Here is a 115343-nt window from a genome sequence, read left to right as displayed (position 1 = left end):
AATTCTTATTTTAGAAACCGTTATACCTAAAGTTTTAAAAGCATCGACTTCATGCTCCCAAGCACAAACGACTTTACTTAAAAATGATGTTTTTTTGGTTTTATAATTTTCATCGTAATAGTTGGTAATCGAATCTGGGTAAACCCCTATCGCACTTGCAGATATGACCTGTTTAATGTGATGAGTTTCTCCTTTTAAATTATTCACTAATAATTTAGTGCTTTCGGTTCTACTTTTTAAAATTTCCTTTTTGTAACAAGGAGTCCAACGTTTTGAAATGGGAGCTGCCGCTAGGTGGATAATTGTATCAACATCGGTAAAACAATTGGTGTCAATATCCAATGTTTTGGGATTCCAATAAAAGCCTTTGTAGTTTTCTTCCTTAGAAATTTGAGATTTGCGCGTCGTGAGATAACTCACCTTGATATCCTGCTGGTGACAAAGCTTGACTATCTCCTGACCGATTAAACCTGTAGCTCCTGTAATTAAGACGCGCATCTTCTTTTTTTTACAAAACTACAAAATGGCGATACCTAATGGACTGTATTTATATTAGGTTTAACAATATTGGTTAATAGTTAATAGTTAATTTAAAAATTCCATTTTACGTTTTCGGTGTTATAAGGAGCTTCTTTTCACTTTTCACTTCTAACTTTTAACTTCTAACTTCTAACTTTCAATTTCTCCCCGCGAAGCATTTCTCGTTTTCCAGGAGGGCCAGGCAATTTTGTCACTGTAAAACCAACGGCTTGCATAGCGCGACGCACACTACCTTTGGCAGCATAGGTTACTAAAACACCGCCCTCTTTTAAAGCATTAAACATGATTGAGAATATGGCCTCCGTCCATAGCTCTGGTTGAACACGAGCTCCGAAGGCATCAAAATATATGAGGTCATATAAATTGGAATCTGTAATATTTTTAAAGAACTTTTTTTGTTTCGTTAATGAAAAACCTTCGACAATCTCATGTTTTTCTTCCCAACTTGAATTATGAATGGCTTCAAAAACTCCTGATTTCTCTTCAATATCTAATTCAGAAACGTAATTGAGATGATTAACTTCTTCATCTGAAATAGGATAAGCCTCTACACCACAATATTCAATTTGAACTTGTTTTTTTTTAGCTTCAATTAAAGTGATTAGCGTATTCAAACCCGTACCGAAACCAATCTCTAAAATGGAAATACTTTTACCTTTTATAGAAGTTAACGATTTGTCTAAAACATACTCAAGACCATGTTTTATAAATACATGATAAGCCTCCTGAATAGCACCATGTTTTGAATGATACTGCTCGTTCCATTCTGGAATATGAATGGTTGAGGAGCCATCGGAAGTAATAATAATTTCTCGTTTCAAATTAAGATTTTCTAGTAAAAAGTCGGTTTTTAGTCATTTGGCCTCAAAAAAATTAATTGAAACCATGATTTGTTGTAAATATAGCATTTTTTAAGAACGAATTTGTTTAAATTTGTGTCATAAAAATACGAGACTATGAGTGCTATAATCAACGATATTGAGATTATAAAATCCGAAACTACAAAAATAAATGATGTAGATTTTAACAATTTAAAATTCGGACATGTTTTTTCTGATCACATGCTTGAATGTGACTATAAAGATGGAAAATGGCAAGCACCTAAAGTAGTTCCTTATCAAGGTATTACTTTAGATCCTTCTGCTAAAATTTTCCATTACGGACAATCCGTTTTTGAAGGTATGAAAGCCTACAAAGACGCCGATAAAAAAGTCTGGTTATTTAGACCACTAGATAACTTTAAGCGTATCAATATCTCTTCAAAACGTTTGGCGATTCCTGAGCTTCCTGAAAACTATTTTATGAATGGTTTAAAAGCTTTATTGGAAGTTGATAAAGATTGGATTCCTTCCAACGAAGGAAGTTCCTTATATATTAGACCTTTTGTTTTCGCTTCAGGTAATGGCTTCCACGCGTCTCCTGCCGATGAGTATAAATTTATTATTTGTACAGCGCCTTCAGGATCTTATTTTTCTGGTGATGTTAAGGTTTTAATTGAAGAAAAATATTCGCGTTCTGCTAATGGTGGTGTTGGTTTTGCTAAAGCTGGTGGTAATTATGCCGGACAGTTTTATCCTACCCAATTGGCTATAGAAAAAGGCTATCAGCAAGTTATTTGGACAGACGATAATACACACGAGTATATTGAAGAAGCTGGAGCGATGAACATTTTTGTTCGTATTAATGATACTTTAATTACAGGTCCTACTAGCGATAGAATTCTAGACGGTATTACACGTAAAAGTATTATTGAGTTAGCGGAATCTGAAAACATTCCTGTTGAAGTTAGAAAACTTACCGTTGCTGAAGTGGTTGAGGCTGCTAAAAATGGTTCGCTTAAGGAAATGTTTGGAGCAGGAACCGCTGCAGTAATTTCACCTATTTCTGGATTTGGCTATAAAGGTGACGATTATGAAATAGCAAAAATCGACGACACCTACGCTAGCTTTTTGAAAAAGCGTATCACAGACATACAAACCAATAAAGCTGAAGATCCTTTTGGATGGCGTTATGAGGTTAAGTAATAACAAAAAAATGGTCTAGAAATAGACCATTTTTTTTGTGTTAAAATTAAATACATTATTGTTCTAAAATAGATTTAATATTAGGTTTAAAATAATTAGGGCCTTTTAGAACTTTACCATCTTCTCGATAAATAGGCTCTCCTCCTTCTCCTAATTTACTCATATTACTTCGTTGAATTTCATCAAAAACCTCTTCTATTTTATGCTGCATACCATGTTCAATAATGGTTCCGCATAAAATATAAAGCATATCACCTAGCGCATCGGCAACCTCAACAAGATCGTTGTTTTGTGCAGCTTCTAAGTATTCTTCATTTTCTTCCTTCATTAAATTAAATCTTAGCAGGTTTTTAGCCTGACCTAAATCTGCTTTTGGCGACTCTAGATGTCCGATTTTAAAGGCCGTATGAAATGCCTTTACTGCTTCTATTTTATTTTTCATAATGTGATTATATATTGGGGTTTTAAATGCTTGTTATTCCTTAAATTTGCATAAAAATATTATATGTTCAGTAAAGGCCAAATCATTTTCGGTGTTTTATTTTTTATAGTTTTCGCAATAATTATTGCCTATACCTACAGAAAAGACTTGAAATTACACAAGCGGTTTTACGCAGGGAGCTATTGGATGCTTATTGCGTTTATTGCCTTTATCGCTTTAATTTCAGCTATTAAATTCTTTTTTAAATAGCAGTAGACCCCAAGCAAAACCGAGATATTCATAAAAAAAGGACGTATTTACAAAAAAATTAATACTTTAGACGCAACCTTTTTAAAGAATAACCATCTATCATTTAGAATACCAACCTAAACATAAAAAGATGACCATTATTTTAATTTTAAGTGCGCTTATTGTTGTTAATATCATTTTACTCATATTTAGTGTAAATAAAAAAACAGAACCTTAAATAGGGTTCTGTTTTTTTATTTACTTATGTATTAACTTCTAGTTTACTTCTGGAAGGAAACTGAAATTTTTACTGTAGTTTAACATCTGACCATCAAAAGTTTCTGGTTGAGTCACTTTTATTGCTGTGATATCTCCATTAGCATCTGTTTCTGCTACTAATACTGGATTTACAAATCCGCTATAAGGTGCCGATGTAAACTGTTTGTTACGCTCTAGAACTTCAGCATGAATTTCTTGATCTACTTTTACACCATAACCTTCAACTAAAGCTTTGCAAGCAGCAAAATCACCTTCAGATTTAATTCTTTGTGTTTCTCTTAATAATTGTCCGAATAAGTCATGTAATTTCTCGTAATCATTAATATTGAAATACGTTTTTCCGTCTCTTGTAATTTTTTCAATAACGTTATCAGCTTTACCTTTTTCAAAAACCCAAGCCGAAACCCATTGTCTGTTTCTCATATGAGCTTCTTCAACATCGTCACCTAAATTTAAGCGAATAAGCTGCGTCATTAAACCATTTCTAATATAACCATCGTAAGCTGCTTTTCCAACAGACTTCCAATCGTCAACCAACCCTAATTCTTGAAGTTTGGGATCATATAAATAATAAAGTCCTACTAAATCAGCACGCCCTTCTTCTAAAGTAGATGCATAATTTTTTAGCGTTTCTTTCGTTTCACCAACACCAGGATTTAATTGTCCTGAAGCGTGTCCAATAACCTCGTGTAAAGCCGTATGTAATTTATCAGCTAATTGTCCGTATTTCTCTTCTAATTCCAGTTCTTCTTGATCGTTTACAAACTCTTTTAAACGCTCTGAACCACCTGCATTATTATAGGCATTAATAATATTTCCTAAGGACACTGACTTACTACCTACAGCCGCACGAATCCAGTTTGCATTAGGTAAATTTACTCCAATTGGCGTACTAGGAGAAGCATCTCCAGCCTCACCAGCTACACTTACCACCTTATATGAAACACCAACGACATTTTTCTTTTTATGTGCATCCATTAATGTAGAATGATCTTCAAACCATTGTGCGTTATCCGATAAGACTTTCATTTTTTTAGACATATCGAAATCATTAATTTGAATGATACTTTCGTATGAGCCTCTATATCCTAAAGGATCGTTATACACTTCAATGAAGCTATTTATATAATCGATATTTCCTTCGGTAGCTCCTGTCCATGCCACGTTATAATCGTCCCATGTTTGTAAATCTCCGGTTTTGTAATACTCAATTAACAAACCAAGTGCATCACCTTGAGCCTTATTTTCGGCTACACCTTGCGCTAATTCTAACCATTTAATGATTTCATCGATAGCTTCACCATACAATCCACCAGACTTATACACACGCTCTTTTAACACCCCATCTTCTTTAACCAGTTGCGAGTTTAATCCGAAAGACAATGGTTTTTCAGGGTTTGGAGACACCTTAGTTTTATAGAAACTTTCAACATCTACATTAGTTACATTAGGACCGTAAAAGTTAACTGCAGAAAGCGCCACATTGTCAACACCTTTAGCTTGGTTTACTTTCTTGGCATCCTTATCGTTAAACAAAACAGCAAAAGCTTCACCTTCTAAAGTTGTTTGGGTAGCCTCAAGTAAAGTTTTTAAATATTCAGGAGAGAAACCTGGCTTCAATTTATCGTTTGAATAATGATGATGAATACCATTACTAAACCAAACACGCTTTAAATAGGCCTCGAAAGCATTCCAGTTCTCATTAGTTTTATCGCCTTCAAAAGTCGTATATATTTTTTCTAAAGCTTTTCTAATGGTTAAATTATAGCGGTAATTTTGATCCCACATAATATCACGTCCAGATAAACCAGCTTGCGTTAAATAGTACACAAGTTTTTGCTCCTTAAGGGATAAATTTTCCCAACCTGGAATTTGATAACGCAGAATTTTTATATCTGCAAATTGCTCGACATTGTAATCAAATTTAACAACCTCTTTTTCGGCCATTTTATGATTAACGGTTTCAGACTTCTCATTGCCACAAGCCCATAAAAGCGAACTTACTAAAGCTATGCTCAAAATTGTTTTTAGTTGCATATTATTAAATATAGTTAGAGATTAAAATCATTTTTAAAGAAACAACAGTATATTAAAATCCTTTTAGAGTTTTCACCCCTAAAAGACTAATCAATTTCACGCGAAAATAAGAATTTATAAAGTAAAAAATTAAAATCAGTATCTTTGATTTATAATTTTTATTGAAAACCACCACCAAATGAAAGCACTTAAATACATTCTTCTATTATTATTAATTATTTTTATTGGGACCGCTATGTATATTGCTGTGCAGCCTAATGAGTTTAGTTTTAGTAGAAGTAGAACGATTAAAGCCCCTGCTTCTCTACTCTATAATAAAGTAAACGATTATAAACATTGGCCAGAGTTTTCGCCTTGGATAGAACACGAACCTGATGCTACGCTTACTTACGAGGATAAAACTGCTGGTGTTGATGCCGGATATTCTTGGTCTGGAGAGGTTTTAGGTGAAGGAAAAATGAAAACACTTTCGGTTGATAAAAATAAAGCCATTTCACAAAAAATAACTTTCGTTAAACCTTTTAAATCTCAATCTGATATTAATTGGACATTTGAAAATACAGCAGAAGGCACGAATGTAACTTGGGCTATGAAAGGCGAACAGGATTTTATGACGAAAATGTATACAACCTTTGCTGGTTCTATTGAAGAAAACACGTCTCCGGATTTCGAACGTGGACTTTTCAAATTAGATAGTATTGTTACAGCCGATATGCAAAAATATAGCGTTACCGTAAATGGTATTACAGAACATGGTGGCGGTTTCTACATCTACAATACAACCTCATGTAAGATTTCTGAAATATCAAGAAAAATGCAAGACATGATGCCTAAAGTTAGTGCATTTGCTAAGCAACACCACATCAAAATGGCTGGTGCACCTTTTGTTCATTATCTTAAATGGGATGTTGCAAATAACGCCGCTATCTTTTCTTGTTGTATTCCAACTACGGAAAGAGTTATTACCACAGAAGACAATATTCTAACAGGTCAAATGGAGCCGTTCGAAGCTGTTAAAACGACATTAAAAGGTAACTACAATAACTTAAAAGAAGCTTGGGACACAGCTATGAAATACATTCCTAACAACGGTTTAGAATTTGCTGAAAGCGGCCCAATGCTTGAAACATACATCACCGATCCAAGCTCTACAGAAAACCCTGCTGAGTGGATTACAGAAATCTACATCGCTGTTAAGTAAATTATGAAAAACCTCTTACTTGTTTTTATTGGTGGTGGTTTAGGAAGTGTTCTCAGGTTTCTAATTGGTAAATACCTAAATAATTTAGATACAAGTATTCCGTACGGCACATTCGCAGCCAATGTTATGGGAAGCTTATTAATCGGATTCTTTTTAGGCCTAGCAGCAAAAAATAACGCTTTCACTCAACAACACTCGCTACTATTAGCGACTGGGTTCTGTGGCGGATTTACAACTTTTTCAACTTTTGCACATGAAAATCATGTCTTTTTAAAATCAGGAGACTTTTTAACTTTCGCAATTTACACGTCTATGAGTTTTATAGTAGGTTTATGCGCCGTTTTTCTTGGAATCTTTTTAGCAAAAAGTTTTTAATCCTTTTTAAAAGCTTTAACTCCCGCTTCGACTCTGGTTTTTAGATAATTTTCTCTTGGAACAATCGGACAAGAATAAGCCTCATTATAGGCGCAATATGGATTATAAGCTTTATTGAAATCTATTATTAAGGAATCATTTTTAGGAATTCTAACATCGATATAACGCCCCCCTCCATAAGTTTCAAAACCATTAGTTTCATCTAAAAAAGGTAAAAACAAATAATCCTCAAATCCTTCTTGAGTCATAAGTTCCTTCCCTTGATATACCTTTAATTTAAATGGTTCTCCTTTTAATTGAAAAGATAAAACCCCATAAACACGCTCTTCCGAAAGGCGATCTGTAGTCGTTTTCATTTTAAACCATTTAGTATCTGGGGTGCGCTCTAATTTAGCGTGAACCATATATGTAGAATCGTGCTTAAAAAAATCAAGTCCTTCAAAAACTTTAAGATCACTTGGTTTTAACGGTGATTTGGATGCATCCTTGAAATCGGCATTTTGTTGCCTTTGATAAGGTGTCTCACCTTTAATAGGGCGCATCTTCTGAGTGCAACTTGTTAATAAGACGAAAACCAGAACGAAAACCATTTTCATTTTCTTCATGGGGCTATAATATTTCTAAATTTTATCCTTTCAAAAATACAATTTACAAATGTTTTAAATAGTTTTGATACTTTAAAAGCATTGAAAAAAGGGTTATTTTGAAAGAAAATCAATTTGATATTATTATTGTTGGTGGTGGTCCCATAGGGATTGCTTGTGCATTGGAATGCAAAAAAAGAGGTTGGAATTATGTTATTATTGAAAAAGGTACTTTAACCAATTCGTTGTTTAATTACCCTAAAAACATGACATTTTTTTCAACCTCCGAAAAACTTGAAATTGATGAGATTCCGTTTATAAGTAATAATCCAAAACCAAATAGAGATGAAGCATTAGAGTACTACAGACGTGTAACTACCTCAAATCAATTAAACATACATTTGTTTGAAACGGTCCTTGGCATTGAAAAAACAACGGCTGGAGGTTTCATTATAAAAACAGATAAATCTACGTATTCCTCTAAATACACCATCGTTAGTACGGGGTTTTATGACATTCCAAAAATGCTTGATGTTCCTGGGGAAAATCTTAATAAGGTTACGCATTATTATAAAGAAGCACACCAATATGCACTTCAAGATGTCCTTGTTGTAGGTGCGAGCAATTCCGCTGTGGATGCTGCTTTAGAAATTTGGCGTAAAGGTGGACGAGTAACCATGGTTGTTCGCGGAGAAAGCATTGGGGAGCGTGTGAAATATTGGGTGCGCCCAGATATAATTAACAGAATTGAAGAAGGCAGTATTAAAGCCTATTTCAATGCTAATATCAAAGAAATAAAAGACCGTGAAGTGGTAATCGCTACTAAAAACGGAGAAGAAACCATTCCTAATGATTTTGTAATCGCATTAACAGGATACCTCCCTAATTTTAAGCTATTAGAAAGTAGTGGTGTAAAGCTTTCAAAAGACGAAAAAAACATACCTTATTATGATTCTGAAACCATGGTTTCAAACGTTGAAGGCCTCTATTTAGCTGGCGTAGTTTGTGGAGGAAATGAAACCCATAAATGGTTTATAGAAAATTCTAGAATACACGCCAAACGCATCGCAGAACATCTTGAGACCCAATCTTTATAAGCTTATGAACCTAAATCAAGTTACTGTACCCTCTTTAAATGTCGAAAAGTCGGTAGAATTTTATAAAGCTTTAGGCTTAAAACTGATTGTTTTCACGCATTCGAAATACGCTAGATTTGAATGCGCTGATGGCGATGCTACGTTCTCAATACACGAAGTTGAAAACCTATCTGATGGTTCTGGAATTACGGTTTATTTTGAAGAACAAAACCTTGATGAGACTGTAAAACATTTGAGAGATAAAGGCATCGTGTTTGAGCAACTTCCAACAGATAAGTCCTGGCTATGGAGAGAAGCTCAACTTAAGGACCCAGACGGCAACCGCATCATTTTATATTATGCTGGAAAAAACAGAAAAAACCCACCTTGGCGTTTAGTGTCGGAGTAATTTATTTAAATTGAATGATAAAACAACTTATATAAGTTCTTTTAAATTCCCTCTACCCCCTTCATTATTTTATAGGCGTCACTTCTTTTTGCTTTACTACATTTGACAATACAATTTGAGTTTTAGATTCACCATAAGTAATCAATTGATCAATAAAAGTCTCCAGATGCTTTTGATTTTTTAAAACCACTTCCATCACTATATTTTCATCGCCCGTAATTCGGTAACAATTGATTACCTCATCATAGGTTTTTACTTTATCTAAAAAGGGTCTTAATTTCCCCATAAATGCTCTCAAGGTGATAATGGCTTTTAGTTGGTAACCGATTTCAAAAGGTGAAACTATGGTTTTATAGCCTTCAATAATTCCAAGATCTTCCATTTTTTTGATGCGCTCGGAAACAGCAGGCGAACTTATACCAACTTGCCTACCAATTTCAGCATTAGAAAGCCTTGCGTTTTCCTGTAAACATTTTAAAATTTTTCGGTTCAGACTATCAACTACCATTCAAAGGAATTTTAACACTAATTAATTAATAATAAAAGCAAATATACAATTTTACCTTAACTATTAAAGTTGATTCTCCTGCGTTGTGAGTAATTTTGAATAAATGCTAAGAAACAAATAATTATGTCGTCTAATACCCCACTAAATCTATCGGAATTACCGATTTATCAGAAAGCTTTGGAGATTTTCACTCTATCTCAAAGCATTTCTTCCTACTTAAATAGCGACTTATCTTCTCTAAATCAAGATGGTAGCGAAAGTCATCATATTTATTTCTCAGGAGATATTATTCAACAATCTGTTTCATTAGCTCCAGAAATTCTAAACGCAGAATTACAAAGACATTCAGAGCGTAGATATAAGCATATTGAATCTTTAAGAAAATTAACCAATAAACTTTATAAAAATTCATATCGATTAGAGCGTTCTAACAGTAACGGAAAAGATTTTTTACCAATTTTAAGAAGTGAATTAAAAAAATTTAAAAAACTACAAAGTACTTGGATGCTTACATTATAGAACTTAACCCCGCTAGGTTATATAAAAAACGCTCAAAAAATTTAAATTTCTTGAGCGTTTTTTCATGTTCATCGTAATGCTTTCACGCGATAAACTTTGTTTTCGTATTTAAGACATGGCCTTCACTTAAGTGATATTTTTCTGATTTGACCGTATAAAATAACCAATCTAAATAGTTTTTTGAACGCCTTTTAAACTTGTATTTGAGGGTACATTCCATAGTATAAAATTGTTTTTAGGGCTAAACAATACTAAATAAATAGCTCTAGAAGATTAATTTACACTTAGATAGTTAAAGCAAAAAAATAACACCTAATTTTTAGATTAAGCGTTATTAAATTACTATAACTTGTATTATAATGTCAAAAATAAGGTTGAAATGACTTTTGTATTTAACTGATTATAAGCCATTAAAAACATACAAAATAAAAAACTACATGTTTCGTCTGTACTGCCCACCGACTTCAAATAAGGCTTCAGTAATTTCTCCTAAAGAACAAACTTTACATACTTCCATAAGCGCATCAAAAATATTCTCGTTTTGAACGGCCTTTAGCTGTAAATCCTTTAACAAATCGGTGGTGTTATGAGCTTCATGCAAGTTCTTCAACGTTTTAATTTGAAGTTGTTTTTCTTCTTCGGTAGCTCGAATAACTTCCGCCGGTAAAACCGTTGGAGACCCTTTACTGCTTAAAAAAGTATTCACACCAATAATAGGAAAATCACCATTGTGTTTTAACGTTTCGTAATACAAACTTTCTTCTTGAATTTTACTACGTTGGTACATGGTTTCCATAGCTCCTAAAACGCCACCTCGTTCATTTATTCTATCAAACTCAACAAGAACAGCTTCTTCTACTAAATCGGTTAATTCTTCAATTATAAAAGATCCTTGAATTGGATTTTCATTTTTAGCCAAACCAAGCTCTTTATTAATTATAAGTTGGATGGCCATGGCACGACGCACAGACTCTTCAGTTGGTGTTGTAATAGCTTCATCGTAAGCATTGGTATGTAACGAATTACAGTTATCATAAATCGCATAAAGGGCTTGAAGTGTGGTTCGGATGTCGTTAAAATCAATTTCCTGAGCATGTAAACTACGTCCTGAAGTTTGAATATGATATTTAAGCATTTGAGCTCTTTCATTAGCGCCATACTTATGCTTCATGGCTTTAGCCCATATTTTACGCGCTACACGACCAATAACAGCATATTCTGGATCGATACCATTGGAGAAAAAGAAAGATAAATTTGGACCAAATTTATTGATATCCATACCGCGGCTTAAATAATACTCCACATAAGTAAAGCCGTTGGATAAGGTCAATGCCAGCTGCGTAATCGGATTGGCTCCAGCTTCTGCGATATGATAGCCTGAAATAGACACCGAATAAAAATTTCGAACGTTATTCTCTATAAAATACTCTTGAACATCGCCCATTAAACGCAAAGCGAATTCAGTTGAGAAAATACAAGTATTTTGCGCTTGATCTTCCTTTAAAATATCAGCTTGTACGGTACCGCGAACTTGAGCAATGGTATTGGCTTTAATAGAATTATACACATCTTTAGGTAAAACCTGATCACCAGTTACCCCTAATAGCATCAAACCTAAACCATCATTCCCTTCAGGAAGGGTACCGTTATATTTAGGACGCTCTTCATTTTTATATAATTCCTTTAATTTTGCTTCAACAGCATCTTCTAAACCATTTTCTTTGATGTAAATTTCACATTGCTGATCTATGGCTGCATTCATAAAATACCCTAATAACATGGGTGCAGGGCCATTTATAGTCATACTCACAGAGGTCATAGCATCGGCCAAATTGAAACCAGAATACAACTTTTTAGCATCATCTAAACAACAAATAGAAACGCCTGCATTACCAATTTTACCATAAATATCGGGTCTAATATCAGGGTCGTTTCCATAAAGTGTTACACTATCAAAAGCCGTAGACAAGCGCTTTGCTGGCATACCCTGACTTACATAATGAAAACGTTTATTGGTACGTTCTGGACTTCCTTCGCCGGCAAACATACGGGCTGGGTCTTCCCCTTTTCTTTTAAAAGGATACAATCCAGAAGTAAAAGGAAACTCTCCTGGAACGTTTTCTTGCAAACACCAACGAAGTATGTCACCCCAAGCTTGGTACTTTGGGAATGCCACCTTTGGTATTTGAGTATGTGATAGGGATTCGGTGTGGGTTTCAATTTTAATTTCTTTGTCACGAACCTTAAAACTATAAATCGGATTTTTGTACCTATTCACTTTAGCATCCCACCCCGTTAGGATCTCCCAATTGAACGGATCTAAATTCATTTTCACACGATCAAATTCGGCTATAAGTAATTTTACAAAATCACCGTTATCTTCAGAGGCGCTTTTTAAAATAGTGTCTTCTTCGAGGCCTAACTTTCCAATAAAAGATAATTCATCTTCTTTAGAATTAACATCAACTACTGTACAAATCGTTTTAAAGATGCCGTAGAGTTTTTGAGCTATGTCAACTTGCTCATTAGCCTTTTTATCATAAGCTCTATTATTTTCAGATATTTCAGATAAATAACGAGTTCTAGCAGGCGGAATTACAAAAATTTTCTCACTTTCACCTAGAGACTCAACCAGGTTAGATTTTAAATCTGCTTCTGTTTTTTCAACCAACTTATTAATAACAGCCTGATATAACGTATTCATACCTGGGTCGTTAAACTGAGAGGCAATCGTTCCAAAAACGGGTAAATCTTCTTGAGGTGTCTCCCACAGCAAATTATTACGCATATATTGCTTTTTCACATCACGTAATGCATCTAAAGCGCCTCTTTTATCGAATTTATTAATGGCAACTAAATCGGCAAAATCTAGCATATCAATTTTTTCTAATTGTGTGGCCGCACCAAATTCGGGTGTCATCACATAAAGTGACACATCAGAATGTTCAATTATTTCGGTATCTGATTGTCCGATTCCCGAAGTTTCTAAAATAATTAGATCATAATTGGCTGCTTTTAAAACCTCAATGGCTTCATTAACATGTTTAGAAAGTGCCAGATTTGACTGTCTTGTAGCTAAACTACGCATGTAAACACGCTCATTATTTATGGCATTCATTCTAATACGATCCCCTAGAAGCGCACCACCAGTTTTACGTTTAGAAGGATCGACCGAAATGATACCTACGGTCTTGTTTGGGAAATCCATTAAATAACGACGAACGAGTTCATCAACCAAACTAGACTTTCCGGCACCTCCAGTACCTGTAATTCCGAGAACTGGAGTTTTTGAAGTTTCATTTTTAGTATGAATTTTATTTAAAGTAGCTTTAGCTGTTTCTGGAAAATTTTCAGCGGAAGAAATTACACGAGCGATATCTTTAACCGATTTACTTTGAATAACCTCTAAATCTACATCAAGGGTATCCCCAATCTCAAAATCAGATTGCTGCACCAAATCGTTTATCATTCCTTGAAGTCCCATTTCACGGCCATCATCAGGTGAATAAATACGGGTGATGCCATAATCCATTAAGTCTTTAATTTCTGAAGGTAAGATAACGCCACCGCCGCCGCCAAAAATCTTGATATGTCCAGCACCTTTTTCCTTTAAAAGGTCGAACATATATTTAAAATATTCGTTGTGACCACCTTGATAAGAAGTTAAACAAATAGCATTCACATCTTCTTGAATGGCTGTATTAACCACCTCTTCAACACTTCTATCATGACCTAGGTGAATCACCTCAACACCAGTGGCTTGAATGATTCGACGCATCACGTTTATTGAGGCATCATGACCATCGAAAAGAGAGGCTGCGGTTACGATTCTAATTTTATTATTTGGCTTATATATTGCTTGCTGATTCATTCGTAAATATTCTCTTAATTAAGTCCGGCAATTTACGAAATATTCAAAAATTTAAACCATTTACTTGATATTATCTAAAACTATATTCTAAGTTTAGTCTTTTATAATTTTAACCTAATTTTGAGCATTAAAGCTTGAATTCTAATGAATAAGATAACCATATTAATACATTGTAAAGACAAACCAAATATCATTGCCTCAATCACCAACTTTATCGCTAATAAAGGCGGAAACATTGTTTACATAGACCAATATGTCGATCGAGAACAAGATATTTTCTTTATGCGTTTGGAAAGTGAATTTGTTTCGGATAGTTTTTCTACAATAGACTTTAAAACTGATTTCAAAAGTGAACTTGCCGAAACTTTTAAAATGAAATGGCGCATTTATTCTTCTGAGAAAAAGCCTAAAATGGCGTTATTTATATCAAAATACGACCATTGTTTGTATGATTTATTAGGAAGATATAACTCTGGAGAGCTCAATCTAGAAATACCTTTTATTATAAGTAATCACACCGATTTAGAACATATCGCTAAAAATTTCAATATTCCTTTCTACCATATCCCAGTGACCAAAGACACAAAGAAAGAGGCTGAAGACAAACAATTGGAGTTACTTTTAGAACATAAAATAGACTTTATCGTATTGGCCAGGTACATGCAAATTGTATCTGACAAACTGATCAATCAATACCAAAATAAAATTATAAACATTCACCACTCGTTTTTACCGGCGTTTATAGGTGCCAAGCCTTACCATTCTGCCTACAAACGAGGTGTTAAAATTATAGGTGCAACCAGCCATTATGTCACAGAGGAATTAGATGCTGGACCTATTATTGAACAGGATGTCACCCGTGTATCACATACACATGCCATTTCCGACCTTATAGCTAAGGGCCGTGATTTAGAAAAAGTGGTTCTTGCTAACGCCGTAAAACTACACGCTAACAGAAAAGTGATGGTATATAATAATAAGACGGTAATTTTTACATAATCGCATTCAAAAACAACAATTCAATATTATTAAAACAATAAACCCCATATGATACGCAAATTTTTAGCCATTACCTTACTAGTTAATCTAACTGCTTGTGCCGAGTTACACGAAGTAGCCAAGCAATTACCTCAAACACAAACCAATATTCCAAACAGTACTATTGGAAATGCTGATATTGCTGCCGGTTTAAGACAAGCTTTAGATTTAGGTATCGATAAGCAAGTATCAAAACTTACCCAAACCAATGGTTTCTACGGAAATGACATGGTTAAAATTTTATTACCAAAAGAATTACAAAAGGTTGATGACGGTCTAAGAAAAATAGGATTAGGAAGTCTCGCTGATGAAGGCTTAAAAGTGCTTAACCGTGCTGCTGAAGATGCCGTTAAAGAGGCGACACCCATTTTTGTTGATGCTGTAAAAGGCATTACATTTAATGATGCTAAAAGTATATTAGTTGGAAGCGACAATGCCGCAACACAATACTTAAGTTCAAAAACAGAAACCTCATTGTATAATAAATTTAATCCGGTGATTAAAAATTCCTTTAGCAAAGTAGGCGCTGATAAAATCTGGTCTAATTTAATTAGCAAATACAACAGTATTCCTTTTACAGATGATGTTAACCCCGATTTAACTGACTACGTGACAGAGGAAGCTTTAAAAGGTGTTTTCACGATGATCGAGGTTGAAGAAAAAGAAATTAGAACGCAATACTCATCTAGAACTACAGACTTATTAAAGAAGGTATTTGCTTTACAAGACTAAACCGATTTTATCACATATATTACCCTTAAAAAATTTAAAACCGAATGAAACTTCATTCGGTTTTTTTGTGCACTTAATCTTTTAGTTAAAATTGATTTAATTTTTTAGTGCGTTTTTTAAAATTTAAACAAAAAATATGTATATTTAAATTCCTGTTAATCAAGGAACAAGAATGAAACGATTAGACGCCATAAAACTTCATCAAGATAAACTCCACAGAGACTATAAGGCTCTTGTAGAGCAGGCGTATAATTTTCGACAAACCGATTCAGAACTTAGTGATATTTCAGAATATCGCGCTATAAAACTGCTAAACAAACTCAACCGATTAAAATATCTATACCGAGACCGAGAACAGCAGCAATCAGTAATCTAATATTTATTACCATTTATTTAACTTTTTAAAAATGTATGAGGCATTAAAATTGCTCATGCATTGATCTATAATTAAAAATTTAACAATTATGAATACGTCATATATAAAAACACAACAAGCGAAACTATTAAGCACTTACAAACAGCTTATGGAACAAGCGTATAATTTTAGACAAATGGACTCTGCTTTGAGTGACATTCTAGAATTCAAAGCCATTAAACTGCTTAACGAATTAAACGGTTTAAGGTTTTTAAACTCAAATCAATTGATATACTGTAAGATATAATTTTTATTTATCGTTATTTTAACCTTATATAAACATCTATACAGCCTATTATCACGTACTTTATATAAACAAAAAAACAGAACGTTATGAACCCTCACTTTTGTCGCGTAGGAAAAATTAAGCCTAATTTGAATAAATTAATCAGCTTAAAACAATTAGAAAATAGAATTGCAAACTTTGTAGAAGACACTACTAAAGTTGAGTATGAAGATTTAAACGGAGCGTTTTAAAATACTTAAACGCCGCCATGAGCCTTGATCCATACCAAGAAAACATTTCCCCATCTACAAGTATAGCTTTACTTTTGGGAAAAATTTCTTGTGCCTCATTCTTATGAATGTCCTTAAAAGGAAAAGGCTCTGAGGATAACAAGACAAATTCAGGCGCTCCACCTGCATCTAATTTATTAGGTTCTATTTCAGGATATCTTTCTAAATGACCGAATACGTTTTCAAACTTATTTATGTTCAATAAATAGTTTATAAATGTATGATTTGCGGCTGCCATCCAAGGAGATTTCCAAATAAAATAAGCAACTGAAACAACAGGTTCATCCTTCACAAAGTCTTGAAATTCATTAAACTCTGCTTTAATAGTTTCAACAATTTTTTCCGCTTTTAATTTACAATTAAATAGCGTGCCATATTGTGCGATTAAATTTAGGCTATCTTCTAAATTATAAATATCGGACACATGTACCTGACAAATACCTTCACAAGCTTCTACAATTTCCTTAGTATTTTCCTCTTTATTACAAAGAATGATATCGGGATTTAGTGCCTTGATTTTATCCAGATGAATTTGCTTAGTCCCCCCAACAACAGTAACCTTTTTACGCAGCTCTTTTGGATGAATACAAAATTTGGTTATTCCCACCAATGCATGCTCCAAACCTAAATCACAAAGTAATTCGGTTTGACTAGGCACTAATGAAATGATTCGTTTAGGAACAGTTTCTAATGAAATTACTCTATGCAGTTGGTCTTTAAACTCCATGACATCATTTAAAATGATGACGCATCTAAGATATCGGCCATTTCCTTTTGAAGTTCTTCAGATTTTTGGGCGGCTGATGCTGCAAAGTCAGTATCATTTGAAGCATAAATAATCCCTCTTGAAGAGTTTATAAGTAACCCAACTGTATCATTCATACCGTATTTACAAACGTCCTGTAAATTTCCGCCTTGAGCTCCAACTCCTGGTACTAACAAGAAACTGTTTGGAATAATTTTTCTGATATCTGCAAAATATTCAGCTTTAGTAGCTCCAACCACGTACATCAAGTTATCTGAATTTACCCAGGTTTTTGAAGTTTCTAACACCTGTTTATAAACCTCTTTACCATCAACCGTTTTGGTTTGAAAATCAAATGCCCCTTGATTAGATGTTAAAGCCAAAAGAATGGTATGCTTATTTTCAAAAGCTAAAAATGGCTCTACGGAATCTTTCCCCATATAAGGTGCTACAGTTACCGAATCGAAAGCTAAGTCTTCGAAAAAAGCCTTGGCATACATTGTACTCGTATTCCCTATATCGCCTCGTTTAGCATCGGCAATTGTAAAGATTTCAGGATGGTTTTCATTTAAATAATTGATCGTTTTTTCTAAAGCTTTCCAACCTTTTAATCCGTAAGCTTCATAAAAAGCCGTATTGGGTTTGTACGCTACACACAAATGATGGGTGGCATCGATTATGGCTTTGTTGAATGCAAAAATCGGATCTTCTTCTTCCAAAAGGTGCTTCGGAATTTTATTTAAATCGACATCCAATCCTATACATAAAAAGGATTTCTTTCTTTTAATTTCCTGAATAAGTTGACTTGTTGTCATGACTTTTATTTAGAACAGATACGCTGCGTTTCACAAAGACTTCGTCAAGAAACGCAGCGTATACTATTTATTTTTATGGTATGAGGTTACACTAAATTTGATCACTATTTGCCTTTAACTTTTCAGTGTTTTCAGCAAGTTGTAATTCATCAATAATTTTTTGAATATCACCATTAACAATATTCGATAAATCGTAAAGTGTTAAACCAATTCTATGATCGGTAACACGACCTTGAGGATAATTATAAGTTCTAATTTTAGCACTTCTATCTCCACTGGTCACCATGGTACCACGTAAAGCGGCATCTTCCTCCATTTTTTTAGCCAACTCTAAATCGTATAAACGCGAACGTAATACTTTAAAAGCTTTCTCTTTATTTTTATGCTGAGATTTTTGATCTTGACACTGCGCCACCAATCCTGTTGGAATATGGGTTAAACGCACGGCTGAATAAGTCGTATTTACAGACTGTCCACCGGGTCCCGATGAACAGAAAAAATCGATACGCACATCCTTAGGATTAATTTCAACATCAAATTCTTCAGCTTCAGGGAAAACCATGACTGTTGCAGCCGAAGTATGTACACGACCTTGTGTTTCTGTTTGTGGTACACGTTGTACACGGTGCACACCTGCTTCAAATTTTAAAGTTCCGTAAACATCTTCACCAGAAACCTCAAACTGAATTTCTTTAAATCCGCCATTGGTACCTTCACTAAAATCTACAGTATCAACTTTCCAACCTTTGCTTTCACAGTATTTTGTGTACATTCTAAATAAGTCACCAGCAAAAATACTCGCTTCATCACCACCTGTTCCAGCACGTAATTCAACTACGGCATTTTTAGAATCTTGAGGATCTTTAGGTATTAAAAGCACTTTAATTTCTTCCTCTAATTTTGGAATACCTACTTTAGCTTCATCATACTGTAACCTAGCCATTTCAACCATTTCGGCATCACTGCCATCGGCGATTATTTCTTCAGCTTCAGCTAGATTATTGGTAAACTCAATGTATTCCTCACGTTTCCCCATAAGGATACGTAAATCTTTATATTCTCGATTTAACTCGACATAACGTTTTTGATCTGCAATAATATCAGGTTGAATGATTAAATCACTAACCTCATCAAAACGCTGCTTTACTATTTGTAATTTCTCTAACATCTGCCTTTTTTAATTGGATGTCAAAAATACGATAATTTATCAATTTTCAATGCCTTGAAATAGGGTTAAAATTTATGTCGATTTCATTGAATAAAAAAAGGAGGTTGTTAAAAAACAACCTCCCTTTCTTCATTATTAAAATGTTTTATACAGTAAATTATTCTATCCGCATTTGGAAGAGCCACAATCTTTACAAGTCAAGCAACCTTCTTGATAAATTAAGTTTGTAGACTTACAAGCATCGCATTTCTGTCCTTTAGCTTTAGTACCATCTTCAACATAACGTTTTAAGGCACGCACCACACCATTTTTCCAGGTGTTGATAGACTCGCTATCTAATTGTAAACTATTAATTAAATCTACAATTTTATCGATAGGCATACCATGACGTAAAGTACTAGAAATCAGCTTGGCATAATTCCAAAATTCAGGATTAAACTTATGCGATAACCCTTCAATAGTCGTTTTATAACCTCTTGTGTTTTTATATTGAAAATCGTAACGTCGCACCCCATCTTCACCTCTATTCTTTATGATCACCCCTTTGTTTACCCAACGTGGAATTAAAATACCATCCTCATCATCGGCAAGACCTGTAAAAACCTCGTAAGGTTTCCCGTCAATAATACCAATAAAAGCAATCCACTTCTCTTTACTATTTTGAAAACGAACCACATCAGCCTCTAACGACTGTGGTCGCTTGGTAGGAAATGCTGTTAAGGTTTCTTCGGTCTCTTCCTTCTTCTTTTCATCATTAGAAATTAAAACTCCAGAACGAGAACCGTCTCTATAAACTGTTACACCCTTACATCCAACTTCCCATGCTTTTAAATACAGGTCGCCTACTAAATCTTCCGAAACATCGTTTGGTAAATTAATAGTTACACTAATCGAGTGATCTACCCATTTTTGAATAGCACCTTGCATACTCACCTTACTCAACCAATCAACATCATTAGAAGTTGCTCCGTAATACGGCGATTTTTTGATTAACTCGTTAATTTCATCTTGAGAATAATTAACAGTAGTATCCATACCATTAACTTCCATCCATTGTTTAAAACGGTGATGAAAAACCACATATTCTTCCCATGAATCCCCTACTTCATCTACAAAATCTACGCGAACATCTTTATCATTAGGATTTACCTTTCTTCTTCTTTTATAAACCGGCATAAATACAGGTTCGATCCCAGAGGTTGTTTGCGTCATTAAACTCGTAGTTCCAGTTGGAGCAATCGTTAATAAAGCAATATTACGACGGCCATATTCAAGCATTTCATAATACAACTTATCATCGGCTTCTTTTAGTCGTTTAATGAATGGATTATTTTTCTCGCGTTCAATATCAAAAATTCCAAAGGCTCCACGCTCTTTTGCCAAATGCACCGAGGCTCTATAAGCTTCAATAGCAATAGTTTTATGTACTTCCAGTGAAAAAGCATTACCTTCTTTACTTCCGTATTTAATACCCAAAGCAGCTAACATATCGCCTTCCGCAGTAATCCCAACACCTGTTCTACGACCTTCTTCGGCTTTACGCTGAATGTTTAACCATAAATTTTTCTCTGTTCTTTTTACTTCATCTTGCTCGGGATCCTCATCTATTTTCTTAAGAATATTATCAATTTTAAGAAGCTCTAAATCGATAACATCATCCATAATACGTTGAGCAGCTGCGACGTGTTTTTTAAACAATTCGAAATTGAATTTCGCGGCACTTGTAAACGGATTTTCTACATATGAAAATAAATTAATCGCTAAGAGACGACACGAATCATACGGACATAAAGGAATCTCACCACAAGGATTGGTAGACACTGTTTTATAACCTAAATCGGCATAACAATCTGGCACCGATTCATTAATTATAGTGTCCCAGAATAAAATACCTGGCTCAGCAGATTTCCATGCATTATGAACAATTTTTTTCCAAAGCGCATTGGCATCAATAGATTTTGATACTTTAGGGTTTGCACTAAAAATAGGATATTTTTGAGTGTATTCCTTACCTGCTTTTACCGCTTTCATAAACTCATCATCAATTCTTACCGAAACATTGGCACCAGTCACTTTACCTTGTTCCAATTTAGCATTGATAAAATCTTCGGAATCGGGATGATTAATAGAAACGGATAACATTAAAGCACCACGTCGACCATCTTGAGCAACCTCTCTTGTTGAGTTTGAATAACGCTCCATAAAAGGAACAATCCCCGTAGAAGTTAATGCAGAATTTTTAACAGCAGAACCTTTTGGACGGATATGAGACAAATCGTGACCAACTCCTCCGCGACGCTTCATAAGTTGCACTTGCTCCTGATCAATCTTCATGATACCACCATAAGAATCAGATTCTCCATCATTTCCAATTACAAAACAATTAGACAGCGAGGCTATTTGAAAAGGATTCCCAATACCTGCCATCGGACTCCCTTGAGGAACGATATATTTAAAATCCTTTATTAAATCGAAAATATCACTTTCCGATAACGGATTAGGATACTTAGACTCTACACTAGCTATTTCCTTAGCAATACGCTTGTGCATATCATTTGGTGTTAACTCATAAATATTCCCATCAGAATCTTTAAGAGCATATTTATTTAACCAAACACGAGCAGCTAAATCATCATTTTTAAAGTACTTTAAAGAAGCTTGAAAAGCCTCTTCTTGGGTATACGTTTTTTTTGGGACTTCTGTTAGTTTTTCGTTCATGGATGTTTTGAGATATTAAGATGGATTAAATATTTTTTATATGCTATAAATAAAAAACAAAGATACAACTTAAACCATGACACAAATCATAAAGTTGTCAACAAAAAACACATTAAACAACTGAAAACAAGGGTGTTAAAAATTTATCAACAACAAAAAGTTAACAATTTTTAAAAAGAATAATAACACAAAACATTAAAGAAATCGAAAAATATTTATAAGGAAGTAAACAATATAAACTCGAAAAAGCACATCTATTTGGCTCTCAGCACCGAATAGTTCATCATTAAAAGAAAGACTTTCAATCTTGATTTACCAATTATAAAAACGACTTAATTATAATTAAAAATCGAATGCCACGCCAACACCTAAAAACTGTTTCCATTGCACTTTAGCTCCAGCTTCATCAAACTCTCCTTCTACATCGGAAGGCACTAACGTTTTTACATCGTCGTCGTAACGTAAATGTGTTCCAAAATTAGCTCGAACAAAACTATTTACTTTAAAATCGAAATCCAATCTCCAATCAACATCTACATTTCCGAAGTTATTAATATAGTCTGAATACAAACTAATTTGATTTTTTACATTAATGTTTTTAACTAATTTTCTCTCGTAAGTATTCGTTAATAACACACCAACCTCACGTCGAAATTGTTCTCCAGGAACTACCACATTACCTTGATCATCAAATTCTGCACCTGTCACACCAAACGCTCCAGCATTTGCCAACCTCTCATCTAGCACAAAAGTGGCTTTTAAAGTTAAGGGTGAAAAATACAATAAAAACTTCTTTTTGTTTTTACTATACTCCATTCCACCACCAAAAAACAAGTAACCAGGCGCCATAAATTTAGAAATAGGATCCCCTTCATTCTCCCCGGCATACCCGTTTGTTAATTGGGTTCTAAAATTAAGTCGAGCCATATAGTACCACTCTGAAGCTTGATCTGGTTTATACCCTAAATTTGAATTGATTTCAAATATGTCATCTGTTTTCCGAATTTCCTTTTGTTGTTGCTTATTGATTCCGTAACGTATATGCGCATCGTTATTCCAAACATAATAACTATCGGTGTAGTTTAGAACACTCTTAAAATCGAGCAGACCAGAAATAGAATTGGTTCCCCCTTCACTCCAGTTAACAAAAACAGCTTCATTAATATCTAAGGCTACCTTATTTTTCTGTACCCATTCCGGTCCTTTATAATCATCTTTATCTTCTTCAATGTACAACCAATCGGGTTGTGCTGATAAAACATTAAACATTAATAAAGTAATCAATAAGACAGAAGTTCTCATGAAAGGCTAAAATTTAATTATACAAGTCCTGTTTTCATCAACAACTATTCCATATTTAGTGCTTCCAAAAAAAAGAATCAATAGGTAAACTCACCAAATTCCGATTTTATTGTAAGCTTCTTATTAGGAGAAGCTTCAACACGGCCAATTACTTTAGCATCAACATTAAAGGACTTTGAAATTTCAATAATCGAATCCGCTACTTCTGGAGTTACATATAATTCCATACGATGACCACAATTAAAAACCTGATACATTTCTTTCCAATCGGTTTTTGATTGCTCTTGAATTAGTTTGAACAATGGTGGAATTGGAAACATATTATCTTTTATAATATGAAATTCATCTACAAAGTGAAGTATTTTAGTTTGTGCGCCCCCTGAGCAATGCACCATACCATGAATGGCATCGCTATTATATTCAGAAAGAATCTTTTTAATAATTGGCGCATAAGTACGTGTTGGAGACAAAACGAGTTTCCCTGCATCTATCGGCGCGTTTTCAACAGCATCAGTTAATTTTACACCACCCGAATACACTAAATCTTCTGGTACTGAAGCATCAAAACTTTCAGGATATTTTTCAGCTAAATATTTATGAAATACATCATGACGTGCAGAAGTTAATCCGTTACTCCCCATACCGCCATTATATTCCTTCTCGTAAGTCGCTTGTCCGAAACTTTCTAGTCCAACAATAACATCACCAGCTTTAATATTCGCATTATCAATCACGTCACTACGTTTCATACGCGCGGTAACTGTTGAATCAACAATAATGGTTCGCACTAAATCACCAACATCGGCGGTTTCCCCTCCAGTAGAATGAATAGTCACTCCAAAAGATTTTAAATCTTCTAACAGTTCTTCAGTACCGTTAATAATTGCTGAAAGCACTTCTCCTGGAATTAAATTTTTATTCCTTCCAATGGTTGAAGACAACATAATATCATCAGTAGCTCCGATACACAATAAATCATCGATATTCATGATTAAGGCATCTTGAGCAATACCCTTCCAAACTGAAATATCGCCAGTTTCTTTCCAATACATATAAGCCAATGATGATTTTGTTCCTGCTCCATCGGCATGCATAACCAAACAATAATCTTCATCGTTTGTTAAATAATCTGGAACTACCTTACAAAATGCCTTCGGAAATAATCCTTTATCAATGTTCTTAATAGCATTATGTACATCTTCTTTTGACGCAGAAACACCACGTTGTGCGTATCGTTTTGAAACCTCTTGACTCATAATATAAAATTGTGTTGCAAATTTACTTCTTTGAATTAAAAAATCCCGCTTTTTACAGCAGGATTTCATAAGTTTTACTCTCTATCTCGTAAATAATAGTTCTCTGTATTTTGTTAATGGCCAAATTTCATCATCAACGAGAAGTTCCAATTTGTCACAATGGTAACGAATGGCATCAAAGAAAGGCATCACCTTTTTACTGTATGCTTCTGCTCTTTTATCCATTTCAATTAATTTGTTTGCACTTCTTCGTTCGTCAATCATTTTAGTAACGTTTGAATTGATACCTTCAATGTGACTAGAAATTTCTTCAATTAAGGTTATTTGCTCCTTAGCGACATTTTTAAAGTTTTTATCAAAGATTTCTTTTAAACCTTTTACGTTTTCTATCAGAACATTTTGATACTTCACCGCTGTAGGCACAATATTATTTCTTGCAATATCTGCCAAGACACGGCTTTCAATTTGATTATGCATCACATAAGCTTCAATTTCTATTTCATAACGGGCCTTAGTTTCAATAGCGCTCATCACATTCATTTCCTTAAACAAGGCTACTGTTTCCTTTGAGATACTTGCTTTTAAAGCTTCTGGTGTTGATTTACTATTACTTAAACCACGTTTTTTAGCCTCAGCTTCCCAGGCCTCACCGTAGCTATTCCCTTCGAATAAAATATCTTTAGTTGACTTGATATATTCACGCAATACATTAAAAACAGCTTCATCTTTCTTAAGATCCTTCTTGTCAATTAATGCATCAACCTCTTTCTTAAAATCTTTTAATTGCTTGGCTACAATGGTATTTAAAACCGTCATCGGGTTTCCACAGTTAGCCATAGAACCAACAGCTCTAAATTCAAACTTGTTCCCCGTAAAAGCAAATGGAGAAGTTCTGTTTCTATCGGTATTATCTAATAACACATCAGGGATTTTCCCAACCACATTCAGCTTAAGCTCTGTTTTTTCCTGTGGGGACAGCTTCCCTTTTGTCACACCTTCAAGCTCTTCTAAAACCTTTCTCAATTGTTCTCCTATAAAGACAGAAATAATCGCTGGAGGCGCTTCATTAGCACCTAAACGATGATCATTACTTGCAGAAGCAATCACTGCCCGGAGTAAGGCCTCGTGCTTATGAACCGCTTTAATCGTATTAACAAAAAATGTTAAAAACTGTAAACTACTCATTGGTGTTTTTCCTGGCGCGAGTAAGTTCACACCTGTATCGGTAGAAAGAGACCAGTTATTATGTTTTCCAGAGCCATTTACCCCTGCAAAAGGCTTTTCATGAAAAAGTACTTTAAAATTATGTTTAGAGGCAATTCTTCCCATAATATCCATTAATAAGGAATTATGATCTACAGCTAAATTTGCTTCTTCGAAAATGGGAGCGACTTCAAATTGATTTGGAGCTACTTCGTTATGCCTTGTTTTCACAGGAATCCCTAAAAGCATACATTCTGTTTCTAGCTCACGCATAAAATTTAATGCACGATTAGGTATCGATCCAAAGTAGTGATCATCTAATTGCTGGCCTTTTGCCGAAGTATGTCCTAGCAATGTTCTTCCTGTTAACATGATATCGGGACGACTAGCTGCCAGAGTTTTATCGATCAAAAAATATTCTTGTTCCCACCCTAATGATGAAGTTACTTTTTTTACATTTTTATCAAAATACTTACAAACGGCTGTAGCCGCAGTATCTACAGCTTGCAAAGCACGTAACAACGGTGTTTTATAATCCAGTGCCTCACCTGTATAGGCTACGAAAATAGTTGGAATACATAAAGTTGTTCCATAAATAAATGCGGGTGAAGTAGGATCCCAAGCCGTATAACCTCTTGCTTCAAAGGTATTACGAATACCGCCGTTTGGAAAACTAGACGCATCAGGTTCTTGCTGAACTAATTGTGATCCCCCAAATTGTTCAATAGCTAAATCATCACCTAAAGTTTCAAAGAAAGCATCGTGTTTTTCAGCAGTTGCCCCCGTTAAAGGTTGAAACCAGTGGGTATAGTGCGTTACTCCTTTCGCTAGTGCCCAATCTTTCATAGAAGACGCTACTTGATCGGCTATATTTCTGTCAATTTTTTTTCCAAACTGCACCGCGTTTTCAACACCTACAAAAGCATCTTTGGTGAGGTATTGGCGCATGGTTTTCATGTTAAATACATTTTTACCAAATATTTCAGATCTTCGCTCAACCTCTTCAATTTTGATAGGTTTATAAGCCAGTGATTCTTTTATAGCATGAAATCTAAGTGTTGACATTTTTTTAAAACTTTGATAATTGAATACTAACACAAAAATAGTTAGCTTTTATTAATAATGTAGTACCTTAATTAAAATTTATTGTTAACACTTTTTCAGTATTTAAATAAATATTTCAACTTTTTTCTAAATATACCTTAAAAAAATAGGGTATAAATAAAAATATAACAGCCTTCCGTTAAAAGACCCCCATTAATTTCAATTAAATACATAAAAATATATATTTGTGATATTAATACTAATATTTCAATTATTATATAATTATTATGGCAAAAATTAAATTAGAATACATTTGGTTAGATGGGTATTTCCCAACTCAAAATATGAGAAGTAAGACCAAAGTTGAAGAGCACGAAAACTTTCAAGGAACTTTAGAAGAAATAGGAAACTGGTCTTTTGACGGTTCTTCTACAAGACAAGCTGAAGGAGGTTCTTCAGATTGTTTACTTGTTCCTGTTGCTATCTACCCAGATCCAGATCGCATAAACGGATGGTTAGTAATGACTGAAGTTATGAATGCAGACGGTACGCCTCACGTTTCTAACGGTAGAGCTACTATTGATGACGAAGATGATGATTTCTGGTTTGGTTTTGAGCAAGAATACTTTATCATGGATTCAGCAACTCAATTACCATTAGGATTCCCTGTTGGTGGTTACCCTGCTCCACAAGGTATGTACTACTGTTCAGTTGGTGGAAAAAACACTCATGGTAGAGATTTAGTTGAAGAGCATGCTGATTTATGTATTGATGCAGGATTAAACTTTGAAGGTATTAACCAAGAGGTTGCTTCTGGACAATGGGAATTCCAATTATTCGCTAAAGGTGCTAAGAAAGCAGGAGATGAAATTTGGATTGCTAGATATTTATTAGACCGTTTAACTGAAAAGTACGGATACTATATTGAGTACCACCCAAAACCACTAGGTAAAGATATGGATTGGAATGGTTCTGGTATGCACGCTAACTTCTCTAACAGTGTATTAAGAACTTGTGGAGATAAAGAAACTTACGCAAAAATTTGTGAAGCTTTCCGTCCAGTTGTTGATGAGCACATCGCAGTTTACGGTGAGTTTAACGACCAACGTTTAACAGGTTTACACGAAACGGCTGCTATTACAGATTTCTCTTGGGGAGTTTCAGATAGAGGTGCTTCAATCCGTATTCCATTAATCGCTGTAGAAAAAGGATATAAAGGATGGTTAGAAGATAGAAGACCAGCTTCTAACGGTGATCCTTACAAAATTGCTGCAAGAATTATCAAAACTGTAAAATCAGCTAAGATTTAATTCAAACAACAACATTGTTTTGTTCATAATAAAAGGCTAACATGATATCATGTTAGCCTTTTATTTTTGACTTAATTTAATATTAAGTAAGCTATTTATTCGTAAATATTAAAAACATAAACACGCCGTAGGCTGCGACTAAAACAAGACCCTTTATTCTATTTATTTTAAGTTTTTTAGGCAAGAAAATGAGCGGAACTAATACAGCAGCAAAACCAAGCATCCATAAAATGTCGTTTGTAAGAATTTCTGGAGCAGTTACCGGAATAGGTTTCACCAGTGCTGTTAATCCTAAAACTGAGCCAATATTAAATATATTAGAACCTATTAAATTCCCTAATGAAATGGCTTTTTCTTGTTTAGCGGCCGCAATAACCGAAGCAGCCAATTCAGGCACACTAGTACCAATGGCAATCAAAGAAACACCTATTACAGCCTCACTAACCCCCATGGCAAGTGCTATTTCTTTTGATCCTTCAACAAGCCATTCACTTCCAAAATAAAGGGCTGCTGCTCCTATCAATAACCAAATAATAATTTTAAAATTTGAAACCACTGCTAGAGTCTCATCCACTTCATCGGAAACTACATCTTTTCTAGCACTCCTCACTAAAACCACAAGAAATAAAATAAGTCCTGCAAACAATACACCACCTTCCAACATGGATAACACCATATCATTACTTAAAAAATAATATAAGGCTATCGAAAAGACCATCATGACAGGCCAGTTAAGCTTATAGAAGGAACGATCTACATCAATAGCGCTTACCAAAGCTGTAATTCCTAACACCAATCCGATATTAGCAATATTAGATCCAATCACGTTATTAATGGCGATAGCTGGTGACCCAGAAAAGGCCGCTTGAACACTTACTAGCAATTCTGGAGCGGAAGTTGCAAAAGACACCACCGTCATACCAATAACCATTTTAGAGATGTTAAATTTAAAAGAAAGTGCTACTGATGAACGCACTAAAAACTCGCCACCAATCACTAACAAAATAAAACCTAAAATCACCAATACAATACTCATATAATATTTTTTATTGCGAAGATAATATAATACCGATTATCATCTAAAAGTATGTGTAATTCATTTAGAAACTATTAGAGTCGCTTTTGTTTTAGTATTTTTGAAATATGAAGAAGCAATTTTTTAAATTTTTAGCGAAAGTAAACAAGGCTGTTCTTCCTAGTTATTCTAAAAAACAGTTAGATATTTCAAAAGCCAATAAGATACAGCTTGCTATTATAGGTTGGCGTTGGTATGTTACCAAAAGAGCGCTTGACTAATTAAATCGTTTTAGCCTCTTCCCAAAACACATCCATTTCGGCAAGAGTCATTTCCTTTAAAGGTTTATTTAAACTTTTTGCCTTTTCTTCAAGATATTGAAAACGTTTCTGAAACTTTTTATTGGTGCGCTCTAAAGCATTTTCGGGGTTAATATTTACAAATCTTGCATAATTTATCATAGAAAAAAGGACATCACCAAATTCACTTTCCATTGCGTCTTGATCGCCTTTTTCAACTTCATCCTTAAATTCACCAAGCTCCTCTTCTACTTTCTCCCAAACCTGGTTTGGTTCTTCCCAATCAAATCCTACTCCAGCCACTTTCTCCTGAATTCTATTCGCTTTTACAAGCGCAGGCAAACTTTTAGGCACGCCTTCTAAAACACTTTTTTTACCTTCTTTAAGTTTTAAATTCTCCCAATTTCTTTTGACGTCGGCTTCATTTTCAACTTTAACATCACCATAAATATGAGGATGTCTGTGAATTAATTTTTCACAAATCTCATGACACACATCAGCGATATCAAAATCATTGGTTTCACTACCAATTTTAGAATAAAAAACAATATGTAAAAGCACATCACCAAGCTCCTTCTTTACTTCTTCTAAATCACCATCCAAAATTGCATCACCGAGTTCGTAGGTTTCTTCAATAGTTAAATGCCTTAAAGTTTCCATGGTTTGTTTTTTATCCCACGGACATTGTTCACGAAGTTCATCCATAATGGTTAATAAACGGTCGAAGGCTTTAAGCTGATTCTCTCTAGAATTCATAGGTCTTGATTTTTGGTAAAAATACAATTATAAATTATTTATGACGGATGCCTTCAAAGAAAAGAGCCCGACACGAGGTCGATTATAACCGAACCATATAAATCATTTAATAAAAAAAGTCGTCTAAATAAGACGACTTTTTTTATTATAAGTTAAAACAAATTTATCTTGATGCTGTTCCTGTTGGAAAATTTAAGTTTTGTGACATCGAATAGGTAACATGATCCATGGCATCGCTAGGAATATTACCAACCAATGGTTTTAAAAGAAAAGGTGCAGGACTATTATCCGGGTAAGGTTCTATCGAAATTACAGCAACACCCCCTGCCAAATCAAGAGGAAAACTAACACCTGTTGGTGCATTCATTAAAAAGTCTTCACCTGGAAAAGGAGGGCCTGACATGGTTCCACTGAAGCCGTCAAAATCATCTGCCTCATCAACCATTGTAAAAGTTCCAGTAGTTAATGGTTGTCCTTGAACACCCCAACCTTCATACTTCCATCCTTCTGGCAACGTTGGTAAATTTAAACCTACACTTGGACTCCCGGATGCTAAGTTTAAAAACCAGATACCGCTATTTTCATCATTATTGGAGCCATTAGTAGGTGTCGCCAAGATATATTCACCTGCAGCAGTTTCAAAATTATTTCCCAAAGCAGCAGCGTGTGAAATAGACAATGCTCCGGTATCTCCTGAAAAATCACCGGCTAACAGTTTTGTTTTACTCGGTGCTGGATCATCTCCAACAGCAGGTTCTATAGTTAAAATAAATGCTGTTGCAGAAGATAAATCTTCGCTCATCATTGGAAAACTAGATTGCGATAATTCTCCACTATCATTCACCGTAAACCGTCCTGTAGTTAACGGGCTACCATCGACCATAATCCAACCTTCATAAACATAATCGGTTCCTAAATTTTCTAAACCACTTATATTTAAATCTAAATTGGTTGTACTTGGTGAATCATCATCATTGCTTGAGCAATAAGTTAAACTTAATGCTAAACCAAACAATGCTAAAAGTTTTAAGTTCTTATTCATAATGTGTTTATTTTTAGTTCTTATCAAAAATAAAATCTAAAAAGAACTTAAAATGTCAGCTAGCTTACAAAACCCTTAAAACTTACATATCCTTGTATGAAAAAAGATAATTTAGCTCGTTTTTTTCAAAACTAATATTTCATTTCTATTAAATTCTATGAGGTTTTCATCACGAAGTTCGTTCATAATAGTATTAATAGTCGGTCTTGAAGTCCCTATTAAACTAGCCATATCTTTTTGAGTATAGGGGTGGCTAATTTTCACCGTGCCTGTTTTTTCACAACAAACACCGTATTCATCACATAGCTCCTGAAGAAACTCCATTAATCTAGTACGAACATCTTTAAATAACAAGAGCTGAAGTCGGCGCTCTAATTTTCTTATCCGGAAGTTTATGAGTTTATATATTTTTAGGGAAAAGGTTTTATTGTCTCGCATTAAATCATGTAAAACAGAAACTTTCATGGAGCAAACTACAGTATCCTTTAACAGAGCTTGAGCAAATTCATTGCGTTCTTCTTCTCCTAAAATGGCTTTTTCGCCAAAAACATCCCCTTTTCTTAGTACCGCTTTTACAACCTCATCTCCTTCCGCAGTATAATACCCTATTTTAACCTTACCTTTTTCTATTAGAAACATTTTACACGAATGATCCTTTTCAAAATATATATAATCTCTAGGTTGAAAAACATCAAAATTATGACATGCTTTGTAAGACTTAAATTTATGCGGACATAATATTTTAAAAACGTTAACGTCATCCAAATACCAAAGATGCTCCATAAAAAATTTGTTTATTCTAATTCTGAATTACATCATCGTAATTTCAAAACAGATTTGTTTTAGTTTGAATATTTTGACGACAAAAACAGTTTTTACTTACAAAAAAAAGTCACCTTTATTGGTGACTTTTTTATAATATTAGTTTTCTACTAAAGTAGAATTCGTTTATTTATATGATTTAAACTATTATGCGTTTTGCTTTTTAATCAAATTAAGAGCGGAACCTTCCTTATACCATTCTATTTGAGCATCGTTATAAGAATGATTTAAAGTAATCACATCTTTAGACCCATTGGTGTGAACGATTTCAAGCGTTAAAGGTTTGTCGGGAGCGAACTCATTTAAATCTAAAAAGTTGAACGTATCATCTTCTTGTATTAAATCGTAATCGGATTCATTAGCAAATGTTAAACCTAACATCCCTTGTTTTTTCAAGTTGGTTTCGTGAATACGGGCAAAGGATTTAACGATAACCGCAGCCACACCTAAATGTCTTGGTTCCATAGCGGCATGCTCACGAGATGAGCCTTCACCATAATTGTGATCACCAACCACAATAGATTTTATTCCTGCAGCCTTGTAAGCTCTTGCCGTATCCGGTACACCCCCATAATCACCAGTTAATTGATTTTTAACGAAGTTGGTTTTATCGTTATAAGCATTCACAGCGCCAATTAAACAGTTATTAGAAATATTATCTAGATGTCCGCGGAAACGTAACCAAGGCCCTGCCATAGAAATATGATCGGTAGTACATTTACCAAAGGCTTTAATTAATAATTTAGCACCTGTGATGCTATCTCCTAGAGGTTCGAACGGTGTTAACAATTGTAATCTTTCAGAGTCTTCTTTTACGATAACTTCTACATGACTACCATCGGCCTCGGGCTCTAAATACCCATTATTTTCTACCGCAAACCCTTTTGGAGGTAATTCCCACCCTGTAGGTTCATCGAACATAACTTCTTCTCCATTTTCGTTAATTAACTTATCAGTAATCGGATTAAAATCCAATCGTCCTGCTATCGCAATAGCAGCCGTTATTTCTGGTGAGGCTACAAAAGCGTGCGTATTTGGATTTCCATCGGCGCGTTTCGCAAAATTTCTATTGAAAGAATGTACAATACTATTTTTAGGCGCGTTTTTAGGATCGCTATACCTTGCCCATTGCCCGATACACGGTCCGCAAGCGTTTGTAAATATTTTAGCGTCTAAGTTCTCAAAAATTTGAAGAATTCCATCACGTTCAGCAGTATAGCGCACTTGCTCAGACCCCGGGTTAATACCCAAATCTGCTTTAATTTTCAACCCTTTATCTAAGGCCTGTTGTGCAATTGAAGAAGCTCTTGACAAATCCTCATAAGATGAATTCGTACATGAACCAATTAAGCCCCACTCTACCTTTATAGGCCAATCGTTTGATTTAGCTTTTTCAGTCATCGAAGCACCAACCTCAGTAGATAAATCTGGTGTAAAGGGTCCATTTAATAAAGGACCTAATTCTGATAAATTTATTTCAATAACTTCGTCAAAAAACTGCTCTGGATTATTATAAACTTCAGGGTCACCTGTTAAGTGTTCTTTAATTTCATTGGCAGAATCAGCAATATCGGCACGGTCTGTGGCACGTAAATAACGTTCCATGGACTCGTCGTAACCAAAAGTAGATGTGGTTGCACCAATTTCTGCTCCCATATTACAAATGGTTCCTTTTCCGGTACAAGACATAGCCGTTGCACCTGGACCGAAATACTCAACTATAGCTCCTGTTCCACCTTTTACAGTAAGAATTTCAGCCACTTTTAAAATCACATCTTTTGGCGCTGTCCAACCCGATAATTTACCAGTTAATTTCACACCTATCAATTTAGGGAATTTCAATTCCCAAGCCATATCGGCCATAACATCAACAGCATCAGCACCACCAACACCTATAGCTACCATACCTAGACCTCCAGCATTTACTGTATGCGAATCGGTACCGATCATCATACCTCCTGGAAAGGCATAATTTTCTAACACCACTTGGTGGATAATTCCAGCACCTGGTTTCCAAAAACCAATACCATATTTATTAGAAACTGATTCCAAAAAATTAAAAACTTCACTACTTACCGTATTGGCATGTTTTAAATCCTTCGCAGCACCCTCTTTGGCCTGAATTAAGTGATCACAATGCACCGTTGTTGGCACGGCAACTTTTGCTTTTCCTGCTTGCATAAATTGTAATAAAGCCATCTGAGCTGTTGCATCTTGACAGGCGATTCTATCTGGAGCAAAATCCACATAATCTTTCCCTCTAATGAAAGCCTTGGTTGGATTACCTTCCCACAGGTGGGTGTATAAAATCTTTTCTGAAAGCGTTAAGGGTTTACCAACAATTTCGCGAGCTTTATTTACGCGTTCTGCCATATTCTTGTAAACACCCTTGATCATGTCTATATCAAATGCCATATAATATATTTTAAGTTTGATTTATTAAATATTACAATATACGAAATAAAGCAGGATATTTAAAGTTCTTCTTTTGCTTTATCAAAGGCATTTTGAACGGTATCACTTAACTGTTGGAGGCTCTTTATTTTACGATGATTCTTTTGGCAATACTATTTCCTTTATCATCTAAAGCAGTAACCGTGTGATAACCTGAAGTTAAATGGATGGCTAATTCATTAAAATTTTGTGTCACCTTTAAAAACTGGTCATCCAAATACCAGTAAATTTGAGCTTCCGGGTTAGTATGGGCTATTTTAAAAATAATTTTATTTCTTTCTCCAGAAATGCCCTTAGGTACGATTATAGTGTTTGTGTTTAATGGTTCTGTAAACGCCATCACCGGGGTTTCATCTCCTTCGCAACCCGCTTTTAAAGGTGGTAAATATTTATAATCGGCATGATTAGTTTTATAATACCAAGCCATTAATGGAGGTAGTACAAATTGTGAGGTTTTAACCATATCATCTAATCTTTCACATGAAGCATTGACTCTGTAGGTCCGATCTTTGTTTAAATAAACCAGCTTATGATACATGCACAAGCCGCTATCCATTCCCTTTAAGGGGATTTGTTTAATCGTATACGGACAAATATCGGAGGCTAGCTGACCGCTTTTATCACAAACTTTGGCTTCTACCAAATCGTCTATAGGTTTTAAAAACCATGCTGATTTTGGCAAAGCATCAAACACATCAAACATTACTGGAGCTGCTGTAGCGACACCCGTCATCCCTGACCTACCTTCACCATCTGCATTTCCAACCCATACTCCAACGACATAATTCGATGTCACACCCACACTCCAAGCATCGCGATTACCAAAACTGGTACCTGTTTTCCATGCGATTTCTTGTGCAGATTCAAAATAGCGCCATGAATTATCAGCACTAGGTCTATTTAGTTCCTTCATCGCTTCAAAACCGAAATAAATACTGCCAGCGTTAAACACATCTTTGTCAAAATTTAATGCTCCTAAATTCGGTTGAAAATCACTGGAAAAACCAGCTTTTTGAAATTCATTGGTGTAATACTGACTCGAATTTTCATTAAAATGATTTAATGTTCCTGCCAAGTTGCAATAGGCATTACATATATCCCACAAACTTGATTCGCTACCTCCAAGAATTACTGACAACCCATAATGATCTGCCCCTTTATTTATATGGGACAACTCTAATTTTTGTAATACATCATAAAATCTCGTTAAGCCAAAATCTTGTAACATCCTTACTGCAGGTATATTTAGCGATCTTGCAAGCGCTTCTTTAGCTGAAACAGCCCCTAAATAATTAAGACTGAAATTTTCTGGCTTATAGTTCCCTATCGTTGTAGGGACATCCGCTAACAATGTTTCAGGTAATAACTCACCTGCATCTAACATAGCCATGTACAAAAAAGGTTTTAAAACACTTCCTGTACTTCTTGGTGCGATAATAATATCAACATCTTTTTGGTGCTGTTTTTTGGTATTGGTATTTCCTATATAGCTAAGCACCTTTTTACTTTTCACATCCAAAACCAACACTGCCATATTATGAATGCCGTTTTGGGCATGTTCCTTATGATGTCTATTAACAATCTGAAGCGCTAATTCTTGAAAATGCGTATTAATAGTACTTATAACACGTTCTCCTTTTTGGGTCATTGCTATTTTTTGCAAAAGATGCGGAGCTATTTGTGGCAACTTTTGAGGCTTAGTAGGAACCGGTTCTTCTGTGGATAATTCATAGGTGGTTTGATCAATGACTCCGGTGTCAAATAATTTCTTTAATAATGCATTTCTTTTATTAATAAGTTGTTTAGAATTTTTTCCAGGATAAAGTAAACTTGGTGCATTGGGTAATATAGCCAGTAACGCACACTGCCCCCAAGATAATTTATGAGGAGATGTTTTAAAATAGCGCCACGATGCTGCTTCTAGGCCAACCACATTTCCGCCATATGGAGCGTTTGAAACGTAGGTATTTAATATGGTTTCTTTTGAATCTCTTAGCTCTAACCGGGTGGCCAGGATGATTTCTATAACTTTTTCAAAATAAGATCTGGATTGATTTTTTCGTGACAATCGGATAACCTGCTGTGTTATCGTACTACCTCCTCTAACAATTTTGCCAGCCTTTAGGTTTGCCTGAAAAGCCTTAACCATAGACACAGGATTAAAACCAGGATGCTTATAAAAATAGGCATCTTCAAACGTTGTGATACATTGTTTAAATTTATTAGGTACCGAATCTAACTTCGGAAAACGCCATTGCCCATCATTGGCTATTAATGCCCCTAGCAACTCCCCGTCACGACTTTCTAAAATTGTAGAGGTTGGACTTTCAAATAATTTATTTGGTAAACAAAAGGCATATCCTAAAAGCACCACTAGTAATACCAGTACTTTAAATTTATTCTTAATCAAAAAATATTTGATACGCCTTAACATTCTTTATTTCGTAACTTCAACCCATTGCCCTTCTGCACGGGTAAAATAATTTTGATCGTACATGGCCTCTGCCTGTAACCCTGGTAAATAATAACTCCCCAAATACGATGCATTTAATAACACTTTAAACCTTTTTGTTTGATTCGGATTTAAGTCGAAATAAAAATTAACCCGATCATCTCTAATATCTTCATGGGTAATTTGAGAATTTAAACTTGCTCCCGTATTAAATCGCGTATTAATAATTTCCCATCCTGAAGGAAAAAGAGCTTTTAACGCCACGTTATCTATTTTAGCTGAAGTTAGATTCGTTAATGTAATATGGGCTACAAAGTTTGTTCCTTGACTGATACTAGAAACATCTATATGATTTCCTGATTTATCTGTAAAAGTTATTTCTGAAGTCAAGTTATTATGAATAATCTTTTCACTTCCAATAGGTAATATCCCCATATTAGCTAGTCTTACATAAATAACATTATCATTTTTATTTTCAATTTTAAAGGTATTATGTTCCTTATTAACTTTAATGCCCTCAAGTATTAAGGCTTTATCTGCTTTAACAGATTGCATTTTTTGTCCGTTAAAACTGTACGTTAAGTCAATACCCTTATTCCCGACATAATTGGCGTATTTGGACATGGCCAGAAGACAATATGCCGTCGTTTGAGTACTCATATATTGATTGCTAGATAATTCGGTTGCTAAAATATCCGCAATGGTTTTGGCTTTTAAGTGTTCATCTAAAAGCATATACGTTTCTAAAATCATTGCTAAATTTCGCTGTTTAGAGCCATAATTACTTTCACTTACATCCATACTGCCCAAAGCTTGATGAATATCAAAATCTCCAATTAATTCTTTAGCAACGCTATGTTTACCTGATAAAGTATAAGCTGCGGCTAATCGTAATTTCGAAACATCATTTAATGTATTTTGAATGGCCAATTCACGAAACCTATTCATAGAATATTTGTCTGGTTCCTGAGCCAATGCTAGCGTATACAGTCTATAAGCCTGAGCCAATTGATTATCTGACTCACTCCAACGCTTCGCTTCCTTTTCTTGATAATCTATCCATCTTGTTTTGAAATCCAACGGAAGTACATACCCCTTTTTCTCAGCTTCTAAAAAGAAATGCCCAACATAGCTAGTAGCCCAATCATCTGCAAAACTCTGGCCTTGCCAATATGAAAACCCACCAGCGGCCTTTTGGAATTTAGATAACTTATCTATGGCTATTTGAATGTTTGTTTGAGTTTCATCTTTCTTGCCATCCGAAATTTTAAAAATATCATTAATAAATAACTGCGGAAAAGCAGCAGATGTTGTTTGCTCTACACATCCATGAGGATAAGCAATTAAATAGGCTATTCTGCTGGTAAAATCAATAGAAGGAAAAGCAGAAACTTCTAATTGCACCTCATTGGTTCCTGATACACCAAAAGTATTAAATTCGAATGTTTGTGAGCTTTTAGGTTGCATGGTACCAGCTATAGATTCAATCGTTTTTGGATTAGGATTAAAGGCATTTAGCTCTAAACTATAAGATGCTTTTTCTCCTTGTCCACTAACATTCACATCAATTTTCCCAATACCATCCTTAAGCACTTCTACATCAAAATATGCTATTTTTTCATCGGGACCAGAAAAATATATTGTTTTTGTAGACCTCCCAATGACTTTAAATACATGATTAACTTTGATGGATACATTGGCACTTTTAATTTTATTTTCCATAGCAAAAACCGTCACTGGAATTCTAACTTTTTCGCCTGGAACCACCTTCCTTGCCATAGAAGCCAACACCATAAGAGGTTTACGAACTGGCGTAGACTTTTCAGCATGACCATAAGCCTCCTTTTCAGGATTATGAGCCACCACCATCGTTTTAACAGCGCCTATATATTTAGGTATTTTGATTTTATGAGTTTCACTCTTACCGGCATCCAGTTTAAATGGCCCTTGATAAATAACTACAGGCTTAAATCGATTTGCTTTTTTATTCTTACTTGCTTGAAGCATATCATCACCTCCAATACTAAAAACTTGATTAATTTTTCCTCCAAAGGCACCAATAACATCATCATAAATATCCCAGGTTTTCACACCTAATGCTTGCTTTTGATAAAAAGTTTCCCAGGGGTTAGGGGTTTTGAATCGGGTTAAATCTAATAGGCCTTCATCTACGATAGCAATAGAATAGGTCATTGCCTTGCCATTAGCTTCCGCAACTTTGATAGCCACCTCTTTTTCTGGTGCTAAAACATCTGGCATGGAAATTTTTGGTTCTAAACGCGTTTCTGGATTTTCAACATGAATGCCTTTTAATCCAAACGTACGAATAGGCAAATCGTTTTGGGTATTATTATGGTTTTGTAATGCACTGATGTTTATATAAACATTGGGGGTCATATCTTCCGTAATTGGCAACTCAAACTTCGTATCGCCCTTCTTAGACTTTACCCATAATGATGAGATCACGCCCGAGCCATTTTCTATAGTAACTAAAGCCCTTCCAGAACCTGATGAAGGAAAAGTAACAAGAGCCTTCTCTCCCACCTTATACTGTTCTTTGTCGGTTGAAAAAGTAAGCATCGTTGCCGCCGAAGGATCACCTTTTCGTGCCTTTCCTGCCCATCCTGGCCAATCGATGAAAACCATTTTTCCTGTGGAGTGTCCAGACTCATTATTAAAGACATATACTAAATAGCGACCCCATTCAGGATATTTCAACTCAAACTCGAAAGTTGCTTTTCCTTCAGAATTTGTAGAAACCGTAGTTGAAAACGTTTCCTCATGGTTAGAACTTGTATCAAAAGATGATAAGTTATCTTCATCTTCATTCCACCACCAGTTATGGTTCACTTTAAAAATCTTTACTTTTATATCCTTAATAGCTGTTGGTTTTCCATAGCCATCTACAGTTGCCACTTCAAATTTATGTTTTGTATCGGTTAGTAGCATATTTCGAGCGGCACCACCTTTTGGTGTTAAGATTCCAACATAAGAAGTATAAGGCGAACAGTTTGCAGAGAAAGCATCCGTACTAAAATCACCGCCCTCCTCATAAACTTTAGAAACAAATGTGGCTTTTAATAAACCTGGAGCCGTACGACTTATATTAGGATTGAATGAAAACTGCCCCTTCCCTTCACCATCTAATTTACTATTAAAAACCTGCTTATCATTTCCTGAAAACACCTTGGTTGGGTCATCAAATTCATAACTAGGAAAAGCTTTAAAAGTTGTTTTTATTGGGCTAAAAGTAACATTCACATCAGCCTTTAAATTCTTCGCAATAGCGCCATGTAACCACAGTGCCTCAAGGTCTCCTTGAACCTCTTTATTAGTTATTAGTTTATTTAGAATTGAAGTTTTGACTTTTAACCTATTGGGTTTAATAAATTCTATTCTTAGTTTTTTTGTAAATACGGCACCACCAACACTCACTTTAGCCATCCAAGAACCTGTATAGCTATCATCATTAATAGGCACTGTAAATTTGTAAAAGTTGTTTAATCCATTGGTTTTAATCTCTGAAAAATATAAGGCTCCAGAAGGTTCTAAAACTTCTAATTTGACTGGGTGATTTTCGGGTAATTTGTTTTTAATATCATTAAGCATAAAGGATAAATGTAAGGTATCTCCTGGTCGCCAAACCCCACGTTCACCATAGATAAAACCTTTTAAACCTCGTTTTAACTCAGCTCCTGAAACATCAAATTTACTTACAGATAATGCGTTTCCATCATTTAACTTAACATAAGTACTTACTTTGTTTTTTGTAACTACGGCAAAATATGCTTTTGACGTTATAGGAAACACAAGTTTACCATCGGCGTCTGTTTTTTGTTTCCCTATTAATTGTTGCTGATAGTTATAGAATTTAACCTCGGCATCTGAAATAGGGTTGGTTGTAATAATATCACTAACCGCTATAAAGTAATTGTTATCCGCTCCTTGTTTTACAATAACTCCAATATTGGACGCTAATAGATTGGTACTAACTTTTTTATTTCTGTAATAGGAATGTTCGCAAGGATTATCGGATGCTCTCCAACTATATTCATCACTACCTTCATTATAATAGGAGCTATCCCAATTACTCGACTCTGCAGCTTCTTGATCGTAATTAATTACAGTTTCTTCAATTTCACTAGTGTCCTCACCTGCACATTGATAATTAGAATATTTCTTTTTGAAATTAAGTTCCACACGATAAATAGCGCCAGGATCGGGATTGATGATGTTTTTTAAATCTACTGAATAGGATTTCCAATTTGACAAATCGGTTTTATATTTCGCTAAATTAATGGTCTTCTTAGCTATGGGTCTAGCAACACGTAAAAGTTCGGTGCTATCCCTTAAATTATTATTTTGAAGAAATTGCAATACATTATCTTCAAAAATTTTAATAACAGTAACATCAACAGCCTTTAAGTTTACTGCTTCAAAATTAAATTTAAGGTTTTCTGAAGTTGGTAAGATAGTACCATTTTGTAATAGTTTTACATTGGGTTTAATTTCTTCAAAACTAATTTCTTTAGATAAAGACCGCTTAAGTTTATATCCATATTGGTTTATAATACCACTTTTAATGGTTAATGTTTTGGTTTCTTCCAAATGACCTACATAAACACGAACCACATTGTTAATAAATGAAAATGATAAACTTTTTTTGCCTTCAACAGTTATAAAACCACTTATGTTAAAGTCCTTTTTTATGGGATCGGAAAAATTAATTTCTATGTATTTATTCTTTTCATCAAAAACATTGATATCGACAACTTTAAAATTGTTTTTACCTGGAACATTAAAGGTATAATCACCTTCTGTATCAATATCAAAATCACTACCATCCCATTCTATTTCAAGGTAACTATCCTTTTCATAACGCCTGATACTGTCTATTTTAAATTTAAAATAATTGTCCTCTAAACTCTCATTTAGGATTTTTACCGGTAAGGATTTACCTTTAAGTTTAGCCGTTATTAACTTTTCTGCTACTGATTTTGAAATTACATCACTAGATCTTAAAGTGCCATTTAAATACTGCCAATCTCTAGAGTAACTTTCTAAATTATTTGTAACCACTTGAAAATCCTGTTTGATTGTTTTTACGTCAAAAACAAAACTTTCATATTCACTGCTTACGTCTTGAAGCGCTCCCAAATCTAAAGTAAACGTATATCTAGTATCTGATTCAAATTTATTATCAGGAATAAAGGCAATCGTTCTGTTGTTTAGTGCAACAACTTTACCTGAAACCTTCGGAGACACTTTTAAAATACTTTTGTCTAACTCAACTTCAGAAGAAACATCTTTCATCGGATTAATTAAAACCACTTTAATGTCCGATTTAGTAGAAATAATTCCAGTGGATACTTCAAATATATGATCTTTAAACTTTTGAATGTTATTTAAAGTTTCACTTGAATCGTCTTTACATCCAGTAAAAAACAGAATAGCTAACGCTACTACTAAAGAAAAATATTTCATGAAAATATGGTTGAGTTTGGGTTTACTTATTTTAAAAACACGATAATTTATATTGACGGACTTGTTATTTCATTTTAAATTGACCACCATTAAAAACTCATGTATTTTACAAGCCTGCAAAAATAGGAAAAAACCTACTTTAATAATATTCAAACTAAAACTATTTTATAAATAAAGATTAATTAAATCATTAGCAGGAAGTTATTCAAGCATCAAAGTAGAAGAAAAGATGTTGGGCTAATGAATAATTCGGAACAAAAAAAAGCCCGAGTTAAAAAACTCAGGCTTTAATATTTATAAGAAATCAGTGTTTTAATTACACCACTAACAACTTGCTTGAAGGCTTAAACTTTGTAAGATTGATACCTTTTACAGCAGCTTGATATTCTACCAAATCAGGAGTTCTTCCTAAAATAGTTGATAATACAACAACTGGTGTAGATGATAATAAAGATTCACCTTTTTTCTCACCAGAATCTTTTACCACACGACCTTGGAATAAACGTGTAGAAGTCGCCATTACCGTATCACCTGGCTCAGCTTTTTCTTGGTTACCCATACAAAGGTTACAACCTGGACGCTCTAAATAAAGCATATTCTCGTATTTCGTACGTGCAGCTGCTTTAGGATCGTTATCATCAAATTCGAAACCAGAGTATTTTTGTAATACTTCCCAATCTCCTTCTGCTTTTAACTCATCAACAATATTATATGTTGGAGGAGCAACAACTAAAGGCGCTTTAAACTCAACTTTACCATGTAAATCTTCAATGTTTTTCAACATTTGAGCTAATATTTTCATGTCTCCTTTGTGAACCATACAAGATCCAACGAAACCTAAATCTACTTGCTTCGTTCCACCGTAATAAGATAATGGTCTGATGGTATCATGCGTATAACGTTTAGAAACATCTTCATTATTTACATCTGGATCGGCAATCATTGGCTCTTGAATTTCATCAAGATCAATTTCTACTTCAGCAAAATACTTGGCATTAGCATCTGGAGTTAAAGCTGGTTTTTCTCCAGTTTTAATTTCATTAATTCTCTTATCAGCAATCGCAATTAATCCTTTAAGCACGTTAAGATCATTATCCATACCTTTATCGATCATGATTTGGATTCTACTCTTAGCGATCTCTAAAGATTCAATTAAAGTAGCATCTTCAGAAATACAGATCGATGCTTTTGCTTTCATCTCTGCAGTCCAATCTGTAAACGTAAAGGCTTGATCGGCAGTTAATGTTCCTAAGTGTACTTCAATAATACGACCTTGGAATACGTTGTCTCCACCAAATTGAGAAAGCATTTGTTGTTGTGTAGCATGTACCACATCACGAAAATCCATGTAAGGTAACATTTCACCTTTAAAAGTCACTTTAACCGATTGAGGAATTGGCATAGACGCCTCACCAGTTGCAAGAGCTAAGGCTACGGTTCCTGAATCTGCTCCAAAAGCCACACCTTTAGACATTCTCGTGTGAGAATCGCCACCAATAATAATAGCCCAGTCATCAACAGTGATATCATTTAAAACCTTGTGAATAACATCGGTCATGGCGTGATATTTCCCTTTAGGGTCACGCGCTGTAATCAATCCAAAATCGTTCATGAATTTCATCAATCTTGGAATGTTAGCTTTAGATTTATTATCCCAAACAGAAGCGGTATGACAACCTGATTGGTATGCCCCGTCTACAATAGGAGAAATAATAGTCGCTGCCATCATCTCTAATTCTTGAGATGTCATTAATCCTGTAGTATCTTGAGATCCTACAATATTAACTTCAACACGAACATCTGACCCAGCGTGTAATACTTTACCTGGTGTTGTTCCTACAGCATTTTTATTAAATATTTTTTCAACAGCAGTAAGTCCCTGACCTTCAATAGAAATTTCTTTTGATGGCGCATAAACAGGAATGACATCAATACCTAAAACTTTAGATGCAAACGTTTGAAGTTTTTTACCAAAAACAACAGCATATGATCCTCCAGCTTTAATAAACTCAACTTTTTGAGGTGTTAATGACGCTGAAATATCAATTAATTCTTGGTCACCGTGGTATAATTTTTTCTCTTTAGTATTTACAGTAAGTACTGTTCCTGTAGCTACAGAGTATTTTTCTTCTAAAACAGGATCGCCGTTTTCATCTTTAATAACATTGCCTTCAGCATCAGTCTTTTTAACCCAGTTTTTTAAATCGATTCCAATACCTCCTGTTACACCTACAGTCGTTAAGAAAATTGGAGAAATACCATTTGTTCCAGCAATAATTGGAGCAATATTTATAAATGGTACATAAGGACTAGCTTTAACACCTGTCCATAAAGCCACATTATTTACACCTGACATTCTAGATGAACCTACACCCATCGTTCCTTTTTCGGCAATTAACATTACACGTTTATCAGGATGTTGCGCTTGTAAGGCTTTAAGTTCTTCTTGTTGAGCTTTATTATGCTCAAAAATACATTGACCATGTAATTCACGATCTGATCTTGAGTGCGCATCACCACCTGGAGATAATAAATCGGTAGAAATATCACCTACACCGGCAATAAAAGTAACAACTTCAATTTTTTCTTCTACCTCAGGAAGCTTCGTGAAAAATTCTGCTTTAGCATAACTTTCAATAAGTTCTTTAGCGATACTATTTCCTGCTTTATAAGCTGCTTCTAAACGAGCAGTATCAGCTTCATAAAGGAAAACTTGAGTTTTTAAAACTTCAGCAGCCTCTTTAGCGATAGCTTCATCATCACCAAGTGCAATATCTAAAAGTACTCCAATTGATGGACCACCTTTCATATGTGACAATTGCTCTAAAGCAAAAGCAGGAGTGATTTCTTTAACAACAGACTCTCCAAGAATGATTTCCTTTAAAAATTTAGCTTTTACACCAGCAGCGCTTGTGGTTCCAGGCAAAACGTTATAGATAAAGAAGTTTAGAGAATCTTCTCTATGTTCATTATCTACATCTTTAATTTGCTCAATAATTACGCTTAATAATTCTGCACCATCAATTGGCTTAGGGTGAAGACCTTGTTCTTTTCTTTCTTCAATCTCCTTGAGATAATCGTTATAAATATTCATAAAATAGAATTAATCTGGTTTGGCATTACTTGTAGATCATAATTTAACAGCTGTTAAATTATTCTTATATAGAACTCGAATTTACTGTGACACAATAAAGCAAGCGACCTAAAGGCCATTTATTTTTTTAGGCTTCGCAAAATACAAAATAAAAACCTTATTTTTAAAAGGAATTCCTCTTATACGATAAGTAATACTTCCAAATTATTATTGTGTCATAATTATTTAAAATCATTTAATTTTTGACATAAATATTCATAAATAATTACCGAATTGACAATACCAATACCCTAATTAAATTTTTATGTTTGTATTTAAACCTTGTTTAGAAGTAGATAATTCATGCTGATTGAATATATCATGGTATTTCTTCATTAAAATTTAGGATTTTAAATGTCTGAAGAAGTCATCTGTTTTTTTTGGAAAACGAGTATTTGATGAATTATTATCTTTAAAGAAACAGCCTATTGAATATTTTGAGACCTATAAAGATTGTATCCAGTAATAAACCCTGGAATATTTAGGATAGCATAAAACTAAATGGATTGGATTACCTCTTAAAATAAACTGGCAATAATCTGTTCTTCGGAAACACCTTCTGCTTCTGCCTTGTAATTTTTAATAATTCGATGTCTTAGAACACCAAATGCAACCGCTTGAATATCTTCTATATCAGGAGAAAACTTACCTTTTATTGCGGCATGAGTTTTTGCGGCTAATACCAAGTTTTGAGACGCTCGAGGTCCTGCTCCCCAATCGATATATTTTTTGACTAATTCTGGTGCTGCATCAGAGTTTGGTCTGGTTTTACCTACTAAAGTCACGGCGTATTCAATCACATTATCAGCAACTGGAATTCTCCTTATTAGATGTTGAAATTGTATAATTTCTTCTGAAGAAAACAAGGTATTCAGCTTAACTGTATTGTCTGTAGTTGTAGATTTAATAACTTCAACTTCTTCATCGAAAGTTGGGTAATCTAAATGAATCGCAAACATAAAACGGTCCAACTGTGCTTCAGGTAAAGGATAAGTACCTTCCTGCTCAATAGGGTTTTGAGTCGCTAATACAAAATAAGGCAAACTTAGTTTATAATGGTGTCCTGCTACAGTTACCGCACGTTCTTGCATGGCTTCTAATAATGCAGCTTGCGTTTTTGGAGGTGTTCTATTAATCTCATCGGCTAAAATGATGTTAGAAAAAATAGGTCCTTTTATGAATTTAAAGCGACGATCTTCATCCAACACTTCACTCCCAAGAATATCACTAGGCATTAAATCTGGGGTAAACTGAATGCGTTTGAAATCTAAACCCAGCGTCTGTGCAATGGTATTTACCATTAAAGTTTTGGCTAATCCGGGTACTCCAATTAGCAAGGCATGGCCTCCAGAAAATATAGAAATTAAAATTTGAGTAACAACTTCATCCTGACCAATAATAACTTTAGCTATTTCGGATTTTAAATTTTTGAATTGTTTAACGAATGATTCTAGTGCTGCTACGTCTGACATATATTATTTTTTTAACCAATTTCCAGTAAAATCGCAATTTCTAAACTCACCGCTAATTTTAATATAGGTATCTAAAATATGTTCCTCCTGCCATTCTTCAATCGCTTTAATCTTTTTCTGATCTAGCGCTAACTCTTTAATTTTTAAATAATCCCTACCATAATCAGCTTCATGCTCGTCGATTCTATCGGTTACTTTTAAAATTTTAAACTTTACTTTTCCTGTTCTATCTTCTTCTTTTAAAACCAAACTTACTTCATCATCCTTTAAGTTTTGAATTTGAGCATATAACTCAGGATCCATTCTAGTAAGTTCAAAATTATAATCTTGTGTTGTTGGGTTGATTAATTGTCCGCCATCATTTTTAGTTTCCTTCTCGTCACTTACTTCTTTTGCGGCTTCAGCAAATGAAATATCGCCATCTATAATACGCTTTCTAACTTTCTCTAGGCGCTCTTTAGCTTCGTCAATTGCCTTTTGAGAAACCTTAGGAATTAGAAGTATGTGTGCAACATCATATTCTTGACCTCTGATTTTTTCAAGCATGATAATATGGTACCCATAATCGGTTGCAAAAGGTTCTGAAATCTGACCTTCTTCTAAAGAAAAAGCTACTTGTCTAAACTCCTTTACCATTTTAGGCTTTTTCTTATTCAGCGTGTATTTTCCTCCTTTACTTGCCGATCCTGGATCGTCAGAATACAACACCGCTTTAGAACGGAAACTTGCACCGTTCTCAACAATATCTTTTTTGAAACCTTTTAGGCGGTCTATAATTTTTTGCTTCTCTTCTTCTGATACTTGAGGCTCGGCAACGATTTGCGCTACTTTAAGTTCCGCCCCAAAAGTTGGACGTTCATCTTCAGGCAGGCTATTAAAAAAAGTTCTAACCTCTTCAGGAGTAATTTCAACTTCTTCTACAATATGTGCTTGCATTTTATTAGCCAACTCATTGGCCTTATTAATTTCAAACATATCATCCCTAAAACTTTTTTCATCCTCTTTATTATAGAACTCTAAAAGTTTTTCCATGGAACCGTTGGTTTGTTGTAAAAACTGTTCAATTTGGTAATCTACATTTTTTCTAATTTCGGCATCCGAGACTGGAAGACTGTCTTGAATCGCGTGGTGGGCATATAATTTACGCTCTAACATCAAACCAAATAATTCACAATCATCTACCCCTTCTAAAGAACCTCCAGCAGCCTTAACTTGCTCTCTTTCCTTTTTGATATCAGAATCCAAAACGATATAATTTCCTACCACTGCTGCAACGCCATCAATCTTTCTCGCATTTTGAGTTTTAACAGAATCTACCTTCGTCACTACCTGTTCAGGAACCTCTTCTTCAATAATTTCTTGGCCAGTCATAATTCCTACAAAAAGGAAAGTCATGCTAAAAACCCATATATGCTTCAAATTATTTATAAATTTCAAATTGTTTATTTTTAATGGCATCTTTTGTGATATCTTTTTCTAACTCTTTAATTAATTCTAGCTTTCGTTTATTAATCACGATTTGATCAATAGTAGGCTTAACATACTCTAACGGGGCAGTATTATTACGCAGTAAAAAATCATTAATTTGCATCAAATATACTCCTAATGAATCTTTGAGCTGTATAAAATTAGATTTTTTTAACAGTTCGTCTTTATTTTCAGAATTTACCGCTGGAATTTTGTTTACCACCTGACTCAACTTAATCCAAATTGAATCATTTAAGGAATAAGATTTAAACTGAATAGAGATGGAATCTAATACTTTTTTATCCTTTTCGCTATACCTCTGGAATCGCTCATTTATGTCGTTATAATTGATGATATTTTCATCAACATGAATGTATCGGAATTTTATAAGTTCTTCGTTTAGTTTGAAAACTTCCTTATTTTCCTCGTAATAACTGTTAGCTTCGTCTATAGTTACCAGGGTATCTATACTGCGCTTTACAAGTGCTTCAACATAAGCTTTGGTGTATAAATCATTTTTATACTGAACGACAAGTTTATTAAAAGCGTCCTGTTTTTCCTGACTTAAATTTACCATGGCACCATCAACAAGCAATTGTTGTGTTGCCCAACGGTTAATAAAATTATGGACAATTAAGATGCTATCTGCTTCTGAAGCGTCGGCGGGAACCAAGCCACTAATATCATCGTGATATAAATAACTGGTATTAACCCGAGCCACGGCATCTATTTCTTCTGATTTATTAAAATAACCACAAGAAACCACTAACACCCCAAGCAATAATAAACTGATTCTAATGCGCACCCTTTTTATTTAAGTTGATTTTTTACTTTTTTGAAAACGTCCTGGTTCACTTTAACTTCATACTTTTCCTCTAAACTACCAATCCATTTTTCTTCTTTTAGAGTTTGGTAATCGTTAACCACCAGACCTTTTGCTTCTTCAAATGTTTTTTGTTTCTTAGGAAAAACGTCTTTAACCTGAACTACGACATAAGCATCATTGTGTTTAAAAATTTTAGAAACACCTTTTTTAAATTCGAAATTCTTTGGTAGTCCTTGATGGTCGGCTTCCACTACACCAGAGGTGAAGATAACATTAACATCACCGTTTTTATTTACCGCTGACTTAATCGTTTCAACATCTTCATTGTGCTCTAATAATTTAGAAACCGTTTTTATATCTTTTTTCTTAGACGAAGAAGCGATTACCGCATCAATCCGTTCAGGAAAGTTATAGTCTGACTGATGTGTTTCGTAATATTTTTTCACTTCTAAAGAATCGGTTTGAGCCGTGTTCCAAATCGTGTTTTCCATAAGTTCGAATAACAATAGTCCGTCTCTGTATTCGTGAACTACCGAAGCATACTCTTCGTTTTCAGTTTCTAAATGCGCCTCTTGATATTCGATTAGATGGTCCTTTAAAAAAGATTGATATTTTTCCTCTACCAGGTCATTAAGAGGCATTTTTTTTCTTGATTGACGCTGTGTTTTCAAAAGATAATCACCGAATTCTTTATAAGAAATTTGCTCTTCTTGAATGTTTAAGAAAACCTTTTCTGAAGAAAAATTGCTAGGAAGTCCCCATGAGTTTTTAAAATAATTCTCGTTTAAAATTGATTCGAAATAAGATAATGGCACTTGTGTGTCATCAATATCATATTTTTTCTTTAAGCTATCAATTAATGCCTGATCAATAATTTTAGATCTTGAATCTCGTTTCACTTTTTCAACAAGCTCTGGTTTCATAGTTTCAAAGTCAGGAACTGGAATAATTTGATATAACTTGATAATATGCCATCCGAATTTAGTTTGAAACGGTTTGGAAATATCACCTTCATTTTTCAAATTAAAAGCGACATTTTCAAAGGCTTCAGCACTTATTTGTCCGCGACTAAAAGCGCGTAATTTCCCTCCTTTTTCTGCTGAATTAGTATCCTGTGAAAACTGTTTCGCTAAAGCTTCAAAAGAATCGCCTTGGTTAATTTTAGCATAAACTTCATTAATTTTTTCTTCAGCTTGACCTACAATCGAATCGTTCGCTTCTTGTCCTGTAGTAATCATGATATGCCCTACTTCACGTTCACCTTCAGATTTTCGCTTATCGATAACATGTAATATATGATATCCAAATCGCGTTCTAAAAGGCTGAGATGTTGCTCCAACAGGAGTATTGTAAGCCATGGTTTCAAAATCATAGACCATTTTAAACCCAGAAAAGTACCCTAAAGCTTCTCCGTAAATGGTTTTTCCATTATGCACTTCTTTTCTAACTTTTTCGAAGCCTTCCTTTTCAGTGCGTTCCCTTAGTTTTACAATTTTATTATAAGCTGCTAAGGTATCTTCTGAACTCGCATCTTCAGCAACTTTTACTAAAATATGATTGGCGTTTACATCTTCAGTAATACGCTCGTAGGCCTCCTCGACCAATGCATCGGTAGCTTTAGGATCTGAAATATAATTCTTTGCAAGTTGTTTTTTATAGCTTTCTAGTTCTTTTTTATAGCCTGGTTTTTCATGAAAACCCTGACTTCTTGCTTCCTTAATTTTCAACTTATAGCTGGTAAAAAGCTTTAAGTATTCATCAACATCCTTTTGGGACTCATCTTGAACCAGATCTAAGTTTTTTTGGTACACTCTAATAAATTCCGAAGCATAAACTGGATCATTTCCTACGGTAAATAAGACGTCTTCTTCAGTAGATTGAGCCAAAGCATTAAAGGCTATAAAAGAAGAAAAAAATATAAAAAAATATTTCAATTTCATAGAGTTAAATTATTTTCAAAGGATACAAAAATAGCAATATAAACGTAGATTGCAAGTTGTTTTATGAACGATTAAAAGAGGCATATATTTCATCCCTTTTATGTATTTTTACCTTTTGAATTTTTAAAATATTCACATGCGCAAACTCAAACTTATTTGGGACTTTCATGGCCCAAATGCAGAACAAACCGCAATTCACCATAATATTCATTTAAAAGAATACATTAAAATTGAAAACCTTGATATTAGTATTACAGGAGTTTCTAACTTAAGTGATATGCATAGCATTGCCTTTTTGGTTGTCAATGAAAATGAGATGAAACCTATACGAGATGCCTTAAAACCTCATCGTGGTCAAGTTTATACCGCAGAGTAAAACAATTTTCAGCTATTTGGGGAATTGCCTTTTTATATTACGAATAATATTCTCTAAGCCATTTAACTTAAGTTCGTAAACTTGTTCTAACATAAGGCCCAACTTCCCTTTAGGAAATCCTTTGCTATGATACCAAACTACATAATACTCGGGTAAATCGATTAAATACCGATCTTTATACTTACCAAAAGGCATTTTGGTATGTGCTAAATCTATTAAAAACTGTTGATCTGGTAACATGTTTATTTTAAACTAATCGGTTAATTTTAACGTCACTTTTTTAATAAAGATTCTAAAAAAGAGGCTGTTTGAATAGTCGATAAAACTTACTTTTCAAACAGCCTCACATATAATACAATCTATAAACCGTTAATCCTGAACTTTAACTATGGTTAAATTATCGTGCATTACCAAATACGCTGAATCATTATAATAACCCCCTAAGCGTTGTTTTTTATAAGCAAATTTATTCTCAACATATTCCGTAAGAGGCGCATTAACTGTGGACATGTATAAATCGTTGGAAGAAGCCAATCGTAAAGCAACATCCATAGCTAAATCAAACCCTTTAACAGCGCGTTTATTAGGAATAGTGTTATAAATACGGTTATACGTTTTTACAAAAGAATTATCCTGACTTTCGTTATACTCCAATGAGCCCGTTGCAAAATGAAAACGCAGTTTAGACAAATGGTTGTTATTAATTTGATCGCCTTCAAAAGCTGTGTTTATGTTTGTTGTTACTAAAATAATTTCAACGGCTTGTTGCTGAGTTTCCGTATTTTCTTTTCGAATTAAAGAAGCCAAAATACTTGTAACATTGGAAGCAAACCCTTCATCCTTAGTTTCTAAAAACACATAGTTTTTTCCTGGCTTTAGGCCTTTACTTATATCTTCTCGCGTAGCAAAAAACTCATCTTTACCATTTTTACCTTTTCTCGATTCAACATGATGAGCTACAGGAAAATCATTTTTAAGATCTCTAGCTATCGCTGAAGTTTTAGAATCGGAAACAATTAACACGTTATAATTAAGTGTATCTGCTTTTACAAAATTGACGATTTTTTGTTTTAACAATTCATCTGAAGGACGAGATTGAAAAACATTATCACGCAGGTTTAAATTTAGCCCTATAGGTGATACCACTGGGATATGATCGGCATTTAAAGCAGAAGCCACTTTATCGAAACACATAGATGTTAACGGACCAATAACAGCATCGACATTTTTAAAATTATGGTCTTCCACAATTTTAGACACCTCACTTACACTATTTTTAGTATCATAAACATCTAGTTTCAATGAAATTCCAAGTTTTTTCAAAGAATCGACAGCAACTAATACTCCTGAATAAAATTCTAAAGAAGCATTTAAATACGGATCACTTTTGATGCTGTTTTTGGTATGTGAGACAGAATCAAAATCTACACGATTTAATCGGAAAGGCAACATCACTGCAATGTGCTGTGTTTTACGATTCGAAATACTATCAACAAGATTTACTTTTTCGGCTACCGAACCTCCTACTATAGGCGCAACTTCTTCAGAAAACGGTATTTTTAGAATCATACCTGATTTCAGTCCAGTTTCAGCTAAACCTGGATTAAGCGCCTCTAATTCCGATTGTTCTAAATCTAATTTTATTTTAAGCCTGTAAAAGCCTTCTTTAGGTAAAACTTTATAGTAGCTGTACTTCTGTTCGTCGATAACTTTTTCTTCAGTCTCTTCAATATTAGGCACCAATAAAACTTGCCCTTCATTTAAAACATCACCCATATCTGGATTTAGGGCTTCCAATTCTTTTAAGGTAATTCCGAATTTATAAGCGACACGCCACTTCCCTTCTTTTGGTAAAACCGTATACTCTTTAGTAGGTTTTACTTCTTCAATAACCTTTACTGTTTTGTAAACAGGAATTTGAATCTTATCTCCTTTTCGTAAGGGGTTTGAGTATAAAAAAGTGTTGTGTTTTTTGATATCGGCCTCCTCAACATTGTACATTTTAGACAAGCTATACAAAGTCTCTTTTCGCTTAACTCGGTGAGGTTTTAATCCTTGAAACTCTCTTGAAACTGTAGTTGTGGTTTTAGGTTTTTCGGCTTTCGAAATAGGAATTATTAATATCGTATTCGGTTTTAACCCTCTTTTAGCATCTGGATTTAACTTGTAAATATCTGAAGGTGTTACAAAATAACGTTTAGCTAAACTTTCAACGGTTTCTCCTGCTTTAACGTTATGTGTGCTAAAATTTTGAGCCTTAACACTTGTAAAAGTCAATACAAAAACCAGTACTAATAATATTCTATTCATAGTTTGTTATTATCTGCTAATATAAAGATAGTAAAACGTAAATACCTACGCCATATTACATTAATTGTAAATAAAAAAGAGGCGGTCTAAAAAGTATTAAACACGTCATTCTGAATTTATTTCAGAATCTCATCATACTGATAACCAGTAGTTAGGAGAACCTGAATCAAGTTCAGGTTGACGAAAATTTTACTTTCTGTACAGCCTCTCTCTTTTTTCATATAGTATGCTGAAACCAAAATTATGTATTTAATCCTAAATCACAAAATTTAAAGGTTTCAGTCATCATCTTTATTCCCACTCAATTGTTGCAGGTGGTTTTGAACTAATATCGTAAACTACTCTGTTTACACCTTTTACTTTATTTATAATATCGTTTGATATTTTTTGAAGGAACTCGTATGGTAAATTAACCCAATCGGCTGTCATACCATCGGTACTTTCAACAGCACGTAGTGCCACACATTTTTCATAGGTACGCTCATCGCCCATAACACCAACACTATTTACAGGTAATAACATGGCACCAGCTTGCCATACTTTATCGTATAGTCCCCAAGTTTTAAGTCCGTTGATAAAAATAGCATCTACTTCTTGAAGTATACGTACCTTTTCGGCCGTAATATCGCCTAAAATACGGATTCCTAATCCTGGACCAGGGAATGGGTGACGACCAAGTAATTCTGGATCGATGCCTAAGGTTGCACCAACACGTCTTACCTCATCTTTAAAAATAGCTCTTAAAGGCTCTACGATTTTAAGTTTCATAAAATCAGGTAATCCTCCTACATTATGATGACTTTTAATTGTAGCTGAAGGCCCTCCGGTTGCAGAAACACTTTCAATAACATCTGGATAAATGGTTCCTTGAGCTAACCATTTTACATCTTCTAATTTATGAGCTTCATCGTCGAATACTTCTATAAAAGCATTTCCGATGGCTTTACGTTTTAATTCTGGATCTTCAATTCCTGCTAAAGCAGCTAAGAATCTATCGGAAGCATCAACACCTTTTACGTTAAGCCCCATGCCTTCGTATTGCTTTAAAACGCTCTCGAATTCGTTTTTACGAAGCAAGCCGTTATTTACAAAAATACAGTATAAATTTGCTCCAATGGCTTTGTTTAAAAGTACTGCAGCTACGGTAGAATCTACACCTCCTGAAAGCCCTAAAACAACTTTGTCGCCGCCTACTTTTGCCTTTATGGCCTCAACGGTTTCTTCAACAAATGAATCTGGCGTCCAATCTTGATTAAGTCCTGCAATACCTACTAAAAAGTTTTCTAAAAGTTGTTTACCATCTGTAGAGTGGTAAACTTCAGGATGGAACTGAATAGCAAAGGTTGTTTCTCCTTCAATTTTATAAGCCGCATTTTCAACATCGGTGGTACTTGCTAGTAACACACCATTTTCTGGTAATTTTTTAATGGTATCAGAATGGCTCATCCATACTTGGCTACCTTGACTGATATTTTCAAAAAATGCTTCTTCTGTTTTGATAAATGACAAATTCGCACGACCATACTCTCTCGTATTTGAAGGTGCCACTTCGCCACCTGAAAAGTGTGCTAAGTATTGCGCTCCGTAACACACAGCTAGCATTGGCTTAACCCCTCTTATTCCTTTTAATTCAGGGTGCAAAGCGTCTTCGCCTCTAACAGAGTTTGGGCTACCAGAAAGAATCACTGCTTTGTATTCTTCTAAGTTGGTTGGAATTTTGTTAAATGGATGTATTTCGGAGTAGATGTTGAGTTCTCTAACTCGACGAGCAATAAGTTGAGTGTATTGCGATCCGAAGTCTAAAATTAGTACCTTATCATGTTGCATGCGCAAAAATATGAATTGATTTTTTATTGACGAATTACCTAACCGTTTTTTTGAGGTTTTTTTTAAGCCATGGTTTCTAAAATCATGCGAATATCTTCCTCAGTAGTATCTGGATTAATAAAGCAGAAACGCGAAACCGTCTCAAAAGTATTACCTGTTTTCCACTTTGTAGGCGTAACTAAAGCAAAGCCTGACTTATGATTTTCGTAAGTCCAATGCGTGTAATCATCCGGCTCCCACCCTATTCTTCTGTATAAAACACATGACAAACTAGGATCTCTTACCAATTCGACATGTGGCATTTCTTCTATTAAACGCCCTGCAATTTGAGCCAATTCTATACCACGTTCTACAGCTTCTTTATATTTATCGGTACCGTGCATGGCTAATGAAAACCATAAAGGTAAACCTCTTACCCGGCGTGTTAATTGTATTTGATAATCGGTTGGATTAAAACCATGAGCGCCTTCATCTTTAAAAATATCTAAATAGGAACCTTCCTGAGAATGCGCATCCTTTGCTAACTCCGGGTTTTTATAAATTACTGCACCACAATCGTATGGTGAGAACATCCACTTATGCGGATCGATAGTAATACTATCAGCTTTATCAATACCTTTAAACAAATGCTTCACAGATTGGGCCATTAAAGCCCCTCCGCCATAAGCGGCATCCACATGAAACCATAAATTTTCTTGTTCACAAACTTGAGCAATACCCTCCAAATCATCTATAATTCCGGCATTTGTAGTTCCTCCAGTCCCTACAACAGCAAACAAGCGTCGTTTTTCTTTAGGCGATAAGGCATTAATAGCATCTTGCAGCGCTTCTTTTTCTAAGCAATCTTCGGTATCGACAAGAACCACATCGATATCGGCAACTTTTGCCATGGCTTTCACCGATGAGTGTGCACCGATAGAAGTAATAATAAGTCCTTTTTGAGATTTATGTTCGGCATCACTATTACGCCAATATTCGCGAGCAGTTACAATAGCCGAAAGGTTTGCAGCGGTTCCTCCACTTGTAAACACACCAAAAGCTCCTTCAGGTAAACCTGTTAAAGACACCATCCAGCGCATGGCTTCATTTTCACAAAAAATACCTCCAGCACCTTCCATCCAATAGGCACCATGAATACTTGAAGCTGCTGTCACTAAATCGAACATAATGGCTGCTCTGGTTGGCGAAGCTGGTACAAAAGCTAAATTTCTAGGGTGATCCACAGGCACATTAGCCCCAGCAAGATGTTTACGCCATAACTTAAAAGCATATTCGCCACCAATTCCCTTTTCGGTAACGGTTTCGCCAACTAAGGCCTTTAACTCTTCAGCTTTTTTAGGTTTTCCAATTTTTGTGGTTGTAGAGGACACCCTATCGATAACATATTTCATAGTATCCATAGTCATCTCTACCAAATCAAAGTCAATCTTATGCATTTAAGTTATATTTTATATAAAAATCCAAAATTAAGCTTATCATTAGAAACTGTGAAATTTTAACAGCATTTAATCGAAAAGCTTTTTTAGAAAATTATAATGTCAATATCGAAAAGGCACCACTTAAAGGATTCAAGTTTTCAATAAGACTAGGCACAAGCTTTTCACCATACTCCAAATAAAATTGAGAAAAATTGGTGTTTCGTTCTTGCAGACTCTTATTTGGGAATAGCTCATTTTGAAGGTCGGTCATACGCAAAACCTCATCGGATAATTTTCGTTTCTGGGCTTGCAACAATCGTTTTTCTAGATGACCTAAGCCTTTTAATTGCTTCACTTCTTGCGCTTTTACGGCTCCCAAAAAAGATTTATCGGTTTGTTCGGCCAGATCGTATAAAGCTAGAAATTGTTCTTTTAGATGTTTTTTCTGAGTAGAGAAATCAATATCTATATTAGAAATTTCACGTACTTTTTTATTGATGAAGGTACTTTGTTTCAAAAATAAATCTTGTGTAGAAATATCTAAATTTTTTAATTTTTTAAGCTGATTTTCAGTCTGAATTAAAACAGAATTTCGCAACAATAACATGGGAAAAGGTACATCAACGGCATTAAAAAAGCCTTTCAGCTGAAACCAATAGGCCAATTCTCCGCCTCCACCAATATAGCATAGGTTGGGTAAAATGACTTCTTGATATAAAGGACGCATGATAACGTTTGGCGAAAACCGTTGGGGATTTTCATTTAATTCCTGTAACAATTCATCTTCGTTCCATTGAAGGTTTGTGTTTAAAACTTTATACACCTCATCTTCAAAAACGATACGTTCTCGTAACTGATCATCAATGTAAAATAGATTTATTTCTCTAGGATTAACCTGTATTTTGTAGTCTTGAAAAGCTACTGTAAGGTCATCGTTGGTTTTAGAAACCGCTTGAAACGACACTTGATTTAAAAGTTCCTGCTTCATAAAAGGAATAAAACCCCTTTTCAAACGCGCATTATTAGCATCTAAAATAACTAAGCCATACTCTTGAAATAAAGCATTGGCTAGAAAACGAGTCGCATCAGATAGATTATCATGATCCAAATACGCCTTCTTAAAAAGTTCCTTAATGGTTTCAGCATGTGTTGTAGAACCTAATTCTTCTGAAAAAACATCAAAAACGGCTTGTAAACCTTCTATAGATAATTCACCTACAGGCCCAGTGGATTCGCGATTCCACTGTACTTTTTTTCCTTTAAAATTAAAATAGTTGATTTCATCGAAATCATGATCTTCCGTAGCCATCCAATATATAGGTACAAAGTTGCTTTCGGAATGTTCCTTTTTTAATGTTTTAGCGAGGTTTATGGCCGAAACAATTTTATATAAGAAATATAAGGGCCCGGTAAATAAATTTAATTGATGTCCGGTAGTAACTGTAAAAGTGTTTTCGGATTGCAACAATTCAATCTGACTTAACACCAGTTTAGACGTTTCCAGGTTTTTATATTGTTCCTTTAGAACGGCAACCAAAGTGTTTCGAGACTCCAAACTAAAAGACTTGCTTTTTTCTTCAATCTGAAGTTTAAAATTATCCAAGTTCGGAAACCTGTTATAAAACGGCTGTAATATTTCACTTTCAGCTAAATAGTCACAAATTAATGATGAAAAATAGCCGGTTTTATTAAAAGGAAGGGTTTTATGCTGCATGTTCAGTAAAAAATCACGTAAATATACTGTTATTCTATTTTAACAAATCTAAAAATTAAGTTAAGATGCTTCTATTTGGCTTAACCACTAATTAATCCTGAGGTAACTTTTAAAGCTTTGTCTAAGCACTGTATTAATCCTTACTTAACGTTATTAACTTTCAACTAACCCTAAGTTAATCATTCAACATTAATCACATAACAAGTTTCCCGTGCACTCATAATACATTTGGTAATAACATAAACCAAACAATTTATCAATTTTTAATTATGAAAAACTTATTTAAACTTTTACTGCTTTTATTAGTACTTACAGCCACGAGTACGGTGTTGGTCGCTTGTGATGGCGAAGACGGAAAAGATGGTGTAGACGGTACTAACGGTCAAGATGGACAAGACGGTGAGGATGGCGCCGATTATTCTGTTGAAGACTTGATTCCTCTTGAATCGTCAAGAACACCTAACTTTTATAAGGTAGACCCTGCATTCTCTTCTATTGAAGTCACTCCACTTCTATCTTCTGAAGATGTTCTAGAAAGTTCTCCTGAGTTCGTTTACGGTTCACTAGCCGATGGTGCTGGATTATTAGCTGAAGATGATGGGTCTTTTACTTTAATTAACAACCTTGAAGGCGATTATTCTATTGCTAGAATTAAATTAAACGAAGATTTAAAACCTATGTACGGTGAATACATTTTAAATGCGTTTGCTACAGCCTATACTGCACAATGTTCTGGATCTATGATTACTCCAGAAGAACACGGTTTTGGTCCTTTATATTTATCTGGAGGTGAATGGGGAGGTTCTTCAAAAGGTGTATTTGCAGTTAACCCATATAAATCTGTAGATAATGCTGATACTGCCATCATGTTACCAAAATTAGGCCAATGGTCTACCGAAAATGCTGTAGTTATTGGTAAAGATGCTTACCAAACTAAAACTGTTGCATTTATAGGTGACGACCACTCTGATAACTCTGTGCCTTCTGGACAATTAGGTATGTATGTTGGAAGTCGTGGGAATTTTGACGATGGAAAGCTTTACGGATTAAAAGTAACAACGGCTGGAATTGATTTTGAAATGGATATGGCTGAAGGTGTAGAATACGATGCTGAATTTGTTGAATTAAACGAAACACAAATCGATTTATTAGATGCTGAAGCTAAGGCTAAAGGCGTTATGGGCTTCTCTAGATTAGAAGATATCGATTGGAGACGTGGTTCTGCTGCTAACCAAAGAGAGATTTATTTTTGTGTAACAGGAAGAAATTACCCAGATTTAGTTGGTAAGGGCTCTTTATTAGGACGTATTTACAAGGTAGTATTAAATGAAAAAGATCCAGCTGGAGCTGCGAAAATCACTTGTGTTTTAGATGGCGATATCGTTGGTGGAAAGGCAGATGGTTTCCACTCGCCAGATAACATTTTAGTAACAGAAAACTACGCCTATATTCAAGAAGACCCCAATGGTTACGCTAACTTAAACTCTAACATCCAAGGTTATGCTAAAGTGTATCAATACGATTTAAATACAGGAGCATTTAAAACGGTTTTAGAATGTGATCAAGACACGGCTGCAGCTCAAGGCTATGGAAGCACATCAAATTATTGGGAGATCACAGGAATGATTGATGTTACAGAAGAAGTAAACAACGGTGAAAATACCTTTATCATCATCACTCAAAATCACGGTTGGGTTCCTGCTGATGGTTCTTCTTTTACAGATCCTAAAGCTAACTCATCTGATAGCGCCAACAAAGAAGGTTCTACATTATTTAAAATTACTGGATTAGACAGATAAAAATAGCATGAATTACATCTTACAAAATGTAAGAGCAAAGGCATATACTTTTGGTATATGTCTTTTGCTTTTATCAGGACTAGCGTGCAAAAGTGAAACCAGTAGTGAAACCCCAAAAGCTACAGAAAATGGCATTGAACAGATTTACTTAAACAACATTAAGCAAAGCATTGTAAACCTAGATGCTATAAACACTGTTGAAAACACAAATGATAAAATTGATAGCTACAAAAAAGCTAGACAGTATTTTAAATTGGCCGAACCTATTTTAGCTTATGTCGATCAAAATAATTACAAATCGATAAATGCACCAAACATTTTACAAGTTCATGAAGACAGCCCTACCGATATAAAAATTAGAAACCCTTTTGGATTTCAAGTGATTGAGGAACTGCTTCATGAAACCCCAATAGATAGAAGCAAAATTGCTGAAATCGTTAATATTACCAGTAGTCGACTAAAACTGATAGAACAAAACACCCATATAAATTTAAAGGATTATCATGTTATTTGGCTATTACGAAACCAAATAGTGCGCATTGCTACTACAGGAATTACAGGATTTGATTCACCTGTTTTAGGGCAATCATTAAAAGAAAGTCAGTTTACGTATGAAACATTAGAAGCTATTCTAAAACTTTCAGAAAGCAAATTCACTTCGGAAATTTTATATAAATCACTTTTATGTGCTATAGAAAAGGCTAAAACCGCTCTAAATGCCGACTTCGATACTTTTGATCGTTACGCCTTCATTAAAAATCATATTCATCCGCAGTTAAAACTTTTAGTAGACGCACAAAACGATTGGCAAGTAAGCTTTCCTTTTAACCTGGCTTTATCCAACGAACTCACATCATTGTTTACAGAAGAAACTCTTAATATGGATTTCTTTACGGATTATAAAAGTGATACCACCAATTTGGCAAACAAAGTGGCCTTCGGAAAACAACTTTTTAATGATAAAACCCTTTCCAAAGATCGAAACATGGCCTGTGCCACCTGCCATATTAAAGAAAAGGCTTTTACTGACGGACGTGTCACTTTTGACAAGCGTCAAAAAAGAAATACCCCTACACTTACCTATGCTTCTAATCAGCAATTGTATTTTACCGACGCTCGTGTGGGGAGTTTAGAAGGTCAAATTGTTGGTGTGGTAAATAATCACGATGAGTTTAACATGTCTATGGACTCGATCATAACAAGGGTAAAAAGTGATAAACATTACAAATATGTTTTAGATACGCTCTACCACAACAAACGAGAAGATTTCAATATAAGACACGCTATAGCATCCTACATTAGAACCTTGAATACGTTCGATTCTAAATTCGACAAGAACATAAACAACCTAGAAAATACATTAACCGCAGAAGAAAAACGTGGCTTTAATTTATTTATGGGTAAAGCGGCTTGTGCCACTTGTCATTTTCCGCCAATGTTTAACGGCACGGTTCCGCCAAATTTCACCGACACCGAATTGGAAATTATAGGCGTTCCGGAAACCAGTGAAAACAAAACGCTTGATGACGATTTAGGGCGATACGACATTTTTAAAACTAAGGAACGTATTGGCGCTTTTAAAACTCCAACAGTAAGAAATATCGAACTTACCGCACCCTATATGCACAACGGTGTGTATAACACATTAGAAGAGGTTGTTAATTTTTATAATGAAGGAGGAGGCGTTGGTTTAGGCTTTAATCTAGAACATCAAACCCTCCCTTTTGACCAATTAGATCTAACTGAAGATGAACAACATGCTATTGTTTTGTTTATGAAAAGCCTTACTGATTATACCGAAACAAACTTAAACTTATAACTCAACAATCTGAATAGTAGGATTTTACACGTTTTTTTCGTATATTAACAACATGTTACACCACAAAAAACGACATCATGAAAAAACTATCCTATTTAAGTACTTTAATGGTGTTTGCTTTATTTTTATTTGGAGCAAACACCTTAAACGCACAAGACGACACTAAAGAACAATTTACAGAAATTGAAGGCAAAGTCATTGACGCAGAAACTCATAATGATTTAATTTTTGCTGATATAGTATTAGAAAACTCCAACATAAGTACCGTAAGTAACAGCGACGGGCATTTTGCTTTAAAAATACCTTCTACTTACGCTGATGGTCATATTGCCATTTCTTACTTGGGTTATGAAAAAGTCATCATACCAATCTCCGATTTTGAAAATCACCGAAAAATAAGCCTAAAACCAGTTAACACCACTTTAGATATTGTACAAATATCAACCACTCCAAAAGATGCTGAAAAAGTAGTTTTAAATTGTTTAAGCAAAAAAAGTAGTTTATATAGCAATGAAAACACTTTAATGACGGCTTTTTACCGTGAAACGATTAAAAAACGAAGAAAAAATGCTTCTTTATCTGAAGCTGTTGTTCAAATCCATAAACAACCTTACGACAATGTAAAAAGTGATTATATTGAATTGGTTAAAGCTCGAAAAACAACAAATTACAAAAGGTTAGACACAGTTGCTCTCAAATTACAAGGCGGACCATTTAGTAATTTGTATACTGATATGATTAAGTATCCAGAATACATTTTTACTTCAGAGACAATGCCTATGTATGACTTTAAATTTGATAAAGCTACAAAAATCAATGAGCGCTTAATTTATGTGATTAACTTCAAGCAAAAGGCTAATATTACAACACCACTTTTTTACGGTAAACTATTTATTGATGCCGAAACTTACGCGTTAACAAATGCTGTGTATAGTTTAAATGTATCTAACAAAGTATTGTCAAGTGAGATGTTTGTTAGAAAAAAACCAAGAAAAGCTGATGTTTACCCTATTGAAACGGCTTATCGGGTAAATTACAGAACCAAAGATGGTAAATGGCATTATGCTTACAGCAATATTTCATTAACTTTTAAAGTCAATTGGGAAGGCAAATTATTTAACAGTACGTATACCTTAAATAGTGAAATGGCGGTAACAGACTGGGAAATTGCTGAATCAAAACTTGCAAAAAACAGAAATCAAGTTTTAAGACCTACCACCATTTTAACCGAAAAAGCTTCAGGGTTTTCAGATCCTAGATTTTGGGGTGCTTACAATATTATAGAACCTGAAAAATCGATCGAATCGGCGATTAAAAAAATTCAGAAACAATTAAAACGAACATAGTTCTACTAATAATTTTTAGTAGATAATTTAGCCAATATAGGCTCATGATCAGACCATTTTAAATTGAAATTTTCATGAGCCCATATTTGAAAACTTTTATCGGGCAATACATAATCTAAGCGCATTGGGTAACCTAACAAGTGATAGGTACCACCAAAACCAGAACCCTTTTCAAGAAAGCTATCTTGCCTACCTTGACTGATTAAACGGTAGGTTTCAGAAAAAGGTGTCGCATTAAAATCACCTGCTACAATATACTTTCCTTTAAAGCCTTCTATATTTTCTAGTAATAACTCGGTTTGTGCACTTTTCATTTTCTGACCAACGTCTATTTTGGGATAAACCGCCTCCAAGCCTTTTTGTGTAAAAAACTCTGAATCCACTTCTACTCCAAAGGATTGTAAATGCACATTATAAATTCTAATAACCTCTTCATTATACTGTACATCGGCATACATGGCATTATTAGACGTATCAGGAAAATCAATATACCCTGTATTTACGATAGGGAATTTAGAAAGAATGACTTGCAAGGATTTACTAATGCCACGTCGTTTTCCAACAAAAGCATATGGGTAATTATCAAAGCCATATTTCTGAATGGTCCAAAACTCTTGAAACACTACAAAATCAGCATCCTGGTTATTAACAAAATTGGTTATCGCCTCAATTCTAGGTTTTATTTGGGTCCGATCAGAAGTATGCCCTGAACCTCCTCCGCCTCTCACATTATAAGTTAAAACAGAAAGATTATCATGTTCTATATTATGATTATCAAAATTCAAATTGAAAAAGAGCACATGAGACCAAGCATATACTACTAAAGCGAACCCAGCAAAATAGGCATACTTTCTTTTAAGAAAAATTAATAAAGTAAAAAGGAGTCCGTTTAAAACAACAAGAACCGGAAGTACAACAGAAAAAACTAAAGACCATACATTCTCGAAATACCGAGTAATAACACAACCAAAAACTAAAAGTAGCGGTATAACAATAGCTATAATACTACAAAGCACGACATAGGTGCTTTTAAAGATATTCAAAAGGTTTTGTTTTAGAATAATTTGGTTTGGGTGTCGTCATCCTTAGAGTTTTCTGAATCAGAGACTTCAGTTTCATCAACAACCTCTAGATCATCGGCATGAACTTCTTCGGGCCCTTCAAAAGGTAATGGTTCCATTAAATTCACTTGATTCACCTTATCTTTCGTTAATTGATTACCTAAAGCACCTATTCCTTTTATAGCTATAAATTCTTCCAAATTAACCTCTAGGTTTTCTTTACGGTCTTTTCCGCGTTCTTTCGCAAATACGATTTCGGCCATAGGGCGCCAATCTGTTGAAACGATTTCTAATTGTGACTTGGGATCGTCTGGAATAAACATTTCTTCCTTACCTTCTTGCTCAATTAAGAAACGTTTCACGTAATACAATTCCTTCTCACCATTAAAATAAACCACAGAAATTGGCTTTTTAGGCTGCCATTTTTCCATGACAATCATATCATCATCAAAATGCATAGTTACTTCTGGAGTAACCGTTTTAAGCATTCCCGATTGGGTGATAATAAGTAGTTTATCTTCCCCTCTAAACTCACCAATCAATTCGCCTCGACCATCAACATTTAAACGCTGAACGGTGTCATCGAACCAAATTTTACGCGGTTTTAAGGTTGAAACCCCTTTTTCTTTAAGTTCTACACGTTTTACAGGATATTTTGTGACTAAATTTCCTTTAGACACCCTGCCTTTAATAAGAATATCGGCAAAATCGATATCCCATTTAAGTTTTTTAATACTGCCTGCTTGGCGAAGTAATACGGTAACGACTTCAGCTTCACCATTCGGATTGGCAGAGAAATACAAACAAGTAGACCCTTTGGTGCCATTGGTAAGATCGTACTCTCTATCGCGGGTTACACTAGTCACAGCGAAACGTTTTATATAGGAAGGGCCGCTTTTACCATCACGGTAAATCATATTATAAATGGTGCGCTTATCTTTCTTCTTAAAAACAGCAACATGAATAATATCTTTACCTATAAAAGTTTTGGAGTCCACTTTGGTGACCATCATCACCCCTTGTTTGGTAAACACAATAATATCGTCGATATCACTACAATCGCAAACGTATTCGTCACGACGTAATGAGGTGCCAATAAAGCCTTCTGCACGATTCACATAAAGTTTTGTGTTTCGAATCACAACTTTAGTCGCATCAACATCATCGAAAGTTCTAATTTCTGTTTTACGCTCTCTACCTTCACCGTATTCCTTTTTAAGTCTGGTGAAATAAGCAATAGCATAATCGGTAAGATGTGCCAGATGATGTTTAATTTCAGCAATTTGTTCCTCTAGGGCTTCAATTTTTTGCTGTGCTTTATCAATATCAAATTTAGAAATACGCTTGATACGGATTTCAGTTAAACGCACAATATCGTCTTCAGTTACCGCGCGTTTTAGGTGTTTTATATGTGGTTTTAATCCTTTATCAATAGCAGAAATAACCCCTTTCCAGGTTTCTTCCTCTTCAATATCACGGTAAATTCTATTTTCAATAAAAATTCGCTCTAAAGAAGCAAAATGCCATTGTTCTTCAAACTCACCTAACTTAATTTCCAGGTCTTGCTTTAGTAGCTGCACCGTATTATCGGTTGAGCGACGAAGCATTTCTGTAACACCAATAAATAATGGCTTGTTATCTTCAATAACACAACCTAATGGCGAAATAGATGACTCGCAACTTGTAAAAGCATAAAGGGCATCTATGGTTTTATCTGGCGATAATCCCGATGGAAGGTGCACTAGAATTTCAACTTCTGCAGCGGTATTATCTTCAATCTTTTTAACCTTGATTTTACCTTTATCATTCGCCTTTAATATAGAATCGATTAGCGAAGAGGTTGTTGTTCCAAAAGGTAATTCGGTAATCACTAAAGTATTCTTATCGAGTTGTGAAATTCGAGCACGTACACGTACCTTTCCGCCTCTTAATCCGTCATTGTAATTTGAAAAATCGGCAACGCCTCCTGTTGGAAAATCAGGTAAAATAGTAAAGCGTTTACCTTGTAAGTGTTTTATTGAAGCATCAATAAGTTCAATAAAATTATGTGGTAATATTTTTGTTGAAAGCCCAACTGCAATGCCCTCGCCGCCTTGTGCCAGCAACAACGGAAACATAACCGGTAAGTTAATGGGTTCTTTTCTACGGCCATCGTAACTCGCTTGCCATTCGGTAATCTTAGGGTTATAAACCACATCGAGCCCGAACTTAGAAATTCGAGCTTCGATATAACGGGAGGCCGCAGCACGGTCGCCCGTTAAAATGTTCCCCCAGTTCCCTTGGGTATCAATTAATAAATCTTTCTGCCCTATTTGAACCATGGCATCGGCGATACTAGCATCACCATGAGGATGGTATTGCATGGTATGACCAACGATATTGGCTACTTTGTTATAGCGTCCATCATCCAAATCCTTCATGGAGTGCATGATACGACGCTGAACGGGTTTAAAACCGTCTTCAATAGCAGGAACAGCACGTTCTAAAATAACGTAAGAAGCATAATCTAAAAACCAATCTTTATACATTCCCGTAACTCGGGTAATGGTTTCTTGAGGTTCGTCTTGTTCGTTAATTAAATCGTCGCCGTTTTCAATCATTAATTATTTTTTAACTGGTTTTGGTTTGCCATTAAGCATTACTCTACCACCACGTGCTTGTAATCTTGCTATTTGTTCGGTTGCAGGGTGCACATATAGATGCTCGTATGAACGTACCACTTCTAATTCTTCTTTCTTAGTATATAACATCTTATTTAAGTTTTTTGCTTCCCTAAAGAGGGATAATTTTACAAATTAATTTATCTTTTTTAGTCGCCGCAAAGGTACATTTAAAGATAAATTACTTAAATAATTTTAACTAAAATTTATTACGATTTTACCCCAATTTTTTATTAAAAATAAGGATAAAAAATTCGATTAAACTTACTCAATTATATCCAACTCAACTTTCAAGTTTTCAATAATAAATTCCTGTCTAGACGGTGTGTTTTTCCCCATATAAAACTCTAATAAATCTTCGATAGACATGTTATGATCTAACATAATAGGATCTAAACGAATGTCTTCCCCAATAAAATGTTTAAACTCATCTGGAGAAATCTCACCCAAACCTTTAAATCGAGTAATTTCAGGTTTTGGCTTAAGTTTTTCTATGGCATTTTTGCGCTCTTCTTCAGAATAGCAATAAATGGTTTCTTTCTTATTTCTTACACGAAATAAAGGCGTTTGTAAGATATACAAATGACCTTCTTTAATCACCTCTGGAAAAAACTGTAAGAAAAACGTTATCAATAACAAACGGATGTGCATCCCATCAACATCGGCATCGGTAGCAATCACTACATTATTATAACGTAAATCTTCTAATGATTCTTCTATATTTAATGCTGCTTGAAGCAGATTAAACTCTTCATTTTCGTAAACAATTTTTTTGGTGAGACCGTAACAGTTTAGCGGTTTCCCTTTTAAACTAAAAACGGCTTGAGTATTTACATCTCGCGATTTTGTGATACTACCAGAAGCCGAATCACCCTCGGTAATAAACAAAGTGGTTTCTAAGTTTCTTGGATTTTTAGTGTCACCAAAATGAACGCGACAATCTCTTAATTTTTTATTGTGAAGACTGGCCTTTTTAGCACGGTCTTTCGCTAATTTTCGAATACCTGATAACTCTTTTCGCTCGCGTTCGGCTTGTAGAATTTTACGCTGAAGCTTATCGGCAGTCTCTGGATTTTTATGCAGATAGTTATCTAAGTAACGCTTTACGAAGTCGTTAATATAGGTCCTTACCGTTGGTAATTCGCCCCCCATATCGGTAGACCCTAATTTTGTTTTGGTCTGACTTTCGAAAACAGGTTCCATTACTTTAATGGCAATGGCACTCACCACCGATTTCCTTATATCGGAAGCATCGTAATTTTTACCATAAAATTCTCTAATGGTTTTTACGAGCGACTCTCTAAAAGCATTTAGATGTGTTCCACCTTGAGTGGTATTTTGTCCGTTTACAAATGAATGATATTCTTCGCTGTACTGCGTTTTACTATGGGTAAGCGCGATTTCAATATCATCGCCTTTTAGATGAATAATAGGATATAAACGATCGGTATCGTTAATATTTTCACTCAGTAAATCCTTTAAACCGTGTTCGCTATAATATTTTTCACCATTAAAAACTATGGTTAAACCTGGATTTAGGTACACATAGTTTTTAAGCATTTTCACTATATATTCACTTCTGAACTTATAATTTTTGAAAATGATATCATCCGGAATGAAAGATACTTTGGTTCCTTTTCTACGCGAAGTTTCTTCTAAAAACTCTTCATTTATAAGGTTACCTTGTTCGAATTCCGCGGAAGCGCTTTTACTATCACGTGTAGACTCTACTCTAAAAAATGAGGATAAGGCATTAACCGCTTTGGTACCAACACCATTTAAACCAACCGATTTTTTGAAGGCTTTGGAATCGTATTTACCTCCGGTATTCATTTTAGAAACTACATCTACAACTTTCCCTAATGGAATACCACGACCATAATCGCGAACCGTAACTTTCGTTCCTTGAATAGAAATTTCAATCGTTTTTCCGGCCCCCATGACATACTCGTCAATGGAGTTATCTAGAACCTCTTTAAGAAGAATATAAATTCCGTCATCTGGCGAAGACCCATCACCTAATTTTCCAATATACATTCCAGGACGCATACGAATATGCTCTTTCCAGTCTAATGAACGAATATTGTCTTCGGTGTAGTTAGAGTTTTCTGCCATTAATAAGAGGTGTGGTTAAGATAGGATGCTAATATAGCACATGCAATTAAAAAATAAAATAGCATTACAACAAAGTAATTAACAATGAAAATATTTTTCATTGTTAATTACTTCTATTTACTCACTTCCCTTTCTTTAAGGATACAATTAATATTCCTGCAATAACCACTAAAGCACCAAACCACTGTAAACCCGTTAAAATTTCATTTAAAAAGATCGCAGCTAATATGATGGTTGAAATAGGCCCTATTCCCGCCACAATAGCAAAATTTGATGAGCTAATCATTTTAATAGACGCAGAAACTAAAAACGAAGGTATTACCGTTGCAAACATGGCTATTACAAAACCTAAGACATACACTTGCCATGAAAAACTAAACAAATCCACCTCAGAAACCAAACTGTAATGCACAAATACACAAATGCACGACACAATCATAGCATAAGCGGTAAACTGCACCACGCCGAATTTAGGAATTAACCAGCCGCTACCTACTAAATAAGTGGCGTATGTAATCGCACTAAGCAATACAAAAGCCGCACCTATAAAGGTTTCGGTTCCAGATAAGGTTACTTCATCCCAAAACGTTATCACAACGCCTAAGTAAGTTAAAGCGATAGCCATGGCCTGAATTTTAGTAATAGGCCTTTTTAAAAACACGCAGTTTAAAATTAAAACGATAGTAGGATATAAAAACAAGATAATACGCTCTAAGCTTGCCTTAATATACTTAAGTCCGACGAAATCAAAATAACTCGCCAAATAATAGCCCACCACACCGAAAAAACACAACCATAAATAGTCCTTTTTAACCAAAGTGGCCTCAGTGTTTTTATTTCTATAAGCGATAGCAATACCTACATAAATTGGAAAAGAAAACAGCATCCTTAACAACAGAATACTTATCGTATCGACATTATAGCCATAGGCTAATTTAACCATAACCGCTTTTGATGAAAATAGGACGACCCCTAAAATACCAATAAGCACTCCGTACCAAAATTGTTTTTTTGTTGTTTCCATACAACGAAATTAACTACCTAGAGTTTTTGAAAATATAGGAAATTTCTGAAAATACGATGTTCAAGAATAAAAAAGAGTACATGAAGTTATGCACCCTAAAACAAGAAACGCAGTAAAATTGTTAAAACCTTAAATAAATAACAGCTGAATGAAGAATCGCCGTGAATTATTCTAAAAAATAATGCGACATCTCTGGCGTCGATGTTGATTTTTCAAATACAAACCCAAGCATATTTAAAACATATCAAACGCATCCGAGACATCGCATTCGAGCAAAAGTATTTCTTTTAATTCTTAGACTAACTTCAATAATATTTGATTAAAAAAACACTTCTATTTGACTAATACTTTCTTTTCAAAACTACTTTTAGGAGCCTCACAAAGGGAACATTCATAAGTATCCTCTAATTTTTCAAAAGGGGTGTTAGGCGCAATATCTTGCGTAACATCGCCATAAACCTCATTGTAAACCGTTAAACATTCCGAACATTGATAAACCTCCTCTTCGCTACGTTCCTTTTTAATAACGCTCACCTCTTCCTCTTCGCGTTCGGTTCCTAATTGTTCGAAGTACAACTGACTTAATTCCATCAACAAACCAGGTAATTCCACCTTATCTACATCTTGAACATGCATGATATATTGTTGCGTGTTCGGATCGAAATTCTTAGCATATAATAAATTATAGGTATCTCTAATTTTAAAATCCCCTATAATATCTGGTTGTTTGTTTTTTTCAATAACAATAGAGGTAAAATTATAGGTATCACTTTCATAACTTGTAATTCCGAAGGTAAGTCCGTAGGTACTAATATCATTTTGATCGAAATTAGTTACCAAGTACTTTTTAAGATTTAAGGCTTCTCTATCGTTTACAGGTAAGTGCCAGTTCATTTCGAGCATGGAATGACGCACATTGATTCCGAATTTTCCTAAAAACTTTTCCCATTGAAGTTTCGCTTTCAATGGAATACCTTTTACGATAAAGGATTTCCATGGTGTGATCGAGATCTTTCCAATCTTATTTTCCGAACACAGCTCACACATTGCTTTAAGAAACTTTAAATCATAGCGATTATTTCTCCAATACAAGCCTAACCAATAACGATCTGTACCAATACGGTTCATACCTTCATAATAAGGAAAAGGATAGAAAGGCACTTCTAGCGGCTTATCAACCGTCCTATTATTAGTATCGACAGCATCACTTACCAAATCGAAAACCGTTTCAATAGTTTCAGGCTCCTCTTGTAATATATTTTCAATGGCGATTTCAATTTTATCCATATCCCAGCTATAAATAAGCGCAGGGTACATCAATGTTTTTTTCCAACCTGGAAGTCTAACATATAAATACCAGTAATCTTCATGATCGGAAGCGATAAAATTCACATTTCCAGTAAATAAAGGCACCAAGCGTTGTCTAGGGTCGGTAATATTAACCCTTAGTTTTAATTTATGTTTAAACTGCTCTAAGATATACAGATAACGGTCACTTGTTAACCAAGAGGTACTCGGTAATATTTCGGCAGATACATAAGACGAAGCGATATTCTGGATACCATCGCGTTTCGGTTTTATAAACTGGATTTTACTAAACTGATCGAATTTACTTTCACCAATTTGCTCTGGAAAAATAATATCTTGGCGAGAACCAAATGAAATCGCATCTAAACCTAAACTTTCGGCTGCTTCACAAATATATTTTAACTCACCTGGAGACAACACACCTCCATTTATCTTAATTCTATATGGTTCTTCCATTATGCTAACACCTTTGAATTATGAAGTATTTCACGCACTTCAGTTTTACAACTTCCACAACCTAATCCAGCACCAGTTTTACTGCACAACTCAGTAAAGTCGGTACACCCTTTTGCAATAGCCTCTTCAATGTTCCCTTCACCCACTTGACTACAAGAACAAACTAATTTACCTATAACAGGCGTATCGTTTGAAGCCCCTCTAAGTAAGGTATTACGCTTATCGGCCATTTCAATTTTACTTTCGATCATGGTTTTAAATTCGGCAAATTCATTTTTATCGCCCATTAAAACCGCACCAACTAATAAATCGTCTTTAACAATACACTTCTTGTAGTAGCGCTTTTTAATATCTGTAAAGATGATTTCTTCGTAGCTTTCATCATTTTCAGGCACACTAATTTCACCAATACTACAAAGATTTAAATCATTGAATTTTAAGATATTCATTAACACCGAACCGTTATATGCGCAGCTAATATCACCGGCAATAAAGTTGGCTAGAATACCCGCTTGCTCTTCGGCTGCCGAAGTAATACCAAACAATTGGTTATTGTATTCGGCAATTTCACCAATGGCAAAAATATCTTTGTGAGAAGATTCTAAATGCTGATTTACTTTAACCCCACGACTACAAGAAATACCGTTTGCTCTTGCCATTTCCACGTTAGGAATGGTTCCTATAGCATATACAATAGCATTCGCAGTAATGAATTTTCCACTTTTTAAAGTGATGTTTAATTCTCCTGTATCTTCATCATCGAAAACGGTACTTACTTCGTTATCAAAGTAAATTTGAATACCACGTTCTTGAACATCAAGAGCTAACAACTTACTTGAAACCTTGTCTAACTGACGTTCCATAAGTCGAGAAGCACGTTGAATAATGGTAATTTTAGCGTTTTTATGCTTCATGGCAGCTGCTAGCTCTAAACCTAATAATCCACCTCCTACGATAACCACATGTTGTTCTTCCGGTGGTAAATTAGTAGCATCTAAATAAGCTTTAAACCTATCGGCATCACTTTTATTACGCATTGTAAAACGTCCAGGTAAATCAATTTGAACATCTTTAGGAATAAACGCTCGACTACCAGTTGCCAAAATCAACTTATTGAAACTATGGGTTTCATTGTTACTATCGGTAACCTGTTTATTTTCTTTATCTATTTTAGAAATTGACGTTTCTGGATGTAAATGAATATTTAGTTTACCAAGTTCTAATTCTTTAATTTTAAGCAACTGTTCCCAAGTCAACTCTTCGGTAACATATTCTGGTAATAAAACCCTATTGTAAAACAAATTAGGTTCTTTGGAAAATACATGAATTTCATCAACCTCATTATATTCTCTATAATTTTGAACAAAACGGAATGCCGCTGCTCCAGCCCCTACGATAATAATTTTTTCTACAGGCTTTTTATATTTTGAAACCGCTACACGGGTAAATTTAAAATCTGGTTCTTTGGATGTCGGATCGACATGCGTATTGGTTAAATTATTGGCGCGGTTTAAATCACTCTGTAACTGTTTACCCCAGTGCATCGGTAAGAAAACAACACCTTTTTTAATGGTATCGGTAATTTTTGCACGCACACGAACTTCACCGTTTTCACCTTTAATCTCGGTGATGTCGCCATCTTTAATTTTATTCAAGAAGGCATCAACAGGGTTGATTTCTAAAACAGGTGTTGGGTAATGTGTTTTTAAACGAGATACCTTTCCGGTTTTCGTCATGGTATGCCATTGATCACGCACACGCCCTGTGGTTAGAATTAACGGATAATCGTCGTTAGGCTGAACCGACGTATTTTCAATGGTACTAGGTAAGTTGAATTGTGCCTTTTTTGAAGGCGTGTAAAACTTTTTATCTTCAAACAATCGCGGTGTTCCTGGATGTCTGTATTCTGGAACTGGCCATTGAAACGTACCTTCATTTTTTAATCGATCGTAATTCAAGAAAGACACATCGATATTCGTGCCTTTGGTCATCGATGCATATTCATCATAAATTTCGCTGGCATTATTAAAATTGAAACCTCTGAAGCCCATACGTTGTGCGAAATCACAAAAGATTTCAACATCTGGTCTAGCTTCCCCTGGCGCATCAATTTCTTTAGGCAGGTATGAAATACGTCTTTCAGAATTCGTCATAGTACCTTCCTTCTCAAGCCATGCTGCTGCAGGAAGTACTAAATCGGCAAAATCTACGGTATCCGATTTATGAGATATATCTTGAACCACAACAAACTTCGCGTTTTTCATGGCACGTTCAATACGATTTGAGTTAGGTAGACTCACTAACGGATTGGTACAAGCAACCCAAATGGCTTTTAATTTTCCACTTTCAAGAGCGTCAAACATTTCGGTAGCAGTAAGTCCTGGTTTCGGATTAATTTGATCAACCCCCCAAAACTGAGCCACTTCACGACGATGCTCTTCATTCATTAAATCTTTATGGACAGCCAATAAATTAGCCATCCCTCCTACTTCACGACCACCCATTGCGTTTGGCTGACCTGTAAGTGAAAATGGGCCAGCACCTGGCTTTCCAACCTGACCTGTGATAAGCGATAAGTTTAATAAGGACACATTTTTATCGGTTCCTACCACACTTTGATTAAGCCCCATGGCCCACATGCTGATAAAACCTTTTGAAAGTCCGATGTACTTGGCAGCCTTTCTTATATCATCTTCAGAAACCCCACATAAACTTGAAGCTTTTCGTAATGAAGTTTGGAAAATTAAATCTTTATACTCGGCAAAACCATCGGTATACTGAGCAATAAACTTTTCATCAATTAAACCGCTTTTATAAAGACATCTGGCAATAGCATTGTATAAAATAACATCTGTACCAGGTAACAATTGTAAGTGTAAATCAGCAAAATTAGCGGAATCTGTTTTACGCGGATCAACCACAATAATTTTAACATCGGGATTGTCCTCTTTACGCTTTTCAATACGTCTAAAAAGTATCGGGTGACACCAAGCAGGATTCGCACCAGATATTAAAAACGTATCAGCCAACTCAATATCGGCATACGAAATAGGCACACTATCCTCACCAAAAGTTTTCTTATAACCTACCACGGCCGAACTCATACAAAGTCTGGAGTTGGTATCGATGTTATTGGTCCCTAAAAAGCCTTTAGTAAGCTTGTTAGCGATATAATATTCTTCTGTTAAACTCTGTCCAGAAACATAAAAAGCTACACTATCTGGACCGTGTTTTTTTATAATAGATTTGAAAACGCTTGCTGCACGATCAAGGGCATCATCCCAACTCACACGCTCTCTTGGGTGAGATCGGCTCCAGCGCATTTCTGGGTATAAAATTCTATCGGAGGTGTCGTTAGAGACGTAGTGCAAATTCATACCTTTTGAACAAAGCATGCCACGGTTAACAGGATGATCCTTATCACCCTCAACAAGCACCTTGTTATTACTGTCTTTTTTAACAATAATTCCGCAGCCTACACCACAATATGAACACGTTGTTTTTACTTCGTTTTTAATCATTCAGACAAAGATTTTATACTAAATAATAATTTTTAATTTCAGAAAACAAATACTGAATTCATTATTCTGAATACCTATAAAAAAGACACCCTATCTTATTATTTTAATAAAATAAACCATCAATTTTGCCGGTTTACATCGCCGCTGTTATATATTTTAAATTGCGTTTAAACAATTTTTATAACATGGCTTTCATTTTTTTTTAAGAGCATTGCCATTGATAAAGAAAACTACCGCAGCCACAACCACTATATGGCCCCAATTATGAAATAACCATTAGACACCGCGGTAGCATACACTACCTTTTAAGTAGTCTTTATCACTATTAACTAATCAAATACAAAATCCGTTTCGTTAATCTTAACACTTTCAATTTTTCAGATTTAACAAGATGTCTTGATTCATAAAGCCTAAATCACAAACTCTGTTATCGTAAAATTAAGTATAAATACTTAATTTGAAGCGTAAAAATTAAGTAATCTAAAAAATTTGTAAGATTAACAATTTAAGAATACTCGTTTTACGGATTTTATAATATTCGTCTAATAATTATTTAAGTTTTATCATTATATCAAAAAGCAACCTACTAAAGCACTATATAACAAATACTTAATAAAACTTAAACGTTTACTCCATTTCCTTTTCAAACTTATCCACCAGCTGAGGCGTTGCTTTATCGGCCATTTTTTGCACCACTCTATGCATCCAAATTAAACAGATAGCTGATAAGAATAACATTAATATCCAACAGCTTGACCACAATCCAGTGCCTTCCAATAAGTACCCGAATAAAATTGGGCAAACGAAACCACCTAGTCCACCAAGAACGCCGACCATACCGCCTACAACACCAACTTCTTCAGGGAAATAGTCAGGAATATGCTTATAAACGGCAGCCTTACCAATACCCCAAATAGAACCTATAATTATCGCAATAATCGCATATATCCATAAATTGGCTTGAAAGAAAATATGTGTATTTCCTTTAGCAATTAACTGTTTCTTTTTAACCTCATCACCCTTCTGAACAAGCACTTCTTGCCAAGACTCCTTCACAGGAAAAATATGGAAACCTTCATCGACGTTGGTAAGTTTGTCTGTTTTACTTTTCACAGGATATTTAACACCATTAACTTCGATATAAGTTGAACTCACATCGGTAACTGTTCCGGCGGATTTAGCCATTATTCCTTTTCCAGCTGCATATATATCCATTTTAGGAACGATTAAAATCGCACTAAAAATTAAAGAAGACCCTAGCACCCAATACATCACTTTTCTAGCACCCACGCGATCGGACAACCAACCACCAAAAGCTCTAATAACTCCAGAAGGCAAACTAAAACAAGACGCCAAAAGTCCGGCGGTAGCTAAATCTAATGCATAAACATTAGTATAATAAGGCACTAACCATCCCGCAAAAGACACAAAACATCCAAAAACTAAGAAGTAATATAATCCGAAACGCCAAACTCTAATACTTTTAAGCGGCGCCATCATTCCTTTTAAGCTCTTAGTACTTGAAGCAGGCTTCTTATTTTTAGTCGTTAAGAAAAATATAACCGCCATAAGCACCAATACTGCAGCATAAATTTTAGGCATTTCTCTCCAACCATCTAAATTGGTTTTACCATCGGTTAAGTAATCCAAAAGTTTAGGACCTACTAAAGTAGTTATCGCAGCCCCTGCATTACCAGCACCAAAGATCCCTAGGGCAACACCTTGTCTTTCCTTAGGAAACCAAATAGATGAAAATGCAATACCTACGGCAAAACTAGCACCTGCAATTCCAAAACCTAAACTACATAATGCGAAAGACCAAAAATCGTTAGCATAAGACAACAAATACATAGGAACAGCACATAACAACAATAAGCCCGTAAACACAGGTTTCCCGCCTAGTTTATCGGTTAAAACTCCGGCTGGCAATCTAAATATAGCACCCGTTAATACAGGAATCCCTATTAACCATCCTATTTCAACACCAGACCAATTGAAAACTTGATTGTCTACTAAAAATGTCACCAATATGCCATTTAACAGCCAAGCTGCAAAGCAAAAAGTAAAGGCTAAAGTATTTATAAAGAGTATTTTATTTGCACCTTTAGTTGTATTCATTTCAATAATAGTTTAAAATTTATAATACAGATATAACTAATTCTTGAAACAAAATTAAGTATTTATACTTAATTTTAAACATCTAAAACTACGTAATTAAACAGAAATATGAGTTTGACAATTTAAGTTTAATGATATTGAAGAATCACTAAAATAAAAGGGGAATTTTAATTGAAATTATCGATTTTAGTAGTTTTCATCAAAAGAATCATTAGTAATTAAGACGCAACCTTTATTAAAAATTTTCATCTACAAAACAAATACTTAAAATGAAATACAAATATTGTTTCCTACTACTTCTATTAATTCTCATCAATTGCGACAAATCGAATGAACCCATTGTTTCTAACGAAACTTTGATAGTCGGTAAATGGGAACTAACTTAAGCATATATAAGTGCTGGCGGCCCCCAATACTGGATAGATGTTGAAAACGGCCATGACATTGATTTTTTAGAAAACGGATCATTTACGTCTAGTAGATTTACCGAATGTTCTACTGGAAACTTTTCAATAAATGAAAACAAATTACTTCTGAAATATAACTGCCAGGATTTTCATAGTGTATCTGAAAACGAACAAGGCTATATAACTTATGATTTGGAATTTTATTCTGATTACTTTATCGTTTCACCCACGAGTGGCCCCATTTGCATTGAAGGTTGCAGTTATAAATATCAAAAAAAATAACTTTTACCAACAATAAATCGCCAAGCAACCTCCAATGTGAAGTTAGCAACACTAAACTACCAAGATAACAGGCAGCGCTCCCTTATTTTACAAGGAACATGTGAATTTATACTAGATCGAATTCCTTAGCCTTATTGCTAAGTTCCATCAAATTTTTAACCTCTAACTTTTTCATCAAGTTAAAACGATGTACCTCAGCGGTACGTTTGCTGATTTGAAGTTCTTCAGCAATATCCTTATTATTTTTAAGTTGCAATACTAAATTAAGTATTTGCTTTTCACGCTTTGTAAGCTTAAACGGATCTTTTACAACCTTTTTCTCTGGAACTACTGCAGCGTTTGTGTTGCCATTAACAAAGTTATTCATAATGATTGCAGACACATCACCAGTAAAATACTTACCACCAGAAGCCACATTATTCAGCGCTTTGATAAACTCTTCCTTACTAGCTCCTTTTAACAGATAACCATCGGCTCCAGCCTGAATGGCTTTTAACACATATTCCTCGGAATCGTGCATAGATAATACTAAAGTACGAACATCAGGATATATTTTACTTATAACACCAACCACTTCAATACCGTTCATTTCGGGCATTCTAATATCAACAATTAGTACATGTGGTTTAGTCTCAGCAACAATTTCCAAAGCTTCCTTTCCATTTGAAGCCTCGGCAATCACTTCAACTCCAGATTGATCTTCTAAAAGTGCTCTTATTCCATCTCTAACCAAAACATGATCATCGGCAAGCACAACATTAATAATATCCATAACCTTTAATTATAGCACAAAAGTAATAAAATTAAGTAAAACTACGTATTTATCCTTTCAGTGCTGTTATTTGAATTTCAATTTTCATTTTATCATCAGCCAAACCCGCTGAAATCATAGTAGCTGCAGGTTTTATGTCGCCAAAATACTTATTTAAAACAGGCCTACAGGCTTTAAAATCTTCTGCTTCAGGCAAAATATACGTAACTCGAACCGTATCTTTCAAACTAGCCCCTGCTTCCTCTAGTGCTTTTATGATATTCACAAAACATTGTTCGGTTTGCTCAACAACATCATCACTAATACGCATCGTTTCATAATTGTAACCTGTAGTTCCCGAAACGAACACCCAACCATTCTGAACAACCGCCCTAGAATAACCTATCTTATTTTCAAAATCGGACTTTGAACTGATTAATCGTCGTTCCATATTTATACACCTTTAAAGCACCAAAAAGTAAGTATTACTTCTCTTTCAATGGGATATTTAGGGTTACACGTGTACCTTTACCTGGTTCAGAATTTATAAAAAATCGACCGTTAATGTATTTAATACGTTCTCTCATAAAGGTCATCCCCATACCCCCATCACCATTTTTAATATTTTTAACCTTACTCGGATTGAAACCAATTCCGTTATCATCAATAACAATACTCAAAATATCTTCACTATGAGATAATGACACCAGAATATGTGAGGTTTCAGCGTATTTAATCGCATTATTAATCGCTTCTTGAGTGATGCGATAAATATTAATCTCGGTTAAAGAATCTAATCGCTGATTAAAATCGGTTTTATTAAACAGCATAATTTGTTTTCCGGTAAGCTTAGCCAATTCTTGAGTTAACTTCGTAATGGCTGGCACGATACCATGATCGGTTAATTCTGGCGGTGTTAAATTAAAGGTTGCCGTTCTAATACCTTTAATAATATCGGAAGCGAGCACTTTTAGGTTTTCAACTTTAGCCGTGGCTTTTTCCACATCAGTGGTATCAATACTTTCTAAATTATATTTTAACCCCGTAAGCATTTGCCCAATACCGTCGTGCACATCTTTAGCAATTCGGTTTTGCTCCTTTTCTTGGTTTTCAATAATCTTACTAGAAATGATTTTTTGCTGATTCATTTTCTCCTCGAAACTCGCTGCAGTAAGTCGGTCAATTTCAAGTTGCGCTTCTTTTCTATCGGTGATTTCGGAAGCAATAATGAGCAACTCCGATTTATCTTCGGTAGGACTATATGGAATGATGGCCATTTCCAACCATACATCTTTTCCTGCTTTGGTTGTCGCTTTTACTTCACCCTGCCAACCTGTTTTTTTATACTTTACCACTAACTCTTCAATTAGTAACTGTTCGTTTTCAACGGTTGACAACACTTTCCAAAATAAGCCTAAATCGTTAAGTTTTGAATAGGTAAATAAGCGTGAAAACTTATTACCCATATGTACGATTTGACCATTTTGTAAAATACGAGCAAATAATAAGGTATCATCCATAGCGCGACTTAAAGCACGCAATTCCTTAATGGATTTTTCTTTAGCCAAACTAAGCTCATCGGCATCAAAAGCCATTTTCTTGGCACGTTTTTCGGCATACAATAACTCTGAAAGCGTGGATCTCACCGATTTCGCTGCAGGCCAGAAAATGAATAAAAATTCTGCCAATAATATGAGTAAGGTTAACGCTGTAAGCCATGACTCTAGCCTACGCAGCCATGCGACTTTCTTCTCGGCCTCAAGATCGTATTGATTTACGATATCGTCCATCATCAAGAGAAAATCACCTTCATTGTCTCTTACAATGTTCACCTCGGCATTTAAAGCAGCTAAATTTAAGTCAGGAGACTGTTCAATTTCGGAAATAATGGTTTGCGTAGCGAAACTCATTTTATCAAAAACGGGATTCAGTACAGCAAAACGGGCTCTTACATCGGCCGAATTGGTATCAGGAAGCCCTAGGCTATCATTACCATTTTGAAGGGCATGATGCGAAAGTTCCCAAACATTAAGCGTTTCCTTTATTCTATTTTTTAAGGCTATCCGCTCTTCAAGCGATTTTTCTGAAGTGAGTGACACGACGTTTTTAGTCAGTTTCTGACTTAACATACGTTGTCGCCCTGCAACATTTATGACCGAAGAATCTGTTTCCTGATTAGAAAGGTGATTACGAATTAGAATTTGACTAACAATGACAGAGACCGCGATGGCACTTAAAGCAATAATATAAAGCCGGCTTAATTTATCAAACGTACTTTGGTCTAATGAATTTCCGTGCTTCGTCATATATTACATCTTATGAAATTGCTTTTTTAACGAGTTCAAGACTTTTCTCTGAATAAGGTAACTTCAGTGCGGCTTGATGTCCATCTTCCGACATTTTAACCCAAGTTTTCTGAAGAATATCTATAATTTTCTCGTCGTCATGTTTCGCTGCGAATTCTTCGAAATAATAATCTAAAAACACCAAACAGATGGTATCTTCTAGAATTTGAGTTTCTTCATTCTTTTTAATGAGCTTTTTATTTATTAATAAAGACACTCTATCAATAAATTGTTGATCGTAGCCTACTTGCTCTAAAATTTCAGCAGTAATTTCGGCGTGCATTTTCTTTAAAGTTTCACGCCATTTTAAATACCCTACACGATCCATAGGGTACTCATCTCTTGCTATTTTCCAGCGGCAGATGTGTTGTGCTCTTGCCGCGATTTGAAGTGCCTTTGAAGCATTAGGGTTAAATTGCAGTAACTTCCTTGTCATACGCTGTGAATACAGCAATTCTTTAGGGTATTCTATACCTGCAACGTGGTATGTATTAGTATCTTCGGCGTTTTTTTTATCTATTAAAGCTATTGCGGTTTCAAATCTTGTAGGCTTCATATCTATATATTGTATTACTTTTCATTATTCTGAAAAGCCAATATACACATTTTCTCCTTCAATTTTTACTGGATATGTAGCAATAGCATCCATATCTCCATTTAAATTTTCGCCATTCTCTAATGAGAAAGTTTTTTTATGTAACGGACAAGCTACTTTTGGAATTCCTTTATCATCTCCAATCATACCTCTTGATAAAACCATTTCCATTTTATGCGGACAAACATTTTGGCAGGCATACCATTTGTCCATTTTTGCGAAATTGAAAACAGCTATTTGCTTGTCTTTATATTTCACACAAGCCCCTCCATCTTGAGGAAAATCGTTTACCGATGCGGCTTTAAACCAAACCTTGACATCTTCTACTTTGGTTGTTGCGTATTTATCTAAAACTAATTCCATACTTACTTAAATTTTATTACTATTAATTCCAAGGTTCTGGCATTTTTTGTTCTCTCATAGGGACAAAAACCAAGTTATCATCTTCGTCTTCACTATTTACAAAGTGATTGAAACGCTTCATCATTTCAGGATCATTAACTGCTTGCGTCCATTCGCACTCAAACTTATTAACAAGGGTTTCCATTTCATTTTCTAAATCTGAGGCAATCCCTAATTTATCGTCTATAATCACTTCTTTTAAGTAATCCATACCACCCTCTAAACGCTCTTGCCATGCAGCAGTACGTTGTAAAGGCTTAGCTGTTCTCATATAGAACATTAAGTATCTATCTAAATATTTAATAACAGTTTCATTATCGATTTGCTCAGCTAGAAGTTCGGCGTGACGCGGCGTTGCTCCTCCGTTTCCACCTACGTAAAGGTTCCAACCACCATCAACAGCGATAAGTCCGAAATCTTTTCCACGCGCCTCAGCACATTCACGAATACATCCAGAAACTCCACCTTTAATTTTATGTGGTGCACGAATACCTCGGTATCTGTTTTCTAATTCAATACCAAAACTTACACTTTCATCCATACCATAACGACACCATGTAGATCCTACACATGTTTTTACAGTACGTAACGATTTACCGTAAGCATGACCACTTTCGAAACCATGACTAATTAATTCCTTCCAGATTAATGGTAACTGTTTTAATGTTGCACCAAATAAATCGATACGCACACCACCTGTTACTTTAGTATATAAATCGTATTTCTTAGCAATCTGTCCAAGAGCAATAAGTTTATCTGGAGTAATTTCTCCCCCTGGTACACGTGGTACAACAGAATAGGTTCCGTTTCGTTGAATGTTCGCTAAGAATCTATCGTTAGAATCTTGGATAGCGTACTCTTTATTAGCCGTATCGGCATGAATAGAAGCCATTAACGACGCTACTAGAGGCTTACAAAGCTCACATCCGCAACCTGTTCCATGGTTATCTATAACTTCGTTAAAAGTTCTATAGCCTTTAATTTTAATTATATCGTATAGTTCTTGTCTTCCTAATTCGAAGTGCTCACAAATGGTATCTTTAACTTCAATACCAAGCGATTTTAAGGTGGCATCGGTAAGATCTTTTACCATAGGCTTACAACCACCACAACCAGTTCCTGCTTTAGTGCAAGACACAACATCTCCTAAATCTTTAGCCTCACCACTTTCAATAACACCACAAATCTGTCCTTTTGTAACGCTTTCACAAGAACATATTTGAGCCTCATCTGGTAAATCCATTACATCACCAAATGCACCACCACCTTCGGTAGCTGGTAAGATTAATTGAGCAGGATCTTCTGGAATAGCCATACCATTTAGGTAGATTTGGTGTAACATGCTATAATCTGAAGCATCACCAACTAAAACCCCTCCTAAAAGCGATTTCCCATCTAGGCTAACGTTAATACGTTTATATAAATACTGTGTTTTATTTTCAAAAATAATAGAATGGCCTTTAGACGGTGGCATAAACGGCTCACCAAAACTTGCTACATCTACCCCAATTAACTTTAGTTTGGTAGACATGTCAATGTCTGCAGGCATTAATTTTTCGGTATTCCCGATAATTTGATTTACAGCAACCTCAGCCATATCGTAACCAGGAGCAACCAATCCGTAAATCATTTGATTGTACAAAGCGATTTCACCAATGGCATAAATATTAGGATCTGACGTTTGCATTTTGTTATCAACTACAATGCCGCCACGAACACCCATTTCTAAACCACAGGTTTTTCCTAGTTCGTCTCTAGGTCGAATACCTGCCGAAATAACAAGCATATCCACATCTAGAACATCATCTTCGCCAAATTCCATTCCTGTGATTCGATCATCACCTAAAATCTGATTGGTCGCTTTACTTAAGTGTATATTTAAACCAATAGACTCCAATTTAAGTTGCAGTACTTGACTACTTCTCAAATCCAATTGTCTTGGCATTAATTTATTTGCAAACTCAACAATATGTGGCTCTAAGCCCATATCCTTAACCGCTTTACCAGCCTCTAAACCTAATAAACCACCACCTAGAACGGCTGCTCTAGCATTTGGATTTTCAGCTTTAATCTTAGCAGCGTAAGCCAACATGCCTTCTAAATCTTCAATGGTTCTATATACAAAAACCCCTTTTTTCTCTACCCCTCTAATTGGCGGTACAAAAGGTGCAGATCCTGTTGCTAAAACTAAATAATCATAAGAAAATACGCGATCACTTACCGTAGTAATTGTTTTTTTCCCTCTACTTATATCTACGACACGCTCGCTAGTTACCAATTCGATACCGTTTTCCTCATACCATGTGCTAGGAGCCATCTCTAAAGCTTCGGCGTCTTGGTTTTCAAAAAACTCACTTAAGTGAACTCGATCGTAAGCAGGTCTTGGCTCTTCTCCAAAAACCGTGATCTTAAAGTCTTTACTTTCTTGGGTTGCTACAAATTTTTCACAAAACTTATAACCAACCATTCCGTTTCCAACTACAATTATTTGTTTCATAATTACGTATTTGAAAACAAAACTAAGTATTTATACTTATTTTACACTGTGTTTTTCTAAGAATTTTTCACAGAAAGCCGATTATTGTCGATTTCTCAAATTGATTTACGATTAATTGCTTTTTAAGAAAATTAAAGGATGAGTTTTAATGAAAACCCTAAAGAATCTCAATTGTAACACGGATACTCTTGGATGCGGGCGTTTTCGCAGTATGCGCAAAACTATCTAGCGGCACCAAAACATTCGTTTCTGGAAAATAAGTAGCGCAACAGTTTTTAGGAATATCGTAACCAACAACCTTAAAACTACGTACTTTTCTAGTTATTCCATTGAATTCCGACTTCAAATTAACCACCTGATGCTCGGTTACCCCCCGTTCTTGCATGTCTTCACGGTTCAAAAACACAACACGTCGGTCGTTAAACACACCACGGTAACGATCGTCTAAACCATAAATCGTGGTATTAAATTGATCATGACTACGTATGGTCATCATTACCAATTCGCCGTCCTTTAACTTCCAATCTGGCATTTTATTAATGGAAAAGTTAGCTTTTCCTGTAGAAGTATTAAATTTTCTAACCCGCGCTCCATTAGGTAAATAAAATCCTGAAGGATTATTTAAGCGCTTATTATAACTATCGAAACCAGAAACTACCTCTTCAATATCGTTTCTCACCAAAGTATAGTCGTCTTTATACGCTAACCAATTAATTTTAGAACGTTCCTTTAAAGTAGCGTGTGCGATACCACAAACTACAGCCACTTCACTTAGAAGGTCTTTAGAGCAGGGTTCTAAAACACCTTTAGTTGAAGATACGACACCCATAGAATTTTCAACACTTTGAATTTGAAGCCCCGATTTCTGATAATCCTTTTCGGTACGTCCTAAACAAGGAAATATGAGTGCTTCCTTTCCTGTTACCAAATGTGAGCGGTTAAGCTTAGTACTTACATGCACCGTTAAATTACAGTTTTCTAACGCTTTCGCGGAATATAAGGTATCGGGAACCGCCGAGATAAAATTACCACCCAAACCAAAAAACACTTTGGCCTTTTTCTCGTACATGGCTTTTATGGCCTCGATAACGGAATAACCGTGTTTGGCACTGGGTTTAAATCCGTATTTGTCTTCAATTTTATCTAAAAAAGCCTGAGGCGCTGCTTCAAAAATCCCAACCGTTCTATCGCCTTGAACATTGGAGTGCCCACGAACAGGGCAGGTTCCTGCGCCTTCTTTACCAATGCTTCCTTTTAAAAGCAGAAGATTAACAACTTCGCGAATATTATCAACAGCATTTTCATGTTGTGTTAAGCCCATAGCCCAACAAATAATGATTTTATTTTTGTTTAAAACCAAATCAAAAACATGATTGAAAATATCTAAAGACACCCCTGAATCCGCTAAGCAATCCTCAAAATTGTAAGTTTTTAAATCTGCTATAAAAGCATCATATCCATGGGTAAATTCATTTATAAATTCCCTATCGAATACACCACCTTGACTCTCTTCAGCTTGTAATAACTTTAAAAGTATGGCTTTAAAAAAGGCCACATCACCATTAATCGTAATAGGCACAAATACATCGGCAATTTGTGTTCCGCCGGTTAATAATTTTATAGGGTTTTGCGGATTGGTAAACCTAACTAATCCTGCTTCTGGTAGCGGATTTATAGCCACCACCTTTCCGCCATTATTTTTACATTTCTCTAATGCGGTTAACATTCTAGGGTGGTTTGTTCCTGGGTTTTGCCCCACGACTAGCACCAATTCTGCTTTGTATAAATCATCTAAAGTCACCGAACCTTTACCAATTCCTAGAGTTTCAGACAAGGCGCTGCCACTGGCTTCATGACACATATTTGAGCAATCGGGTAAATTAGAAGTTCCAAACTCTCGAACAAATAATTGGTATAAAAAAGCCGCTTCATTTGTGGTTCTTCCCGAGGTGTAAAAAACTGCTTCATCTGGAGAATCTAAAGCATTTAAATGCGAACCAACCTTATTAAAAGCGTCTTCCCAGGAAATGGGTTGATAATGAGTGGCGCCTTCAGCAAGAAACATCGGTTCCGCTAATCGTCCAGATTTTCCGATTTCAAAATCGCTCCATGTGGCTAATTCATCAACGCTGTGTTTATTAAAAAAATCGGCACCAATAGTTTTATTCTGAGCTTCTTCAGCAATAGCTTTTAATCCGTTTTCACAAAATTCTCCTAGTGATGACCTATCATCATCAGGATCTGGCCATGCACACCCCGGACAATCGAAGCCTCCTTTCTGATTCATTTTTCGCGCCAACACAAAAGCATCTTTTAGATTCATGTACTTTGTTGTTTGCTTAACAGCCGCGATTAGCCCGCCAAAACCAACACTATTTACTGGTGGTTTTGCGGTTTTTAGATCGTGAAATTCTTCAGGTGTAAGTGCTTTTTCTTTAGGCGAGGAACTCATAGTTGTTATGTATTTCTATCAAATATCGCATTTTTAAATCAAAAAAACATCTCTCAGAAAAATTGCTAAAACATACTACTTAAATTGACTCGGATTTTTCCCCGTGTATTTTTTAAAAATCTTGTTAAAATGACTAGCATCTACAAACCCCAATTTATCGGCAATTTGATTTACTCCTAAATTTGATTGTTTTAATAAACGTTCGGCCATTTTTATTTTAGTTTGAATAACATATTGTTGCATTGAAATACCTGCGTGTTTTTTTATAAAAGTACTTACGTAATTTGGCGACATATAAAAGACTTCTGCAATGTGTTTTATATTGATAAACTCTTTATTTAACACGTGCTGCCTGATGTATGCGAGTATATTCTCAATTTTTTCTTTATCCGAAATTGTATCATTACTTCTGTTTTTCACACTCGCCTTTATATTTCTAGAAAGCACCATTAAAAGTGCTCCAAATAATTCAGTAAGTACGTGCCTATTATAAATCAATTTGTTATTTATTTCGGCCTTTATTAAATGGTATAAACCCGTAAGTTGATGCTTATCATTTTCGTAATACACAACAGATTCGGCAATAATGTTAGAATGAAAAATTACGGTTTCTATTTTACTTTGTCCGTAAACCTGAGCGGAAAAGGTCGATTTTTCTAAAAATAGCTGTTCTGTGAATTTTATAATTCCAAAACGCGATGGCTCTGCTACAACAAATTCATGCTCATCCTTAGGCGTTAAAAAAAAGATATCTCCAGTTTTATAATGTACGATACTGTCGTTTAACACATGCTGCCCAGAACCTTTTAACACAAAGGTAATTTCGAAAAAATTATGCTTATGCCTAGGGTAGCCCCATTCACTAACGGCATCAAATTCAATAACATCTAAATCTTTTGTAATATAAAAACGCTGCGACATAGAAACATATAATTATACAAATATACAATGGATTTATACAACATTAACTTTTAAGTCTCCCTGTACCTTTGTCTTATCATTTAAAACTCAAACCATGATTAATAAAACAGACATATTAGAAGCTTACAAATTTAGACATGCCTGTAAGTTATTTGACACTAATAAAAAAGTGAGTGATGACGATATGAATTTCATACTTAAAACTGGCATGTTATCTCCAAGTTCTTTTGGTTTTGAGCCTTGGCATTTTGTTGTCGTTCAAGATCCTGAATTAAGAAACAAATTAAAAGAAAGCGCATGGGGAGCCACCGCAAAGTTAGATACGGCAAGTCATTTTGTTCTAGGATTAACCATGAAGTCGCCTTTAACAAAATACGACAGCAGCTATATTAAAGAGTTTATGAGAGACATTCAAGAATTACCCGAGAATGTAATTGAACAAAAAGGCAGTATGTATGAAGCGTTTCAAAAAAGTGATTTTGATTTATCTGACGACAGAAAGCTTTTCGATTGGGCTTCAAAGCAGTGTTACATTCCTTTGGCAAATATGATGACAAGTGCTGCCATGATTGGCATTGACTCTTGTCCTATTGAAGGGTTTAATCAATCTGTTAGTGAACATATTCTTAAAGAAAATTTAGGGATTGACACCAACTTATTCGGACTATCGTACATGGTCGCTTTTGGATACCGTGTGAATGAACCGCGAGAAAAAACCAGAAGGACTCTAGAAAACGTTGTAACATTTATATAACAAAAATGCTCTAAAGTGCTTACATCACGGTTAATTGATTAATTTAGAATGTAGATAACAATTTCTAATTTAATTATAACACTATAAATCATGAATCATAAAAAACGATATAAAATCATTCTTGTTACCATGTGGGTGATTTATTTAGCCTATGAAGCCTATTTATACTTCGTCTGGGCTCCAAAAGAAGTTGGTGCTATTATTAGAGTTGATTTATTCATTTTATGGCCCGTACTTTTTTTCGTAAGCATATATCTACTGTATAAAATATTCAAAAAATAACATGTCTCATACAATCAATTTATTTTCAGCATACCAATCTAAAGATTTAAAATTAAAAAACCGCTTTTTAATGGCTCCTATGACACGTTCTAGAGCTTCCCAACCCGGCGATATTCCTAATGCCTTGATGGCTGAATATTACGGACAAAGAGCTGAAGCTGGAATTATTATAACGGAAGCCACTCAAGTTTCTTTACAAGGAAAAGGTTACGCCAACACTCCAGGTATTTATACCCAAGCACAAATTGAAGGTTGGAAATTAATAACCGATGAAGTTCATAAAAAAGGCAGTAAAATATTTTTACAATTGTGGCATGTAGGACGGGTTTCTAGCTCGAAAGTTAATGGCCTACAACCTATTGCGCCTTCAGCCAAAATAGCCAAGGAAACTAATGTATATGTTTTTGATGGTGCACCAAACGGCGATGCTACGTTTGTGCCGGTTGAAACACCTAGAGCTATGACCAAAGCAGACATAAATCAGGTGATTGAAGAATTTAAAATAGGTGCAAAAAATGCCATTGAAGCTGGTTTTGATGGTGTTGAAATTCACGGTGCTAACGGTTATTTAATCGATCAGTTTTTAAGAAGTAATTCCAATGAAAGAACCGATGAATATGGCGGAAGCAAAGAAAATCGTGTGCGATTATTAACCGAAATCACTCAGGCAGTAGCCGATGCCGTAGGACCAGAAAAAACAGGGGTTCGACTATCACCCTTCATTAGTTTTAAGGATATGAACGATCCTGAAATTTTGGAGACTATTAAAATCGCTTCTAAAACCTTAGGAAAAATTGGTGTGACTTACATTCATTTATGTGAAGCCGATTGGGATGATGCTCCTGAAATCCCCGCTGATTTTAGAGTCACTTTACGTGAAAATTTCACGAATACCATTATAGCTACGGGAAACAAAACGCCAGAGCAAGCCAATGAATTATTAGCCGAAAACCTGGTGGATTTAGTAGGTTTTGGTAGAAAATTTTTAACTAATCCGGATTACCCAACACGCGTTAAATTAAATGCTAAAATGAACGAAATTAGTGATACACATACCCTATTTGGTGGCGGAACAGCTCGTGGGTATACCGATTATCCTTTTTTGTAGAATTTGTTTATAATGAGAAGCTGAAATAAATTCAGATTGAGGTAAGATCAACTTTTTAGGTTTTTAATTTTACAAGTGTATTACATACTGTAAAATTATAATTCATTTTCTTCATAAATAGACTCCACAAACTCCAGCGCCCGTTTTTCGTTGTAATGCACATTTTTTTTAGAAATAAACCCCACATGCCCGCCATACTTAGGCATTTCTAAATGTAGATACGGATTGTTTTTAGCTTCTTTAACCGGGTAACACTCATGAGAAAGAAACGAGTCGTTTAACGCATTTATAATAAGTGTTGGTGTTTTTATTTTGGGAAGAAATTGCAAACTGCTCGCTTGCTCGTAATAGTCTAATCCGTTTTTAAAACCATGAGCGTTTGAAGTGTATATGTTATCAAAATCGAACAAGGTTTTTATACTTTCAATCTGCTCCAAACTTAAATCTTCTTGGAAGCGTTTTTGCTTATTTTTTAAGGCTTTGGAAAGGTGTTTCAAAAACCTATCGTGATATAATTTATTCTTGATGGTATGCAATTCTTTCGCAGAACCATATAAGTAACATGGCGCCGAAACGGCAATGGCCGCTTTAATTTCTTGAGGAACCGCTTCGCGTTCACCCAAATATTTAAGAATCATGTTTGCCCCTAAACTGATACCTTTTAAATAAACGTCGGTATACTTTTCTTGATTTAAAACATGTGAAATCACATCTACTAAATCTTCGGTAGCTCCCGAATGGTAGCTTCTAAATTTCAAATTGGTTTCACCACTACAACCTCTAAAATTCACACAAACAGCATCGATACCATTTTCATTAAAAAGCTTTGCTGCTCCCGTCATATACGGTCGGTTTCCACTGCCTTCCAATCCGTGAAGTAAAATGATGAGTTTATTAGTTTTCCCCTTAGCACAACTCCAATCTAGGTCTAAAAAATCACCATCACTTAAAGTAATGCGTTCCCGTTCCTGTGTTAATTGTACACGACGAAATAACCCAGAATACACCGTTGAAACGAAACCGTTTTTAAACAGAAATGAAGGTTTGTATGTGGATTCGATTACGGGCATAATGGTTAATGGTTAATGGTTAATGGTTAATGGTTAATGGTTAATGGTTAATGGTTAATGGTTAATGGTTAATGGTTAATGGTTAATGGTTAATGGTTAATGGTTAATGGTTAATGGTTAAAATAAAATTTTCTGTTTTATATCTTCAACATTTCTGGAGTTTTTTTACTTTGAAACTTTGTAGCTCTGTAGCTCTGTAGCTCCAATATTAGCTAATTCAAACTTGACACTTAAAGATTCCACCTTACGTCGGAATGACAATGCGTTTTCAAACAAACTTTTAACTTTTAACTATTGACTGTTGACTGTTGACTGTTGACTAAGAAACTATCCATCTTTGAAGCTTTGAAGCTTTTTAACCTTATAACTTTGTAACCTTTTAACTTTCCAATTCCAAATCAACAAACTTAAAATGAGTTCCATCAAAAAGGCCTTTGTCACTTAATTTTAACGACGGAATTACCAATAAAGCCATAAAGGAGAGCGTCATATACGGTGCATTTAAGGTGCTACCTAATTGTTTGGCCATTTTATCAAGTTCGGCGTAGGCTTTACCAACCGTTTGGCCATCTTGATCGCTTATAATACCAGCCACTGGAAGCGGTAAAATTTTTGAATCTGAATTAGAAACAGCACAAACACCACCTTTATGTTCAATAATTAAATTAAAGGCTCTGCAAATCGCCTCATCACTAACACCAACTGCAACAATATTATGGGAATCATGCCCAACTGAAGCTGCAATAGCGCCTTCCTTTAAATTAAAATTTTTAATAAAAGCCAAAGCTGGAGGCTGATTTTGGTAACGGTTGACAACCGCCATTTTTAGAACATCTTTATCTGTATTTGAAACTAAATTTCCGTTTTCAATAGTTACAGATTCAATAATTTCATTCGTGATTAACTGCCCTTCTAATGCTTCAATGACGCGAATTTCCTTTGCTGAGGACATCACTTTAAATTCTGAAACCTCTTTTAAACCGCAGTTGAAGTTATTCAAATTTTCAAATGAAACTGGTGAAATTAATGATCTGCCTTCATCAAATACTAAACTCCCATCGATATAAGTTTGGAGGGTCTTAAAATTCACCAAATCTTCCACAACGATACAATCGGCTGCTTCACCAACTTTCAAAGTACCCACATCTAGGTTATAATGTTTAACCGGATTTATGCAGGCCATTTGTAAAATCTTAAACAGATCGATATCCTTTTTCACAGCCCGAGCACACAACTGATTGATATGACCAATCAATAAATCATCGGGATGTTTATCGTCGCTACAAAACATCATATTTTCAAAATGTTCTGGCACCAAATCGATTAATGCGTCGAAGTTTTTAGCGGCACTACCCTCACGAATTAAGATTTTCATCCCTTTTTGAAGCTTTTCCAAACCTTCTTCATAGGTAAAACTTTCATGATCGCTTGAAATTCCAGCGTTAATGTATTTGGTTAATTTATCTCCAAGCAGTCCTGGCGCATGGCCATCAACAGGTTTGTTAAAATGCTTTGCCCAGGCTATTTTTTTAAGTACTTCTTCATCATCAAAAATCACCCCTGGGTAATTCATCATTTCGGCTAAATATTTTATATCCTCTAGCTCTAAAAGTTTTTTGATGTCTTCAGAATTTATTTCAGCACCAGCCGATTCAAAACTAGTAGCTGGCACACAAGATGGCGCTCCGAAATTAAATTTTAATGGTACTTTTTTACCATTTTCAATCATGAATTCCACGCCTTCAACACCAAGCACATTAGCAATTTCATGCGGATCGGAAACCGTAGCTACCGTACCATGAGCGACAGCCATTTTTGCAAATTCGCTTGGCACTAACATGGAACTTTCAATATGAATATGAGCATCTACAAACCCAGGAAGTATATAATGATTTACCTCATGATCCTTTTCTTCTATAGAAACAATTTTTCCAGATTCGAAGGTTATTTCTCCTTTAAAAATTCGTTTTTGATGGATGTCAACAATCTGCCCTTGTAGTTTCAAAATGATTTAGTTTTTAATTTCTATTTTTAAAATGGATGTGGTGTTTGAAGTCACTTTAAAGCGGTTATCGGCGCGTTTATTGACTACCCAAACAATAGCTTCTCCACTGCACAACAACCAGACATTTTCTTTATCAAGCAAAGACATTTTTTCGTCTTTAAAATACTTACTCAACTTCTTTTTTCCCTTCATTCCCAGAGGATAAAACACATCGCCTTCCTGTTTTTTTCTTAAGATTAAAGGATATTTTAATAGATTTTGATCAACATAAATCACCTCTGGTGAGGTTTCCAAAACGGCATCAACCTGACTAAAAGCTAAAGTTCCAAAAGGCGTTTCCTTAGTCCGTTCTTCTTCTGAAATTGAAATATTTTCGGTTGCATCTTGCGCTATCTCGCTCAGCAATAAATGATCTCTATTTTTAATTAAGCGGTATGTATTTGATAGCACTTGTTTTCCTGTTTCGGCATCCAGCAGGTTTAAAATATCGTCCCAAGCTGTAAAACCAAAATCTTTAAAAGTTTCATATAAAAACGCTTTAGGTTGTGCCTTTTTTTTGAATTCTGAAATTTTAAATTTTACGGTGGTATCGTCTATATTCTCAATCGTTTTACTCAGAAAATCATTTATAGACTCATCAATAATATCGGAAGCCCCCTGTAGGTTATGAAGCGTAGTTTCAAAACTATTTAATAAACTCGGATTGATTTCTTTTAAAATAGGAATCACCTCATGACGAAGTTTATTCCTAAGGTATTTTACCGATGCATTGCTACTATCGTCGCGCCAAGCGATCTGGTTTTCCTCAGCAAATTCGTGTATCTGAGCACTTGAAAACCTCAATAAGGGTCTTACAAACTTTTGGTTGACTTCGGGAATACCTGTTAAACCTTCAATACCAGTTCCTCTGGTGAAATTAATTAAAAAAGTTTCCAGATTATCATCGGCATGATGGGCTGTTAAAATATAGTCGAAACCCAATTGTTCCGACAATTCATTAAACCAATTATAACGCAATTCGCGAGCTGCCATTTGTATGGAACGCTTTTCATCTTTGGCGTATTTTTCAGTATCAAAATGCTGTACAAAAACCTCTAAATTCAGCTTATCTGCCAGTTGTTTCACAAAAGATTCATCGGCATCGCTTTCTTTTCCGCGCAAGTTAAAATTACAATGCGCCAAGGTAATATTTAGGCCTGCTTTATCACATAAATGCGTCAAAACCACACTATCTATACCTCCTGAAATGGCGATAAGCAGCTTCTTCTCTTTTAAAAAATGAAAATGATTTTCAATGTGTATTTTGAATCCTTCTAACATGGTAATAAATATACAACTTGTAATATTATTTCGTGGATAATTCGGTTAGCAAAGACAACGACCTCTTTACCCCATATGGTTATGGCTTTTCTAAAACGGTACGCATCGCCTTAGCCTTTATCAAGCACTCTTCATATTCACGAAGGGCATCACTTTTGGCCGTAATCGCACTTCCCACCGAATAAGACACATAGCCATTACTTTGGTTATATAGAATACTTCGAATAACCACATTAAAGTCGAAATCGTTTTGCGGGGTAAAATAACCAATCGCTCCAGAATAGACGCCGCGTTTGGTTTCTTCGAGATTTTCAATGATTTTCATGGCTGAAATTTTTGGAGCGCCCGTCATACTTCCCATTGGAAAGCTACTCTTAATAATATCGACTGGATGTGTCGTGGCTTCAACCGTTGAACTTACCGTTGAAATCATTTGATGCACTTGCTCGAAAGTATAAATCTCACACAGTTCTTCAACCTTGACACTGCCTTTTATGGCGGTTTTAGATAAATCGTTGCGCACCAAATCGACAATCATGATATTCTCGCTGCGTTCTTTTTCGTCTTTAGACAAATCGCTTTTTAACTGTTCGTCTTTTTCCTGATCCTTAGAACGTTTAGCCGTTCCTTTTATAGGTTGTGAAATGACATGCACTCCATCCTTCTTCAAGTAACGCTCTGGCGAGGCACTTAGCACAAACTTATCGTTCATTTTAATGAAAGACGCAAAAGGAGCTTTGGAGATGCTATTTAATTTTTTATAAGTTTCTAAAGGATTGATTTGCGTGTTTTCGGCATAAAACTCCTGACAAAAATTAGCTTCATAAATAGCACCGTGCTTAATATGTTTTAGCATGGCATTCACTTTCTCACAGTATGCATCTTTATGAATGCGTAATTTTATCTTGAGGGCTTCAGATGCATGGTCCTGACTTTTGTCTTCAAATTTATGAATCGCTTTTATATCGGTTTCAAGCTCGTCATCAACTGCTTTTAAATATTGAATTTCAACCGATTCTCCTTTAAATAGAAACAGTTTTTTAGGTTGAAAAAAGTATAAATCTGGGAATCCTAATCCATCGTAGTTTTCAGATTGGAGTACTTCAACATCATTTTTTAAATCGTAGGTTAGATACCCAAAAATCCAATCTTTCGTTAAACTCTGATATTCCTTCAGTTTTTCAAAAGCCTGAAAATAATCGGTTTGAATACAGGTAAAGGCATCAACTGCTAAAACCGCATCGTATTTTGAATATTTTTCATCATACTGATTAGAATCTAGCCAAACCAAGTCGTCGTATTGCAAACTCCACTGTAAGGCTTTTTCCTTAAATGAAGCGACATCATCTAAATGATAAATTTGTTTTGTTCTCAAGCTTAAAATTTATGCTGTAAAGTTACTTAGAATACTTAAAAAATTGCAAGATTTGTAACTTAGTTTAAATAATCTGTCATGTTTACATTAGAAAATAAATACCTGGAAATCGCTGTAAAAAAAACAGGTGCCGAATTATGCCAAATACGCGCTAAAAAACATCAAACTGACTTTATGTGGGATGCGAACCCTGAGATTTGGAACAGTTATGCGCCCAATTTATTTCCGATTATTGGCGCCTTAAAAGATGGCACATATATGTTTGAAGGGCAATCATTCCAGCTACCAAAACACGGTTTAGTTAGAAACAACTCTGATGTGACACTTCACAAACAATCTGAAAACAGCCTAACTTTTAAACTGGGTTACAGCGAAAAATCGTTAAAAATCTATCCGTTTAAGTTTGAATTCTATCTCACCTACACTTTAGAAGAAAACAAATTAACACTCACACATGAGGTTAAAAACGTGGACTCCAAACCCATATATTTCTCGCTTGGCGGACACCCTGCTTTTAAATGTCCTGTTTTTGAAAATGAAGATTACGAAAATTATACCTTAGAATTTGAACAAGAAGAAAACGCCAAAACCCATGTGATAAACATGGAAAACGGACTCATTTCTTCTGAAACCAAAACCATATTCAACAACACAAAAACACTACAGCTAACTCATGTTTTGTTTCGTACCGATGCCCTTATTTTTAAAGATTTAAAATCGAAAAAAGTAGCCTTACACAGTAAGAATCACGGCCCCATTTTAACGGTTAGCTACCCTGACTATCCGTATTTAGGCATTTGGGCAAAACCTACGGGTAATTATGTGTGTATCGAACCATGGCTGGGCATTGCCGACCATGAAAACACCAATCAAGATTTTAAATCCAAAGAAGGGATTATAAAATTGGAAACCCAGAAGTCTTACTTAGCAAGCTATTCAATTGAAATTGCCACAACGCATTTAACATAAATAGAATAATAAGCGTAACTTTGCCAGCTAAATAGTACGCTTAAACCATGTTTGGTTGGCACAATAATTACGGAAACCTTCTTTTTATGGCAAATTTTCAAGACTTAAACTTAAACACACCATTATATAATGCCCTTGATGATTTAGGTTTTACAACCCCTACGCCCATCCAAGAGCAAGCCTTTAATGTGGTAGCTTCAGGAAAAGATGTGATTGGTATTGCACAAACAGGTACAGGAAAAACCTTTGCCTACATGCTACCTATTTTAAAGAACTTAAAATATTCTAGACAAGAAAATCCGAGGGTTTTAGTTTTAGTGCCTACCCGTGAATTAGTTGTACAGGTTGTTGAAGAAATTGAAAAACTTTCCAAATACATTAATAATCGTGTGCTTGGGGTTTATGGAGGCACCAACATTAACACGCAAAAACAAGCTATTGCCGAAGGATTAGACATATTAGTAGCTACACCAGGCCGTTTATACGATTTAGCTTTGAGTCGTGTGTTGCAACTTAAATCCATTCAGAAATTAGTGATCGATGAGGTGGATGTGATGTTAGATTTAGGATTTAGACACCAATTAATCAATATTTTCGATATTCTTCCGGAACGCCGACAAAACATCATGTTTTCGGCAACTATGACTCAGGATGTGGATTTATTAATTAATGATTTCTTTAAAAATCCAGAACGTGTATCCATTGCTGTTTCTGGAACACCACTAGAAAACATCAATCAAGTACGTTACAAGGTGCCTAACTTTTACACAAAAGTGAACCTGCTTACAAACTTACTGCAAGACACCGAGCAGTATAACAAAGTGCTTATTTTTGTGGCATTTAAACGTATGGCAGACCGTTTATTTGAGCAATTAGACGAGTTTTTTAAGGAAGAATTATGCGTGATTCACTCTAACAAAACTCAAAATTACCGTTTACGAAGCATCGAACAATTTAGAGAAGGTCACAACCGTATTTTAATTGCTACCGATGTGATGGCTCGTGGATTGGATATTGATAATGTATCCCATGTTATTAATTTTGACACCCCAGAATATCCTGAAAACTACATGCACCGTATTGGTAGAACCGGTCGTGCTGAACGTTTGGGTGAAGCTTTAGTTTTTACAACTGAAAAAGATCAGGATGCAATTGAAGCCATTGAAAGTTTAATGAAAATGCAAATTCCTGTATTGGAAATGCCTGAGGAAGTTAAAATTTCAACAGAACTAATTGAGGAAGAGCGTCCGCAAATAAAAGAGCGCAACAACCCTACAAAGCGTAAAGACGAGGATGTCCCTGGACCAGCTTTCCATGAAAAATCAGCTAAAAACTCGAAAGAAAATTTAGGTGGTTCTTATAAATTTAAAATCGCTGCCAAATACAAAAAGCCTAAAACTAGAGGCGATAAAAATTACAACAAGCGCAATAAGAAAAAGTAGTTTTTCCCTTTATTTATTGTAATTTTAATCATCCTTTTCTAATTAACTAGTGAAGTCAGATTATGTTACAAAAAATAAAACATAGCTTAATGTATGTCAGATTCTGAAAAGTTTGCTAAAACTGCCCATTTACTTTTAGAAATCGCATCCCTTTTAATGGTTTCTGGAGCTAACACCAGTAGAATCCAAAGAAGTATTAATCGTTTTGCCGCTGCTTTAAACTTTACGGTTCACACATGGATTCATCAAAAAACCATTATTATGACCTTAACGGATGAGTCCTCTAAAGTTAGCGACACCAGAGTATTCAATTTACCTCCGCATGCCATAAACTTTAAAACCATTTCGGAAATTAGTAAAGCCAGTTGGAAAGCACAGCGCGAAGACTGGGACATCGACAAAATAACAACTGAAATCGAACGTATTAAAAGCTTAGATAAATACCCCAACATCGTCGTTTTAATTGCTGTAAGTTTTGCTGTTGCTGGGTTTTGTAATATTTTTAAAGGCGATTACCTTAATATGACCGTCGCTTTTGTGAGCGCTTTTACAGGACTATGTGTTTCACAACAAGTACATAAAAGACATTACAATTTATACGTTCGTATATTTTTGGCTTCACTCACGGCTTCGTTAGTGGCTTCATTGGGTATTGTATTTGATATTGGCGCTAACCCACAAACCGCTTTGGCCACTTCCATCCTATTTTTAATTCCGGGAGTGCCTCTAATCAATTCATTTACAGATTTATTAGAAAACAACATTTTGAATGGTCTGGCTCGATTCGCAGTTGGACTAATGATCGTCTTAGCCATTGCAACAGGTTTGTTTTTGGCCATGTCTATTTTTTCAATAAACCGTGTTTAAAGTATGACTGAAATTTTATTACATTTATTAGAAGTGTCCTTTTGGTCTGGCATAGCCGCTGTAGGTTTTGGTATTTTATTCAACGTACCCAAACAAACCATTTTAAGCATTTTTATCTTGGGGTTTTTAGCCGGTTTAATCAAATTTAGCATTTTACACCACGGTCATCATATTGCTTTGGCTAGTTTGGCTGCTGCTTCATTTGTAGGCTGGGCGAGCATTCCCATCGCCCATAAAATTCATCATCCGCCAGTAGTTTTTTCTATTCCTACCATGATTCCTATGATTCCCGGTTATTTTGCCTATGAAACCATTTTATCTTTAATGAATTTTGTGTTTGTAGAAACCGATCCCGAAAAGCGCCTTTTACTCATAGACGCCATGTTTTCTCACGGATTTAAAATGATTTATGTATTAATAGGTTTAACTTTTGGAGTGGCGTTGCCTCTATTAGTTATGAATAAAGGGAGTATTAAACAGTTGAGATAAGGCTGAGGACGCCTCCATAACCGTTAACACAAGATTGTTCTTCATAAATATCATCAAGGTCTTCGAGCGGAGCCGAGAAGTTTTGGCTTAACTGAAACTACGTTGTTCTAGACTCCGCTCGAACACCTAAAATATGCAACTATACAGACCTATTCGAGCTTTCTTAAAAATAACAAAACAAAAAAACGAGGCAGCTTCAATGAAACTGCCTCGTTTTATATGTTAGAATATAATCTCTAAAAATTAAATATGAAGTGCACGATCTTCAGTAGCTGCTAGAGCTGCTTCTTTAATCGCTTCAGTAAATGTAGGATGCGCATGAGACATACGAGAAATGTCTTCCGCGGAAGCGCGATACTCCATAGCCACAACCGCTTCGGCAATCATATCGGCAGCACGAGCGCCAACCATATGTACCCCTAAAATTTCATCGGTATTTTTATCAGCTAAGATTTTTACAAATCCGTCTAAATCCATACTCGCTCTACTTCTACCTAAAGCACGCATTGGGAAAGATCCTGTTTTGTAAGCCACTCCAGCTTCTTTTAATTGCTCTTCAGTCTTACCAACTGTAGCAACTTCTGGCCATGTATAAACCACACCTGGAATTAAGTTATAATCGATGTGAGGTTTTTGTCCTGCTAAAGTTTCAGCAACAAAAACACCTTCTTCTTCAGCTTTATGAGCTAGCATCGCTCCTTTTACAACATCACCTATAGCATAGATGTTAGAAGCACTCGTTTGTAAGTGATCATTCACTTCAACACGACCTCTATCGTCTAATTTCACACCAGCAGCTTCAGCGTTAAGCCCGTCTGTATAAGGACGACGACCCACAGAAACTAAACAGTAATCCCCTTTAATTTCAACTTCTTCGCCTTTTTTATTATCTGCTTTAATCACAACCTCGTTTCCTACAGTTTCAACAGATTTTACTTTATGAGACAAGTTCATTTTAAACTTCGCCTTTTTAAGTACTTTATTAAGTTCTTTAGATAAACCAGCATCCATAGTTGGGATAATACGGTCCATATACTCAACCACAGTAACCTCGGCACCTAAACGTTTGTAAACCTGACCAAGCTCTAAACCAATAACACCACCACCAATAACAACTAAATGTTTAGGGATTTCCTTTAATTTTAAAGCTTCAGTAGAGGTAATAACACGTTCTTTATCTAATTTGATAAATGGTAAGCTTGATGGCTTACTTCCTGTAGCGATAATCGTGTTTTTAGCTTCAATTTCGGTTGCTTCTTCACCGGCAATAGTAATATGCGTAGCATCTTTAAAACTTCCTAAACCTTGATAAACATCAATGTTATTTTTCTTCATTAAAAAATCGATACCGCCTGTAGTTTGATCAACAACCGCTTGTTTACGAGCGATCATTTTTTCCAAATTCACTTTAATGTCACCTGGAATTTCAATACCATGTTCTTCAAAATGCTTTACGGCGTCTTCATAATGGTGTGAAGAATCTAAAAGCGCTTTACTTGGGATACATCCCACATTTAAACAGGTTCCGCCAAGCGTTGCGTACTTTTCTATAATGGCCGTTTTCATGCCTAATTGTGCGCAACGAATCGCTGCTACATATCCTCCAGGACCCGAGCCAATAACGGCTACATCGTATGAATTCATAATATATTTATTGTAATTATCTTAAATTAATGTCAGAATCAAAAATACGAATGTTTTACGCTTCAACAATAAAAAACAAGGGTTTATAAGTTGAATTGGCAATTTCTAAATTTAAGATGATAAATTTTCCTAATTATCTTAATAATCATTCTAAATACCAAAATATTTCTATAACGTTTTCGTATGTGATTTGTTTAAAATTTTAACATAAAGACTATTACTTATCTGAATTACGGATTAAAAACCAATATATTCATCAGTTTTTTCATATTTTATATGTATTAATTCTTAAATAAATCATATATCATGGAAGATCATATTTATAAAATTATCGAAATTGTAGGAACATCAAACACATCTAGCGATGACGCCGTTTCTAACGCTTTAGCTAAAGCCTCAAAAAGTATTCAAAACTTAAGATGGTTTGAAGTGACCAACACCCGTGGAAATATTGAAAACGGCAAAGTGGGTCGTTGGCAAGTAACGCTTAAAATTGGCTTTACCATGAACGATTAAAGTAAGGCCGCTTACAATTTATGCAATGAAAAGGCACAATATTTAAGACACAAATTAAAAATTGTTTAGTTTTGTGCTCCATGCAGAAAAAGATAAACATACAGAATAAAAAGGCACGGTTTCAATATGAAATTTTAGACAAGTACACGGCAGGCATAGTGCTAACGGGTACCGAAATAAAATCGATTAGAAACAGTCGCGCGTCTATAGCCGAAAGTTTTTGTGAATTTAATGACAAAGGCGAACTCTTTGTGATTAATATGACCATTGAGGAATATATTTATGGCACTTACTATAACCATAAACCCAAAGCCGAACGCAAACTTTTATTAAATAAGAAAGAGCTAAAAAAACTGAATAAGGAAGTTCAAAACACAGGACTTACCATTATACCCCTACGCATGTTTATTACAGACAAGGGGTATGCTAAGCTAGACATTGCTTTAGCTAAGGGTAAGAAATTATACGACAAACGTGAAACAATTAAAGATCGCGACAACAAAAGAAACCTTGATCGCGTTAAAAAAATATACAAGTAGTGCTGACTTTTGGCTTTAAATTTGATGCGGATAAAAAAATCAATTCTAACCTCATGTTAAAAAATCTATCCTTACTTTTTGTTTTTGTCATAACATTTAGCTTACAAGCCCAAGACGCTACCAAAACGGATACTACTGCTGTAAAAAAAGTAGAATTTACTATAGATAAAGAAGCGGTTTTAACTCTAGACGGCACGATAAAAAGTTTTTATAAAGTCATTTCTGCAAAAAAGGACACGGTTAGAAACTGGAAGCAATTCAAGTATTTATTTAAAAAAGATGCCAAATTAATTCCTTGCGGAAAAGACAAAATGGGCGTTTACCACGTGGGATATTTATCGCCCGATGAATACAAGAAAAAATCTAGTGATTGGTTTAAAAACAACGGTTTCATCCAAAATGAAATTCACAGAAAAACTGAAATCTATGGAAATATGGCCCATGCCTTCAGTACGTTTGAAGCCTACCATAAAACCTCTGACGAAGAACCTTTTTTAAGAGGCATTAACAGCATTCAACTTTTGTACGATGAAGAGCGCTGGTGGATTATCAACATCTATTGGACCCATGAAACTTATCGTAACCTCATCCCTAGAGATTATTTGCCGCCTCGAAAAAAAATCTAGTTTTTATCTTCTAACAAGGGTACGAATCTAAATTCTCCAAATTCTTCTTGTTCGAATTCTTTTGGACCTTTTCTTGTAAACATGGTCATGATTTGCACATCATCGCCCACAGGAATTACGAGCCTACCTCCTACTTTTAATTGTTTTAATAAGGGTTTAGGCACAAAAGGAGCTCCGGCTGTTACAATAATGCCATCGAAAGGCGCTTCTTCCTCCAACCCAATATAACCATCACCAAAAATTAACTTTTTAGCACGATATCCTAATTTTGGTAAAAAACGACTGGTAATTTTAAACAGTTCATTTTGACGCTCAATGCTGTAAACTCTAGCACCTAACTCACATAAAACGGCTGTTTGGTAACCACTTCCGGTACCTATTTCTAAAATTTTATCGCCACGTTTTATTTGAAGTAATTCCGATTGAAAAGCTACGGTATATGGTTGCGAAATGGTTTGATCGGCCGCAATAGGAAAGGCTTTATCTTGGTAAGCATGGTCTAAAAAGCTAGAATCCATAAATAAATGACGAGGAATATTTCCTATCGCCTTCAATACATTTTGATCTTTTATGCCTTTGCTAATTAAAACATTGACAAGCTGTTGTCGTAAACCTTGATGTCTGTACGTATCTTTCAAATTGGTTGGGAGTTTGGTCTACAAAAATACGCGAAGCTGCTTAAGTGCAAAACCATTTTTTATATTTTTATTTTTAGTTTTTATCAGACCAAAAAATAAACCTAAATCCCACTATCATACTTTAATTATCTTATTTTTGTTGAAAACCTAAAAAATTATGCTAAAAGCTGGAGTACTAGGTGCAGGACACTTAGGTAAAATTCATTTAAGACTTCTTAATCAATCTGAAAAATATAATCTTGTTGGTTTTTATGATGCCAATGAAGAAAATGGTAAAAAGGTTGAAGCCGAATTTGGATATAAATTTTTCAACTCAATTGACGCGCTTATAGATGCTGTAGATATCGTTGATATTGTTACCCCGACACTTTCGCATTACGATTGCGCTAAACAAGCCATTTCCAAAGGCAAACATATATTTATAGAAAAGCCCATTACCAATACTGTAGAAGAAGCCGAACACATTCGTGAACTGCTTGCCGAACATAATTTACGCGGACAAGTAGGTCACGTAGAGCGCTTTAACCCAGCGTTTACAGCGGTAAAAGATCATATTAAATCGCCCATGTTTATCGAAACACATCGTTTGGCAGAATTTAACCCTCGAGGTACCGATGTACCTGTGGTTTTAGATTTAATGATTCACGATATTGATATTATTTTGAGCATTGTAAAATCTAAAATAAAACACATTTCGGCCAGTGGTGTTGCTGTGATTAGCGAAACACCAGATATCGCTAACGCCCGACTAGAATTTGAAAACGGCTGTGTTGCCAATTTAACGGCGAGTCGTATTTCACTTAAAAAAATGCGTAAGGCCCGTTTCTTTCAAAAGGATGCTTACATCTCGGTAGATTTTCTAACGAAAAAATGTGAGGTCGTAAAAATGAAAGATGCCCCTGAAACTCCTGGAGATTTTGATATGATTCTTCAGAATGCCGAAGGTGTTAAAAAACAAATCTACTTTGATAACCCCGAGGTTCCAGACAACAATTCGATTTTAGACGAATTAGAAACCTTTGCAGATGCTGTAAATAACGACGAAACGCCAATCGTATCTTTACATGATGGCACCGAAGCGCTTCGCGTGGCTACTCAAATTATAAATTGTTTCTAGATGAAAAATGTAGCAGTTATAGGTGCAGGAACTATGGGCAACGGTATCGCACATACCTTTGCACAAAGCGGTTTTAATGTACAATTGATTGATGTAAATCCCGATGCCATAAAAAAAGGCATGCAAACCATTACTACCAATTTGGACCGTATGGTTGCTAAAGAAAAAATTACAGAAACCGATAAAACAGCTACCCTAGATCATATAAAAACCTTTACAAATCTAAAAGAAGGCGTGGCTAAAGCCGATTTAATCGTTGAAGCGGCTACCGAAAATTTAGATTTAAAACTCAAAATATTTAAAGACATAGACGAAGCGAGCTTAGAAACAGCCATTTTAGCAACGAATACTTCATCCATTTCCATTACGCAAATCGCAGCGGCTACTTCAAACCCAGAACGTGTTATTGGCATGCATTTCATGAATCCTGTACCAATTATGAAGTTGGTAGAGATTATTCGTGGGTATAATACCAGTGACTCGGTTACTAAAACCATCATGGATCTTTCTGAAACTTTGGGCAAAGTACCTGTGGAAGTTAATGATTACCCTGGTTTTGTTGCCAACCGTATTTTGATGCCTATGCTTAACGAATCGATTGAAACCTTATACAACGGCGTAGCTGGCGTTTATGAAATCGATACCGTAATGAAACTCGGCATGGCTCACCCTATGGGACCTTTACAATTAGCCGATTTTATTGGTTTAGACGTCTGTTTATCTATTTTAAATGTGATGTACGACGGCTTTAAAAACCCTAAATACGCTCCATGTCCCCTATTAGTTAATATGGTGCGTGCTGGAAAATTAGGCGTTAAGTCCGGCGAAGGCTTTTACGATTACTCGGAAAGTAAAAAGGCCGAAAAAATTGCTACTCAGTTTTTAAAATGACCTGAACTACAATATAAAAAATAATATATTTTAAGTTTTTTGTCATTTCGAAGGAAGGAGGAAGGAAAGACGAGAAATCTCACTATATAGAGATTCTTCCTCATACTTCGTCTGAATGACAGCTAAACCTTAAAACCCTTGTTGCTTTTAATGCTTCAAGAAAAAAAAGCTAATAATGACTATTTCAGAAAACCTGAAACACATACAATCAACCTTACCAAAGCATGTCACTTTGGTAGCGGTTTCTAAAACCAAACCTGTAAGCGATTTAATGGAAGCTTACGAGGCTGGACAACGCATTTTTGGAGAAAATAAAATCCAGGAAATGGTAGAAAAACACGAAACCATGCCTAAAGACATTCAGTGGCATATGATTGGCCATGTGCAACGCAATAAAGTGAAATACATGGCTGAATTTGTCAACCTAATTCACGGTGTCGATAATGAAAAGCTATTAAATGAAATTGATAAGCAAGCAAAAAAACACGACCGCATTATTGATTGTTTGCTTCAGATAAAAATAGCTTCGGAAGATTCAAAATTTGGTATGATGCCAAGTGATGCTGAAGCGATTTTAAAATCGGAAGCCTTTTCAGCATTAAAAAACATTCGAGTAATCGGACTCATGGGCATGGCAACATTTACGGAAGATGAAAACCAAGTAAAGGCAGAATTCAGCACCTTAAAATCGGTGTTTGAGTCTCTAAAACACATAGATAACGGAAACTGTAAACTACAAACCATTTCCATGGGGATGAGTGGCGATTATCAATTAGCTATCGAATGTGGCAGCACTATGGTTCGTGTTGGAAGTAGTATATTTGGAGAAAGGAATTATAATTGATTATTTATTATTGATGATTAAACATACCGCCTAAAGCATGCAGCACATTCAACTTTTAACTTCCAACTTTTAACTTTTAACTTTTATTTTTTGTACGCAATATTAGACATAGAAACAACGGGAGGGAAATTTAATGAAGAAGGCATTACCGAAATAGCCATCTATAAATACGACGGTCATGAAGTGGTCGATCAATTTATAAGCTTGATTAATCCGGAACGTGAAATTCAGCCCTTTGTGGTGAATCTTACAGGGATAAACAGCAACATGCTACGCAATGCGCCTAAATTTTACGAAGTTGCCAAACGCATTGTTGAAATTACCGAAGATTGTATTCTAGTGGCTCATAATGCCCAATTCGATTACCGCATTCTGTGTACAGAATTCAGACGCTTAGGTTTTGAGTACGAACGCAGATCCCTGTGTACTGTAGAACTGGCAAAAGATTTAATTCCCGGACAAGCCTCATACAGCCTAGGCAAGTTAGTGCGTTCTTTAGGTATCCCTGTTACCGACAGGCACCGTGCCTCGGGTGATGCTTTGGCAACGGTGAAATTATTCAAATTACTATTGGATAAAGACACTAATAAAACCATCATTAAAAATGCTATAAAAACTAGTCCTAAACAAAAACTAGAACCTAAACATCTAGATATTATTGCTGAGATGCCGGCCATTACAGGCGTCTATTACATACACCAAGAAGATGGCGAGATTATTTATATAGGTAAGAGCAACAATATTAAAAAACGCATCAATCAGCATTTTACAAATACCAATTCCAAAGCAAAACGAATACAAGCCAAAGTAACCTCGGTAACCTACGAAGCCACAGGTAGTGAATTGGTGGCGCTTTTAAAGGAAAGTGAAGCTATAAAACGTTTAAAACCCAGATTTAATCGTGCTTTACGTCGTTCCATATTTAATTATGCGCTGTATCGATTTGTAGACGAAAACGGTTATATCAATTTAAAAATAGACAAGGCCGATGGTCGAAAAAAAGCCATAACCACTTTTAGCAACCTGCAAAGCGGTAAAAGCTTTATCACCCGAGCCGTTGAAGAATTTCAACTCTGCCAGAAACTTGCAGGTATATACAAAACTAAAACCAGCTGTTTTCATTACGATATTAAAAGCTGTTATGGCGCCTGTATTCAAGAGGAATCGCCCGAAGACTATAACAAACGTGTGCTCGCCTTAATAGAAAAATACAGTTATGCTAATAAAAATATGGTTATTGTAGATCGCGGTCGCGAAGTTGATGAGCGCAGCGCTATTCTCATTGAAAACGGACTTTTTAAAGGCATCGGGTTCTTCAACTTAAACTACCAAATTAATAACCTCGAAGTTCTCGAATCCATTATCACGCCCATGGAAAACAATCGCGATACGCAGCATATTATTCAAAGCTATATGCGAAGAAACAAGCGTTTAAAAATTGTAGTCATAGACAAATAACAAAACCTACAATACTTTTCTTATTTTTGATGTTATGACGACGCCTAAAAAAAACTGGAAAACCAAGCTTTTTGTTATTATCTACGGTACTAACACGCCTGCGGGAAAACTGTTTGATGTCATTTTACTCTATACCATAATCGCTAGTATTTTACTAGTTATGCTAGAAAGTGTAAAAAGTATCGACGAGCATTATCATACCTTTTTAAATATTTCGGAATGGATTATCACCATTCTCTTTACCATAGAGTACATCCTTCGTGTGGTGACTGCAAAAAGACCTTGGCAATATATATTTAGTTTTTACGGACTCATCGATTTACTGTCTACCATACCAAAATACATCTCATTATTCTTAGGAGGGATTCATGCCCTAGCGGCTTTACGTGCCCTAAGATTACTTCGTATTTTCAGAATTTTAAAACTCGGCAGATATTTAGGAGCTTCTCATAACCTATTAAATGCTTTAAAAGCCAGTCGAGCCAAAATCTCAGTATTCCTCTTTGCCGTACTTATAATTGCTGTTATTCTAGGCACCATTATGTACATGGTTGAAGGCGAAGAAAATGGCTTTTCTAACATTCCTAAAAGTGTGTATTGGTGTATCGTAACCCTTACCACAGTAGGTTTTGGTGATATTGCGCCACAAACCCCATTAGGACAATTTATAGCGGCTCTGATTATGATTTTAGGTTATGGCATCATTGCAGTTCCAACAGGTATCGTATCTGTAGAATACAACAACCAAGCGTCGAACTCCAAACAAAGCGACGAAAAGACGCCAGAAACACCTCAAAAAATTTGTCCGAACTGTTTAGCTGAAAGTCATCGGGAAGGTGCAAAATTTTGTTACCGTTGTAGTGAAAAACTTTAGGGTCTTTTGGGCGTTACCCCGCTCTGGCGGGGTCAGGCTTTCCGCTGCAATCTTTTTATATTTTCACCATTGAAAAGACTTCTATTTTACAAGCCAAATCGCAGTTTAAAACCTAGACCACTTATACAAACCTTATAAAAAGGATTTCCACTCCAATCCTTAACGCGGGCGTGCAGCTGTGGTTAGAGCTTTCTTAAAAATAGTTCTTGTTTAAGAGTGTAGTGTGTACTTTTTGAATTTCTCTATATTATTCAAAATATTCTTATTAATATTTTAGATTCAAGTAAATAGGACAAATCCATAACTAACAGAAAAAATCGTACTGGTTTAATTCTCTGAAAAATCAAATTATTTCGGATTAGTCCAACCTTCTAAAAAAGCTCCTAAAGCAAAGTTTAGAAATAAAACTAAAACCACGATAGAGAAAACTATTCCTATAATTTTAAAGATTTTTATTTCGTTTTTTATCATATGACGCTCAATTTTTAAGTTTCTTTAAAAATATCAACAAACTTGACATTCATTTTTTGCATTGCTAATTTATTGAAAAATAGATTTAAATAAAATTTTTAGCCAACGAGATATTTCCAGTTAAACTACTATATTAATTCTAAATCTTCTTAGATAGTATTCTCCCTAGGAGTGACTACAGGGGTGTTTTCTCCTTCATTAATTTGCCCCAGTTTACACTAGTATTTCATCAATATTTCAAATAATAAAACCCCAACAATACCATCAAAAAAACAATTATTCAGTATTATTTCAATTATAAGATTGTCTAAACATTAATAATTTAAAGGTTTTACAATCAAGTTATCAAATCTATTTAGATTCAGTTTAAATAAATTGCCCATATTAAAATGTATGAATATATTTGCCCTGTTTTTAATAAGTCTAAATAAGTTGAGATATTTAATTGCTTCATTTTTAATAATTTGTTTTTTTACAACACATGCCCAAGTTGAACTTAGTCATATAAATGGAGTTGTTACCGATACATCAAAGCAACCGCTTTTAGGAGTTTCCGTTACTTTATTAGGAACCAACAAAGGCGCTCCTACTAATTTAGATGGTATCTATACAATAAACGAAATCCCTCCTGGCGCTTATACTTTAAAAGTTTCTGCTATGGGGTTTAAACCCCAAGAACTTAGTGTAAAATTAATAGCTGGAAACACACTAATTAAAGATGTGATCCTCATTGAAGACATTTCACAATTAGAACAAGTTACCGTTAACGGAAAATCTAGAGCTTCCAAAATAGAAGAAAAAGGCTTTACCGTTAACGTGATAGAAACTCAAAAACTTAAAAGTCAAAGTGTTGAAATTAATACTGTTTTAGGTCATGCCCCTGGTGTGCGTGTAAGAACCACTGGTGGTATAGGCTCCGATTTTGAATACTCTTTAGATGGCATGTCGGGGAATGCAATAAGCTTTTTTATTGATGGTATTCCAATGGATTATTTCGGTTCATCTTATTCAATAAATAATTTGCCTGTAGCCCTTATAGAACGTATTGATATTTATAAAGGTGTTGTTCCTGTCGATTTAGGTTCCGATGCCCTAGGTGGTGCTATTAATTTAGTTACCAACCAAGAAGCCTCCAACTTTCTTGAAGCCTCTTATTCCTTTGGCTCGTTTAATACACATCGTGCTGCCTTACACGGGCAATGGAAAGCTAAATCGGGATTTACAACCAGACTCTCTACATTTTACACCTATTCGGATAATAATTATAAAGTTTGGGGACAAGGCGTATACTACGCAGAAGAAGGCACTGGAAAAGCAATAGAATTTACAGAAGATAATCCCGCAGAAAGATTTAATGATGATTTTAGAACCCTGAGTACGAAATTAGATTTGGGTGTCACTCAAAAAAAATGGGCCGATCAGTTTTTTGTTAGCATCTTAGCTTCCGATCAAAAAAAAGGCGTACAAACAGGCCAAACCATGGGACATGTTTACGGAGAAATGCGTAATAATGAACAGGTTCTTATGCCTAGCCTAACCTATCAAAAAAAGGACTTAATTACCAAAGGTTTAAACCTAAGTGCCTTTGCAGGTTTATCATACAAAAAAGAAGTGGTTATAGATACCACAACATCACGCTATGATTGGCGAGGTGAAGTTATTGGAATAAACCCTGATGGTGGTGAAATTGGACGAACAGGTAAATCGCTATACACACAAAAAGATGTATCGAATATATATCGTGTGAACACCACTTATCAATTACCTTCAAATTTTAAATTAGGAGTTAATTATTTATATACTGGAACCAACCGTACAGGTGACGACCCGTTTGCTGCTCAGCATAAAATCCCATACTCAGAACCTCAAAATATAAGTTCTAATTTTGCTGGCCTATCTCTAGAAACCACAAAGTTTAATAATAGATTACATGCTAATGCCTTTATAAAATACTATGGTTTTAATTCCTCAATAAACGACTTGGTTTACACCACAGAATGGGAAATTGTTAAACACGAGAATAGCGTTTCTAATTGGGGCGGTGGTTTTGCTACATCATACAAACTTTATCGAAATCTTCTACTTAAAGCATCTTTAGAGCAAGCAACAAGGCTTCCAAGTGCTACAGAAGCCCTTGGTGATGGGGTAACTATTTCAAATAATCCAGATATAAAACCTGAACAAAGTTTTAATCTAAACTTCGGGGTTGCCTTAGGCAGGTACGACTTAGGTGCTAATAATGGATTAAAAATAGAGCTTAATACATTTTACAGGAATGTTTCAGATAAGCTTCAACTGAATGTGCAAGGCGGTCAAGAGATTGGGCAGTTCGAAAACATAAGAAAAGTATCTGGAACAGGTGCTGAATTAAATATGGTATTGGATTTTAATCAGAAGTTAAAACTTAGCTTAAATGGTACTTATTTAGACTATAGAAATAATCTTAAGGTAGACGAAAATGGCAATGACAATATTGTATATGGAGACCGTCTTAGAAACACACCCTACTTATTAGCAAATGCTAATTTAGAATATGATGTATTAGATGTTTTTCAAAAAGACTCTAGACTATTTACCTACCTACAATCTGGATATGTTCACGAATTTTTCCTGCGCTGGCCTAGCTTAGGGAGTCAGGACAGCAAAAGTGTAATTCCTACGCAGCTGGTTTTTGATGCAGGTATTGGGTATACTTTTCCCTCACAAAAGTTAATCCTTTCACTAGATTTATCAAACATACTAAACGAGCAAGTGTATGATAACTTTTTATTACAAAAACCAGGAAGAGCTATATTCTTTAAAATCAATTATAAAATCTTAGAATAATAAATAAACCTAAAATAATTAAATACGATGACAACAAAAAGATTAATAAACACGACAGTCATTTGCTTATTTCTAGCCCTTAATTTCACTTTCGTTTCATGTAGTGATTCTGATGATAATGACGATAATGGAGGAACTCCAAATCCTGAAAACACAAAATATTTAGTAGGTGCTGAAGTAGACGCTGAAGGCTACTACCTAACAACTGATAACATTTCATCGGGTTCAATTTCTATCGTAGGAAATGGTGCTGAAGGCTATGCAAATTTATCTGTTACTGTAGATGGATACCTTTACATTCTTAACAACACCGAAGGTTTAACAGAAAAATTTGAATTAACTGAAAATGGTCCAGTTAAAGTAGATGCTATTTCTAATGCAGTATTAACACCAGGGGCATTTTTCCGTTACATACAAGCTACCGATAATGGTGATTTATTTTTATCAAACAACCCAGATGATAATGGTCAAGTACCTTACGGAATCATCGATATCGACACTTTTTCAGCTACTAGCTCTGGTTTTATTGCTTTCCCTTCAGTGGAAAACAAAACTAATTTATGGTCAAACGGATTAGTACAAGGAGATAAAATTTATTTTGGAACATTATACGGAGATCCTGCTACGTGGGGGCAACTTTCTGAGAATTTAATTACTGTGATTTTTGACTATCCGTCATTAACAAACCCAACAGTTATCGAATCTGATGCCTCTGCAGGAATGACTGCTGGTTACCGTACTAACGGTTCTTTTGCTACCGAAAACGGTGAAATCTACCAATACAATATCACAAGTTCATTATGGTATGGAAACGATGAAGTAGCTAACGAGCCTTCGGTTTTCGTAAGAATTACAGATGGTGATTATGATGATTATAAGCTTGATGTATCTGCACACTTTAATGAGCCTATTTCTATTTGGAATGCATGGTATGCTGGTAACGGTATTGCTTATGCTAATGTAGTTCGTGTAGCCGATGTTCCAGAATGGGGAGATCTTAATCAAAACACGGGTACTTTAGTTGAAATTGACCTTTACAACAACACGGTAACCGAGCTTACTTTACCAAAAGCATCATTTGTAAATATATTTACGTTGGATTGTGTTGAAAACGGAAAATTCTATATTCCAGTAAGTATTACTGGTGGTGATGCTAGTATTTATGAACTTACAATTGGTGGTGGTGCTAGTGCCTATTCAAAAGGAGCTTCTCTAGATGGCAGCAACGTTTATGTAAATGCATTATTTAGAAATTTCTAATACCTACAAAAATAAAATGCGTTTATTTATTCATTAAATAAATCATATTTTTGTGCTAAATATATTTAACCTCAACCAAATAATTAATTTTGGTTGAGGTTTTTATTATGAAACAAGCAATTAAAAACACACTACATAAACTTCACCTTTGGCTTGGTTTAGTATCAGGCCTAGTGGTATTCGTTGTGGCCATTACGGGTTGTATCTATGTGTTTTCATACGACATAAAAGAAGTCATTTACAAGGACAGAGGCCATGTTGAAGTACCAGCCGACACCTCAAAAGTGAGTATAACAGCATTGGTAAATACGGCTTCGGGAGTATTTGACAACAAATATCCCTTTCAAAATATTGTAATCACCGACGAGCCTGATCACGCCATTAGTATAAGCTTTTTGGAAATTGATAACACCGCTTTTGGTTACCACAATTACATGAAGTTTTACAAAACGGTTTATTTAAACCCGTATACCGGTAAAATCATTTATATAGAAAACACAAAAAACGAGTTTTTTAATGTCATGCTGGCTGTACACATGAATCTATACATGGGTTACAATGATTATAGCCACTATATCATTGCAGGTGCTACGTGGATTTTTGTTTTTATGCTTATTTCAGGACTAATTTTATGGTGGCCTAAAAAATCACAACGCAAACAAAGCTTTTGGTTCCGTTGGAAGAAAACTTCAAAATGGCGACGTAAAAATTATGATTTACACAGAATTTTTGGTTTCTACATGCTTTTAATCGCGCTTCTTTTAGCATTAACAGGATTAATGTGGGCTTCAAAAAGTTTCAATAGTTCCGTGAAATGGGTCGCAAATGGGGGAAAAACTATTCCCTATAGTAAAATATCTGATCCCAAAAAAACAATATATCAAGATGAACCCTTAGATGTTATTTTTCAATCTACA

General features: G+C 35.1%; 88 protein-coding genes (2 of these 88 cut by a window edge). 34 read left to right on the top strand and 54 right to left on the bottom strand.

Features of this window, described 5'->3' with window-relative positions:
• Nucleotides 1-498, bottom strand: the 5' portion of a protein-coding gene (locus A6I66_RS04315; protein ID WP_067145981.1) for a TIGR01777 family oxidoreductase. 405 nt of this gene lie to the left of the window's left edge; the window shows 498 of its 903 coding nt (coding positions 1-498); the start codon lies at nt 496-498; its stop codon lies beyond the left edge, outside the window.
• A gap of 164 nt (nt 499-662) precedes the next feature.
• Nucleotides 663-1361: a tRNA (5-methylaminomethyl-2-thiouridine)(34)-methyltransferase MnmD gene (gene mnmD, locus A6I66_RS04310; RefSeq protein ID WP_067145979.1), complete on the bottom strand. Its 699-nt coding sequence runs from the start codon at nt 1359-1361 to the stop codon at nt 663-665.
• Nucleotides 1362-1496: 135 nt separating this feature from the next.
• Between mnmD and A6I66_RS04305 the strand changes: the two genes are divergently transcribed.
• The gene (locus A6I66_RS04305; RefSeq protein ID WP_067145977.1) at nt 1497-2564 is read left to right on the top strand and encodes a branched-chain amino acid aminotransferase; all 1068 of its coding nucleotides are present in this window, start codon (nt 1497-1499) and stop codon (nt 2562-2564) included.
• A gap of 55 nt (nt 2565-2619) precedes the next feature.
• On the opposite strand, the gene A6I66_RS04300 is transcribed toward A6I66_RS04305, so the two are convergent.
• Together A6I66_RS04300 and A6I66_RS04290 are read right to left on the bottom strand one after the other, a co-directional pair.
• Nucleotides 2620-3006, bottom strand: coding sequence for a pyrophosphohydrolase domain-containing protein (locus tag A6I66_RS04300; protein WP_067145974.1), 387 nt, complete (start codon nt 3004-3006; stop codon nt 2620-2622).
• A gap of 504 nt (nt 3007-3510) precedes the next feature.
• Nucleotides 3511-5550 carry a dipeptidyl-peptidase 3 family protein gene (locus tag A6I66_RS04290; protein WP_067145970.1) on the bottom strand — a complete coding sequence of 680 codons (2040 nt, stop codon included), beginning with the start codon at nt 5548-5550 and terminating at the stop codon, nt 3511-3513.
• Between the two features lie 178 nt (nt 5551-5728).
• On the opposite strand from A6I66_RS04290, the gene A6I66_RS04285 reads away from it, so the two are divergent.
• Nucleotides 5729-6751: an SRPBCC family protein gene (locus A6I66_RS04285; protein WP_067145967.1), complete on the top strand. Its 1023-nt coding sequence runs from the start codon at nt 5729-5731 to the stop codon at nt 6749-6751.
• A gap of 3 nt (nt 6752-6754) precedes the next feature.
• Nucleotides 6755-7126, top strand: coding sequence for a fluoride efflux transporter CrcB (gene crcB, locus A6I66_RS04280; RefSeq protein WP_067145965.1), 372 nt, complete (start codon nt 6755-6757; stop codon nt 7124-7126).
• Here crcB and A6I66_RS04275 read toward each other — a convergent pair.
• Nucleotides 7123-7731 carry a DUF1684 domain-containing protein gene (locus A6I66_RS04275; protein WP_067145963.1) on the bottom strand — a complete coding sequence of 203 codons (609 nt, stop codon included), beginning with the start codon at nt 7729-7731 and terminating at the stop codon, nt 7123-7125. The genes crcB and A6I66_RS04275 overlap by 4 nt on opposite strands.
• A gap of 98 nt (nt 7732-7829) precedes the next feature.
• Between A6I66_RS04275 and A6I66_RS04270 the strand changes: the two genes are divergently transcribed.
• Together A6I66_RS04270 and A6I66_RS04265 are read left to right on the top strand one after the other, a co-directional pair.
• Nucleotides 7830-8807 (top strand): YpdA family putative bacillithiol disulfide reductase, encoded by a 978-nt coding sequence (locus A6I66_RS04270; protein WP_067145961.1) that lies wholly within the window; start codon nt 7830-7832, stop codon nt 8805-8807.
• Between the two features lie 4 nt (nt 8808-8811).
• A complete protein-coding gene (locus tag A6I66_RS04265; protein ID WP_067145959.1) occupies nt 8812-9195 on the top strand; it encodes a VOC family protein in 384 nt (127 codons plus the stop codon).
• 64 nt (nt 9196-9259) lie between these two features.
• On the opposite strand, the gene A6I66_RS04260 is transcribed toward A6I66_RS04265, so the two are convergent.
• Nucleotides 9260-9703 (bottom strand): Lrp/AsnC family transcriptional regulator, encoded by a 444-nt coding sequence (locus A6I66_RS04260; protein ID WP_067145956.1) that lies wholly within the window; start codon nt 9701-9703, stop codon nt 9260-9262.
• Nucleotides 9704-9826: 123 nt separating this feature from the next.
• On the opposite strand from A6I66_RS04260, the gene A6I66_RS04255 reads away from it, so the two are divergent.
• Nucleotides 9827-10222, top strand: coding sequence for a hypothetical protein (locus A6I66_RS04255; RefSeq protein ID WP_067145954.1), 396 nt, complete (start codon nt 9827-9829; stop codon nt 10220-10222).
• A 433-nt stretch (nt 10223-10655) separates the two neighbouring features.
• On the opposite strand, the gene A6I66_RS04250 is transcribed toward A6I66_RS04255, so the two are convergent.
• Nucleotides 10656-14093: a methylmalonyl-CoA mutase family protein gene (locus A6I66_RS04250; protein ID WP_067145952.1), complete on the bottom strand. Its 3438-nt coding sequence runs from the start codon at nt 14091-14093 to the stop codon at nt 10656-10658.
• Between the two features lie 144 nt (nt 14094-14237).
• Here A6I66_RS04250 and purU point away from each other — a divergent pair, with 144 nt between their 5' ends.
• The 4 genes from purU (at nt 14238) to A6I66_RS04230 (ending at nt 16525) form a co-directional block, all read left to right on the top strand.
• Nucleotides 14238-15092 carry a formyltetrahydrofolate deformylase gene (gene purU, locus A6I66_RS04245; RefSeq protein WP_067145951.1) on the top strand — a complete coding sequence of 285 codons (855 nt, stop codon included), beginning with the start codon at nt 14238-14240 and terminating at the stop codon, nt 15090-15092.
• Between the two features lie 48 nt (nt 15093-15140).
• Nucleotides 15141-15863 (top strand): DUF4197 domain-containing protein, encoded by a 723-nt coding sequence (locus A6I66_RS04240; RefSeq protein WP_067145949.1) that lies wholly within the window; start codon nt 15141-15143, stop codon nt 15861-15863.
• A 172-nt stretch (nt 15864-16035) separates the two neighbouring features.
• Nucleotides 16036-16239, top strand: coding sequence for a Lacal_2735 family protein (locus A6I66_RS04235; protein WP_067145947.1), 204 nt, complete (start codon nt 16036-16038; stop codon nt 16237-16239).
• A gap of 88 nt (nt 16240-16327) precedes the next feature.
• Nucleotides 16328-16525: a Lacal_2735 family protein gene (locus A6I66_RS04230; RefSeq protein ID WP_157614077.1), complete on the top strand. Its 198-nt coding sequence runs from the start codon at nt 16328-16330 to the stop codon at nt 16523-16525.
• A gap of 192 nt (nt 16526-16717) precedes the next feature.
• On the opposite strand, the gene A6I66_RS04225 is transcribed toward A6I66_RS04230, so the two are convergent.
• From A6I66_RS04225 to A6I66_RS04195, 7 genes are all read right to left on the bottom strand, one after another.
• Nucleotides 16718-17521: an ABC transporter substrate-binding protein gene (locus A6I66_RS04225; RefSeq protein WP_067145943.1), complete on the bottom strand. Its 804-nt coding sequence runs from the start codon at nt 17519-17521 to the stop codon at nt 16718-16720.
• 8 nt (nt 17522-17529) lie between these two features.
• Entirely contained in the window at nt 17530-18354 is an 825-nt protein-coding gene (gene pyrF / locus A6I66_RS04220) for an orotidine-5'-phosphate decarboxylase (RefSeq protein ID WP_067145941.1), read from the bottom strand.
• A gap of 91 nt (nt 18355-18445) precedes the next feature.
• Nucleotides 18446-19522 carry a peptide chain release factor 1 gene (prfA, locus tag A6I66_RS04215; RefSeq protein ID WP_067145939.1) on the bottom strand — a complete coding sequence of 359 codons (1077 nt, stop codon included), beginning with the start codon at nt 19520-19522 and terminating at the stop codon, nt 18446-18448.
• 162 nt (nt 19523-19684) lie between these two features.
• The gene (locus tag A6I66_RS04210) at nt 19685-22240 is read right to left on the bottom strand and encodes an adenosylcobalamin-dependent ribonucleoside-diphosphate reductase (RefSeq protein ID WP_067145938.1); all 2556 of its coding nucleotides are present in this window, start codon (nt 22238-22240) and stop codon (nt 19685-19687) included.
• A gap of 342 nt (nt 22241-22582) precedes the next feature.
• Entirely contained in the window at nt 22583-23542 is a 960-nt protein-coding gene (locus tag A6I66_RS04205; RefSeq protein ID WP_067145936.1) for a DUF3078 domain-containing protein, read from the bottom strand.
• A 77-nt stretch (nt 23543-23619) separates the two neighbouring features.
• On the bottom strand, nt 23620-24798 hold the full coding sequence (locus A6I66_RS04200; RefSeq protein WP_067145934.1) for an AIR synthase related protein: 1179 nt from the start codon (nt 24796-24798) through the stop codon (nt 23620-23622).
• A gap of 81 nt (nt 24799-24879) precedes the next feature.
• Nucleotides 24880-27066, bottom strand: a complete 2187-nt coding sequence (locus A6I66_RS04195) for a glutamine synthetase III family protein (RefSeq protein WP_067145932.1) — start codon at nt 27064-27066, stop codon at nt 24880-24882.
• A 266-nt stretch (nt 27067-27332) separates the two neighbouring features.
• Between A6I66_RS04195 and A6I66_RS04190 the strand changes: the two genes are divergently transcribed.
• A complete protein-coding gene (locus A6I66_RS04190) occupies nt 27333-28355 on the top strand; it encodes a glutamine synthetase beta-grasp domain-containing protein (protein ID WP_067145930.1) in 1023 nt (340 codons plus the stop codon).
• 91 nt (nt 28356-28446) lie between these two features.
• On the opposite strand, the gene A6I66_RS04185 is transcribed toward A6I66_RS04190, so the two are convergent.
• Nucleotides 28447-29391: a calcium/sodium antiporter gene (locus tag A6I66_RS04185; RefSeq protein WP_067145928.1), complete on the bottom strand. Its 945-nt coding sequence runs from the start codon at nt 29389-29391 to the stop codon at nt 28447-28449.
• A 107-nt stretch (nt 29392-29498) separates the two neighbouring features.
• On the opposite strand from A6I66_RS04185, the gene A6I66_RS04180 reads away from it, so the two are divergent.
• Nucleotides 29499-29651, top strand: a complete 153-nt coding sequence (locus A6I66_RS04180; protein WP_067145926.1) for an SsrA-binding protein — start codon at nt 29499-29501, stop codon at nt 29649-29651.
• Here the strand turns inward: A6I66_RS04180 and mazG are convergent, their stop codons facing one another.
• The 11 genes from mazG to A6I66_RS04125 all read right to left on the bottom strand — a co-directional run bounded on the left by mazG (nt 29652) and on the right by A6I66_RS04125 (nt 51517).
• A complete protein-coding gene (mazG, locus tag A6I66_RS04175; RefSeq protein WP_067145924.1) occupies nt 29652-30425 on the bottom strand; it encodes a nucleoside triphosphate pyrophosphohydrolase in 774 nt (257 codons plus the stop codon).
• 163 nt (nt 30426-30588) lie between these two features.
• Nucleotides 30589-31467, bottom strand: a complete 879-nt coding sequence (locus tag A6I66_RS04170; protein WP_067145922.1) for an anti-sigma factor — start codon at nt 31465-31467, stop codon at nt 30589-30591.
• A 111-nt stretch (nt 31468-31578) separates the two neighbouring features.
• On the bottom strand, nt 31579-32250 hold the full coding sequence (locus A6I66_RS04165) for a Crp/Fnr family transcriptional regulator (RefSeq protein WP_067145921.1): 672 nt from the start codon (nt 32248-32250) through the stop codon (nt 31579-31581).
• Nucleotides 32251-32436: 186 nt separating this feature from the next.
• The gene (locus A6I66_RS04160; RefSeq protein WP_067145919.1) at nt 32437-34704 is read right to left on the bottom strand and encodes an aconitate hydratase; all 2268 of its coding nucleotides are present in this window, start codon (nt 34702-34704) and stop codon (nt 32437-32439) included.
• 124 nt (nt 34705-34828) lie between these two features.
• Entirely contained in the window at nt 34829-37153 is a 2325-nt protein-coding gene (pbpC, locus tag A6I66_RS04155; RefSeq protein ID WP_317047662.1) for a penicillin-binding protein 1C, read from the bottom strand.
• Between the two features lie 27 nt (nt 37154-37180).
• Complete coding sequence (locus A6I66_RS04150) at nt 37181-42679, bottom strand: alpha-2-macroglobulin family protein (protein WP_067145915.1); 5499 nt, start codon at nt 42677-42679, stop codon at nt 37181-37183.
• 316 nt (nt 42680-42995) lie between these two features.
• The gene (locus A6I66_RS04145) at nt 42996-45773 is read right to left on the bottom strand and encodes a bifunctional aconitate hydratase 2/2-methylisocitrate dehydratase (RefSeq protein ID WP_067145913.1); all 2778 of its coding nucleotides are present in this window, start codon (nt 45771-45773) and stop codon (nt 42996-42998) included.
• Between the two features lie 557 nt (nt 45774-46330).
• Nucleotides 46331-47284 carry an AAA family ATPase gene (locus A6I66_RS04140; RefSeq protein ID WP_067145911.1) on the bottom strand — a complete coding sequence of 318 codons (954 nt, stop codon included), beginning with the start codon at nt 47282-47284 and terminating at the stop codon, nt 46331-46333.
• A gap of 3 nt (nt 47285-47287) precedes the next feature.
• Nucleotides 47288-48742, bottom strand: coding sequence for a peptidylprolyl isomerase (locus tag A6I66_RS04135; RefSeq protein WP_067145908.1), 1455 nt, complete (start codon nt 48740-48742; stop codon nt 47288-47290).
• Complete coding sequence (locus A6I66_RS04130) at nt 48705-49556, bottom strand: peptidylprolyl isomerase (protein WP_067145906.1); 852 nt, start codon at nt 49554-49556, stop codon at nt 48705-48707. The genes A6I66_RS04135 and A6I66_RS04130 overlap by 38 nt, the downstream gene beginning before the upstream one ends.
• A gap of 5 nt (nt 49557-49561) precedes the next feature.
• On the bottom strand, nt 49562-51517 hold the full coding sequence (locus A6I66_RS04125) for a peptidylprolyl isomerase (protein ID WP_067145905.1): 1956 nt from the start codon (nt 51515-51517) through the stop codon (nt 49562-49564).
• A gap of 136 nt (nt 51518-51653) precedes the next feature.
• On the opposite strand from A6I66_RS04125, the gene A6I66_RS04120 reads away from it, so the two are divergent.
• Nucleotides 51654-51893, top strand: coding sequence for a hypothetical protein (locus tag A6I66_RS04120; RefSeq protein ID WP_067145903.1), 240 nt, complete (start codon nt 51654-51656; stop codon nt 51891-51893).
• A 12-nt stretch (nt 51894-51905) separates the two neighbouring features.
• Here A6I66_RS04120 and A6I66_RS04115 read toward each other — a convergent pair whose 3' ends face one another.
• From A6I66_RS04115 to bshC, 5 genes are all read right to left on the bottom strand, one after another.
• Nucleotides 51906-52133, bottom strand: a complete 228-nt coding sequence (locus A6I66_RS04115) for a DUF3820 family protein (protein ID WP_067145901.1) — start codon at nt 52131-52133, stop codon at nt 51906-51908.
• A 129-nt stretch (nt 52134-52262) separates the two neighbouring features.
• Nucleotides 52263-54203, bottom strand: coding sequence for a LysM peptidoglycan-binding domain-containing protein (locus tag A6I66_RS04110; RefSeq protein ID WP_067145899.1), 1941 nt, complete (start codon nt 54201-54203; stop codon nt 52263-52265).
• A gap of 291 nt (nt 54204-54494) precedes the next feature.
• Nucleotides 54495-56030 (bottom strand): glutamine-hydrolyzing GMP synthase, encoded by a 1536-nt coding sequence (gene guaA / locus A6I66_RS04105; RefSeq protein WP_067145896.1) that lies wholly within the window; start codon nt 56028-56030, stop codon nt 54495-54497.
• A gap of 62 nt (nt 56031-56092) precedes the next feature.
• A complete protein-coding gene (locus tag A6I66_RS04100) occupies nt 56093-57466 on the bottom strand; it encodes a pyridoxal phosphate-dependent decarboxylase family protein (RefSeq protein ID WP_067145894.1) in 1374 nt (457 codons plus the stop codon).
• A 94-nt stretch (nt 57467-57560) separates the two neighbouring features.
• Nucleotides 57561-59162, bottom strand: coding sequence for a bacillithiol biosynthesis cysteine-adding enzyme BshC (gene bshC, locus A6I66_RS04095; RefSeq protein ID WP_067145892.1), 1602 nt, complete (start codon nt 59160-59162; stop codon nt 57561-57563).
• A gap of 269 nt (nt 59163-59431) precedes the next feature.
• On the opposite strand from bshC, the gene A6I66_RS04090 reads away from it, so the two are divergent.
• The 3 genes from A6I66_RS04090 to A6I66_RS04080 all read left to right on the top strand — a co-directional run bounded on the left by A6I66_RS04090 (nt 59432) and on the right by A6I66_RS04080 (nt 64126).
• On the top strand, nt 59432-60961 hold the full coding sequence (locus A6I66_RS04090) for an alkaline phosphatase PhoX (RefSeq protein ID WP_067145890.1): 1530 nt from the start codon (nt 59432-59434) through the stop codon (nt 60959-60961).
• Nucleotides 60962-60968: 7 nt separating this feature from the next.
• On the top strand, nt 60969-62780 hold the full coding sequence (locus A6I66_RS04085; protein ID WP_067145888.1) for a cytochrome-c peroxidase: 1812 nt from the start codon (nt 60969-60971) through the stop codon (nt 62778-62780).
• A gap of 77 nt (nt 62781-62857) precedes the next feature.
• Nucleotides 62858-64126: a carboxypeptidase-like regulatory domain-containing protein gene (locus A6I66_RS04080; protein WP_067145886.1), complete on the top strand. Its 1269-nt coding sequence runs from the start codon at nt 62858-62860 to the stop codon at nt 64124-64126.
• A gap of 5 nt (nt 64127-64131) precedes the next feature.
• Here A6I66_RS04080 and A6I66_RS04075 read toward each other — a convergent pair whose 3' ends face one another.
• The 16 genes from A6I66_RS04075 to A6I66_RS04005 all read right to left on the bottom strand — a co-directional run bounded on the left by A6I66_RS04075 (nt 64132) and on the right by A6I66_RS04005 (nt 89041).
• The gene (locus A6I66_RS04075; protein WP_169815705.1) at nt 64132-65169 is read right to left on the bottom strand and encodes an endonuclease/exonuclease/phosphatase family protein; all 1038 of its coding nucleotides are present in this window, start codon (nt 65167-65169) and stop codon (nt 64132-64134) included.
• An 11-nt stretch (nt 65170-65180) separates the two neighbouring features.
• Nucleotides 65181-67787, bottom strand: coding sequence for a DNA gyrase/topoisomerase IV subunit A (locus A6I66_RS04070; RefSeq protein ID WP_067145883.1), 2607 nt, complete (start codon nt 67785-67787; stop codon nt 65181-65183).
• 3 nt (nt 67788-67790) lie between these two features.
• On the bottom strand, nt 67791-67937 hold the full coding sequence (locus A6I66_RS16605) for a hypothetical protein (RefSeq protein ID WP_157614075.1): 147 nt from the start codon (nt 67935-67937) through the stop codon (nt 67791-67793).
• 174 nt (nt 67938-68111) lie between these two features.
• A complete protein-coding gene (locus A6I66_RS04065; protein ID WP_067145881.1) occupies nt 68112-69962 on the bottom strand; it encodes a DNA topoisomerase IV subunit B in 1851 nt (616 codons plus the stop codon).
• A gap of 121 nt (nt 69963-70083) precedes the next feature.
• On the bottom strand, nt 70084-70986 hold the full coding sequence (locus tag A6I66_RS04060) for a DMT family transporter (protein ID WP_067145879.1): 903 nt from the start codon (nt 70984-70986) through the stop codon (nt 70084-70086).
• Nucleotides 70987-71319: 333 nt separating this feature from the next.
• Nucleotides 71320-72750: a rubredoxin gene (locus tag A6I66_RS04055; RefSeq protein ID WP_067145877.1), complete on the bottom strand. Its 1431-nt coding sequence runs from the start codon at nt 72748-72750 to the stop codon at nt 71320-71322.
• Nucleotides 72750-76271, bottom strand: coding sequence for a nitrate reductase (locus A6I66_RS04050; RefSeq protein ID WP_067145875.1), 3522 nt, complete (start codon nt 76269-76271; stop codon nt 72750-72752). Before A6I66_RS04050 ends, A6I66_RS04055 begins: the two co-directional genes overlap by 1 nt.
• Before the next feature lie 627 nt (nt 76272-76898).
• On the bottom strand, nt 76899-78389 hold the full coding sequence (locus A6I66_RS04045; protein ID WP_067145873.1) for an MFS transporter: 1491 nt from the start codon (nt 78387-78389) through the stop codon (nt 76899-76901).
• 795 nt (nt 78390-79184) lie between these two features.
• Nucleotides 79185-79850: a response regulator transcription factor gene (locus tag A6I66_RS04040; RefSeq protein WP_067145871.1), complete on the bottom strand. Its 666-nt coding sequence runs from the start codon at nt 79848-79850 to the stop codon at nt 79185-79187.
• Between the two features lie 49 nt (nt 79851-79899).
• On the bottom strand, nt 79900-80280 hold the full coding sequence (locus tag A6I66_RS04035) for a RidA family protein (protein ID WP_067145868.1): 381 nt from the start codon (nt 80278-80280) through the stop codon (nt 79900-79902).
• 34 nt (nt 80281-80314) lie between these two features.
• Nucleotides 80315-82135: a sensor histidine kinase gene (locus A6I66_RS04030; RefSeq protein ID WP_067145866.1), complete on the bottom strand. Its 1821-nt coding sequence runs from the start codon at nt 82133-82135 to the stop codon at nt 80315-80317.
• Between the two features lie 10 nt (nt 82136-82145).
• The gene (locus tag A6I66_RS04025; protein WP_067145864.1) at nt 82146-82730 is read right to left on the bottom strand and encodes a DUF4202 domain-containing protein; all 585 of its coding nucleotides are present in this window, start codon (nt 82728-82730) and stop codon (nt 82146-82148) included.
• A gap of 24 nt (nt 82731-82754) precedes the next feature.
• Nucleotides 82755-83132, bottom strand: coding sequence for a nitrite reductase small subunit NirD (gene nirD / locus A6I66_RS04020; RefSeq protein ID WP_067145862.1), 378 nt, complete (start codon nt 83130-83132; stop codon nt 82755-82757).
• Nucleotides 83133-83154: 22 nt separating this feature from the next.
• Nucleotides 83155-85668, bottom strand: coding sequence for a nitrite reductase large subunit NirB (nirB, locus tag A6I66_RS04015; protein WP_067145860.1), 2514 nt, complete (start codon nt 85666-85668; stop codon nt 83155-83157).
• A gap of 157 nt (nt 85669-85825) precedes the next feature.
• A complete protein-coding gene (locus A6I66_RS04010) occupies nt 85826-88120 on the bottom strand; it encodes an FdhF/YdeP family oxidoreductase (RefSeq protein WP_067145858.1) in 2295 nt (764 codons plus the stop codon).
• Between the two features lie 75 nt (nt 88121-88195).
• Nucleotides 88196-89041: an AraC family transcriptional regulator gene (locus A6I66_RS04005; protein WP_067145856.1), complete on the bottom strand. Its 846-nt coding sequence runs from the start codon at nt 89039-89041 to the stop codon at nt 88196-88198.
• Between the two features lie 94 nt (nt 89042-89135).
• On the opposite strand from A6I66_RS04005, the gene A6I66_RS04000 reads away from it, so the two are divergent.
• From A6I66_RS04000 to A6I66_RS03990, 3 genes are all read left to right on the top strand, one after another.
• A complete protein-coding gene (locus tag A6I66_RS04000; RefSeq protein ID WP_067145853.1) occupies nt 89136-89795 on the top strand; it encodes an NAD(P)H-dependent oxidoreductase in 660 nt (219 codons plus the stop codon).
• Nucleotides 89796-89885: 90 nt separating this feature from the next.
• Nucleotides 89886-90077, top strand: a complete 192-nt coding sequence (locus A6I66_RS03995; protein ID WP_067145850.1) for a hypothetical protein — start codon at nt 89886-89888, stop codon at nt 90075-90077.
• Nucleotide 90078: 1 nt separating this feature from the next.
• Complete coding sequence (locus tag A6I66_RS03990; protein ID WP_067145848.1) at nt 90079-91185, top strand: alkene reductase; 1107 nt, start codon at nt 90079-90081, stop codon at nt 91183-91185.
• Nucleotides 91186-91280: 95 nt separating this feature from the next.
• Here A6I66_RS03990 and A6I66_RS03985 read toward each other — a convergent pair whose 3' ends face one another.
• The 4 genes from A6I66_RS03985 to pabB all read right to left on the bottom strand — a co-directional run bounded on the left by A6I66_RS03985 (nt 91281) and on the right by pabB (nt 96955).
• Nucleotides 91281-92255: a YheT family hydrolase gene (locus A6I66_RS03985; RefSeq protein ID WP_067145846.1), complete on the bottom strand. Its 975-nt coding sequence runs from the start codon at nt 92253-92255 to the stop codon at nt 91281-91283.
• Nucleotides 92256-92634: 379 nt separating this feature from the next.
• The gene (gene ade, locus A6I66_RS03980) at nt 92635-94260 is read right to left on the bottom strand and encodes an adenine deaminase (RefSeq protein ID WP_067145845.1); all 1626 of its coding nucleotides are present in this window, start codon (nt 94258-94260) and stop codon (nt 92635-92637) included.
• 6 nt (nt 94261-94266) lie between these two features.
• Nucleotides 94267-95580, bottom strand: a complete 1314-nt coding sequence (gene tilS / locus A6I66_RS03975; protein ID WP_067145842.1) for a tRNA lysidine(34) synthetase TilS — start codon at nt 95578-95580, stop codon at nt 94267-94269.
• A 79-nt stretch (nt 95581-95659) separates the two neighbouring features.
• Nucleotides 95660-96955, bottom strand: coding sequence for an aminodeoxychorismate synthase component I (gene pabB, locus A6I66_RS03970; protein ID WP_067145840.1), 1296 nt, complete (start codon nt 96953-96955; stop codon nt 95660-95662).
• Nucleotides 96956-97033: 78 nt separating this feature from the next.
• Between pabB and A6I66_RS03965 the strand changes: the two genes are divergently transcribed.
• From A6I66_RS03965 to A6I66_RS03950, 4 genes are all read left to right on the top strand, one after another.
• Complete coding sequence (locus A6I66_RS03965) at nt 97034-97924, top strand: aldose 1-epimerase family protein (protein WP_067145838.1); 891 nt, start codon at nt 97034-97036, stop codon at nt 97922-97924.
• A gap of 86 nt (nt 97925-98010) precedes the next feature.
• Nucleotides 98011-99366: a DEAD/DEAH box helicase gene (locus tag A6I66_RS03960; RefSeq protein ID WP_067146532.1), complete on the top strand. Its 1356-nt coding sequence runs from the start codon at nt 98011-98013 to the stop codon at nt 99364-99366.
• Nucleotides 99367-99459: 93 nt separating this feature from the next.
• Complete coding sequence (locus A6I66_RS03955; RefSeq protein ID WP_067145836.1) at nt 99460-100233, top strand: threonine/serine exporter family protein; 774 nt, start codon at nt 99460-99462, stop codon at nt 100231-100233.
• Nucleotides 100234-100236: 3 nt separating this feature from the next.
• The gene (locus tag A6I66_RS03950) at nt 100237-100722 is read left to right on the top strand and encodes a threonine/serine exporter family protein (RefSeq protein WP_067145834.1); all 486 of its coding nucleotides are present in this window, start codon (nt 100237-100239) and stop codon (nt 100720-100722) included.
• A gap of 243 nt (nt 100723-100965) precedes the next feature.
• On the opposite strand, the gene lpdA is transcribed toward A6I66_RS03950, so the two are convergent.
• Nucleotides 100966-102366: a dihydrolipoyl dehydrogenase gene (gene lpdA, locus A6I66_RS03945; protein WP_067145832.1), complete on the bottom strand. Its 1401-nt coding sequence runs from the start codon at nt 102364-102366 to the stop codon at nt 100966-100968.
• Between the two features lie 306 nt (nt 102367-102672).
• Between lpdA and A6I66_RS03940 the strand changes: the two genes are divergently transcribed.
• The 3 genes from A6I66_RS03940 (at nt 102673) to A6I66_RS03930 (ending at nt 104047) form a co-directional block, all read left to right on the top strand.
• On the top strand, nt 102673-102882 hold the full coding sequence (locus A6I66_RS03940) for a dodecin (RefSeq protein ID WP_067145830.1): 210 nt from the start codon (nt 102673-102675) through the stop codon (nt 102880-102882).
• 80 nt (nt 102883-102962) lie between these two features.
• Nucleotides 102963-103421 (top strand): SsrA-binding protein SmpB, encoded by a 459-nt coding sequence (gene smpB / locus A6I66_RS03935; protein WP_067145828.1) that lies wholly within the window; start codon nt 102963-102965, stop codon nt 103419-103421.
• A 53-nt stretch (nt 103422-103474) separates the two neighbouring features.
• Nucleotides 103475-104047 (top strand): hypothetical protein, encoded by a 573-nt coding sequence (locus tag A6I66_RS03930; protein WP_067146530.1) that lies wholly within the window; start codon nt 103475-103477, stop codon nt 104045-104047.
• Here A6I66_RS03930 and A6I66_RS03925 read toward each other — a convergent pair.
• A complete protein-coding gene (locus A6I66_RS03925; protein ID WP_067145826.1) occupies nt 104044-104685 on the bottom strand; it encodes a protein-L-isoaspartate(D-aspartate) O-methyltransferase in 642 nt (213 codons plus the stop codon). The genes A6I66_RS03930 and A6I66_RS03925 overlap by 4 nt on opposite strands.
• A 157-nt stretch (nt 104686-104842) precedes the next feature.
• Between A6I66_RS03925 and A6I66_RS03920 the strand changes: the two genes are divergently transcribed.
• From A6I66_RS03920 to A6I66_RS03900, 5 genes are all read left to right on the top strand, one after another.
• The gene (locus A6I66_RS03920; RefSeq protein WP_067145823.1) at nt 104843-105802 is read left to right on the top strand and encodes a Gfo/Idh/MocA family protein; all 960 of its coding nucleotides are present in this window, start codon (nt 104843-104845) and stop codon (nt 105800-105802) included.
• Entirely contained in the window at nt 105803-106693 is an 891-nt protein-coding gene (locus A6I66_RS03915) for a 3-hydroxyacyl-CoA dehydrogenase family protein (protein WP_067145821.1), read from the top strand.
• Between the two features lie 175 nt (nt 106694-106868).
• Nucleotides 106869-107537, top strand: a complete 669-nt coding sequence (locus tag A6I66_RS03910; protein ID WP_067145819.1) for a YggS family pyridoxal phosphate-dependent enzyme — start codon at nt 106869-106871, stop codon at nt 107535-107537.
• A 90-nt stretch (nt 107538-107627) separates the two neighbouring features.
• Nucleotides 107628-108995, top strand: a complete 1368-nt coding sequence (locus tag A6I66_RS03905; RefSeq protein ID WP_067145817.1) for an exonuclease domain-containing protein — start codon at nt 107628-107630, stop codon at nt 108993-108995.
• 34 nt (nt 108996-109029) lie between these two features.
• Nucleotides 109030-109869, top strand: a complete 840-nt coding sequence (locus A6I66_RS03900; RefSeq protein ID WP_067145815.1) for an ion transporter — start codon at nt 109030-109032, stop codon at nt 109867-109869.
• Nucleotides 109870-110217: 348 nt separating this feature from the next.
• Here the strand turns inward: A6I66_RS03900 and A6I66_RS17005 are convergent, their stop codons facing one another.
• Nucleotides 110218-110340 carry a hypothetical protein gene (locus A6I66_RS17005; RefSeq protein WP_262509411.1) on the bottom strand — a complete coding sequence of 41 codons (123 nt, stop codon included), beginning with the start codon at nt 110338-110340 and terminating at the stop codon, nt 110218-110220.
• Nucleotides 110341-110772: 432 nt separating this feature from the next.
• On the opposite strand from A6I66_RS17005, the gene A6I66_RS03895 reads away from it, so the two are divergent.
• The 3 genes from A6I66_RS03895 to A6I66_RS03885 form a co-directional block, all read left to right on the top strand.
• Complete coding sequence (locus tag A6I66_RS03895) at nt 110773-113166, top strand: TonB-dependent receptor (protein ID WP_067145812.1); 2394 nt, start codon at nt 110773-110775, stop codon at nt 113164-113166.
• 27 nt (nt 113167-113193) lie between these two features.
• Nucleotides 113194-114426 carry a DUF4374 domain-containing protein gene (locus tag A6I66_RS03890; RefSeq protein WP_067145810.1) on the top strand — a complete coding sequence of 411 codons (1233 nt, stop codon included), beginning with the start codon at nt 113194-113196 and terminating at the stop codon, nt 114424-114426.
• A 107-nt stretch (nt 114427-114533) separates the two neighbouring features.
• Nucleotides 114534-115343, top strand: the 5' portion of a protein-coding gene (locus A6I66_RS03885; protein ID WP_157614073.1) for a PepSY-associated TM helix domain-containing protein. The gene runs 348 nt beyond the window's last position; only the first 810 of its 1158 coding nucleotides appear in the window; its start codon is at nt 114534-114536; its stop codon lies off the right edge, out of view.

Origin of the sequence: Pseudotamlana agarivorans, from assembly GCF_001642835.1 — a bacterium.
GTDB classification, from domain to species: domain Bacteria; phylum Bacteroidota; class Bacteroidia; order Flavobacteriales; family Flavobacteriaceae; genus Pseudotamlana; species Pseudotamlana agarivorans.
Note: the sequence above shows the minus strand (reverse complement) of the source record. Positions and strands in the feature narration are given on the sequence as shown.

Bases quoted from the DNA above. Each gene is read 5' to 3' on its own strand.
- A6I66_RS03955 (WP_067145836.1), top strand. From the start codon at position 99,460: ATGTCAGATTCTGAAAAGTTTGCTAAAACTGCCCATTTACTTTTAGAA.
- A6I66_RS04115 (WP_067145901.1), bottom strand. From the start codon at position 52,133: ATGTTACCAGATCAACAGTTTTTAATAGATTTAGCACATACCAAAATG.
- A6I66_RS04085 (WP_067145888.1), top strand. From the start codon at position 60,969: ATGAATTACATCTTACAAAATGTAAGAGCAAAGGCATATACTTTTGGT.
- A6I66_RS04145 (WP_067145913.1), bottom strand. From the start codon at position 45,773: ATGAATATTTATAACGATTATCTCAAGGAGATTGAAGAAAGAAAAGAA.
- A6I66_RS03930 (WP_067146530.1), top strand. From the start codon at position 103,475: ATGTTAAAAAATCTATCCTTACTTTTTGTTTTTGTCATAACATTTAGC.
- A6I66_RS03900 (WP_067145815.1), top strand. From the start codon at position 109,030: ATGACGACGCCTAAAAAAAACTGGAAAACCAAGCTTTTTGTTATTATC.
- A6I66_RS04050 (WP_067145875.1), bottom strand. From the start codon at position 76,271: ATGATTAAAAACGAAGTAAAAACAACGTGTTCATATTGTGGTGTAGGC.
- pyrF (WP_067145941.1), bottom strand. From the start codon at position 18,354: ATGACAACAAGTCAACTTATTCAGGAAATTAAAAGAAAGAAATCCTTT.
- A6I66_RS04185 (WP_067145928.1), bottom strand. From the start codon at position 29,391: ATGAGTATTGTATTGGTGATTTTAGGTTTTATTTTGTTAGTGATTGGT.
- nirB (WP_067145860.1), bottom strand. From the start codon at position 85,668: ATGAAACAAATAATTGTAGTTGGAAACGGAATGGTTGGTTATAAGTTT.
- A6I66_RS04260 (WP_067145956.1), bottom strand. From the start codon at position 9,703: ATGGTAGTTGATAGTCTGAACCGAAAAATTTTAAAATGTTTACAGGAA.
- A6I66_RS03990 (WP_067145848.1), top strand. From the start codon at position 90,079: ATGTCTCATACAATCAATTTATTTTCAGCATACCAATCTAAAGATTTA.
- purU (WP_067145951.1), top strand. From the start codon at position 14,238: ATGAATAAGATAACCATATTAATACATTGTAAAGACAAACCAAATATC.
- A6I66_RS04180 (WP_067145926.1), top strand. From the start codon at position 29,499: ATGAAGAAGCAATTTTTTAAATTTTTAGCGAAAGTAAACAAGGCTGTT.
- A6I66_RS04100 (WP_067145894.1), bottom strand. From the start codon at position 57,466: ATGCATAAGATTGACTTTGATTTGGTAGAGATGACTATGGATACTATG.
- A6I66_RS04065 (WP_067145881.1), bottom strand. From the start codon at position 69,962: ATGGCAGAAAACTCTAACTACACCGAAGACAATATTCGTTCATTAGAC.
- A6I66_RS03915 (WP_067145821.1), top strand. From the start codon at position 105,803: ATGAAAAATGTAGCAGTTATAGGTGCAGGAACTATGGGCAACGGTATC.
- A6I66_RS04005 (WP_067145856.1), bottom strand. From the start codon at position 89,041: ATGTCGCAGCGTTTTTATATTACAAAAGATTTAGATGTTATTGAATTT.
- A6I66_RS04210 (WP_067145938.1), bottom strand. From the start codon at position 22,240: ATGAACGAAAAACTAACAGAAGTCCCAAAAAAAACGTATACCCAAGAA.
- A6I66_RS04140 (WP_067145911.1), bottom strand. From the start codon at position 47,284: ATGTCAGACGTAGCAGCACTAGAATCATTCGTTAAACAATTCAAAAAT.
- A6I66_RS04290 (WP_067145970.1), bottom strand. From the start codon at position 5,550: ATGCAACTAAAAACAATTTTGAGCATAGCTTTAGTAAGTTCGCTTTTA.
- A6I66_RS04235 (WP_067145947.1), top strand. From the start codon at position 16,036: ATGAAACGATTAGACGCCATAAAACTTCATCAAGATAAACTCCACAGA.
- nirD (WP_067145862.1), bottom strand. From the start codon at position 83,132: ATGGAATTAGTTTTAGATAAATACGCAACAACCAAAGTAGAAGATGTC.
- A6I66_RS03920 (WP_067145823.1), top strand. From the start codon at position 104,843: ATGCTAAAAGCTGGAGTACTAGGTGCAGGACACTTAGGTAAAATTCAT.
- A6I66_RS04120 (WP_067145903.1), top strand. From the start codon at position 51,654: ATGCGCAAACTCAAACTTATTTGGGACTTTCATGGCCCAAATGCAGAA.
- A6I66_RS04060 (WP_067145879.1), bottom strand. From the start codon at position 70,986: ATGGAAACAACAAAAAAACAATTTTGGTACGGAGTGCTTATTGGTATT.
- A6I66_RS04025 (WP_067145864.1), bottom strand. From the start codon at position 82,730: ATGAAGCCTACAAGATTTGAAACCGCAATAGCTTTAATAGATAAAAAA.
- A6I66_RS04110 (WP_067145899.1), bottom strand. From the start codon at position 54,203: ATGAATAGAATATTATTAGTACTGGTTTTTGTATTGACTTTTACAAGT.
- prfA (WP_067145939.1), bottom strand. From the start codon at position 19,522: ATGTTAGAGAAATTACAAATAGTAAAGCAGCGTTTTGATGAGGTTAGT.
- A6I66_RS04205 (WP_067145936.1), bottom strand. From the start codon at position 23,542: ATGAGAACTTCTGTCTTATTGATTACTTTATTAATGTTTAATGTTTTA.
- A6I66_RS04165 (WP_067145921.1), bottom strand. From the start codon at position 32,250: ATGGAGCATCTTTGGTATTTGGATGACGTTAACGTTTTTAAAATATTA.
- A6I66_RS04275 (WP_067145963.1), bottom strand. From the start codon at position 7,731: ATGAAGAAAATGAAAATGGTTTTCGTTCTGGTTTTCGTCTTATTAACA.
- A6I66_RS04040 (WP_067145871.1), bottom strand. From the start codon at position 79,850: ATGGATATTATTAATGTTGTGCTTGCCGATGATCATGTTTTGGTTAGA.
- A6I66_RS16605 (WP_157614075.1), bottom strand. From the start codon at position 67,937: ATGTTATATACTAAGAAAGAAGAATTAGAAGTGGTACGTTCATACGAG.
- A6I66_RS04305 (WP_067145977.1), top strand. From the start codon at position 1,497: ATGAGTGCTATAATCAACGATATTGAGATTATAAAATCCGAAACTACA.
- A6I66_RS04030 (WP_067145866.1), bottom strand. From the start codon at position 82,135: ATGACGAAGCACGGAAATTCATTAGACCAAAGTACGTTTGATAAATTA.
- A6I66_RS04090 (WP_067145890.1), top strand. From the start codon at position 59,432: ATGAAAAACTTATTTAAACTTTTACTGCTTTTATTAGTACTTACAGCC.
- A6I66_RS04200 (WP_067145934.1), bottom strand. From the start codon at position 24,798: ATGAGTCAAGAGGTTTCAAAACGATACGCACAACGTGGTGTTTCTGCG.
- A6I66_RS04240 (WP_067145949.1), top strand. From the start codon at position 15,141: ATGATACGCAAATTTTTAGCCATTACCTTACTAGTTAATCTAACTGCT.
- A6I66_RS04230 (WP_157614077.1), top strand. From the start codon at position 16,328: ATGAATACGTCATATATAAAAACACAACAAGCGAAACTATTAAGCACT.
- A6I66_RS04170 (WP_067145922.1), bottom strand. From the start codon at position 31,467: ATGAATAAGAACTTAAAACTTTTAGCATTGTTTGGTTTAGCATTAAGT.
- A6I66_RS04080 (WP_067145886.1), top strand. From the start codon at position 62,858: ATGAAAAAACTATCCTATTTAAGTACTTTAATGGTGTTTGCTTTATTT.
- A6I66_RS03985 (WP_067145846.1), bottom strand. From the start codon at position 92,255: ATGCCCGTAATCGAATCCACATACAAACCTTCATTTCTGTTTAAAAAC.
- A6I66_RS03950 (WP_067145834.1), top strand. From the start codon at position 100,237: ATGACTGAAATTTTATTACATTTATTAGAAGTGTCCTTTTGGTCTGGC.
- A6I66_RS04070 (WP_067145883.1), bottom strand. From the start codon at position 67,787: ATGATTGAAAACGGCGACGATTTAATTAACGAACAAGACGAACCTCAA.
- A6I66_RS04010 (WP_067145858.1), bottom strand. From the start codon at position 88,120: ATGAGTTCCTCGCCTAAAGAAAAAGCACTTACACCTGAAGAATTTCAC.
- guaA (WP_067145896.1), bottom strand. From the start codon at position 56,030: ATGCAACATGATAAGGTACTAATTTTAGACTTCGGATCGCAATACACT.
- A6I66_RS03910 (WP_067145819.1), top strand. From the start codon at position 106,869: ATGACTATTTCAGAAAACCTGAAACACATACAATCAACCTTACCAAAG.
- A6I66_RS03965 (WP_067145838.1), top strand. From the start codon at position 97,034: ATGTTTACATTAGAAAATAAATACCTGGAAATCGCTGTAAAAAAAACA.
- A6I66_RS04160 (WP_067145919.1), bottom strand. From the start codon at position 34,704: ATGGCATTTGATATAGACATGATCAAGGGTGTTTACAAGAATATGGCA.
- A6I66_RS04055 (WP_067145877.1), bottom strand. From the start codon at position 72,750: ATGGAAGAACCATATAGAATTAAGATAAATGGAGGTGTGTTGTCTCCA.
- A6I66_RS04255 (WP_067145954.1), top strand. From the start codon at position 9,827: ATGTCGTCTAATACCCCACTAAATCTATCGGAATTACCGATTTATCAG.
- A6I66_RS04035 (WP_067145868.1), bottom strand. From the start codon at position 80,280: ATGGAACGACGATTAATCAGTTCAAAGTCCGATTTTGAAAATAAGATA.
- A6I66_RS03890 (WP_067145810.1), top strand. From the start codon at position 113,194: ATGACAACAAAAAGATTAATAAACACGACAGTCATTTGCTTATTTCTA.
- tilS (WP_067145842.1), bottom strand. From the start codon at position 95,580: ATGTTAGAAGGATTCAAAATACACATTGAAAATCATTTTCATTTTTTA.
- A6I66_RS04045 (WP_067145873.1), bottom strand. From the start codon at position 78,389: ATGAATACAACTAAAGGTGCAAATAAAATACTCTTTATAAATACTTTA.
- A6I66_RS03995 (WP_067145850.1), top strand. From the start codon at position 89,886: ATGAATCATAAAAAACGATATAAAATCATTCTTGTTACCATGTGGGTG.
- smpB (WP_067145828.1), top strand. From the start codon at position 102,963: ATGCAGAAAAAGATAAACATACAGAATAAAAAGGCACGGTTTCAATAT.
- A6I66_RS04285 (WP_067145967.1), top strand. From the start codon at position 5,729: ATGAAAGCACTTAAATACATTCTTCTATTATTATTAATTATTTTTATT.
- A6I66_RS04135 (WP_067145908.1), bottom strand. From the start codon at position 48,742: ATGCCATTAAAAATAAACAATTTGAAATTTATAAATAATTTGAAGCAT.
- A6I66_RS04125 (WP_067145905.1), bottom strand. From the start codon at position 51,517: ATGAAATTGAAATATTTTTTTATATTTTTTTCTTCTTTTATAGCCTTT.
- A6I66_RS04150 (WP_067145915.1), bottom strand. From the start codon at position 42,679: ATGAAATATTTTTCTTTAGTAGTAGCGTTAGCTATTCTGTTTTTTACT.
- bshC (WP_067145892.1), bottom strand. From the start codon at position 59,162: ATGCAGCATAAAACCCTTCCTTTTAATAAAACCGGCTATTTTTCATCA.
- A6I66_RS04300 (WP_067145974.1), bottom strand. From the start codon at position 3,006: ATGAAAAATAAAATAGAAGCAGTAAAGGCATTTCATACGGCCTTTAAA.
- A6I66_RS04195 (WP_067145932.1), bottom strand. From the start codon at position 27,066: ATGTCAACACTTAGATTTCATGCTATAAAAGAATCACTGGCTTATAAA.
- crcB (WP_067145965.1), top strand. From the start codon at position 6,755: ATGAAAAACCTCTTACTTGTTTTTATTGGTGGTGGTTTAGGAAGTGTT.
- A6I66_RS04190 (WP_067145930.1), top strand. From the start codon at position 27,333: ATGGCAAAAATTAAATTAGAATACATTTGGTTAGATGGGTATTTCCCA.
- A6I66_RS03960 (WP_067146532.1), top strand. From the start codon at position 98,011: ATGGCAAATTTTCAAGACTTAAACTTAAACACACCATTATATAATGCC.
- A6I66_RS03940 (WP_067145830.1), top strand. From the start codon at position 102,673: ATGGAAGATCATATTTATAAAATTATCGAAATTGTAGGAACATCAAAC.
- A6I66_RS04265 (WP_067145959.1), top strand. From the start codon at position 8,812: ATGAACCTAAATCAAGTTACTGTACCCTCTTTAAATGTCGAAAAGTCG.
- A6I66_RS04250 (WP_067145952.1), bottom strand. From the start codon at position 14,093: ATGAATCAGCAAGCAATATATAAGCCAAATAATAAAATTAGAATCGTA.
- mazG (WP_067145924.1), bottom strand. From the start codon at position 30,425: ATGAATTCTAGAGAGAATCAGCTTAAAGCCTTCGACCGTTTATTAACC.
- A6I66_RS04225 (WP_067145943.1), bottom strand. From the start codon at position 17,521: ATGGAGTTTAAAGACCAACTGCATAGAGTAATTTCATTAGAAACTGTT.
- A6I66_RS17005 (WP_262509411.1), bottom strand. From the start codon at position 110,340: ATGATAAAAAACGAAATAAAAATCTTTAAAATTATAGGAATAGTTTTC.
- lpdA (WP_067145832.1), bottom strand. From the start codon at position 102,366: ATGAATTCATACGATGTAGCCGTTATTGGCTCGGGTCCTGGAGGATAT.
- A6I66_RS04000 (WP_067145853.1), top strand. From the start codon at position 89,136: ATGATTAATAAAACAGACATATTAGAAGCTTACAAATTTAGACATGCC.